This is a genomic window from Isoptericola halotolerans (assembly GCF_045689585.1).
GTDB lineage: Bacteria > Actinomycetota > Actinomycetes > Actinomycetales > Cellulomonadaceae > Isoptericola > Isoptericola halotolerans_B.
This window is the reverse complement of sequence record NZ_CP140108.1, coordinates 3,398,544-3,512,491: the sequence shown is the minus strand read 5'-3', so window position 1 is coordinate 3,512,491 and position 113,948 is coordinate 3,398,544. Positions and strand designations below refer to the sequence as shown.

Genomic DNA, 113,948 nt, shown 5'->3' with positions numbered 1-113,948 from the left:
CAGACGGGCGAGGTCTTGACATGATCGAACAAGCGTTCGAAGATGCTCTCGAGGGATGGTCCCCGGCAGGGTCAGGAGGTGCACGATGACCGCACGAGGTGGTGTCCCGGTGGCCCGCCGCGTGGACGACCTGCTGGCGCGGGCGGACGCGGAGCTCGCGGCGGCGGTGCTGGCCGCCGACCCGGGGGAGCGGTTCGTCCATGCGCACCTCGCGGCGCTGCGTTCGGCGGCGGCTGTCGTGGCGCTCCACGGCGACGCCCCGCGCGGGCGCGCGCGAGCGGTGTGGGAGCTGCTGACCCGGGTCGAGCCGGAGCTGGCCGCCTGGAGCGTGTACTTCGCCTCCGGGGCGCGGCTGCGTGCGGCGGTGGACGCGGGCTTCGGCGACGACGTCCCCCCGGCCCGTGCGGACGAGCTGCTGGCGTGCGCGGAGGACTTCCGCGACGAGGTCGGTCTGCGGGTGGACCCGGGTGCCGGCTTCGCGCTGTCCGGCCGGGGCGCCGCGACGGCGGCGTCGTGAGCCGCGGGCCGCGGTCGGCGGCCGTACGCCGCGACTGGGGGCACGACGAGGACGGAGCGTCCGTCCTGCACGTCGACATGGACGCGTTCTTCGCCTCGGTGGAGCTGGCGCGCCGTCCCGAGCTGCGGGGCCGGCCGGTGATCGTCGGCGGTCGGGAACGAGGGGTGGTGCTGGCGGCCACCTACGAGGCGCGCGCCTACGGCGTCCGGTCGGCGATGTCGATGACCCATGCCCTGCGGCGCTGCCCGCAGGCGATCGTCGTGCCGCCCGACCACCGCCTCTACCGGGACGTGTCGCGGTCGGTCATGGCGATCCTGGGCGACGTGACGGCGGTCGTCGAGCAGGTGTCGGTCGACGAGGCCTTCCTCGACGTGGCGGGTGCCCGGCGCAGGCTCGGGCTGCCGACGCGGATCGGGGCGGCGCTGCGCGAACGGGTCCGCGCCGAGCACGGCATCACCTGCTCCGTCGGCGTGGGACGGAACAAGCTGGTGGCCAAGCTGGCGTCGACCCACGCCAAGCCCGACGGGATGATGCTCGTGCCGGCCGCGGCGACGGAGGAGTTCCTGCGTGCCCTGCCGGTCGGCGCGCTGTGGGGCGTCGGGGACAAGACGGAGCAGGTGCTCGCACGGTGGGGGATCACGACCGTGGCAGAGCTCGCCGACACCGACCTGGACGTCCTGCAGGCAGCGGTCGGGAGGGTCAGCGGCGCGCACCTGCACGATCTCGCGTGGGGGAGGGACCCGCGCCCGGTGGTGGCCGGGCGCGCCGAGCGCAGCATCGGCGCGGAGTCGACCTTCGGGCAGGACGTGCGCGACCTCGACGAGGTGGCTCGCCGGTTGCGGGAGCTCTGCGACCGGGTGGCCGGCCGGCTGCGGCGCCAGGGCGTCGTCGCCCGCACGGTCGCGCTGAAGGTCCGCACCAGCGACTTCCGCACCATGTCCCGGTCGCGCACGCTGGAGGTGCCGACCGACGTGGCGCAGGAGGTCTACGCCGTCGCTCGCGAGCTGCTCGTCGCGGTCGACCTGCAGGGCTTGCCGGTGAGGCTCGTCGGGGTCCGGGGGGAGAACCTCCGAGACCGTGCCCGGACCACCTCGCAGCCGACGCTCTTCGAGGAGGAAGAGACGCCCGGGGGGTCTCGCCGCGACGCGGAGCTCGCGGTGGACGCCGTCCGGGAGAGGTTCGGCTCGGCGGTGATCGCGCTGGGCGCCCCGTCGACTACCGTCCGGGGCTCAGCAGGCATATCCTAGGGGTCAGGCCACGAAACTACAGCGAGATCGGGGGGCCCGATGCCTCTGTCCGAGTACGAGCAGCGCGTGCTGGAGCAGATGGAGCGCGCGCTGGAGAGCGACGACCCCCGGCTGGCCACGACGCTCCAGCGGTCCAGCCGGCGTTCCCCCCTGCGCTACGTCCTCGCCGGGCTGTGCGTGGTGCTGGGACTGGTGCTCCTGGTCATCGGCGTGGCGTCCTCGCTGACGCTGCTCGGTGTCGCGGGATTCGTCCTGATGTTCGCGGGCGTGGTCTACGCTTTCTCGGCTCCGCGCAAGAAGGGCCCCCAGGGTGTCGTCGACGCCGACGGCACGGTCCACCCGCCGACCGGTTCCGGGCAGGCCTCCGCCGGTGGCCGACGGTCGGGGTCGACGTCCGCCAAGGGCCCGTCCGCCAAGGGTCCGGGGCTGCTGGCGCGCCTCGAGGAGCGGTGGGACCGGCGACGCGAGCAGGGTCGCTGACTCCGCTCGACCCGTAGCCACGCACCGGCATCCCACGCACCCGCGTCGACGTCGCTCGGACCTCGAGGTCCGCGGCGCTTCAGCCCCGGTTCGTCAGCCGCTCGCTCACCCGGGCCGCGACCACGGCCAGGTCCTGCCCGTCCTCGTCCGCGTCGTGGGTCAGCTCGGCAGGCCCCGCGTACCGGGTCCGCTCGACCGCCAGCGCCAAGGTCTCCAGGTCGTCGCGCACCTGCGTCGGTGCCCGGCCGTGCGCCCGCTCGACGGCGTCGATCACCGCCTGCGGTGCCTGCCGGGGAGTCGTCGGAGCCGGGAGGGTCACACCGTCGCGGTCGAGCGCGGTGATCACCCGACGCCAGGCGCTCTCGGCGTCGACGGGACCGGAGTCACGGCGCCCCCGCCACCAGAGGAGCAGGCCGGCCGCGGCTACCGCGACGATCACCCCACCGAGGGCGACCCACGCCCACGGTGACCAGGTGGACTCCGGCTCCGGAGCCACCGCGACGTCCGGCTCGGCCGGAGCGGGGTCGGACTCGACCGGCTCCGGCCGCTCGGCCGCGGGGGGTGGGACCTCCTGCGGGTCCGGGGCGGGAGCCGGGTCGTCTGCGGTCGCCGTCGTGTACTCGGGCGCGGCTCCCGTCTGCGTGGCGGGGGTGGGCTCGAACCGGACCCAGCCGACGCCCTCGAAGAACAGCTCCGGCCAGGCGTGCGACTCCTGGCCGGTCACCTCCCAGCGCGCCTCGCCCGTCTCCGGGTCCTCGTCGGAGTCGCCGGGCAGGAATCCGACACCCAGCCGTGTGGGGATGCCCAGGGTGCGGGCCATCACTGACATGGTCGTCGCGAACTGCACGCAGTAGCCGGTGCGGTGCTGCAGGAAGTCCCACACGGGGTCGCCGGTGCCGCCGCGGGGGAGCTGGGTGGAATAGGTGAACGTGGCCGGGTCGCGCAGCCACTGCTGCAGGGCGACGGCCTGGTCGTAGGCGTTGTCGGCGTCGTCGGTCACCTCGGCGGCGATCTCTGCCACGTCCTGCGCGTGCTCGGAGTCGGGCACGGTGAGGTAGGCGTCCTCGACGACGCCGGGCCCGGCGTCGCGCAGCAGCGCCGGGTCGAGGTTCCGGGCGAGGACCCCGAGGGCGTACGTGTCGCCCACGTCCGTGCGGTCGCCGACCACCTCGTCGCGCAAGGGGTCGTAGCCCCACGTGCCCCCGACGTCGACGCGGCGCGGCTCGACGGCGACGGGAAGCTGGTCGTCGCGCAACGACCCCACCGTGACGGCCACGTCCTGCCGCTCCTGCAACGTTCCGGCGTCGAGTTCGGTGGGCCACAGCAGCGTGTCGGACGCGAGGGGCTGCCCGTCGCGCTCGTCGCCGCGCTGCCAGCGCCGACCGTCGAACGCGCTCGCGGTGTAGGTGCGCAGCGGGCCCAGGTCCTCCCCGTCCCCCGTGTACGTGAGCACCACCTCGTCGGACCGCTCGGTGAGGCTGCTCAGCACGTCGAGGTCCTCGGCGAGCTGGATCGTGTCGCCCGTCGTGGTGAAGCTCTGGTACCAGGCCCCGGCGTAGCCGGGCAGGTTGCTCGAGGCAGCCGCCACCACGCCCGCGGTCAGGGCGACCACCAGTGCGACCGCGGTCGTCGCGAGGCTCCGGGCGCCCTCGGCCCGTCGCACGGAAGCGGGGGGTCTCTCGACCCGCGGGGGCCTGCGGTCGTCGATCGAGACGGACAGCAGCAGGAGCAGCGCGGTCACCACCACGACGAACACGCCGGTCGGCACCTCTCCGACGAGCACCAGCGGGGGGCACCACAGGGCGAGCAGCGGGAGCCCGACGGCAGCCGGCCAGCGCAGGCCGCCGGCCAGCGCGTCCGCGAGCAGCAGCACCGCCAGCGTCCCGCCCACCGTCAGCAGGGTGATCGGCAGCGTGCCGGGCACCGGAGCGACCTCGGACCGGATGATCTCGCCCGCGTCGCCGAGACGGTCGACCACCCGGGCGAGGCTCTCCGGCCCGACGAGCAGCTCCGGCCGGGAGGTGGGGCCGCCGTAGTGCGCCAGCACGTACCAACCGGCGACCACGGTGCCGACGAGGGTCGGCACGACGGAGCCCGTGCCGGTGTCGCGGCGGTCGCGCCGACGAGACCTGCGCTCGAGCAGGGCGCGCGTGAGGCCGGTGGCGACGGCGACCAGCGCGATGCCGGTGAGCCCGGTGCGGACCCAGTCGCCGGGGAGCACCAGGGCGGTGAGGGCGAACATCGAGGCGGCCACCGCCGACGCCACCAGGGCGGTGGCCGCGACGAGCCGGACCGTCGGGCCGGCGTACGCGGGGATCATGCGACGTGCTCCGTCAGTGTCGCCCAGACGCGTTCGACGGGGGTGCCCGCGGAGCAGGTCGTGACACGCCAGCCGGCCGCGCGCAGGTCGTCCACGGTGGGCTCCACGTCGTGGCGGCTCCCCGGTTCACGGGGTACCAGGAGCAACGCCCAGGAGGTGCCGTCGGCCCCCAGTGACGCGACCGCGTGCCGCGGGCCCTCGCCGAGGGGGCCGAGCACGGCGACGGTGACCTCCGCACGGACTCGGTCCGCCCGCAACGCCCGGACCGTGGTGGTCAGCGCCTCGTCGGCCGCGGCGCCACGGACGCCGGTGAGGTCGACCGTCGCGTCGAGGATCTGGGCGTGGCCGCTCCGGCGCCCGGACGCGTGCTCGGTGCGCGTCGGCACGGTGCTGGTGGCGACGAGCCTCGTGGGGTGTCCCGCGCCGAGGAACGAGGTCGCCACGGAGGCGGCGAGCTCGACGGCCCACTCGCCGTCGTCGACCTGCGGCCGGCTCGGTGGGCGCGCACCGGGACGGTTCTCCGCGGGCGGGGCGAGGAGCCGGCGGTCCAGCAGGACGGTCGCCGGTCGCAGGCCGGCGCTCTCGTCCGCACGCACCATGAGCCGGCCCTGCCGGGCCGAGCCCGCCCAGTGCACCCGGCGGGGGTCGTCGCCCGGGACGTACTCCCGCAGCACCGAGTCGTCGCTGGAGGCGAGCCGGGCCCCGGCGGCGGCTCGGTCGACGTCGCCGAGCGCCGCCGTGCGGGCCGAGAGCGCGGTGGTCCGGGGCCAGACCGACACCCTGGTCGCGGGGCCGAGCGGCTGGGTGGTCCGCGCGAGCCCGAACACGTCGGTCCGGGTGGTCAGGACCGGTCCCAGCGGCCACCGCCCCCGTCGGGCGGGGGCGAGCGAGTACTGGACCGCGATGTGGTCCGGGTGGGTGCGGACCCGTGCCCGGATGCCGGAGGGCCCCGCGAGCTCGTGGGCCGCCTGCTCCGAGAGCCGCAGACGTGCCAGGCGCTCGTACGCGGCCCCGGTCCGGGCCCGTGCTCGCCGGGTGGTCGCCGACCGGCCGGCGACAACGGGGTCGGGCTCGATGTGCCGCTCGACGTCCAGGGCACCGCGGCCGGCGTCGAGGCGCTGCCATCCCAGTGCGACGCAGGCGGCGGCGACGCTCAGGACTCCCGCTGCCCCGAGCCCGACGAGGTCGGGCAGGTCGAGGACGACCCCGGTCGCCGCGAGGACGACGCCCGCGACCACGAGCGCGCCGCCGCGACCGGTCGGACGGACCCGCGCCAGCTGCCGCAGCGCGGTGCCGACGCGCCGTCCGGTGCCTCGGTGTCCGGTGCGCTGCCCGGCGCGCTCCTGCGCGCCCGGGTGCTGCCGCGACATCTCAGCGGCTCGGGCCGGAGGGCCTGCCGACGGCCGGGCGCCGCGTCGGGGCGGGCACGGCGGCCTCTGCCGGCACGACCGTCCGCTCGACGACGTCCCGGACGACGTCCGTGGCGCTCACCCCGGCGAGCCGCGACTCCGTCGAGAGGATGAGCCGGTGCGCCAGCACGGGGACGGCGAGCGCCTGGACGTCGTCCGGCAGGACGTGCAGGCGTCCTGCCATCGCCGCGTGGGCCTTGGCGACCCGGAGGAGCTGGAGTGAGGCACGGGGGGAGGCGCCCAGCCGCAGACCCGCGTGGTCACGCGTCCCGACCGCGAGGTCGATGATGTACTGCTTGACGGCAGGGGACGCGTGCACGGCGCGGATCCAGCCGGCGTACCGGGTCATCGCCTCCGCGGACGTGACGGGTTCGAGGTGCGCGAACGGGTCGGCCGCCTGCTGCGAGTCCAGCATGCGCATCTCGGCGGCGTTGTCCGGGTAGCCGACCGCGAGCCGGGCCATGAACCGGTCGCGCTGGGCCTCCGGCAGCGGGTAGGTCCCCTCCATCTCGACCGGGTTCTGCGTCGCGACGACGAGGAACGGCCGCGGCAGCGGGTAGGTGGTGCCGTCGACCGTCGTCTGCCCCTCCTCCATGCACTCGAGCAGGGCGGACTGGGTCTTGGGCGAGGCACGGTTGATCTCGTCGCCGATCACGACGTTGTTGAACACCGGTCCGGGGCGGAACTCGAACTCCCCGGTGGTGGAACGGTAGATGTTCACGCCGGTCAGGTCGCTCGGCAGCAGGTCGGGGGTGAACTGCACCCGTCCGACGCGGCAGTCGATGGTCCGGGCGAGGGCCTTGGCGAGGGTGGTCTTGCCCACGCCGGGGACGTCCTCGACGAGCAGGTGGCCCCCGGCGAGGAGCACGGCGACGGTGACGCGGGCGAGGTCGGGCCGGCCGGTGACCACGGACTCGACCGCCTGGCGCACCCGGCCGGTCGCGGCGACGAGCTCACTCAGACCGGCGCGGAGCGCGTCGGGGCCGGGGTCGACCGGAGGCTGGCCCGCGCTGACGGCGCTGGCGGGGTGGTCGGTGTGCACAGGTGGCCCTCCGGATCGTGCGTCAGGTGCTGTGAGCAGCCTAGTCGCTCCGTGACCTGCGCGTGACCTCGGTCACGTGGCGACGCGCAGAGCCCTCCACCGCCCTCCACCGCGGTGAGTGGCGCGTGACCTGCGTCGACGGCGACGCAGCGCGCCGGATGGGCACCACTACCCATCCTGTGGCGCGCCTGGTGGAGCAAAGTGGAGTAGCGTGGAGGAAGCGGGAGCCCGAGGGGAGGTGCGGACCGTGGCAGGAGTACTGGGGGACCAGTTCCCGGGCACAGGGCTGCTTCTCGGCACGTACACCCCTCGGCTCGACGAGAAGGGCCGGCTCATCCTTCCGGCGAAGTTCCGTGCCCGTCTCGCCGCAGGGCTCGTCATGACGCGAGGACAGGAGCGCTGCCTGTTCCTGCTGCCGATGGACGAGTTCTCCCGCATGTACGAGCAGGTCCGGCAGGCGCCGGTCACCAGCCGGCAGGCGCGCGACTACCTGCGCGTGTTCCTGTCGGGGGCGAGCGACGAGGTGCCGGACAAGCAGGGCCGTGTGGTCATCCCCGCGGCGTTGCGCGAGTACGCAGGTCTCGACCGGGACGTCGCGGTGATCGGTGCCGGCACCCGGGTGGAGGTCTGGGACGCCCGGGCGTGGGAGACCTACCTGGCCGAGCAGGAGTCGTCGTACTCCGACGTGGCCGAGGAGATCTTCCCCGACCTGCAGTTCTGACGGGACCGGAAGCACGAGGGCACGAGGGCAAGACAACAGCACGACAGCAGATCGACGACACGGCGGCCCGCACGGCGAGGCCTCCTCCCGCGAGGGTCTGCCGCCACTTCCCCGGCGGCAGAACGACGCGGAGGGAGACCTGACCGGGCGGACGTGACCCGCAGGAGCGACGAGGGGAGGCAGCATGAGCACGCACGACGACGACGCCGCACGGCCCGCGCGGGACCGGCACGTCCCGGTGCTGCTGCAGCGCTGCGTCGACCTGCTCGCCCCGGCGCTCGCCGAGCGGGGCAGCGTGCTCGTGGACTGCACCCTCGGGATGGGCGGGCACACGGAGGCCGTCCTCGAGCAGGTCCCCACCGCTCGCGTGCTGGGGGTGGACCGCGACCGGCAGGCGCTGGAGCTGGCGTCCGTCCGTCTCGCTCGGTTCGGCGACCGCTTCACACCGGTCCACGCCGTCTACGACGAGGTCGTCGACGTCGCGGCCGAGCACGCGGGCACCGCCGACGGGCTCGTGCAGGCCGTGCTCATGGACCTCGGCGTCTCGTCGCTGCAGCTCGACGAGGCGGACCGCGGGTTCGCGTACGCCCAGGACGCGCCCCTCGACATGCGGATGGACCAGTCGCGCGGGATGACGGCGGCCGACGTGCTCAACACGTACGACGAGCGTGACCTCGCGAGGATCCTGCGGGTGTACGGCGAGGAGCGTTTCGCGCCCCGCGTCGCCCGTGCGCTGGTCCGCCGGCGCGAGGAACGGCCGTGGGAACGCACGGCCGAGCTCGCCGAGACCGTTCGCGCCGCGATCCCGGCCGCCGCGCGCCGCACCGGCGGCAACCCCTCCAAGCGCACCTTCCAGGCGCTGCGCATCGAGGTCAACGGGGAGCTGGAGGTGCTCGAGCACGCGGTGCCCGCGGCGATCGAGGCGCTCGCCGTCGGCGGCCGGATCGTCGTGGAGTCCTACCACTCGCTCGAGGACCGGATCGTCAAGCGGGCGATCGCCCGCGGCACCACCTCGAGCGCCCCGGCCGGTCTCCCGGTCGAGCCCGAGACCCACCGGCCGTACCTCGAGGCGCTGACCCGCGGCGCCGAGGAGGCCGACGACGCCGAGCTGGAGCGCAACCCGCGCTCCGCTTCGGTCCGGCTGCGGGCCGCCCGGCGCCTGCGCCCCACACCTGACCACCTGCTCGGCAGCACCCCACGGAAGGAGTCGCGATGAGCGCCCTGCGAGCCCCCGCGACCATCCCCGAGCGCCGCGGGGAGCCGACGCCTCGGCGTGCGCCGCTGACCGCCGTCGAGGGCGGTGCCGGACGTCGTCTCGACGCCGTCCGGGCCCCGTTGCAGGCGACCTCCGGCGTCCCGTTCATGGTGCTGTGCGCGCTGGTCCTCGTCGGCGCGCTGCTCGCCGCCCTGCTGCTCAACACGACGATGGCGCGTGGCTCGTACGAGATGTCGCGCCTGCAGCGTGAGGTGGGGCTGGTCGCCCAGGACGTCCAGGAGGTCCAGGCGGAGCTGCGGACGGCCGAGTCGTCCCTCGCCGAGGAGGCGAACCGGCTCGGCATGGTCCCGGCCGAGGACATGACCATGCTCTCGGTGGCCGAGGGCGAGGTCGTCGCGGGGACCGCGGAGAAACCGTGAGTGCGACACGCCCGGGGCGGCCCCGCGGGTCCGGGCCGGTGCGGACGCAAGATCGAGGAGTGACGAGGCGAGCCACCGGCCGGGGCCGGACGACGCGCGGCACCGGCGCCACGGGCCGGGGCTCCGGTCCCGGCCGGCGTCCGGGCGCGCGGCCCGCGCCGCGACGTGGCCCCGGAGACCCGGCACGCCGCCAGCGGTGGCTCATCGTGCTGGCCGCGCTCGTGCTGACGGTGTTCGTCGGCCGGCTGGTCCAGGTCCAGGTGGTCCAGGGCGCGGCGCTGGCCTCCGAGGCTCAGCAGGACCGGCTCGTCACCCAGGTCACGCCTGCCCACCGGGGCGACGTCCTGGACCGCGACGGCACCGTGCTGGCCACGTCGGTCGACCGGTACACGATCATCGCGGACCAGGAGTCGATCCAGAACTTCCGGGGCAACTCCCGGCACGACGCCGACGGGGAGCCGGTGCAGGACGGCGCCCTGGGCATCGCCCAGCTGCTGGGTCCGGTGCTGGGCGAGCCGAAGGAGACGCTCGCGGCCAAGCTCAACGGCGAGGACCGGTACGTCAAGCTCAAGGAGGGCGTGGTGCCGGAGGTGCAGCGGGCCGTCGCCGAGCTGGACCTGCGGGTGTACATCCGCACCGAGCTGAGCTCGAAGCGGACCTACCCTTCCGGGGCGGTCGCCGGACCGATCCTGGGCTACGTGAACTCCGAGATGGACGGTCAGGGCGGTGTCGAGGCCGCGTTCGACGACGTGCTGGCCGGGACCGACGGCACCCGCACCTTCGAGCGGGGGCGCGACGGCGTGCCCATCCCGGGCTCGGAGATCGAGTCGGTCCCGGCGGTGCCCGGCCAGGACGTCCGGCTCACGATCGACGGGGACGTGCAGTGGAAGGCGGAGGAGCTGCTCGACGAGGCGGTGCGCGACACCGGCGCGGCGTACGGCATGGCCATCGTCCACGACCTGCGCACCGGTGAGGTCCTCGCGATGGCGGACTCGGGCGGTGTCGACCCGAACGACCGGTCGACCGCTGCCGTCGCCGACGGGTCGCGAGCCGTGAGCGTCGTCTTCGAGCCCGGGTCGACGGGCAAGGTGATCTCGGCCGCGGCAGCCCTCGAGGGCGGTTACTGGGAGCCCACCGACCAGTTCGAGGTGCCCGACACCTACACCGTGGACGGCGAGACGTTCCGCGACTCCCACTCGCACCCGGTCGAGCGGTGGACGCTCGCCGGGATCCTCGCGCAGTCGTCGAACACCGGCACGGTGATGATGGGGCAGGAGATCCCGTTCGCCGTGCGCTACGACTACCTGCGCAAGTTCGGGTTCGGCGAGCGGACGGCGCTGGGGATGGCCGGTGAGAGCGCGGGCCTGCTGCCGGACGAGGACATCGACGACGTCGAGAACCGCACCCCCTACACGATCCTGTTCGGCCAGGGCGTGGCCGTCAGCGCCATGCAGGCCACGCAGGTCTTCTCCACGATCGCCAACGGGGGCGTGCAGATGCCTGCGACCCTCCTGGACGGCACCCAGACGGCCGACGGCGTCCTCACGGACGCCGACCCGGGCGAGGGCACCAGGGTGGTCTCCGAGGAGACGGCGGCCGACGTCCTGACGATGTTGGAGGCAGCGACCAGCGAGGAGGGGACGGGGTCGGCCGCCCAGGTGCCGGGCTACCGGGTCGCCGGCAAGACGGGGACGGCGCAGATGTTCGAGAACGGGGGGACCACCTACATGGCCTCGTACATCGGCGTGGCCCCCGCGGACGACCCGCGCTACACGGTCTCGGTGTTCCTCAGGAGCCCGCGGTCGTCGATCTACGGCGGGGTGGTCGCGGCGCCGGTCTTCAGCGAGCTCATGGGCTTCACGCTGCGCAAGGAGGGTGTCCCGCCCTCCACCGAGCCCGTCGACCAGTTCCCGCTGACCTGGTGACCTGCTCGCAGCAGGTAAGTTCTACCCCGTGACATCCCCGACCGACCGCATCCGTCCCGCGGATCCTGTCCCGCGTCGGCTCGCCGACCTGGCCGCGGCGTTCGACCTGGCCGCGGCGTCCGACCCGACCACGGCCGGGACGGACGCGGCCGACGGCGTCCCGCCCGGGACGACGGTCTCCGCGGTGGCGAGCGACAACCGGGTGGTGGCGCCGGGCGACCTGTTCGTCGCTCTGCCCGGTGCCCGCAGCCACGGTGCCGGGTTCGCCGAGGACGCCGTCCGGCGCGGCGCCACCGCCGTGCTCACGGACCGCGACGGCGCCGCGGCGCTCGGCGGCCTCACGGTGCCCGTCCTGGTCACGGACGACCCCCGGGTGGTGCTCGGGCCCGTGGCGGCGTGGGTGCACGGCGAGCCGGCCGAGCACCTGGCCACGTTCGGGGTGACCGGCACCAACGGCAAGACGACCACGACGTACCAGGTGGACCACCTGCTGCGGGCGCTGGGCCACCGGTCGGGGCTCGTCGGCACCGTCGAGACCCGGGCGGGCGACCGGGTGCTGCCCAGCCGCCTGACGACCCCCGAGGCCGCGGACCTGCAGGCGCTGCTGGCGACCATGCGCGAGGTCGGCGTGGACGCCCTCGCCATGGAGGTCTCGTCCCACGCGGTCGCGATGCACCGCGTCGACGGGATCGTCTTCGACGTGGCGGGCTTCACCAACCTCAGCCAGGACCACCTGGACTTCCACGGCGACCTGCCGACCTACTTCGCGGCCAAGGCGGAGCTCTTCACGCCCGCGCGCTCCCGGCGGGGGGTCGTCGTCGTGGACGACGCCTGGGGTGAACGGATGGCGGCGACCGCCGGGGTGCCCGTCGAGACGGTGCGCACGGTCGCGGCCGAGGGCGAGGCCCCGGTCGCCGACTGGAGCGTGTCGGACGTCACGCCGCACGGCACGGGCTCGGCCTTCACGCTCACGCACGCGGACGGTCGCACGTTGCGGACCTCCACCTCGCTGCCGGGCGCCTTCAACGTGGCCAACGCCGCCCTCGCGGTCGTCATGGTGCTGGCCTCCGGCGTCCCGCTCGCCGACGTGTCGGCGGCGCTCACCACGGTCGACGGGCTGTCGGCCCGGGTCCCGGGCCGGATGGAGGTGGTCGGCGCCGGCGGCGACGGGCACCCGCGGGTGGTCGTCGACTTCGCGCACAACACCGACGCCGTGGAGCTCGCGCTGGCGGCGCTGCGGCCCACCACGGCCGGACGGCTCGTCGTCGTCTTCGGAGCCACCGGGGACCGCGACCCCGGCAAGCGGCCCGCGATGGGCGCCGCCGCGGTCGCGGGCGCCGACGTCGTCGTGCTGACCGACGACGACCCGCACGACGAGGACGCCGCGAAGGTCCGGGGCGAGGTGCTCGCCGGCGCGACGGCTGCGCAGGAGACGGCCCGGGCGGCGGGACGCGAGGTCACCGTCGTGGAGACCGCGCCGCGGGACGCGGCGATCCGCCGCGCCGTGCTCGAGGCCGGCCCGGCGGACACCGTGCTCGTCGCGGGCCGGGGCCACGAGACCATCCAGGAGGTCCGGGGCGTCGACGTCGCCCTGGACGACCGTGTCGAGGCACGCACCGCCCTGCGTGCCCGCTCAGAGAGGACCCCTTCCGCATGATCGAGCTCACCGCCGCCGAGGTCGCCGCCGCGACCACCGGGACGCTGCACGCGGACGGCGCCGTGCCCGTGACCGGGCCGGTGGTCGTCGACTCGCGTCAGGTCGCGCCGGGTGCGCTGTTCGTCGCCGTGGCCGGGGAGCGGGCCGACGGCCACGACTTCGCCGCGGCCGCGGTGGGGGCGGGTGCCGCGCTGGCCCTGACCACCCGTCCGCTCGACGGTGTGCCCTGCGTGGTCGTCGCGGACGTCGAGGTAGCGCTCGGCGAGCTCGCCCGCACGGTGCTCGCCCGGCTGCGCACCGACGGCGACGTGCGGGTCGTGGCCGTGACCGGCTCGGTCGGCAAGACGACCACGAAGGACCTGCTCGGTCAGCTCCTCGCCCCGGACACCGGCGCCGACGCGATCGTCGTGCCGGCCGGGTCGTTCAACAACGAGATCGGCCTGCCGCTGACGGTGCTGCGGGCCACGCCCGCGACGCGTGTCCTGGTCCTGGAGATGGGTGCCGACGCGCCCGGCAACATCGCCGACCTGACGCGCATCGCCCCGCCGGACGTCGGCGTCGTGCTGGCGGTCGGGACGGCGCACCTCGGCCGGTTCGGCGACGTGGAGGCGATCGCCCGGACCAAGGGCGAGATGGTCGAGGGCGTGCGACCCGGCGGCACGGTGGTGCTGAACGTCGACGACTCCCGGGTGTCCGCGATGGCCGGACGGGCCGACCCGTCCACGACGGTGGTCACCTTCGGGACGATCCCGTCGGCGGACGTCCGTGCGCGGGACGTCACGGTCGACGCCGGACGGGCTCGGTTCACGCTGGTGACCGCCGACGGGGAGGCACCCGTCGCGCTGCGTCTCGTGGGCGCGCACCACGTCACGAACGCGCTGGCCGCCGCGGCGGCGGCTCGACGGCTCGGGGTGACGGTCGAGGACGCCGCCGCCCGGCTCTCGACGGCGACCCCGTTGAGCCCGCACCGCATGGCGGTCACCGAGCGTCCGGACGGGGTGACGGTCGTCGACGACTCCTACAACGCGAACCCGGACTCGATGCGTGCCGCGTTGCGTACCCTGGCGGTGATGGCGGGGCGCACCCGCCGGTCGGTCGCCGTCGTGGGGGAGATGCTCGAGCTCGGTGACGCCGCACGTGTCGAGCACGACGCGATCGGTCGGCTCGCGGTCCGGCTCAACGTCAAGCGCCTCGTCGTCGTCGGCGAGGGGGCGTACCACGTCCACGAGGGAGCCCAGCAGGAGGGGTCCTGGGGAGAGGAGTCGGTCTTCGTGCCCGATCTCGAGGCTGCGCTCGAGGTGCTCGACGCCGAGCTGACCGACGGCGACGTCGTGCTCGTCAAGGCGTCCCAGGGCTCCGGGTTGTGGCGGCTGGCCGACCAGCTCGTGGAGGCCCGCGCGTGATCGCCGTCCTCGCCGCCGCCGGCGTGTCGCTCCTCGTCGCGCTGCTCGGCACGCCGCTGTTCATCAAGTTCCTGGTACGCCGCAACTACGGCCAGTTCGTCCGGCAGGACGGTCCGACGGCGCACTTCACCAAACGCGGCACGCCCACCATGGGCGGTGTGGTCATCATCGGGGCGACCCTGCTCGGGGTGGCCGCGTCCATGGTGCTCGCGGGCCGGCCCCCGAGCGCCTCGGCGCTGCTGGCGCTGTACCTCATGACGGGGCTCGGGCTGGTCGGGTTCCTGGACGACTTCACCAAGATCCGCAAGCAGCGGTCGCTCGGGCTGACGGCGCGCGCCAAGATCGTCGGCCAGGGTTTCGTCGGGATCTCGTTCGCGGTGCTGGCCCTGCAGTTCCCCAACGCGAACTCGCGGACGCCGGCCTCCACGCGGATCTCGTTCCTGCGCGACACGAACCTCGACCTCGCGTTCGCGGGCGCGACGGTCGGCCTGATCCTCTTCGTCGTGTGGGCTAACTTCCTCATCACGGCGTGGTCGAACGCCGTGAACCTCACCGACGGTCTCGACGGGCTCGCCACCGGGTCCTCGTTGATCGTGTTCGGCGCCTACGTCCTGGTCGGGATCTGGCAGCTGAACCAGTCGTGCCAGCGGGCCGCCGCGGCCGGGCCGGGCTGCTACGAGGTGCGCGACCCGCAGGACCTGGCGATCGTCGCCGCCGCGATCATGGGGGCCTGCGTGGGCTTCCTGTGGTGGAACGCGAGCCCGGCGAAGATCTTCATGGGGGACACCGGCTCGCTGGCGCTGGGCGGCGCCCTGGCCGGGCTGTCGATCCTCACCCGCACGGAGATCCTGGCGGCGATCATCGGTGGCCTCTTCGTCATCATCGTGATGAGCGACATCATCCAGATCGGGTCGTTCAAGCTCACCGGCAGACGGGTGTTCAAGATGGCGCCGCTGCACCACCACTTCGAGCTGTCCGGATGGGGCGAGGTGACGATCGTCATCCGCTTCTGGCTCATCGCCGGGTTCTTCGCCGCGCTCGGCATGGGGGTCTTCTACGCCGAGTGGGTCGTCAGTTGACCGACCGCGCACGCGGCGCCGGGAGTGCCCATGGCACGGACGGACCGGTGGACGGCGCCCGCGTGGTGGTGGCCGGGCTGGGGGTGACCGGTCGCGCGGTGGTCTCCGCCCTGCGGGGCCGGGCCGCCTCGGTCGTGACGGTCGACTCCCGGGCCGCCGACGCCGACGTCGGCGGCCCGGACGCCACCGACGCCGGTGTCGCCGGGCGCCTGGTGGCGGCCGCCGACCTGCTGGTCGTCTCGCCGGGGTGGCCGCCGTCGGCCCCGCTGCTCGCGGCGGCCCGGTCCGCCGGCGTGCCGGTCTGGAGCGAGGTGGAGCTCGCCTGGCGGCTGCGCGCGGGCGCTCCGTGGCTGGCCGTGACCGGCACCAACGGCAAGACCACCACGGTGCAGATGCTCGCGTCGATCCTCACGGCGGCCGGGCTGCGGACCACCGCCGTGGGCAACGTCGGCACCCCGGTGCTCGCCGCGGCCCAGGACCCCGGGCTCGACGTGCTCGCCGTCGAGCTCTCCAGCTTCCAGCTGCACCACACGACGTCGATGGCGGTCGAGGCCGGCGCGGTGCTCAACGTGGCCGCGGACCATCTCGACTGGCACGGGTCCATGGAGGCCTACGCCGCCGCGAAGGGGCGCGTCTTCCACGGGGCGCGGGTTGCCTGCGTGTACAACGTGGCGGACCCGCGCACCGAGCAGCTCGTGCGGGACGCCGACGTCGCGGAGGGTGCTCGCGCCGTCGGGTTCACGCTGGGCTCCCCGGGTCCCGGGCAGATCGGCGTCGTCGAGGACGTGCTCGTCGACCGTGCCTTCCACGCTCCCGCCGACGCCCGCGACCGGCAGCGCACGGCTGCGGAGCTCGGCACGCTGGCGGACCTCGCGCACCTCGGGCCGGACGGCGCCGCGGCGCACGTCGTCGCCGACGCGCTGGCCGCCGCGGCGCTCGCCCGCGCCCACGGTGTCGAGGCACATGTGGTGCGTGACGGGCTGCGGGCCTTCCGCCCCGACGCGCACCGCGCCGCCGTCGTGCGCACGCTCGACGGCGTGGCGTACGTCGACGACTCCAAGGCCACGAACGCCCACGCGGCGGCCGCCGCCCTGGCGGCCTGCGCGCCGGGCAGCGCGGTGTGGGTCGCGGGCGGGCTCGCCAAGGGGGCGTCCTTCGACGAGCTGGTCTCGACCCGGGCCGACCGGCTGCGGGCCGCCGTCGTCGTCGGGGCCGACCCGACACCTTGGACGGACGCGCTGACGCGACACGCACCCGAGGTCCCGCTCGTGGTGATCGATCCCGGCGACACTGGGACGGTGATGCACCGGGCGGTCAGAGCCGCGCGGGAGCTCGCCGTCCCCGGCGACACCGTGCTGCTCGCACCGGCAGGGGCGTCCATGGACCAGTTCTCGTCCTACGCCGAGCGGGGTGACGCCTTCACCGCCGCGGTGTCGGACCTGGCGTAGGGAGCACGATGGCCACCACCACGGGGTCGCGCACCACCGACCGGCCGTGGCTCGGGCAGTGGAACTCCACGGTGACCAGCTACTACCTGCTCGTCGGGGCGACCGGACTGCTGCTCGTCATCGGGCTGGTCATGGTGTTCTCGAGCTCGACGGTCACGTCGATCGCCGCCGGGGACCCCGCGTGGGCCGAGGGCCTGAAGCAGGCGCGGTTCGCGCTCATCGGTGTCCCGCTGGCGGTCGTGGCGACGCGGATCCCCGTGCGCTGGTACCGCAGGATGGCCTGGCCGGCGCTCGTCGCGGCGGTCGCGCTGCAGTCCCTCACCCTCGTGCCGGCGCTCGCGCGCGGCGCCGGCGGCAACGTGGGCTGGATCTACCTGGGCGGCGGGTTCTCGCTGCAGCCCGCGGAGATCAGCAAGCTGGCCCTGGCGGTGTGGCTGGGCTTCGTGCTGGGGCGCAAGCAGCACCTGCTCGGGTCGTGGGGTCACGCGCTCGTGCCGGCGGTGCCGGGGTCGCTCCTGGTGCTCGGGCTGGTGATGGCGGGCAACGACCTGGGCACCGTCCTGGTCATCGCCGGTCTGGTGGCGGGCGCGCTCTGGGTGGCGGGCGCTCCGTCGCGTCTGCTCGCGCTCGGGGCGGCCGCCGGAGCCTTCGTCGTCGGGTACTTCTTCGTGTACGGCAACGCCAACCGCATGGAGCGCATCCTCACCGTCTACAACGGGTGCGCCGACGTGCAGGACCAGTGCTACCAGTCGCTGCACGGGCTGTGGGGGCTCGGGACCGGTGGGCTCTTCGGCGTCGGGCTGGGCGCGAGCCGCGAGAAGTGGCGCTACCTGCCCGAGGCGCACAACGACTTCATCTACGCCATCATCGGCGAGGAGCTCGGGCTGCTGGGCACCCTGCTGGTGCTCGCGCTGTTCGCCGTGCTGGGCGTGGCGATGGCCCGGGTGGTCCGGCGGCACCCGGACCCGTTCGTGAAGATCACCACGGCGGCGGTCGCCTGCTGGATCGTGGGTCAGGCGTTCCTCAACATCGGGGTGGTCGTCGGGGTCTTCCCCGTCATCGGTGTCCCGCTGCCGCTCGTCTCGGCGGGCGGTTCGGCCCTCATCGCGACGCTCGTGGCGCTCGGCATGGTGATCTCGTTCGCCCGGGACGAGCCGGGGGCCGCCGAGGCGTTCGCGGCCCGCGGCGGCGTCGTGCGGCGGTCGTTGACGGTGCTCGGCCGTGGACGGTCGCGCGCCCGGTAGGGTCCGTGGGGTGAACAGCTCCTCTGTGCGATCCGTCGTGCTGGCCGGTGGTGGGACCGCCGGCCACGTCAACCCTCTGCTCGCCGTCGCCGACGAGCTGCGTGCTCGCGAGCCCGACGCGTCCTTCCTCGTGCTGGGCACGGCGTCCGGCCTGGAGGCCGACCTCGTCCCGGCCCGCGGGTACGAGCTGCGCGAGATCCCTCGGGTACCGCTGCCGCGCCGCCCGAGCGTCGACCTGCTGCGGCTGCCGGGGCGCCTCGGCACGGCCGTCCGGGCCGCCGAGGCGGCGATCGACGAGATCGGCGCGCAGGCCGTGGTCGGCTTCGGCGGGTACGTCTCCACGCCGGCCTACCTGGCGGCGCGGCGGCGCGGCGTGCCCGTGGTGATCCACGAGCAGAACGCTCGGCCGGGGCTGGCGAACCGGCTGGGGGCGCGGTGGGCCGCGGCCGTCGCGACGACGTTCGAGCAGACGGCCCTGCCCGGGTCGACCTGCGTCGGGCTCCCGCTGCGAGCGGAGATCGCCGCGCTCGTCGACGAGCGCGAGGCCGACCCGGTGGGCGCCCGTACCCGGGCGGCGGACGCCCTCGGCCTCGACGCGTCCCTGCCGACGGTGCTCGTCACGGGCGGCTCGTCCGGGGCCGTGCGCGTCAACGAAGCGGTGGCGGGAGCAGCCGAGGCGCTGCTCGGCGCCGGGGTGCAGGTGCTGCACCTGACCGGACGCGGCAAGTCGGACGCCGTGCGCGACGCCGTCGACCGTGCTGTGGCCGCCGGAGGGCACGAGGCGGCGCGGTACCAGGTGCGCGAGTACCTGTCCGAGATGCACCAGGGCCTGGCCGCCTGCGACCTGGTGGTGGCACGGTCCGGTGCGGGCACCGTGTGCGAGCTTGCGGCCCTCGGCCTGCCGGCCGTCTACGTGCCGCTGCCCGTCGGCAACGGCGAGCAACGGCTCAACGCGGCGGGCGTCGTCGGCGCCGGCGGTGGCCTGCTCGTGGAGGACGCGCAGCTCGACGCCGCCTGGGTGGCGGACTACGTGCCAGGTCTGGTGGGCGACGGCGAGCGGCTCGCGTCCATGGCCACCGCCGCCCGGTCGGTCGGGGTCCGGGACGCCGCCGCCCGGGTGGCCGACCTCGTGGCCCGCGCCGTCGACGGCGGCTCGCGATGAGCCCTCCCGGTGCGGGGCGGGACCGGCGCCCGGTGCCCCTGGACGACCTCGGCCGCGTCCACCTCGTGGGTGTGGGCGGGGCGGGGATGTCGGTGGTCGCGCGGCTGCTCGCCGCCCGTGGCCTGCCCGTCCAGGGCTCCGACGCCGTGGAGGGCCCGGCGCTCGCGGCGTTGCGGTCCGACGGCGTCCGGGTGTGGGTGGGTCATGACGCCGCCCACGTCCTCGCCGCGGACGGGAGCGCGTCGGTCGACACCGTCGTCGTGTCGTCGGCGGTGCGCGAGTCGAACCCCGAGCTGGCGGCGGCCCGCACGGCCGGGCTGCGGGTCCTGCACCGCTCCGAGGCGCTGGCCTCGCTCATGGCCGACCGCCGAGCGGTGGCCGTGGCCGGGGCGCACGGCAAGACCACGACGTCGGCGATGGTCGCGGTGGTGCTGCGTGCCGGGGGCATGGACCCGTCGTTCGCGATCGGGGGGACGGTGCGCGTCCGGGCCGAGGGTGGCGAGCACGCGGTGCCCGGGGGGCACGCCGGGACCTCCGACGTGCTCGTCGCGGAGGCCGACGAGTCCGACGGTTCGTTCCTCAACTACGCGCCGACGGTCGCGGTCGTGACCAACGTCGAGGCCGACCACCTCGACCACTACGGCTCCCAGGCGGCGTTCGAGCAGGCCTTCGTCGACTTCGCGGCACAGATCACCTCCGACGGCTGGCTCGTGGCGTGCGCCGACGACCCCGGGTCCGCCCGGCTCGCCGCCACCCACCGGGCCGCCGGGCGGCGCGTGGTCACCTACGGCACGAGCGACGGGGCCGACGTCGCCGTGCGGGACGTCGTCGTCGGCGCCGGGACGGTCCGCGCCGCGGTGCACGGCGGTCCGCTCGGCCCTGCCCCCCTTGCGCTCGACCTGCAGGTCCCTGGCGCGCACAACGCGCTCAACGCCACCGCCGCGGTCGTCGCCGCCACGCTGCTGGGTGTGTCCGCCGTCGACGCCGTGCGCGGGGCGGCCGGGTTCGTCGGCACCGGGCGCCGGTTCGAGCCGCGGGGCGCCGCCGACGGCGTGCGGGTCTTCGACAGCTACGACCACCACCCCACCGAGATCGAGGCGCTGCTGCGCGCGGCACGGCCGGTCGCCGGCGCGGGGCGGGTGATCGTGCTCTTCCAGCCGCACCTGTACTCGCGCACGCAGGCCTTCGCGGACCGGTTCGCCCAGGCCCTGGCGCTCGCGGACGAGGTGGTCGTGACCGGCGTGTACCGGGCCCGTGAGGACCACGACCCGGCCGTCACCGCGCGGACCATCACGGACCTGTCGCGGGGGACCATCTCGGGCGGGAGCCTGCGACCGGTCGAGGACCGGTTGGCGGCCGCGCGGGCAGCGGCCGGCCTGGCTCGTCCGGGCGACGTGCTCCTCACCGTCGGCGCGGGGGACGTGACCGAGCTCGGCGGGGTGATCCTCGACCACCTCGCCCGGCGCCACGGCGTGGCGGGCTCGGACACCGCGGCCGACGGCGCGACCATGGGGTGATGCGCCCGCCACCTCGCCCTCGCACGCCCCAGCGCCCGCCGCGTCCTGCGGGCGGGACGGGCACGGCGTCGCCGAGCGGCACCTCGGGGAGGAAGGCGGGGTCGTCAGCCAGTGCCGCGTCGGTGGGCAGTGCGTCGTCGGCGTCGCGGCGCCCGGCGTCGTCGCCCGGTCGTGCGGTCGAACGGTCCTCTCGTCCGGCCGCGCGCGCCGGCGGCCCGGGTACCGCCGGCCGGGGAGGGGCGTCCGGGAGCGCGGACTCCCCGGCGCGTGTCTCGGCGACGATGGCCGACCGGCTCGCCGAGCGCTCGGCGATGCGGCGTCATCGTTCCTGGCGCGCGGTCGTCGCGGTCGTGCTCGTCCTCGCGATGCTCGGCGGTGCGGGATGGGTCGTGGGCTGGTCGGACCTGCTGGCCCTCGAGCGCTCGGACGTCACCGTGACCGGCGAGGGCAGCACGGTGGACCCGGACGCGGTGCGGGCGGTGGCCGAGGCTTCCGCGGGCACCCCGTTGCTGCGGGTCGACACGGCGGCGATGCGCGACGAGATCCTGCAGATGCGCGGTGTCAAGGACGTGACGGTGACGCGGTCGTGGCCCCAGGGGCTGGACGTCGTCCTGACCGCGCGGGTACCGGTGGCGGCGGTCCCGGACGACGGGCGCTACGTGCTGCTGGACGCCGAGGGCGTCCGTGTCGGGTCGCGCAAGAAGGCTCCCGCGAAGCTGCCCGCGGTCTCGGTGCCCCTCGACGAGGAGTCGGCCGGCAGCCTGCGCGCCGCGCTGGCGGTCGTCTCGGCGCTCCCGCCGGACCTGGCGAGCGAGGTGGAGCAGGTCAGCGCGCAGACGCAGGACGACGTCGAGACCGTGCTCCGCGACGGGGTGACCGTGCGGTGGGGCGGGCAGGGGAGCCTCGAGCTCAAGCTCGAGGTCGTCCGGACCCTGCGCGAGGTGGCGCCGGACGCCGGCGTGATCGACGTCTCCTCGCCCGAGCTGCCGGTGACGAGGTGAGCCGCGGGCGCACGCGACACGCCGGGCCACGTCCGGGCGGCGCCGGTCCGGGCGACCTACCGTCGTCACAGCAGCAACCTGACATAACTCTCACCTTCGACTACAACCTGAGGGTTGGGTCACCGTGAGGTCAGGACCCGGAACGACCCGAGAGGCAACGACGTGGCAACTCCGCAGAACTACCTGGCAGTGATCAAGGTGGTCGGCATCGGCGGTGGCGGCGTGAACGCCGTGAACCGCATGATCGAGGTCGGCCTCAAGGGCGTCGAGTTCATCGCCATCAACACCGACGCGCAGGCGCTGCTGATGTCGGACGCCGACGTCAAGCTGGACGTCGGTCGCGAGCTCACGCGCGGCCTGGGCGCCGGCGCCGACCCCGAGGTGGGCCGCAAGGCCGCCGAGGACCACGAGGAGGAGATCGAGGACGTCCTGCGCGGGGCCGACATGGTCTTCGTCACCGCGGGCGAGGGGGGCGGCACCGGCACCGGTGGTGCTCCTGTCGTGGCCCGCATCGCCCGGTCGCTCGGCGCGCTGACCGTCGGTGTGGTGACGCGGCCGTTCACCTTCGAGGGTCGGCGCCGGTCCGTGCAGGCCGAGCAGGGGATCGAGGCGCTCCGTGAGGAGGTCGACACCCTCATCGTGATCCCCAACGACCGGCTGCTGTCCATGTCGGACAAGAGCGTCTCCGCGATCGCGGCCTTCCACTCGGCCGACCAGGTCCTGCACTCCGGCGTCCAGGGCATCACGGACCTCATCACCACCCCGGGCCTGATCAACCTCGACTTCGCCGACGTCAAGTCGGTGATGCAGGGGGCGGGGTCCGCGCTGATGGGCATCGGCTCGGCCCGCGGGGAGGACCGGGCGGTCCAGGCGGCCGAGCTGGCGATCTCCTCGCCCCTGTTGGAGGCGAGCATCGACGGGGCGCACGGCGTGCTGCTGTCGATCCAGGGCGGCAGCGACCTCGGGCTGTTCGAGGTCCACGAGGCGGCGCGGCTGGTCCAGGAGGCGGCCCACCCGGAGGCGAACATCATCTTCGGCACCGTGATCGACGACGCCCTCGGCGACGAGGTCCGCGTCACGGTCATCGCGGCCGGCTTCGACGGCGGGCTGCCGAAGGCGCGCGAGGACTCGCGGGCGCTCGGGCAGGTCAGCGGGGCCAGCACGTCCCCGGCCGACGGCGCACGCACGGCTGCCGGGGCGACCGGTGCCTCACCCGCCGGCACCTCGCCCGCGACGGCGCCGGTCCCCGCTGCCGAGCCCGCGCACGCCCGGCCGCGACCGATCCCTGCCGGCCCGGACGACGTCCCGGCCAGCCTGCAGCCGGTCGGTTCCGGGCAGGCGCGTCCCGCGTTCACGGTCGTCGAGGACGGCGAGGGCGTGACCGTGGAGCGACCGGTCGAGGTGCCCCGGGTCGCCGAGCGGACCCGGCCCGAGGCGGACCTCGACGTGCCCGACTTCCTCAAGTGACGTCGTCGGCCACCTGGGCCCAGGAGGCGCTGTTGCCCGCGGACCTCGGAGCCGGCCTGCTGCGCGCGGACCTCGGTCCGGGCGTGGTGGCCGGGTTCACGACGCGGCACGGCGGCGTCTCGCCCGCCCCCTGGTCCTCGCTCGACCTCGCGACGTCGACGGGGGACGAGGAGGCCCGGGTGCGCCGCAACCGGGAGCAGGTGGGTGCCTGGGTCGGCGCGCCGGTCGCGTTCGCCACGCAGGTGCACGGCCGTACCGTGCTGTCACTCGGTGCCGCGGAACGCGCCGAGTGGCAGTCCGTGGCCGCCCCGCTCAGCGCCGGAGAGGCCGACGGGCTCGTGACGGCCGAGTCGGGCCTCGGCCTGGGCGTCCTGGTGGCCGACTGCGTGCCCGTGCTCCTCGCCGACCCGGTGGCCCGTGTGGTCGGCGCCGTCCATGCCGGTCGCCGCGGCGTCGTGCTCGGGGTGGTCGACCGTGCGGTCGAGGCGATGCTCGCCCGCGGGGCGCGGGCGAGCGACCTGCGGGCCGCCGTCGGGCCCGCCGTGTGCGGAGCGTGCTACGAGGTGCCCCACGCGCTGCGTGATGAGGTGTCCGCCGTCGTGCCGGAGACCTGGGCGACCACCGACGCCGGCACGCCCGCGCTGGACCTGCCGGCGGGCGTGCTCGCCCGGCTCGCCGCCCACGGCGTGCCGACGACGCACGTCTCACGGTGCACCCTGACCGACCCGGACCTCTTCTCCCACCGGCGGGCCACCGTGGCGGGCGAGGTGACGGGACGGCAGGCAGGCGTGGTCGTGCTGGCCTGAGCGGACCCGCGTCCCGCGGGGCTGCGCGCCGCTCGGGACGCCCGCGGACCGGGTGAGGTGGCTCTCCGGTTCCGGCCGCTCGTCGGCGTGTCGTGTGCGGCCTAGCGCGTCGCCGTGGTTACCGTCAAGTCACTGACCTACCGACGAAACGGAGCAGGGCGATGGGCGGAGCGCTTCGCAAGACGATGCTGTACCTGGGGCTGGCCGACGACCAGCGCCCCGACGGGGAGTACCTCGACGAGTACGACGAGGAGCTGGAGCCGGTGCGTGACGACGACTACCAGGCGGAGGTCACGCCCTTGCACCGGGACGGCGCACCGGTGGACGCGTTCGCCGGCGGGGACCTGCGACGGATCACCACGATCCACCCCCGCTCCTACAACGACGCCCGCCTCATCGGCGAGGCCTTCCGCGGCGGCACCCCGGTCATCATGAACCTGTCCGACATGGACGACGCCGACGCCAAGCGCCTCGTCGACTTCTCGGCCGGTCTCATCTTCGGTCTGCACGGATCGATCGAACGGGTGACCAACAAGGTCTTCCTGCTCTCGCCCGAACACGTGGAGATCGCCGGCGAGGAGCAGGTCGCGGAGCGCCCCGACCCCCGTGCGGGCGCCTTCTACAACCAGAGTTGACCGATCTCACGACGCGCGACCCGGGAACGCCCCCCGGGTCGCGTGTGCTGCGTCCGGTAGGTTGCCTTCGTGAGCTTCATCTTCGGCGTCGTGTCCTTCGCCCTGTTCCTGTTCCTCGTGTGCCTGATCGTGCGCCTGGTGTTCGATTGGGTGCAGGTCTTCGCCCGCGACTGGCGCCCGCGCGGCGTCGTGCTGGTCATCGCCGAGGCGGTGTACACGGTCACCGACCCGCCGCTGCGCGCCCTGCGGCGCCTCATCCCGCCCCTGACCCTGGGCAGCATCCGGCTCGACCTGGCCTTCCTCGTGATCTTCTTCGCCACGTCGATCCTGTTCAACGTCACGAGCCGTCTGGCGGGCTGACCCGGGGCTTGTGCGACACGCGGGACCAACTCCCGTCCGACCTGTGAAGAGACCGTGAGTGCGCGGTCCCCGGAGGGCCCCCGCTGCGGGTGTCCGCTACCGTGGTCATCCACGGACGCTCCGGGTCCGTGCACTGGACCGCGCTACGGCAACGAGGTGACACGATGGCACTGCTGACGGCAGAGGACATCCTCAACAAGAAGTTCTCGGCGACGAAGTTCCGCGAGGGCTACGACGTCGAAGAGGTCGACGACTTCCTCGACGAGGTCGTCCGCACGCTCACGTCCGTGCAGGAGGAGAACGAGGACCTGCGCTCCAAGCTGGCCGCGGCCGAGCGTCGCGTGGGCGAGCTGAGCCGCAGCGATGCCGCGCAGCAGTCCGCCGAGCAGCCCGACGTCGCGGCGCAGGTCCAGGCCGCGGCGGCAGCCGCCGCTGCCGCGCCGCCTGCCGCCGGGGACAAGCCGCACGCCGAGCCGGAGTCCGCCACGGGGATGCTCCAGCTCGCCCAGAAGCTGCACGACGACTACGTGCGTTCGGGGCAGGAGGAGGGCGACCGCCTGATCTCCGAGGCCAAGTCCGAGGGCAGCCGGATCGTCCGCGAGGCGGAGGAGACCAGCCACCGCACGCTCTCCCAGCTCGAGCAGGAGCGCTCGCTGCTGGAGCGCAAGATCGACGAGCTGCGCCTGTTCGAGCGGGACTACCGCACGCGCCTCAAGAGCTTCCTGCAGAACCTGCTCGGCGACCTCGACGCGCGCGGCTCGGCCTTGCCGCCGCAGCGGCAGAACGCGAACGCCGGGCGGCAGCAGGACCTCTGAGCACCACCCGGAGCGGTCCACGCGCGGACCGGCCCCACCGCAGACACGCCACGTCGGCGCGTGCTGTTGTGCGGGCCGGTCCGCGCACTTACGCTGCGGTGACCTCACGAACGGAAGGGCCGCGAATGACCAAGCTCTCCACCTCCCAGCGGACGACGGTCCGCGAGGAGTTCCCGCACCTCGCGAAGGACGTCAAGACGTTCCCCGTCCGCGACGGCGAGGACCCCTGGACGCTCCAGGAGGTCTCCGAGCTCGCACTGCTCCTCCTCGAGGACCGTGAGCGGTTCACGCGCGAGCTGGCGGCCGCCGACGCCGAGCTGAGCGACCTGTTGCGCAACTCCGGCGACGGGGCCGGCGACGACCAGGCCGACTACGGCTCCAGCGCCCTCGAGCGTGAGCAGGAGCTGACCCTGGTGAACAACCTGCGCGACCTCCTGGCTCAGACGACCCATGCGATCGGCCGGATCCGCAACGGCACGTACGCCACGTGCGAGATCACCGGGCACCCGATCGGCAAGGCCCGGCTGCAGGCGTTCCCGCGGGCCACGCTGTCCGTGGAGGCGAAGGCGCGCGAGGAACGTCGCTGACCGTAGACTCGGGCGCGATGTCCTCCACGCCTGCCGGCTCCGAGCCGGCCTCTGCGGTCCCTGACGACGCCCCGCCCGCGCCTGCCGGCTCCGCCCGGGTGCGCCGCCGTCTCGGCGCGTGGGCACTGGCCCTCGCCGCCCTCGTGCTCGCGGTCGACCAGCTCACCAAGTGGTGGGCGTTGTCGGCGCTCGCCGAGGGCGAGCGCGTGCCGCTGATCGGTGACCTGCTGGGCCTGACCCTCGTGTTCAACGACGGCGCGGCCCTGTCGATCGGTTCCGGGTACACGGGGATCCTGACGATCGTCGTGGTGGCCGTCGTGGTGGTGATCCTGCGCGCGGTGCGCCGCCTCGGGTCCGTCGCGTGGGCGGTCGCGCTCGGGCTGCTGCTGGGTGGCGCGGTCGGCAACCTCCTCGACCGGTTGTTCCGTGACCCGGCGTTCGCCCGGGGCCACGTGGTGGACATGATCGCCTACGCCGACTTCTTCGTCGGCAACGTGGCCGACATCGCGATCGTCGTGGCCGCCGGTCTGATCGTCGTGCTCTCGTTCCGCGGCATCGCCCTGGACGGCACGCGCCACGAGGACGGTGCGACGAAGGACGTCGCGAAGCCGGACGCTGCCGAGCAGGACACCGCTGAGCAGGACACCGCCGGGAAGGACGGTTCCTGATGGCGCTGCGGACCCTGCCCGTGCCGGACGGTCTGGCCGGCGAGCGGGTCGACGTCGCCCTGGGGCGCATGCTGGGATTCTCGCGCACCCAGGCCGCGGAGCTCGCCGCGGTGGGAGCCGTCCGCCTCGACGGGCGCGACGTCGGCAAGTCGGACCGGGTCACCCCGGGCAGCTGGCTCGAGGTCGACGTCCCGGAGGCGCCCACCGCGCCGGCGGTGGTGGCGGAGCCGGTGGAGGGGATGGCGATCGCGTACGAGGACGACGACGTCGTGGTCGTCGACAAGCCGGTCGGCGTCGCGGCCCACCCGTCGCCCGGCTGGACGGGACCGACGGTGGTCGGCGCCCTGGCCGCGGCGGGGTTCCGGATCTCCACGTCGGGGGCCGCCGAACGGCAGGGGATCGTGCACCGTCTGGACGTCGGGACGTCCGGGCTGATGGCGGTCGCGAAGAGCGAGGCGGCCTACACGGGGCTGAAGCGCGCGTTCAAGGAGCGCACGGTGGACAAGGTCTACCACGCACTGGCGCAGGGCCACCCCGAGCCGACCACGGGGACGATCGACGCGCCGATCGGCCGGCACCCCCACCACGACTACCGGTTCGCCGTCGTGGCCGAGGGCAAGCCCTCCGTGACGCACTACGAGGTGCTCGAGATGCTGCCGGCGGCGTCGCTGGTGGAGGTGCACCTCGAGACCGGGCGCACGCACCAGATCCGGGTGCACTTCTCGGCGCTGCGGCACCCGCTGGTCGGGGACCTGACCTACGGCGCGGACCCGGTGCTCGCCTCGACGGTGGGGCTGGAGCGCCAGTGGCTGCACGCCATGCGCCTCGCGTTCGACCACCCGTTGACGGGCGGCCGGGTGGAGGTCACCAGCGCGTACCCGGACGACCTGCAGGCGGCGCTCGAGGTCGTGCGCGGCGCCTACGCCTGAGGGTCCTTCCGGCCCGACGTCACGTCGAGGCGCGGACGACGACGTACGCCGGGTCGTCCGGACGCTCCGGTGGCCGGTGGCCGTCCAGCTCGGCCAGCACGCTCGCCGCCAGGTGCTCCGACTGCGGGGTGACCGGCTGGGCCACCGTGGTGAGCGGAGGTGCCGCCACCCGGGCGGCGGGGGCGTCGTCGACCCCGATGACGGCGAGGTCGCCGGGCACCGACAGGCCGGCCTCCCGGGCGCCCGCCAGCACGGCGAGGCCCACCTCGTCGTTGTACGCCGCGACGGCGGTGACCCCGCGGTCGTGCCAAACGCGCACGGCGGTGGTGGCCGGCTCGTCCGTACGCACGACGGCCTGCCCCGGCTCCGGCAGCTCGCGCGCCGCGCAGGCGTCGCGCACGCCCGCGTAGCGCGCTTCGCCGAACCGGCGCAGGCGCTCGTCCGACGTCGTGGCGAACGCCACGGACCGGTGCCCCCGGCCGGCGAGGTGGTCGACCTGGAGCACGGCCAGGTCGTGCTGGGAGCGGTCGAACGCCCCGGCGTCGGCGGGCTCGACCGCGCCGACGACGGCGATGCCCGCCTGGTGCATCGCGCGGACGTCGGCCGCCGGGAACGGGGCGAGCCCGACCACGGCCCGAGGCGTCACCGCCCGCCACAGCTCCGTCAGCGCGCGGGAGTCGCGGTGGTGGTGGACGAGCACGAACAGCCCGCGTCCGGCGAGCACGTCGGTGAGGTGGTCGAGCAGCGAGTCCACGACGGGTCCGGTCGGCCAGTCGGGCAGCACGCAGACCACCAGGTCGCTGCGTCCGCGCCGCAGCGTCCGCGCGGCCGCCGACGGCGCGTAGCCCAGCCGTGCGGCCGTCGCGCGCACGTGCTCGCGCGTCGCCTCGGAGACCGACGCCCCGGGGGTGTCGTTGAGGACGTAGCTCACGGTCGTGCGGGACACTCCCGCCGCGCGGGCGACGTCGGTGCTCGTCACTGAGGCCACCGTTCCTCCTTCTCGGGCCGGGCAGGGGGTCGAGGCAGCACTGTACGCGGCGCCGCGGTCCGGAGTCGGGACCGCGGCGAGGACCGCGCGGCTCGACCGCCATGTCCCCGGCGGGACCTAGACTCGTGGCCATGTCGGACGCCGCTGCACCTGCCCCCACCGGAGACCAGGCGGACGACTTCGTCCACCTGCACGTCCACACCGAGTACTCGATGCTGGACGGCGCGGCGCGGATGGACGACCTGTTCAGCGAGGTGGCGAGGCTGGGCCAGAAGGCGATCGCGATCACCGACCACGGATACCTCTTCGGGGCGTTCGACTTCTGGAGCACGGCGCAGAAGTTCGGGGTCAAGCCGATCATCGGCGTCGAGGCGTACGTCACGCCGGGCACGAGCCGGCACGACCGCACCAAGGTGCAGTGGGGCGAGCAGGGCCAGCGGCGCGACGACGTCTCCGCGGGCGGCGCCTACACCCACATGACTCTGTGGTCGCGGGACAACACGGGCATGCACAACCTGTTCCGGGCGGCCTCGTTGGCCTCCCTGGACGGCCAGATGGGCAAGTGGCCGCGCATGGACCGCGAGCTGCTCGAGACCTACTCCGAGGGGCTGATGGCCACCTCGGGCTGCCCGTCGGGCGAGATCCAGACGCGCCTGCGCCTCGGCCAGTGGGACGAGGCCGTGCGGGCCGCCGGGGAGTACCAGGACATCTTCGGCAAGGAGAACTACTTCGTCGAGCTCATGGACCACGGGATCGAGATCGAGTCCCGCACGTCCAAGGACCTCCTGCGCCTCGCCGAGCACATCGGCGCGCCGCTGGTCGCGACCAACGACCTGCACTACACCAAGCAGGAGGACTCCCACGCGCACGAGGTGCTGCTCGCGGTCAACTCCGGCTCGACCCTCGACGAGCCGACCTACGACCAGGGCGGCAGCCGGTTCGCGTTCAGCGGCGACAACTTCTACGTCAAGTCCGGTGCCGAGATGCGCCGGCTCTTCGCGGAGATGCCGGAGGCGGTCGACAACACGCTGCTCATCGCCGAGCGGTGCGAGGTGTCGTTCGACACGGGCGCCAACTACATGCCGAGCTTCCCGGTGCCCGAGGGCGAGGACGAGATCTCCTGGTTCGTCAAGGAGGTCGAGCACGGACTGCACCGCCGGTACCCGGCCGGCGTACCGGACGCGGTCCGCCAGCAGGCGAAGTACGAGACCGAGGTCATCATCCAGATGGGCTTCCCGGGGTACTTCCTCGTGGTCGCGGACTTCATCAACTGGGCCAAGGAGCAGGGGATCCGCGTCGGCCCGGGCCGTGGTTCGGCGGCCGGCTCGATGGTCTCCTACGTCATGGGCATCACCGAGCTGGACCCGCTGGAGCACGGGCTGATCTTCGAGCGGTTCCTCAACCCCGAGCGGGTCTCGATGCCCGACGTCGACGTCGACTTCGACGAGCGCCGGCGCTCCGAGGTGATCCGGTACGTCAGCGACAAGTACGGCGACGACCGGGTGGCGATGATCGTCACCTACGGCTCGATCAAGGCCAAGCAGGCCCTCAAGGACGCCTCGCGGGTCCTCGGGTTCCCGTTCGCGATGGGGGAGAAGCTCACCAAGGCGATGCCGCCGCCCGTCATGGGCAAGGACATCCCGCTGTCGGGGATCTTCGACCCCCAGCACGAGCGCTACTCGGAGGCCGCCGAGTTCCGTCAGGTGCACGACACCGACCCGGAGGCGCAGCGCGTCGTGGAGACGGCCCGGGGCATCGAGGGCCTCAAGCGGCAGTGGGGCGTGCACGCCGCGGGCGTGATCATGTCCAGCGAGCCGCTCATCGACGTCATCCCGATCATGCGCCGGCCGCAGGACGGCGCGGTCATCACGCAGTTCGACTACCCGACGTCCGAGGGTCTCGGCCTGATCAAGATGGACTTCCTCGGGCTGCGCAACCTGACGATCCTCGACGACGCGCTCGAGAACATCACGATGAACGGCAAGGACGCGGTCGAGATCGAGCACGTCCCCCTGGACGACGAGGCGACGTACGCCCTGCTGGCCCGGGGCGAGACGCTGGGCGTGTTCCAGCTCGACGGCGGCCCGATGCGTTCGCTGCTGCGGCAGATGCGTCCCGACAAGTTCGACGACCTCTCCGCCGTCATCGCGCTGTACCGCCCGGGCCCGATGGGCATGAACTCGCACGTCAACTACGCGCTGCGCAAGAACGGTCTGCAGAAGATCGAGCCGATCCACCCGGAGACGGCCGAGCCGCTGTCGGAGGTCCTCGACGAGACGTACGGCCTGATCGTCTACCAGGAGCAGGTGCAGCGCGCCGCGCAGATCCTCGCGGGCTACTCGCTGGGTCAGGCCGACCTGCTGCGCCGGGCCATGGGCAAGAAGAAGCCCGAGGTGCTCGCCAAGGAGTTCGTGAACTTCGAGGCGGGCTGCAAGGAGCGCGGCTACTCCGACGCCGCGATCAAGGCCGTGTGGGACGTCCTGGTGCCGTTCGCCGGCTACGCGTTCAACAAGGCGCACTCCGCCGGCTACGGCCTGGTCGCCTACTGGACGGCGTACCTCAAGGCGAAGTACCCCACGGAGTACATGGCGGGCCTGCTGCAGTCGGTGCGGGACGACAAGGACAAGATGGCGCTGTACCTCGGCGAGTGCCGTCGGATGCGCATCACCGTCCTGCCGCCCGACGTCAACGAGTCCGCGGCGAAGTTCACCGCCGTGGGCGACGACATCCGCTTCGGGCTGACGGCGGTGCGCAACGTCGGGGCGAACGTCGTCTCGGCGATCATCGCCGCGCGCGAGGAGCACGGCGACTTCACCTCGTTCACGGACTTCCTGGACAAGGTGCCGGCCGTCGTGTGCAACAAGCGCACCATCGAGTCGTTGATCAAGGCAGGTGCCTTCGACTCCCTCGGACACCCGCGCCGTGCGCTGCTCGTGGTCCACGAGCAGGCCGTGGACTCGGTGATCTCGGTCAAGCGCAAGGAGGCCGAGGGACAGTTCGACCTGTTCGCCGACTTCGGCGGCAGCGACGGCGCGGCCGACGACGCGGTGACGTTCGCCGTCGAGGTCCCGGACCTGCCCGACTGGGACAAGAAGCAGCGTCTCGCCTTCGAGCGCGAGATGCTGGGTCTGTACGTCTCGGACCACCCGCTGTCGGGGATGGAGCACGTGCTGGCCCGGGCGGCGGACACCTCGATCGCCTCGCTCGTGGCGGACGAGGGCCGGCCCGACGGGTCGTCGGTCACGGTCGCCGGGCTGCTGACCTCGGTGCAGCGCAAGATGAGCAAGAACGGCAACCCGTGGGCCGCGGTGACGATCGAGGACCTGGAGGGCTCGGTCGAGGTGATGTTCTTCGGGGAGACCTACCTGGCGTACTCCACGGTGCTCGCCGAGGACCAGGTCGTCACGCTCAAGGGCCGCGTGCGACGCCGCGACGAGCAGATGCAGCTGCAGGCCCAGGAGGTGACGCTGCCGGACACCTCGGCCGTGGCCGACTCGCCCGTCCAGGTCACCGTGCCGCACACACGTTGCGTCGAACCGGTCATGGTCCGGTTCCGTGAGGTGCTGGCCTCCCACCCGGGTCCCGCCGAGGTGCACGTGCACGTCGCCGAGCCCGGCAAGACGACGGTGGTCCGGGCGGCGGACCGCCTGCGCGTGGAGAAGTCGCCGGCGCTGTTCGGAGATCTCAAGGCCCTGCTCGGACCGAGCTGCCTGTCGTGAGCGAGCACGCCCGCCCCGACGACGGCAGCGCGGACCACCGCTTCCGGGTGGTGCCCGCCGCCTACGTGCTGCTGCGCCGCGAGGGACAGGTGCTGCTGCAGCTGCGCTCCGGCACCGGGTTCATGGACGGGTACTGGGCGGCCGGTGCGGCCGGCCACGTCGAGGAGGGGGAGTCCGCCCGGGACGCCGCCGTGCGGGAGGCGCGCGAGGAGCTGGGCGTCACGGTGGAGCCGTCAGACCTCGAGGTGCTCACGGTGCAGCACCGTGGGCTGCCGGGCGGTCCCGCTCTCGAGCAGCGCGTGGACTTCTTCTTCGCCGCCACGCGCTGGGACGGGGACCCCGTGCTGCAGGAGGCCGACAAGGCCGCGGACCTGCGCTGGTTCCCGCTGGTGCGGCTGCCGGAGCCGGTCGTCCCGCACGAGGCCGTCGTCCTGCGTGCTCTGCACGACGGTGCCGTCCCGCGCTACCTCGAGCGAGGGTTCTCGGCTCCGGACGGGACCACGGGCCCGACCACGTAGGCTCGCTCCTGTGATCCGCCTGAACCCCGAACAGCTCGTCTTCGTCACGGAACGCCACCTGGCCACGCTGACCACGCTGCGTGCCGACGGCACGCCGCACGTGGTCCCGGTGGCGTACACCTGGGACGCGGAGGACGGCGTCGTGCGGATCACCGCGCGGCGCACCTCGGTCAAGGCGCGCAACGCCCGCCGCCGGGGACCGGACGGAGCACCTCCGCGGGCTGCGGTGTGCCAGGTCGACGGCGGCCGCTGGATGACGCTCGAGGGCACGATCACCGTCGTCGAGGACGCCGACGAGGTGGCCGAGGCCGTACGGCGGTACGCGAAGCGCTTCCGGCAGCTGCAGCACGACCCGGACCGGATCGTGCTGCGGCTGACCCCCGACCGGGTGATGGCGTCGGCCTACATGTCGTCCTGAACGACGACGGCGGTCTCCTCGCCCTCGGGGCCGGCGACCGTCACGCGTGCTCCGGCGCGCAGCTGGCGGCCGCGGCGGGTCTCCGTCTCGCCGTCGACGCGCACGTCGCCGTCGGCCACGAGGTCGCGGGCGTGGTTCCCGGACTCGGCCAGGCCGGCGAGCTTGAGGAACTGGCCGAGCCGGATGACGTCGTCGTGGATGGGGACCTCGATCGGGATGTCCATCCGTCCATCCTCCCAGCCCTGGGCGGCCGAGCGTCCGGGGTCGGCACGGTGGGCGATCTCAGGGCGGACGGCACCGGGACGTTCGGCGCCGACGACCTAGACTGGTGCCGTGATCCAACGCATCGACCTTCGCGGGCAGGTCCTGTCCCGCACCGAGCTCCTGCGGGTGCTGCCGCGCCCCGAGGTCGGGGTGGAGCAGGCCGTCGACGCCGTCGCTCCGATCCTGTCCGACGTCCGGACCCGTGGTGCCGCCGCGCTGCGCGACCTGGGCGAGCGCTTCGACGGGGTGCGCCCGGACCATCTGCGGGTGCCCGCTCACGCGCTCGACGAGGCCGTGGCCGGCCTCGATCCCGTGGTCCGCGACGGGCTCGAGGAGGCGATCGCCCGGGTGCGGGCCGTGCACGCGGACCAGCTGCCCACCGAGCACACCACCGTCCTGGCGGACGGCGCGGAGGTGCGTCAGCGCTGGATCCCCGTCCAGCGTGTGGGCCTCTACGCGCCCGGGGGCCTCGCGGTCTACCCCTCGTCGGTGATCATGAACGTCGTCGCGGCCCAGGAGGCGGGTGTGCCGGCCCTTGCGGTGGCCTCGCCCCCGCAGCAGGACTCCGGCGGTCTCCCGCACCCGACGATCCTGGCGGCGTGCGCGCTGCTCGGCGTGGACGAGGTCTACGCCGTCGGGGGAGCGCAGGCGGTGGCGATGTTCGCCTACGGCGCGGCCGGGAGCGAGCCGGTGGACGGCGAGGTGCTCTGCGAGCCGGTCGACGTCGTGACCGGACCGGGTAACGTCTACGTCGCGGCCGCCAAGCGGCTCGTGCGTGGCGTCGTCGGCATCGACGCCGAGGCGGGGCCGACCGAGATCGCTGTGCTGGCCGACGACTCGGCGGACGCCGGGCACGTGGCGCTCGACCTCATCAGCCAGGCGGAGCACGACCCGATGGCGGCCTCGGTGCTGGTCACGCCGTCCGTGGAGCTCGCCGGTGCCGTGGAGTCCAAGCTCGTGGACCTGGCGGACGCGACGAAGCACACCGCCCGGGTCACGACGGCGCTCGCAGGCCCGCAGTCGGCGGTGGTCCTGGTCGACGACCTCGAGCAGGGCCTGGCGGTCGTGGACGCCTACGGCGCCGAGCACCTGGAGATCCAGACGGTGGACGCCGCGGCCCGGGCCGAGCGGGTCCGCTCGGCCGGAGCGATCTTCGTCGGTCCGTACGCGCCGGTCTCGCTGGGCGACTACATGGCCGGCTCCAACCACGTGCTGCCCACCGGTGGCACGGCCCACTTCGCCAGCGGGCTGGGCGTGCACGCGTTCCTGAAGTCGGTGCAGGTGGTCGACTACTCGCGTGAGGCGCTCGCCGAGCTGGCCGACCGCATCGTCGCCGTCGCGAACGACGAGGACCTGCCCGCCCACGGCGAGGCGGTGCGCGGCCGGTTCTGAACGCGGCGGCTCGCCGTCACAGCCCGGCCCGGGCGGCGAGGCGGACGACGGCGTCCGCGATCTCGGGACCGAACATCACGGGGTCGTAGTGCCCGGCACCGGGCAGGACGAGGTGCTCCACCAGGTGGGGGGCGGTGCGGGCGACGGTGGTGGACTGCTCCGGGGGCACGATCGTGTCGGCGGTGCCGTGCACGACGGTGACCGGCACCAGGACGCCGGCGAGCGGCGTGACGACGTCGTGCCGGTCCCGCAGCAGCGCGTCGACCGGGAGCAGCGGGTAGTGGGGGGCGGCGGTGTCCGCGAGCGAGGTGAAGGGGGAGCGCAGCAGCAGGGCCGCGGATGGCAGCTCGGCGGCGAGCGCGGTCGCGACGGTGGCGCCGAGGGACTCCCCGAGGTGGACCGTCCGACGGGCCGGGAACACCTGGACGGTTCGTCGTCCATCTCCTCATCCTCCCTCTTGGACGTCCCCCGATGCGAAAAAGTGTGCCAAGCGACGCCCATCTCGGTGCACGGTGTCGGATCCGGGTGCGAGCATGGACCCATGCCGTCGGCCCCGCCCCGCCTCGACCCGCTCGTCGTGGGCGGGATCGTCGGCACGGTGACGTTCCGGCGGGCGCAGGGCTACCACCGCGCGGGGATGGTCGCCTCGTGGCGCTGGGACGGCGACGCGATGCTGCTGACCGCTCAGGTGGCGGGCAGTGGCCCCCGTGCCTACTCGTGCCGCATGTGGTTCGCCGTCGACGACGCCGGCCGCTACGTGCTCGAGGACTCCTCGTGCTCATGCCCCGTCGGGGTGGACTGCAAGCACGTCGCGGCGACGCTGCTCCACGTCCGACCGCACGGCGAGGAGGGCCCCGGAGGCACCGGGAGCACCGACTGGCGCGGTCGCCTCGCCACCGTCACGGGCGGCTCCAGGCCGACGGCGGCACCCGCGCCGGGCGGTGTGCTGCCCGTCGCGCTGCGCTTCCGCCTCGACGGCGCGCTGGGGGACGCGGCCCCCGGACTGTCGGTCCGACCGGTCGTCCCGTCGCGGAACGGGGGCTGGAAGACCGCTCCCGAGGCGAGCTGGGACGCCCTGGCCCGTGGTCTCTACGCGTTCGCCGGCGTCCGTGCCACGCCCGCGCCCGAGGTGCGTCGCTGGTTCGCCGACCTCGGGACCACACTCGGGGACGGCTCCGGCCGGTCCCGTGACGGGTGGCGCCCGCTCGGTGCCGGCGGGCGCGGACTCTGGGCGCTCCTCGCGGAGGCGGCCGACCTGAGCATCCCGTTCGTCGGGCACGGCGTCCGCGACGAGGTCGAGCTGGCGCGGACGGCGACGGCCCGGCTGCAGGTCGCGACGACACCCGACGGCGTGCGGCTGTCCCCGGTCGTCGCGCACGACGGCTCCGACGCGACGACCGAGGCCCGGCTCGGCGCCGTCGGGGACACCGGCCTGTACGCCGTCGAGGCGGAGGACGGCCGAACGGTGCTCCGGATCGGCCCTGCCCCGCGGCGGCTGGGGGAGGGCGCTCGCGAGCTGGTGGTGCTCGGCCCCACGGACGTGCCGGCGTCGGACGTGGAGGAGTTCTTCACCGAGCACCTGCCCGCCCTGCGTCGCGCGACCCGCGTCGTCTCGGACGGAAGCATCGATCTGCCCGAGAACCCTCGGCCGCAGCTCGTGGCCACCGTCCGGTTCGACTCGCCCGAGCACGCCGAGCTCACCTGGACGTGGCGCTATCCGCGCGGCGAGCGGGAGACGTCCACCGTCCCGCTGACGGGCGGGGTGGTGGACCCGGCCCGCGACCCGGAGGCCGAGCTGGAGATCAGCGAGAAGGTCGCGTCCGTGGTGCGCGGGATCGCAGGGTTCGAGCGGTTCGAGCTCGACGACCAGCACCGCTTCACCGGGTTGGACGCCCTCGACCTGGCGCACGACGTGCTGCCCGCGCTCACGACGGCTGGGGTCGTCGTCGACGGCGACCCGGCACCCGACTACCACCATCTCGACGGGCCGGCGCGCGTGGTCGTCGACGGTGCGCCGTCGGGGGACGCCGACTGGCTCGACCTCGGCCTGTCCGTGACGGTGGCCGGCCGGGAGGTCCCCTTCACCCGGCTCTTCACGGCGCTCGCCCAGGGGCGCAAGCGGCTGCTCCTCGTCGACGGTTCGTGGTTGCTGCTGAACCAGCCCTCTCTCGTGCGTCTGCGCTCGCTCATCGAGGAGGCCACGACCCTCAGCGACCGCACGGGCCGGGTCCGGCTCAGCCGCTACGACGCCCAGCTCCTCGGCGAGCTGGAGGACGCGGCCGACGACGTGCACGTGCCGGAGCGGTGGCGCCGCGCGGCCGCCGGGCTGCGCACCCTCGCCGCGGACGGTCGTACGCCGCGGCCGCTGGAGGCGCCCGGCGCCCTGCACGCCGCGCTGCGGCCCTATCAGCACCAGGCGTACGAGTGGCTGACCTACCTGTGGGAGCACGACCTCGGCGGGATCCTCGCGGACGACATGGGGCTCGGCAAGACGGTCGAGACACTCGCCTTCCTCGCCCGTGCCCGTGCCCGCGCCGGGGTCGCGGGCGCGCCCCCGTTCGTCGTGGTGGCCCCCGCCTCCGTCGTCGGGAACTGGACGGACGAGGCGGCGCGGTTCACACCCGCGCTCGACGTCGTGGCCATGCCCGCCACCACGAAGAAGCTCGGACGCAGCCTCACCGAGATCGCCCGCGGAGCCGATGTCCTCGTCACCTCGTACGCCGTCTTCCGCCTGGAGTTCGAGGCGTTCGCGGAGCTCGAGTGGTCCGGGCTGATCCTGGACGAGGCGCAGTTCGCGAAGAACCCCCGCACCCGGGCGAACCAGACGGCCCGTCGGCTCGACGTGCCGTTCAAGCTGGCGATCACGGGGACGCCGCTGGAGAACAACCTCACCGAGCTCTGGGCGATGCTCGCGATCGTGGCGCCCGGCCTCTACCCGTCGCTGCATCGCTTCCGCGCCGAGACGGTGCGCCCGGTGGATGCCGCGGCCCAGGACGGCGACCCGCAGGTGGTCGCGGCGGGCAACCGGGCGCTGGCCCGGCTCCGCCGCCGCATCCGACCCCTGATGCTGCGCCGCACCAAGGACCAGGTGGCACCGGAGCTGCCCGAGCGTCAGGAGCAGGTGCTGCGCGTCCCGCTGACGCCGGACCACCGCCGGGTCTACGACACCCACCTGCAGCGCGAACGCCAGCGCCTCCTCGGGCTGCTGACGGACTTCGAGGCCAACAGGGCGGCGATCTTCCGGTCGCTGACGACGCTGCGGCGCCTGGCGCTCGACGCCTCGCTCGTGGACGACGCGTACGCCGGGGTGTCGTCGGCCAAGCTTGACGTGGTGCTCGACCAGCTCGTCGAGATCGCGGCGGAGGGGCACCGCGCGCTGGTCTTCTCCCAGTTCACGTCGTTCCTGCGGCGCGTGCAGCAGCGGTGCGTCGAGGCCGGTCTGCCCGCGGCCTATCTGGACGGCAGCACCCGTGACCGGGCCGCGGTGATCCGCGGGTTCAAGCAGGGCGACGCCCCCGTGTTCCTCATCAGCCTCAAGGCCGGGGGCTTCGGGCTCAACCTCACCGAGGCCGACTACGTGTACCTGCTCGACCCGTGGTGGAACCCGGCGGCGGAGGCGCAGGCCGTCGACCGCACGCACCGGATCGGTCAGACCCGCCGGGTGTCGGTGACGCGGATGGTCGCGGCGGACACCATCGAGGAGAAGGTCTTGGCTCTGGCGCGGCGCAAGGCCGCCCTGTTCGACGCCGTGGTCGACGACGACGCCGGCGCGTTCGCCGGGTCGCTCGCGGCCGACGACGTGCGCGGGCTGCTGGACAGCTAGCGGACCCCGAGCACGAACGGGTGGACGGCGGCGGCCCCCGCCTGGCGCAGCAGCCGGGCCGCGACCGTCAGGGTCCACCCCGACTCCGTCCAGTCGTCCACCAGCAGGACCGTGCGTCCCGGGAGCCCCGCCAGCGCCGTCTCCCCGAGCTCGAGCCGCAGGCGTCGGGCGACGCCGGCCAGCCGCATCGCGGAGTTGACGTCGTGGCGACCAGGTTCCTCCGTCCCGGGTGCCGGCCCGACGGCCCCGATGAGCGGCACGCCCAGGAACGACGCCAGGCCGTTGGCCAGGTGATAGGTGAGCTGCGGCCGGGTGACCGACCGGACCGCCACGACGCCCTCGACGACGAGCGGGCGCTCGGGTCCGCCGTCCGACCCCGCGCCCTCGTCGCCGTCCGCCGCTGCCCGCAGGGCGTCCCAGTCGCCGAGCACCCGTGCCGCGGCGGTGCGGAGCGCGACGGGGGTCTCGCCGTCGGGCGTGGTCGGCGCGAACAGCTCGCGCACCGGGCCCGACCACCCCAGGCCGTCGAACCGGGCCACGGCCCGGCCGGGCTCGGCACGCTCGGCCGCGAAGATCTTGCCCTTGACGTCCAGCCCGAGCGCCGCGAGTCCGGACGGCCACATCTTGCGGGGCTCGACCTCGACGCCGGGGCGGTCCATCTCGGTGCGCGCCTCGGCCACCGACTCGGACGAGGGGGGTGGGGGCAGCGCGACACCCCCGCAGCGGTCGCAGCGTCCGCACGTCCAGCCCTCGGGGAGCGCCGGGTCGTCCAGCTGTGCGCGCAGGAACCGCATCCGGCAGCCGTCGGTGGCGACGTAGTCGAGCATGGCCTGCGCCTCCACCCGACGCGTCTCGGCGACCCGCTCGTAGCGGGCGGCGTCGTAGACCCACTCCGCACCCGTGGCGACCCACCCGCCCTTGACCCGGCGGACGGCGCCGTCGACGTCGAGGACCTTGAGCATCGACTCCAGCCGGGTGCGCTTGAGGTCGACGAAGGTCTCCAGCGCCGCCGTCGAGAGGGTCTCGCCCGACTCGCCCAGTGCCGCGAGCGTCGCGCGCACCTGCGGCTCGGCGGGGAAGGCCTGGGACCCGAACCAGTCCCAGATGGCCTTGTCCTCGTGGCCGGGCAGGAGCACCACCACCGCGGAGTCGACGCCACGGCCCGCGCGACCGACCTGCTGGTAGTAGGCGATCGGGGAGGACGGAGCCCCCAGGTGGACGACGAACGCGAGATCGGGCTTGTCGAAGCCCATGCCGAGCGCCGATGTCGCGACCAGCGCCTTGACCCGGTTCTCCTTGAGGTCCTCCTCGAGCTGGGCGCGCTGCGTCGGGTCTGTGCGGCCCGTGTAGGCGGCCACCGCGAGGCCCGCGGACCGCAGCTGGGAAGCGACCTCCTCCGCGGCGGACACCGTGAGGCAGTACACGATCCCCGAGCCGTCGATCTCCTGCAGCGCCTCGACGAGCCACGCCACGCGGGTGGGCTGGTCGCCGAGCTCGAGCACCGCCAGGTGAAGGGACTCCCGGTCCAGCCCGCCACGCAGCACCAGCACCTCGTCCGAGGAAGCCATGGCACCGTCGACGGCGGCGACACCGCCGCCGTGCGCGCCGGCCCGGACCGCCATCTGCTCCGCGACGTCCCGGGTCACACGTTCGTTCGCCGTCGCCGTGGTGGCGAGCACGGGGATCCCGGGCGGCAGGTCGGCGAGCAGGGTGCGGATGCGCCGGTAGTCGGGGCGGAAGTCGTGCCCCCAGTCAGAGATGCAGTGGGCCTCGTCCACGACGACCAGTCCCGCGTCGGCCGCCAGGCGCGGCAGGACCTCGTCGCGGAACGACGGGTTGTTCAGCCGCTCCGGCGAGCACAGCAGCACGTCCACCTCGCCCGCGGCGATCTGGGCGTGGACCTGCTCCCACTCGGTGACGTTGGCCGAGTTGATCGTGACGGCATGGATCCCGGCCCGCGCCGCGGCGGCGACCTGGTCACGCATGAGGGCGAGCAGCGGGGACACGATCACCGTCGGCCCCGCCCCGCGCGAGCGCAGCAGGCTGGTGGCCACGAAGTACACCGCGGACTTGCCCCATCCCGTGCGCTGCACGACCAGCGCCCGGCGGTGGAACGCCACGAGCGCCTCGATGGCGCTCCACTGGTCGTCGCGCAGCTCGGCGTCGTCGCGCCCGACGAGCGCGCGCAGGGCTTCCGTGGCCTGCTCGCGCAGGGTCCCGCCCTCGCCGCCCGCGGTGTCCATCAGCCCGCGGAGCATGGCGAGCTTGGCGCGTCTGGTGGCGTCGGCCCGGTCGACCGGCGCAGCCGGGTCCGCAGGGTCCGCAGGGTCCGCCGGTTCCGGCGGGTCCACCGGGTGGGGCGGCGTGGTCTCGTCGGGCGGCGGGGGCGCGTCGTCGGCCGGTGGCTCGTCGGCGTCGGTCCAGGCGGGCACGAGGTCGGCGTACGGGTCGTCCGAGGAGGTCACCATGCGATCGTAGGGGGAACCCACGACATGGCGCGGCGGCGGTCCACAGGGGTTCAGCGTGCCTGCTCGCGCACGAGCGCCATGGTGGAGGCGACGACCGCGACGAGCTCCGCGGCCGCGGCGACCAGCTCGTCGCGCCCGACGATCTCGGGCGAGATGCCCAGCAGGTTCGAGGTCGCGGAGGCGATGAACGCCAGCAGCGTCGCCGCGCCGAAGACGATGCCGCCCACCAGCGGCAGCCAGTGCCGCCAGGTCATCAGCAGGACCGCGAGGACGACGCCGCTGATCGCGTTGACCAGGAACAGCGGGCCGACCAGGGGGATGTCGTCGTAGCCGCGCGTCCACAGCACCAGGTGCACCACCGCCGAGACGAGCACCCCGGCCGCGGCCAGGGAACGCCACACCCAGGAGGGGTCGGCGGCGGGGCGACCGCGTGGCGCTGGCACCCGACCGGTGGGGGCGTCCATGATGGACATGCTGCCACCCCGGTGTGCTCCGCGACACTCACGACCCGATCAGAACTCCGAGGGGAACCGTCATGACCGAGCTCGACCGACCACCGAGCCGTCCCTCCGGCCAGCCCCCGACCCGGTCCCTCACCGCGTGCTGCTCGCGACGCCAGGTGCTGCGCGGCGCCGGCGTCGTGGCGGGCGCCGTCGCCGGTGTCGGCGTGCTCGTGGCGTGCGCCGAGGGCACGGACCCCGCGCAGTCGGTCGACGACGTCTCCTCCGCCGGCGCCGGCGAGGTCGTCGTGGCGCTCGCGGACGTCCCGGTCGGCGGGGCGGTCAGCGCCGAGGTCGCCGGCGTGGCGGTGCTCGTGACACAGCCCACCGAGGGGGAGGTGCACGCCTTCAGCGCCACCTGCACCCACCAGGGGTGCACCGTCACCCCGGGCGACGGCGTGCTGGAGTGCCCGTGCCACCGGTCCGTCTTCTCCCTGACCGACGCCTCCGTCCAGTCCGGGCCGGCCCCGGAGCCCCTCGGGGAGATCGCGGTCGAGATCTCGGGCACCGACGTGGTGGTGGCCTGACCCCCGCGGGCGGGCCACGCCGGTCGGGTCACCACCCGGCCGCTCGTAGACTGGTGCGGTGACCACTCCCGACGCTCCGGCCCTGCCGCTGCGCCCCGAGCTCGCCGACGAGGTGCCCTACGGCGCCCCCCAGCTCGACGTGCCCGTCCGGCTCAACGTCAACGAGAACCCGTACCCGCCGTCCGAGGCGGTCGTGGCGACGATCGCCGAGCACGTCGCGCAGGCGGCGCGAGGGCTCAACCGGTATCCGGACCGAGACTTCGACGCGCTGCGCGACGACCTCGCGAGCTACCTCGCCGTCGAGTCGGGGGCCCGCCTCGACCGGTCCCAGGTGTGGGCGGCCAACGGCTCCAACGAGGTGATGCTGCACCTGCTGCAGGCCTTCGGCGGACCCGGGCGGACGGCGGTGTCCTTCGCGCCCACCTACTCGATGTACCCCGAGTACGCCCGGGACACGCACACCCGGTGGGTGACGGGTCGCCGGGCCGAGGACTTCACGATCGACACGGCCGCCGCGGTCGCGCTGATCGAGGCCGAGCGGCCGTCCGTCGTCCTGCTCGCCAGCCCGAACAACCCGACGGGCACGGCCCTCGACACGCGGACGGTCGAGGCCGTCCTGGAGGCCGCGACGCGGGTTCCCGCCGTCGTGGTCGTCGACGAGGCCTACGCCGAGTTCCGGCGTGAGGGGACGCCGTCGGCGCTCGCCCTGCTGGACCGGTACCCGCTCCTGGCGGTCACCCGCACCATGTCCAAGGCGTTCGCCGCCGCGGGTCTGCGGCTCGGGTACCTCGCGGCGTCGTCCGAGCTCGTAGACGCGCTCCGGGTCGTGCGGCTGCCGTACCACCTGTCCGCCGTCACCCAGGCGACGGCTCGGGCGGCGCTCGCGCACCGGGGGTCGCTGCTCGCCCAGGTGGCGGACCTGCGTGCGGGACGCGACGAGCTCGTGGCATGGTTGCGCGCGCAGCGCGTCGACGGCCGGCCGCTGCGGGTGGCCGACACCGACGCGAACTTCGCCCTGTTCGGCACCTTCGACGACCGGCACGCCGTCTGGCAGGGCCTGCTGGACCGTGGTGTGCTCGTCCGCGAGACCGGCCCCGCGGGCTGGCTGCGGGTCTCGGTGGGCACACCGGCAGAGAACCAGGCGTTCAAGGACGCGTTGACCGACGTGATCGGAGAGAAGTGATGGCAGACCGCACCGCACGCGTGGAGCGCGTCACCAGCGAGTCGAGCGTGGTCGTCGAGCTGAACCTCGACGGGACCGGGCGCACCGACATCTCGACGACGGTTCCGTTCTACGACCACATGCTCACCGCGCTCGGCAAGCACTCGCTCCTCGACCTGACCGTCCGGGCGACCGGGGACACGCACATCGATGCCCACCACACGGTCGAGGACACCGCGATCGTGCTGGGCCAGGCGCTGCGGTCCGCGCTCGGCGACAAGAAGGGCATCTCCCGGTTCGGCGACGCCGTGGTCCCGCTGGACGAGGCGCTGGCCCAGGCGGTCGTCGACGTCTCCGGCCGCCCCTACCTCGTGCACTCCGGCGAGCCCGCGGGCCAGGAGTACCACCTGATCGGGGGGCACTTCACGGGGTCCCTGACCCGGCACGTGCTGGAGTCGCTCGCCCACCACGCCGCCATCTGCCTCCACGTGCGCGTCCTGGCCGGCCGGGACCCGCACCACATCGTCGAGGCCCAGTTCAAGGCCCTGGCCCGCGCGCTGCGGGCCGCCGTCGCCCCGGACCCCCGGGTCGAGGGCATCCCGTCGACCAAGGGAGCGCTGTAAGGTGCCCAGCCCCTCCACACCCGACCAGCCGGGACGCCGGGACCTGCCCGACGTCCCCGCCGAGATCGAGATCCCCGACGACTTCGAGGTCCCCGACGACCTCTCCGGCCTCGGCCTGTCCCAGGACCCCGAGATCGCGGTCCTCATCACGCAGGTGGCGGACGCCGAGCCGTTGGCGGCCGCGTGCGTCCTCGCGGACGTGGAGGTCGACGCCGTGCCCACGCCGGTGGGTGCGCTCGCCGTCCTGCGGGACCGCACGGGCGAGGCGCCCCGGCAGGCGGCCGCCAAGATCTCGCGGCTCGTGACGGGCGTGCCGCTGATCCTCGTCACGCGCCAGGGCGAACAGCTCACGTGCCGGCGGTTCGCCGACGGCACGGAGGACGGCGAGCTCCCCGCCGGGCTGGTGCTGGGCGGCGCGCCCGACGCGCTCGAGGACCTGCTGACCGGCCACGTCGCGCTCGACGAGCTGCCGGGCGTCGTCCCGTCATCGGGCATCGGGCGGCTCAAGGCCGCACGCCTGCTCTCCCAGGTAGCGCGCAAGGAACGCAGGAGGAAGCGATGACGGACGCGTCCGGGCTCCTGCCCGACGACGGCGCCGCGGCCGAGCTCAACGCCCGGCCGGCAGCGCGCGAGCGCGCGACGGGCCGTCCGCGCGTCGTCGTGCTCGACTACGGCTTCGGCAACGTGCGGTCCGCGGTCCGCGCCCTGGAACGTGTCGGCGCCGACGTCGAGCTGACGGCCGACCGCCGGACGGCGACGGAGGCTGACGGTCTGGTGGTCCCCGGCGTCGGTGCGTTCGCGGCCTGCATGGACGGGCTGCGCGCTGTCGGCGGCGACCAGGTCGTGGACCGCCGCCTCGCCGGTGGGCGTCCCGTGCTGGGGGTCTGCGTGGGTATGCAGGTCATGTTCGCCGCCGGCGTGGAGCACGACGTGCGGGCCGACGGGCTCGGGGAGTGGAGCGGCGTCGTCGACCGTCTCGAGGCTCCCGTCGTGCCCCACATGGGCTGGTCCTCCGTCGAGCCGGCCGAGGGCTCCGCCCTGTTCCGCGGCGTGGAGGACGAGCGGTTCTACTTCGTGCACTCCTACGCCGCGCAGACCTTCACCCAGGGGCACGACGACGCCGCGGACCCGCGGTACACGCCGCCACGCGTCACCTGGGCCACGCACGGGCCGGACGACCGGGCGGCACGGTTCGTCGCCGCCGTCGAGGACGGTCCGCTGTCCGCCACGCAGTTCCACCCCGAGAAGTCCGGCGACGCCGGCGCCACCCTGCTCGAGAACTGGGTGCGGTCGCTGTGAGACGTCCCGACCGCACCGCCATCCCCTCACGACTGGAGTCCTCACGCATGACCGAACGCCTCGTGCTGCTGCCCGCCGTCGACGTCGCCGACGGTCAGGCCGTCCGCCTCGTCCAGGGGGAGGCCGGCTCGGAGACCTCGTACGGCGACCCGCGGTCCGCCGCCCTCGACTGGCAGGCCGGGGGCGCCGAGTGGATCCACCTGGTGGACCTGGACGCGGCGTTCGGCCGGGGGTCCAACGCCGAGCTGCTCGCCGGCGTCGTGGCGGAGGTCGACGTCCAGGTCGAGCTCTCCGGCGGCATCCGCGACGACGCCTCGCTGGAGCGCGCGCTCGCCACCGGCGCCCGCCGCGTCAACATCGGCACGGCGGCGCTGGAGGACCCGGAGTGGACGGCACGGGTCATCGCCGACCACGGGGACAAGGTCGCCGTCGGGCTGGACGTGCGCGGGACCACGCTCGCCGCCCGTGGCTGGACGCAGGAGGGCGGCGACCTGTGGGAGGTCCTCGCACGCCTCGACGACGCCGGCTGCGCGCGCTACGTCGTCACGGACGTCACCAAGGACGGCACGCTGCGCGGCCCGAACGTCGACCTGCTGCGGGAGGTCGCCGCCCGCACCCCGGCCAAGGTGGTCGCCTCGGGCGGGATCTCCTCCCTCGCGGACCTGGAGGCGCTGCGGGCGCTGACGGGCGAGGGGGTCGAGGGCGCCGTCGTGGGCAAGGCCCTGTACGCGGGCGCGTTCACGTTGCCCGAGGCGCTCGACGTCGCGGGTCGCCCATGAGGTCGATCCAGCCGACCAGCCAGTTCGCCGGGGACGACGGCTCGGCCGACGCCGAGCTGGCCCGCCGGCTCGAGGGCCTGCGCGCCGGCACGACGCCGCTGCGTGACGTCGTCGCGCGCCTCGCCGAGACCCGGGTCCTCGTGCCCGTGCTCGCCGAGGTGGAGGCGACCGGCACCGTCGAGCAGGACGGGGTCGAGCACACCGTCGACAAGGAGGCCTCGTCGGGCGTGGTGGCGCTGGAGTCGGCGGACGGCCGGCGCGCCCTTCCGGTCTTCACCTCGGTCGCCGCGATGCGGTCGTGGCGCACCGACGCGCGGCCGGTCCCGGTGGAGGCCGCCCGGGCAGCCCTGTCCGCGGTCAACGAGAAGTGGTCCTTGCTGGTGGTCGACCCGGCCGGTCCGGTGACGGCGCTCGTGCCGCGCCCCGCCGTGTGGGCGCTGGCCCAGGGGATCGAGTGGCGGCCGGCCCTGGTCCCCACCGCGGACGGGGTCGAGGTCGACCCGGACGTGGCCCGTGCCATCGGCGACGCGGCCGCCCCGGTCCAGCACGTCGTGCGGGCCTCCGCCGAACCCGGGCGCAAGGCGGAGGTCGCGGTCGTCCTCGCCCTCGACCCGGGCCTGGACCGGGCCGGGCTCGACGCCGTCCTCGGCCAGGTCAACGCCCGGCTGGCCGCGGCGAAGGTGGTCGCGGACCGCGTGGACTCGCTTGAGCTGCGCATCGCGGCGGCACGCTGACGGCACCGGCCCGTCCGGTCTGCGGCCGGTCGCTCAGCAGGGGGTGAGCTCGGTGAACGCCGCGGTGTCGCCGAGCATCTCGCGCAGGGTCGACTGCGGGACGAGCAAGGACCGGCCGTCGGTCGTCTTGGCGTAGACGACGCCGATGACGTCCCCCGCCTCGTCGAGAGCCGCCGACCCGGACGATCCCGGCTCGACGGGAGCGTCGGTGACCAGCACCTCGCCGAGGTTCTCGTGCAGGGGGTCGGTCGTCGTGCCGATGACCCGCCCCGCCGTCACGGTCAGGCGGCCGCCGGCGGGGTAGCCCACGACCGTCACGTCGTCGCCCGGCGCGGGATCGTCGTCGGCGAGCCGCGGGAACGACGGCAGGGGGTCCGCGGTGCGGACGACGGCGAGGTCGGCCAGTGCGGCCGTGCTCGCCGCGGACACGTCCAGGTCCCGGCCGTCGTACGTGGAGACCTGCAACGTCGAGGAGTCGGCGACGACGTGCCGGTTGGTGACGAGCGTGTGCTCGTCCAGGGCGAACCCGGAACCGGTCGACAGGGTGTCGCAGCCGACGTTGCGGATGCGGACGGCCATGCGCTGGACGGCGTCGAAGCCGTCGGGGGAGAGCTGGGCGGACCCTTCGGCGGACAGCGACGGAGCCGCGACGGACGGGACGATGTCCTGCGGGACCGGCGGTGGCATCTCGGGCAGGGCCGAGCACGCACCCAGCAGGAGCGCGAGCGCCCCGAGGAGGATGGAACCGGCCGCCGTGCGCCGAGCTGGGCCGCCCCGCCGCACGTCGGCTCCCGTGCTCACTGCGCGAGCTCCTGCTGGAGCTGGGTGTTCGCGTCGTTCGCCTCGTCGCAGAGGGCCTCGACGTCGGTGGCGAACCTCTCCAGGTCCTGCGGGTCGTAGGCCTCGCGGTCCTCCAGATAGCCGATGAGCTGGGACTGGGCGCTGGTGCACTGGCCCAGAGCGGTCGCGACCACGCCGGCGGCCTCGCTGACGCGCCGCTGGTAGTCGAGGTACTGCTGGCTGGCGACGTTCTCGTCACCGAGCTGGGCCTTCTCGTCGGCCAGGTCGGTGATCCGTGCGGTGGCCGTGTCCAGCTGCTCGCGTGCTGCCACCAGCTCGGCCGTGACCCCGTCCAGCTCCGCCTGCAGTGCCGAGACCTCGTCGGCGTAGCCGTACGCCTCGGCCTCCCACTGCGCTGCACGGTCCTCCCAGGCGGACGTGGCCTGCCAGAGGTAGCCCGTGGTGGCGATCGCCACGACGAGGAGCAGGCCGAGGACCACGGCGGTGACGCGGGCCGCCCGGCCCCGGGCACGGCTGCGCCCGCGGCGGCTCGTAGGGGCCGACGCGGCGTCGTCGCCGGGTACGGGCGAGGGAGCCGGTTCCCAGGGTCCCGAGGCCTGGGTCATCTCAGACGACGGAGCCCGTGTACTTCTCGCCCGGGCCCTCACCGGGCTCGTCGGGGACGACGGACGCCTCCCGGAAGGCGAGCTGGAGCGAACGCAGACCGTCCCGCAGCGAGCGGGCGTGCTGGTTGCCGATGTCGGGTGCGGCGGCGGTGACCAGCGCGGCGAGCGCGGTGATGAGCTTGCGGGCCTCGTCGAGGTCGAGGTGCTCGGCGGGGTCGTCCTCGGCCAGGCCGCACTTGACGGCAGCGGCGCTCATGAGGTGGACGGCGGCGGTGGTGATGACCTCGACGGCCGCGACGTCGGCGATGTCCCGGGTCGCCGTGCCGGGGTCCGACGTGGCACCGGGATCGGTGGTGTGGCTCATGGGGTCCATCTTGGCACCTCCCGGGCTCTCGGACGCCCGAGGCCGGGCCCGCACGTGGCGGACCCGGCCTCGGGCGCGGCGGCCGCGTTCCTCGGCCCCCACCTCTGCTGCGCTCCGGCTCAGCCGGCAGCGACCTCGGAGCGCAGCTTGGCGCCCAGCTCGGCGTCCACGTTCGACCAGTACTGGAAGAACCGCTCGCGGATCTCGTCGATGGTGATCGACCGGCCCTGGCCGGTGAGGTTCTCCAGGAAGCGTGCCTTGGCGGCGTCGTCGAAGACCTCGCGGTAGAGCGTGCCGGCCTGGCCGAAGTCGTCGTCCTCGGAGTGCAGGGTGTACGCCGAGCGGAGCAGCGCGCCGTCGGACTCCCAGCTGCCCTCCGAGGCCCGCGACGGGTCGGCGGCCGGCCCACCGAACGAGTTCGGCGTGTAGACGGGGTGCTCCGGGCCGTTGAAGTGGTAGGCCATCGGACCCTGGTGCATGTAGTTGCTCACCGGGGCGGCGTGCGGCTGGTTCACGGGGAGCTGGTTGAAGTTTGCGCCGATGCGGTGGCGGTGCGCGTCGTTGTAGGAGAACACGCGGGCCATGAGCATCTTGTCCGGCGAGATGTCCGTGCCGGGCACCTGGTTGCCGGGCGAGAACGCGGCCTGCTCGATCTCGGCGAAGAAGTTGCGCGGGTTGCGGTTCAGCGTGAACGTGCCGACCTTGATCAGGGGGTAGTCCGCGTGCGGCCACACCTTGGTCATGTCGAACGGGTTGAACCGGTAGGTCTTGGCGTCCTCGTACGGCATGACCTGGACCTTGACGTCCCAGGAGGGGTGCTCGCCGCGCTCGATCGCCTCGTACAGGTCCCGGCGGTAGTAGTCGGCGTCCTCGCCGGCGATGCGCTCGGCGTCGGCGGCGGACATGTTCTCCACGCCCTGCTTCGAGATGAAGTGGTACTGGACCCAGAAGCGCTCCCCGGCCGCGTTGATCCACTGGTACGTGTGCGAGCCGTAGCCGTTCAGGTGCCGCCAGGACTTCGACAGCCCGCGGTCGCCCATCAGGTAGGTCACCTGGTGCGCGCTCTCCGGGGACAGCGTCCAGAAGTCCCACTGCATGTCGGCGTCGCGCAGGCCGGAGGCACCGAGCCGCTTCTGGGAGTGGATGAAGTCGGGGAACTTCATCGCGTCGCGCAGGAAGAACACCGGCGTGTTGTTGCCCACGATGTCGAGGTTGCCCTCGGTCGTGTAGAAGCGCAGGGCGAAGCCGCGCACGTCGCGCCAGGTGTCGGGAGAACCCTGCTCGCCGGCCACGGACGAGAACCGCAGGACGGTCTCGGCCTTGGCGCCGGGCTGGAAGACCGCGGCGGAGGTGTACTGCGAGACGTCCTCGGTGACCTCGAACTCCCCGAAGGCGCCGCCACCCTTGGCGTGCGGGTTGCGCTCCGGGACGCGCTCGCGGTTGAAGGAGGCGAGCTTCTCGACCAGGTAGCGGTCGTGCAGCACGGTGGGGCCGTCGGAACCGACCGTGAGGGAGTACTGGTCGCTGCTGACCGGGGTGCCGGTCTGCGTCGTCGTGAACGGGGTCGTCATGGACGTCCTTTCTCGGGGACTTCTGGGGGGTCGGGTGGTCGGGGGGCCGGGGCGCAGGCGGGGCACAGGCCCCAGAACGTCACCTCGGCGAGGTCGACGGTGAAGCCGCGGGTGTCGCCCGGCGTCAGGCAGGGCGCGCTGCCGACGGTGCAGTCGACGTCGGCGACGGCGCCGCAGGCGCGGCACACGATGTGGTGGTGGTTGTCGCCGACCCGCCGTTCGTAGCGTGCCGGGTGCCCGGCGGGTTCCATGCGACGCAGGAGGCCCGCCGCGGATTGCGCGTGGAGAGAGTCGTAGACGGCCTGGACCGACGCGGTGCCGAGGTCGGCGCGCACGGCGCGGACGACGTCGTCGGCGGTCGAGTGCTCGTGGCCGTCGAGCGCACGCAGAACGGCGAGCCGCACACCGGTCACCCGCAGGCCGGCGCCGCGCAGGAGCTCGCGCTCCGTCGAGGCCGGGACGGCGGGAGTGGTGCTGGTCATGTCCGCAGCCTAGGGCGTTCTCTGGAATCCTTCCAGTCTGCGGGAGTGACGCACGCGACAGCGAAGGGCGTGTCCGGGCCTGATGTTGACCCGCGTGGGTCGTGCTAGTCTCATGTGCTGACCGACCCGACCGTTCGATCCGTTCGACGGCCGGGTGCCGCAAGTGGAGGACATCCCACCCGAGCACCGACGGGCGCCACGCCGAGAGCGTAGCGCCGACAGGGGCCGGGTCCGGTCGGACGGCGCACGCCGTCCTGCCCCGGTCGCCGACGTCACCCGCGTCGGCGTTGCCGGACCGATGGCCTCCACCTGTTCGCTCAGGTCGGGGGCCTTCCTCGTTCCTGGCGGTCTCACGACGAGTTCTAGGAGCATCACCATCAGCGAGCCTCGCATCAACGACCGGATCCGCGTCCCCGAGGTCCGGCTCATCGGCCCGGGCGGGGAACAGGTCGGCGTGGTCGCCACGGGCGTCGCCCTCAAGCTGGCGCAGGACGCCGACCTCGACCTCGTCGAGGTGGCGCCGGACGCCCGGCCGCCCGTGGCCAAGCTCATGGACTTCGGCAAGTTCAAGTACGAGTCGGACATGAAGGCGCGCGAGGCGCGTCGCAAGCAGGCGAACACCCTCCTCAAGGAGATCCGCTTCCGCCTGAAGATCGACCCGCACGACTACGCCACCAAGAAGGGCCACGTCGAGCGCTTCCTGTCGGCCGGCGACAAGGTCAAGGTCATGATCATGTTCCGTGGTCGTGAGCAGTCCCGCCCCGAGATGGGTGTCCGGCTGCTGCAGCGGCTCGCGGACGACGTGGCCGAGCTCGGTTTCGTCGAGTCCATGCCGAAGCAGGACGGCCGCAACATGACCATGGTCCTCGGGCCGGTCAAGAAGAAGGCGGACGCCAAGCACGAGCAGCGCAAGCGCTCTGCCGAGGTCAACGCCCAGCGCAAGACCAAGTCCGAGGTCAAGGCCGAGGCTCGCGCCAAGGCCGCCTCCGACGACAGCCCGTCCGAGACGCCCGCGCCGGTGGAGCCTGCGGCCGAGAGGCCTGCGCCGGCTGCCGAGCCGGCCGCGGCGACCTCGGCCCCCGAGCAGGACGGGACGACGGCAGCGCCGCGGCCCGGCCCCAAGCCGCGCCCGCAGGCGGGCTGAACGCTCGACAGACCATCTGGCACCGGGCCGGCGCACCGGCCGCGGTCAGCATCACGTCCCCGCCCTCGGGTGGGTGACCGACACGAGGAGAGACGGCAGTCATGCCGAAGAACAAGACGCACTCCGGCTCCAAGAAGCGCTTCCGGGTGACCGGCAAGGGCAAGCTCATGCGCGAGCAGACGAACGCTCGCCACTACCTCGAGCACAAGTCGAGCCGCCGTACGCGTCGGCTCGCCGTGGACCAGGACGTCGCACCCGCCGACGTCAAGCGAATCAAGAAGCTGCTCGGCAAGTGAGCCTGGCCGGCGGCCGATCCCGCCGGTAGCCCACTTCCGACCCGAACTGCAAGGAGCATCACGTGGCACGCGTGAAGCGGGCGGTCAACGCCCACAAGAAGCGCCGTACGACCCTCGAGCGCGCCAGCGGCTACCGCGGCCAGCGCTCGCGCCTGTACCGGAAGGCCAAGGAGCAGGTCACCCACTCCTTCGTCTACTCGTACCGCGACCGGAAGGCCAAGAAGGGCGACTTCCGCAAGCTGTGGATCCAGCGGATCAACGCGGCGTCCCGCGCGCAGGGTCTGACCTACAACCGCTTCGTCCAGGGCCTCAAGGCCGCGGGCGTCGAGGTCGACCGTCGCATGCTCGCCGAGCTCGCGGTCAACGACATCGCGGCGTTCAACGCGCTGGTCCAGGTCGCGAAGGACGCTCTGCCTGCAGACGTCAACGCGCCCAAGGCCGCCTGAGCCCGCGTCGCACCACCCGGACGCCCGGACAGCCCACCTGCCGATGCCTCGCATCCCCGACGTGACCCTCGCCAACCCGCGGGCGGCCCGCGTCAAGCAGGTCAGGGCCCTGTCCGGGCGTTCCGCGCGCTCCGCGCACGATCAGCTCCTCGTCGAGGGGCCGCAGGGCGTCCGAGAGGCGGTCCGGCACGCGCCGTCCACCGTGCGTGACCTCTACCTCACCCGGGCGGCGGCGCTTCGCTACACCGAGATCCTCGACGCCGCCCTGGCGGCCGGCCTGTACGTGCACCTCGGCACGCCCGAGGTGCTGGCGGCCATGAGCCCCGACGCCCAGGGCGTGCTGGCCGTGGTCCGCGCGGAGCGACCCACGCTGGCGGCGGCGCTCGACGCGCTCGGCCAGGGCCGCCGTCGTCCGCTGCTCGTGGCCGTGCTGGCGACCGTCCGTGACCCAGGGAACGCGGGCACGGTGATCCGGGCGGCCGACGCCGCCGGGGCCGACCTCGTGGTGCTCGCCGGCGACAGCGTCGACGTGCACAACCCCAAGGTCGTGCGTTCCACGGCCGGTTCGCTGTTCCACCTGCCCGTCGTGTCCGACGTGCCCCTCGCCGAGGTCGTCGACGCCGTCCGTGCGGCCGGGTGCACCGTGCTCGCCGCCGACGGCACCGGCGACCACGACCTCGACGACCTCCTGGACGTCGCGGGGCCGGCGGCAGACCGCCCGGCGGCCGTCCCCGACCTCGCCGCGTCGACCGCCTGGGTCTTCGGCAACGAGGCATGGGGGCTGCCGGCGGCCGACCGCGAGCTCGCGCACGCCGTCGTGAGGGTGCCGATCCGCGGCCGGGCCGAGTCCCTCAACCTCGCGACCGCCGCCACCGTCTGCCTCTACGCCTCCGGGCGGGCCCAGCGCTGACCCGCCCCGGGGGCACGATGTCGTCCCGGACCTCGTCGAACACCCCGCCGGGGTTGTTCGACAGGTTCTAGGATCGGCGGGTGCGACTCTTCACGGCCGTCTACCCCTCCGCCGAGGCGTCGGCCCATCTCGACCTGGCGGTCGGCGGGGTCGGCGGCGCCGCCGTCCCCGACCCTGGCGCCGGACTGCGCTGGGTCCCGCGCGCGCAGCGGCACGTGACGCTCGTGTTCCACGGGACGGTGCCTGACGGAGCGCTGCCCGGGTACGTGGCCACGTTGCGCGAGGCGCTGGCGCAGGTCGAGCCGTTCCCACTGTCCCTGGCCGGCAGCGGCACCTTCGGCGGGCGCACGCTCTGGGTGGGCCTGCGCGACGACGTGCCCGCCCTGCGGCGGCTCGGCGCGCTGGCGAGCGACGTGGCCGCCGGCGAGGGGATGCCCGCGCGGGAGCGGTCCGGTGGTCGTCCGCACGTGACCGTGGCGCGCGCCTCCACCGTCCGGGGCGGCGAGCGGCGGCAGGCCCGTCGCGAGCGCCGTGCTCCCGAGCCGGCGGCTCCCTTCGCGCAGTGGGCCCGTGCCCTGGCGGTCTACTCCGGGCCGGCCTGGACCGTCGAGCGGGTGCACGTCGTCGCGTCCGAGCTCGGCGCCGGGCGATCAGGTGGTCCGGCGCACACCGACGTCGCCGCGCTCCCGCTCGGCCAGGCCGTCGACGGCTGAGACATAGACTGTCCCCTGCCGCCACGCACATCCTCCAGGAAGGCACGCATGTCTGCGCCCGAACCGCTGCCCGATCCCTTGGACGTCGACGCGCTCGACGCCGCCGTCGACGCTGCGCTGGCGGACGTCGCCGCGGCGTCCGACCTGGACGACCTGAAGACCGTCCGGACCCGGCACACCGGTGACCGGAGCCCGCTCGCGCTGGCCAACCGCGCCATCGGCGCGCTGCCCGGGCCGGACAAGGCGGCCGCGGGCAAGAACGTGGGACCGCGGCGCGGACGCGTCAACCAGGCGATCGCCGCGCGCCACGCGGAGCTCGAGGAGGAGCGCGACGCCCGCGTGCTCGTCGAGGAGACCGTCGACGTCACCCTGCCGACCGACCGGGCACCGCGCGGAGCCCGCCACCCGATCGAGCTGATCCAGGAGCGGGTCGCCGACTTCTTCGTCGGCCTCGGCTGGGAGATCGCGGACGGGCCGGAGGTCGAGGCCGAGTGGTTCAACTTCGACGCGCTGAACTTCGGCCCGGACCACCCCGCCCGGCAGATGCAGGACACGTTCTACGTGGCGGGTACGGAGGGCGACGGGGGTTCCGCCGGGGAGGCCCCGAACCTCGTGCTGCGCACCCACACCTCGCCGGTGCAGGCCCGCTCCCTGCTCGAGCGGGGGGTGCCGCTGTACATCGCGTGCCCGGGCAAGGTCTTCCGGACCGACGCCCTGGACGCCACGCACACGCCCGTGTTCCACCAGGTCGAAGGGCTCGCCGTCGACAAGGGCCTGACCATGGCGAACCTGGTCGGGACGCTCGACGCCTTCGCGCGCGAGATGTTCGGCCCGCAGGCCCGGACCCGGTTGCGCCCGAGCTTCTTCCCCTTCACCGAGCCCAGCGCCGAGATGGACCTGTGGTTCCCCCAGAAGAAGGGCGGTGCGGGCTGGATCGAGTGGGGCGGCTGCGGCATGGTCCACCCCAACGTCCTGCGTGCGGCCGGCGTCGACCCCGAGGAGTACTCCGGGTTCGCGTTCGGCATGGGGATCGAGCGGACGCTCATGCTGCGCCACTCCATCGCTGACATGCACGACATCGTGGAGGGCGACGTGCGCTTCTCCACCCAGTTCGGGACGGAGATCTGATGCCCCGCATCGTTGCTGACTGGCTCGCCGACCACGTCGAGCTCCCGGCCGACCTGACGACGGAGCAGCTCGCCGCCGCCCTGGTCCGCGTGGGTCTCGAGGAGGAGGAGATCCACCCGGCCGCGGTGACGGGTCCGCTCGTCGTGGGCCGGGTGCTCGAGCTGACGGCCGAGCCGCAGAAGAACGGCAAGACGATCAACTGGTGCCGGGTCGACGTCGGCCCGGAGCACAACGACGACGACGGCGCCCGCGGGATCGTCTGCGGCGCGCACAACTTCGGGGTCGGCGACCTCGTGGCCGTGTCCCTGCCCGGGACGGTCCTGCCCGGCGGGTTCGAGATCGCGGCCCGCAAGACCTACGGGCACGTGTCCGACGGGATGATCTGCTCGGTGCGCGAGCTCGGCATCGGCGACGACCACGACGGCATCCTCGTGCTCACCCGCGCCGGCTTCGACGCCGCGGACCTGCGGCCCGGCCAGGACGCGGTCGCGCTGCTCGGGCTGGGTGACGAGGTGCTCGAGATCAACGTGACGCCGGACCGCGGGTACGCCTTCAGCTACCGGGGTGTGGCACGTGAGTACTCGCACGCCACGGGCGCGGCGTTCACCGACCGCGGGCTCGCCGAGGCGCTGCCCGTGCCCCCGCCGGCCGCGACCCCTGACGGGTTCGTCGTCGAGGTCGACGACCGGGCGCCGATCGACGGTCAGACCGGCTGCGACCGGTTCGTGACCCGGATCGTGCGCGGCATCGACCCCGCCGCACCGACGCCCGCGTGGATGAAGCGCCGGCTGGAGGGGTCGGGCATGCGTTCCATCTCCTTGACCGTCGACGTGACGAACTACGTCATGCTCGACCTCGGCCAGCCGCTGCACGCCTACGACTCGGCCGAGGTGGCTGCTCCCGTCGTGGTGCGGCGTGCCCGGACGGGGGAGCGCCTGACCACGCTCGACGACGTCGATCGCTCGCTGGACGCCGAGGACCTGCTCATCACGGACTCGCCCGACGGTGCGCGCGGCAGCCGCGTCCTCGGCCTGGCCGGTGTGATGGGGGGCGCGTCGTCGGAGGTCTCGTCGGCCACGACCGACGTGCTGGTCGAGGCCGCGCACTTCGACCAGGTGTCGGTCGCGCGGACGGCGCGCCGCCACCGGCTGCCGTCCGAGGCGGCGAAGCGGTTCGAGCGCGGCGTCGACCCCCGGCTGCCCGCGGTCGCCGCGCAGCGCGTGGTCGACCTGCTCGTCGAGCTCGGCGGGGGGACCGCCGACCACGCCGTCAGCGACCTGGACGTCACGACGTCGCCGGCACCGATCACGCTCGACGTGACCCTGCCGGGCCGGACGGCCGGCGTGCCCTACGCGCGCGACCAGGTGGTGGACGTCCTGCGCACGATCGGTGGCACCGTGGACGAGGCGGCGACCGGCTCCCTCGAGGTCACGCCGCCGTCCTGGCGCCCGGACCTCACCGAGCCGGCGACGCTGGTCGAGGAGGTCGTGCGCATCGCCGGCTACGACCAGATCCCCTCGGTCCTGCCCGCGGCCCGCGGGGGGCGGGGCCTCACCGCCGAGCAGCGGACCCGCCGGTCCGTCGCCCGGGCGCTGGCCGAGGCCGGCCTGGTCGAGGTGCTCACCTACCCGTTCGTCGGTCCGGCGGACCTCGACGCCCTCGGCCTGCCGGCTGACGACGAACGGCGCACGGCGCTGCGGCTGGCGAACCCGCTGGCGGACGACCGGCCGCTGATGCGGACCAACCTCCTGGTGACGCTGCTCGAGGCGGCTCGCCGCAACGTCGCCCGCGGTCTGGAGGACGTCTCCGTCTTCGAGATCGGCCTGGTGACGCGTCCGACGGCTGGAGCGCCGCCGGCGCCACAGCTGCCGGTCGGTGTGCGTCCGGGGCCGGAGGAGCTCGCCGCGCTCGCGGCCGCCACCCCGGCGCAGCCGCGCCGGGTGGCCGGCGTGCTGGCGGGCCACGCCGATCCCGCCGGCTGGTGGGGCCCGGGTCGACAGGCGGACTGGGCCGATGCGCTGGAGGCCGCCCGCCTGGTCGCCGACGTCGTCGGTGCTCGGGTCGTGGTGACCAACGACCCGGACCACCTGCCGTGGCATCCCGGTCGGACCGCCCGCATCGCGCTGGCCGACGCCCCGGGGACCACGGTCGGGCACGCCGGCGAGCTGCACCCGAAGGTCGTCGAGAAGCTCGGGCTGCCGGCGCGCACGGCCGCGTTCGAGCTGGATCTGTCGGCGCTGGTCGACGCCGCGGGCGACGCGCCGGTCGAGTCGGTGCCCGTCTCGGCGTTCCCCGCCGCCAAGGAGGACCTCGCCTTCGTGGTCGACGGTGACGTGCCGGCCGAGGAGGTGCGCGCCGCGATCGTGGCGGGAGCCGGGCCGCTCCTCGAGGACGTGACGCTGTTCGACGTCTTCACCGGTGAGCAGGTGGGCGAGGGCAAGAAGTCGTTGGCCTACTCGCTGCGGCTGCGGGCCACCGAGCGCACCCTGGGTGCCGAGGACGTCCGGGCGGTGCGTGACGGCGTGGTCGCGGCCACGGCGGAGCGGGTCGGGGCGGTGCTCCGTGGTTGAGCCGCAACCGGCCCGGACCGCGCTGGTCACCGGCGCAAGCCGCGGGATCGGCCGTGCGGTCGCCCTGGGACTGGCCGACGCCGGGCTCGACGTCGCGCTGCTCGCCCGCGACGAGGAGCGCCTCGCCCAGGTCGCTGCCGAGGTGCGCGGCCGGGGGCGGCGGGCGCTGGTCCTCGCGGCGGACGTGACCGACCCGACGGCGGTGGCCGCTGCCGTCGCGCGCGCCGAGTCCCCGGCGGCCGACGGCGGCCTGGACGGCGTCGACCTGCTGGTCAACAACGCCGGCCGCATCGACGTCGAGGTGCCCGTCTGGGAGGCCGACGTCGACGAGTGGTGGCAGGTCATGACCACGAACGTCCGGGGGCCGTTCCTGCTCGCGAGGTTCGCGGTGCCGGGGATGCTCGCCCGCGGTGGCGGCCGGGTCATCGACCTCAACAGCGGCTCCGGTTCGCACGACATGACCTACTCCAGCGCCTACAACCTGTCCAAGACGGCGCTGATGCGGCTCGGGCACCACCTGCACGCCACGGGGCACGGGCGAGGCCTGCGCACGCTGGAGCTGGCCCCGGGCGTGGTCGCCACGGACATGACGGCCGCGATGGGCGTGCACGCCGACCGCACCGAGTGGACGCCGGTCGAGCGCACGGTCGACGTCGCGGTCGCTTTCGCCCGGGGAGAGCTGGACGAGTGCTCCGGCTGGTTCGTGCGCGTCTCTGACGACACGCCGGCGTCGCTGCGAACGCTGGCCACCGAGGCGACGGCTGCGGCGCCGCGGCACCTGCGGGTGCTGCCCGCCGGTCCGAGCGACCCGCTGTCCCAGGCCCTGACCGGCCGCTGACCCGCGACGCCGCAGAGCGGCGTGGACGCGACGTCGCCGAGCGGCGTGGACGCGACGTCGCCGAGCGGCGGCGGAGCGGCGCTCGCCTACCGCTGGGCGTCGCGCCAGGCCACCCACTGCTTCGCGAGGTCGAGGTCGAAGTCGGGGCCGCTGGTGCCGATCGTGAAGAGGGTGGCACCGGCGTCGACGAGGGCGACGGCGACCTCCCGCGGTGGTCGCTTGACCCCGACCGACCGTTCGACCTGCGCGGCGGTGTCGCGGCCGACGTCTGCGCCGTGCGCGTCCAGCACGGTCGACTTGTGACGCAGCGTGGCGGCGTCCCCGAACGAGTGCCACACGTCGGCGTGCTCGGCGACGAGCCGCAGCATCTTCTTCTCGCCGCCGCCGCCGACGAGCAGCGGGATGTCGCGCGTGGGTGCGGGGTTGCCGGCAGCCAGCCGGGCGCGGACGCGGGGCAGCGCCGCGGCGAGGTCGGCGATGCGGGTGCCGGCCGAACCGAACTCGTAGCCGAACTCGCGGTAGTCCTTCTCGGCCCACCCGGCGCCGATACCGAGGATCAGGCGCCCTCCGCTGATGTGGTCGACCGTGCGGGCCATGTCCGCGAGCAGGTCCGGGTTGCGGTAGCCGTTGCCGGTCACCAGCGCGCCGATCTCCACACGTTCGGTCTGCTCCGCCCAGGCGCCGAGCATCGTCCAGCACTCGAAGTGCTTCCCGTCCGGGTCGCCGGACAGAGGGAAGAAGTGGTCCCAGCTGAACACGATGTCGACGCCGGCGTCCTCGGCGCGCAGGACGGTGTCGCGGATCGTCGCGTAGTCGCCGTGCTGCTGGCCGAGCTGGTAGGCGATGCGGATCCTCGAGGTCATGCGGGCACGCTAGCGCGCGGTGAGGCCCGACTCAATGGCCCACCGTGCGACCTCGACCCGGTTGCGGGTGCCGGTCTTGGCGAGCACCGACCCGAGATGGGTCTTGACCGTGCTGAGGCTCAGGTGCAGCTCGGTGGCGATCTCGGCGTTGGTGCGCCCGGCCGCGACGAGCGCGAGCACCGCCTCCTCACGGTCGGTCAGGGGCGCGGAGGGCGTCGGTGGCCGCCGGGAGGCGGCGAAGTGAGACAGCAGCCGCACGGTCACCCCGGGGTCGATGAGGGCGTCGCCGGACGCGGCCGCCCGAACGGCCTGCGCCAGCAGGCCGGGACCGGCGTCCTTGAGCAGGAACCCGCGGGCACCCGCCCCGAGCGCGGCGTGCACGTGCTCGTCCAGGTCGAAGGTGGTGATCACGACGACGGGTACCGGGTCGTCGACGCCGGGTCCGGCGAGCTCGCGGGTGGCGGCCACGCCGTCGAGGACGGGCATCCGCAGGTCGAGGAGGCAGACGTCGGGCCGGTGGGCACGGGCCAGACGCACGGCCTGGCGCCCGTCGGCGGCCACGGCGACGACCTGGATCCCGTCCTGGGCGTCGAGGATGGTCCGCAGTCCGGTCCGGACGATCTCCTGGTCGTCGGCGACCAGCACGCGGATCGTCATCGGTCGCCGCCGGGGGCCGGGAGGGTGGCGGCCACGGTCCACCCGCCGGCCGGGTCCGGCCCCGCGGTGCACCGGCCGCCCAGCAGTGCGGCACGTTCGGCCATGCCGGCCAGGCCGTGGCCGGTGGTACCCGGCGCGCCCGCCGTGCCGTCGTCGTGCACGCGCAGCGTCACCGCACCGCCTGCGCGACCGACCGCCACGTCCACGCGGGTGGCCCCGGTGGCGTGCCGGCGGGCGTTCGTGACGGCTTCCTGGGCCAGCCGGTAGACCGTGGTGGCCACGGTCACGCCGACCGGTTCGACGTCCGGGGCGACCCGGACGTCGACGACGGGCGCAAGCCCGCCCACGGGAGAGGCCAGCGAGGCCAGGTCGGCGAGCCCGGGCGCCGGCCGGCGGCGCAGCGCGTCGTCGGTGCGCAGGGTGCCGACGATGGCGCGCATGTCGGTCAGTGCGGCGCGGGCCTCGTGCTCGACGGATCGCAGGGCCTCCCGTGCGGCCTCGGGAGCGCGGACGGACTCGATCTGGCCGGCCTGGGCCCGCACGGCGATCCCGGAGAGGGTGTGGGCGAGCGTGTCGTGCAGGTCGCGGGCGATCCGCGCACGCTCCTGGGCGGTGATCCGTTCCCGCTCGCGTTCGCGGGCGGCGAGTCGCGACCGGCGCAGCTCGCCGGTGAGCGCGAGCAGCGCGAGGAACGCGGCGCCGGCGAGGGCGTCGACGGCGCCTCCCGAGCGCACGACGACCGAGACGGCGAATCCTCCGACCAGCAGGAGCGACCCTGCGGCCACCGCCCGCCCCGATCCCCAGCGGTACAGGGCGTAGGGCGCCAGCACGAGCGAGACGGTGGTCACGAGCGTGGTAGGGGCGGGCCCGGCAGCGGCCTGGAGGAGCTCGAGGGCACTCGTGGGGACGGTGGCGACGGCCACGACGAGCAGCGGGTGGACCCGCCGCCAGGGCAGGGTGGTCAGGGCGACGACGGTGACGGCGACGGTCACCACCGGCCGGACGAGGTCGGTGCGCAGCGTGCCCTCGAGGACGGCCGCGGCGACCAGGACCAGGACCAGTACGCCGTCGCGACGGCGTGGCGGCTCGGCGCCGGGGGCCGGCGGACGACCCAGGAGGCGCCCGGCCGCGATGCGCTGCACGGGGCTGATACTAGTCACCGGTGCCTCCGGCGTGCGACGACCCACTCCGCGACCAGGACGTTGAGCACCCAGCCGGCGCCCATCGACACCGGACGCACCCAGTCGGGCGGGTCCGCCAGGGCGAGCGTCGGTCCTGCGCTGAGCACCTGGGTGCCGGCGCCCATCCCGAGGGCGTAGGCGCGGGTCATCCACGCGCCGTGGCTGGCGTACCGGTGGCGTGCCAGGGCGACCACGGCCAGCGTGAGCTGGGCGAGCATGGCCACGCCGACGGCGTAGCGCATGAGGGCGAGGGCGCCGTCGTCGCCCGCGGGCACCTCGTAGGCGGCGGTCATCCACAGACCGCTGGCGGCGACGAGCACGCCCGTGGGAACCAGGACGGTGCCGGCGCGGCGGTGCCAGGCGTGGTGGTCGCGGCGGATGCGGCGGGAGAACTGGAACGCGCCGAGGACGGCGTAGACGGTGGCGGTCACCACGTGCAGGACGATCGGTACCGGGTCGGCGACGAACCGGGCGTTGTCGGCCGTGATCTCGCCGAGGTCACCGAGGCGCACGGCGCCCGCGGCGACGGGCACCGCGGCGAGGGCGAGCAGGCCGGCCACGGCGAGCCGGTCGCGGGCGGCGGAGCGGGCGGCGGGCCGGGTGGAGGCGCGAGATGGAAGAGAGGTCGGGCGAGAGGTCGAGGTGCTGGACATGACGTCAGCGTGCGTGTCGGCCGCTGGTCGCCACATCGGCCGATGGGCCGGTCCTCGTCGGCCGGTCGGACGGGACCGGGCCGGTCAACCGGTGCGGGTCGCCACGGCGAAGACGCGGCGGAACTCCAGGGGCGTCCCGAAGGCCCGCGGCGGGTAGGCGCCCCGCAGGGCGGCGCCGTACTCGGCCTCGAACGCCACCCGCAACGTGGTGCCGTGGGCGTCGTCGTGCGCCGTCAGGGCCTGCAACGTCGGCTGTGCGCCGGTCGCCGAGATCCACCGCAGCACGGGGTCCGGCCCGTCGAGCACGTGCGTGCAGGTGGTCTCCCAGGCGTCGACGGTCCAGCCGGGCGCGGCGAGGAGATCCAGGTACTCGGCGGGGTCGGCCGTCGCACGTCGTGGCACCGGCCCGACGACGGCGGCGTACGGCGAGCGGGCCGCGACCTCGCGGAGCAGACGATGGCTGGGGGCGTCGTGGTTGCCGGGTACCTGGAACGCGAAGACCTGGGCGGCTGTCGCGGCCAACGCTGCGAGGAGCTCGCGGTGGCCCGGGACCCACCGCAGCGCCGCGTTGCTGATGACGAGGTCGGCACCGGTCGGCGAGATGTGCCCGGCGGCGTAGTCCCGCAGGTCGGCGCGCTGGTACCGCGCTCGGGGGTCGGTGTTGTCCGCCGCTGCCCGTTCGATCATGGCGGGCGAGGCGTCGATGCCGACGACGTCCGCGTGGGGCCACCGCGACGGTGGGGGACCAGTCGGGCACGGCAGTCTCCTTCGACGTCAAGTGTCTTGACGTCAAGTTATACCTACGGCAGGAGGAGCACCTTGCCCGTGGTCGCCCGACCCTCGAGGGCGGCGTGCGCAGAGGCGGCGTCCGCCAGCGGGTAGGTCGCTCCGACCCGTACCTCGAGGTCGCCGTCGGCCGCGGCGCCGAGCACCTCGCCCGCCCGCCACTCCAGCTCCGCGCGGGTCGCGGTGTAGTGGGCGAGCGTCGGGCGGGTGACGTACAGCGACCCGCCGGCGTTGAGTCGCTGCAGGTCGAACGGCGGCACCTGTCCCGACGCGCCGCCGAACAGCACCAGGGTGCCGCGCCGGCGCAGGGACGCCAGCGAGGCGTCGAACGTGGCGGCGCCGACGCCGTCGTACACCACGTGCACGCCGGCTCCGTCAGTCAGCTCGTGGACGACGGCGGGCAGCTCGGCCGTGAGGTTGTCCATCGCCGCGTAGTCGATGGTGTGAGCGGCACCTGCTCCCGACGAGAGCGCGGCCTTCTCCGGCGACGACACCGTCGTGAGCACCCTGCCGCCCCGCGCCGTGGCGAGCTGTGTCGCCAGGAGACCGACACCGCCGGCGCCGGCCGTCAGGAGGACGTCGTGGCCCAGGCCCACCTCGAAGGTCGAGGTGACCAGGTAGTGCGCCGTCATGCCCTGCAGGGGGAGGGCCGCGGCCGTCGTCAGGTCGAGGCCGGTGGGCACGTGCACCGCGACGTCGGCGCCGACCACCGCGAGCTCGGCGTACGACCCGGGCGCCTGGTGCCAGGCGACGCGGTCGCCGACGGTGAAACCGTCGACCTCGGTGCCGCAGGCCTCGACCGTGCCCGAACCCTCCACGCCCACCACGTGCGGGAAATCCATCGGGTAGACGCCCGCACGCCGGTAGGTGTCGATGAAGTTCACCCCCGCCGCGGCCACCCGCACGAGCAGCTGTCCCGGCCCGGGCTCGGGGTCGGGACGCTCGGTGTGTTCCAGGACCTCGGGGCCGCCCGCCGAGCGGGCCACGACTGCGCGCATGGTCCGAGCCTACGACCCGCCCGTAGCCTGTGGTCGTGACATCGGAGATCCGCACCGCGACCCGTGACGACTGGCCCCGCGTCTGGCCCGTCGTCGAACCGGTCGTCCGGGCCGGCGAGACCTACGCCTACCCGCTCGACCTGACGTCCGAGCAGGCGCAGGAGCTCTGGATGGAGCGCCCGCCCGGCCGCACGGTAGTGGCCGTGGGTGAGGGTGAGGTCCTCGGCACCGCGAAGATGGGACCGAACCGCCCGGCGAACGGGGACCACGTCGGCACGGCGTCGTTCATGGTCGCCGACGCCGCACGAGGCCGGGGCGTCGGCCGGGCGCTGGCCGAGCACGTGATCGACTGGCATCGCGAGCAGGGATATCGCGGCATCCAGTTCAACGCCGTGGTCGAGTCGAACACGACGGCCGTGCGGTTGTGGCGTTCGCTCGGGTTCGAGATCGTCGGGACGGTTCCCGGTGCGTTCCGCAGCCCCACGGCGGGGTTCGTCGGGCTGCTCGTAATGTATCTGCCGCTGCGCTGACGCGGGCAGGGACCGCATCGTGAAACACCTGTCGGCGACGTGCATAGATATGTATAGTGCTGCATATGGTCAGCAACGAGCCTTTCACGGTCGCCGTCGCGGGCGCCTCCGGCTACGCCGGCGGTGAGTTCCTGCGGCTCGCCGCCCGGCACCCGCACCTCCGGGTCGGCACGCTCACCGCGCACTCGAACGCCGGCAGCCGCCTCGGGGAGCTGCAGCCGCACCTGCGGTCGCTCGCGGACCGGGTCCTGGAACCGACCACGCCCGAGGCGCTCGCGGGCCACGACGTCGTCGTCCTCGGGCTGCCGCACGGCGCGTCCGGCGAGATCGCGGCCCGGCTGCCCGACGACGTCCTCGTGCTCGACCTCGGCGCCGACCACCGGCTCGCCTCGGCCAGCGACTGGGAGCAGTTCTACGGGACCTCGCACGCCGGCACGTGGCCCTACGGCCTCCCCGAGCTGATCGTCGGCGCCGGCGGGAGTGCGACGGGGACGCAGCGTGACCACCTCGTCGGTGCTCGCCGCGTCGCCGTCCCCGGGTGCAACGTCACCGCCGTCACCCTGGGCCTGCAGCCGGGCGTGGCCACCGGGCTGCTCGACCCCACCGACGTCGTCGCCGTCCTCGCCAACGGGTACTCCGGTGCCGGCAAGGCGCTCAAGCCGCACCTGCTCGCGGCTGAAGGGCTCGGGGCCGCCGCGCCGTACGCCGTCGGCGGCACCCACCGGCACATCCCCGAGATCACCCAGAACCTGCGCACCGCCGGGGCCGCGGACGTCACCATCAGCTTCACCCCCACGCTCGTGCCCATGGCGCGCGGCATCCTCGCCACCGCGACCGCGCGGCTCGCGCCCGGGCACGAGGCCGCGGGGGCCGACGAGGTTCGCGCCGTGTGGGAGCAGGCCTACGCCGACGAGCCGTTCGTCGAGCTGCTGCCCCGGGGCCAGTGGCCCTCGACGGCGGCGACGACCGGCGCGAACACCGCGCTCGTCCAGGTCGCCCTCGACGGGGCCGCCGGCCGGGTCGTGACCGTCACCGCCCTCGACAACCTCGCCAAGGGCACCGCCGGCCAGGCGGTCCAGGCCATGAACATCGCTCTCGGCCTGCCGGAGACGGCCGGCCTCACCACCGAAGGAGTCGCGCCGTGAGCGTCACCGCCGCACAAGGGTTCCGGGCAGCCGGGATCACCGCCGGGCTCAAGGCCTCCCAGAAGCCCGACCTCGCCCTCGTCGTCAACGACGGGCCGGAGCACACCGCCGCCGCGGTCTTCACGAGCAACCGTGTGGTGGGGGCACCCGTCCTGTGGTCGCGACAGGCCGTCAAGGACGGCGCCGCCCGCGCCGTCGTGCTGAACTCCGGCGGTGCCAACGTCTGCACCGGGCCCGGCGGCTTCCAGGACGCGCACGCCACCGCCGAGAAGGTGGCCGACGCGCTCGGGATCGGCGCCATCGACGTGCTCGTGGCCTCGACGGGGTTGATCGGTGTCCGCCTGGCCGCCGACAAGCTGCTCGCGGGCGTGCCCGTGGCGGTCGGTGCCCTCTCCGGGGACGACGCGGCCGGGCAGGCGGCGGCGACGGCCGTCATGACCACCGACACCGTGCCCAAGACGGCCGTGCGCACCGTCGAGACACCGGCCGGCACGTACACCGTCGGCGGGATGGCCAAGGGCGCGGGCATGCTCGCCCCGGCACTGGCGACCATGCTGTGCGTCGTGACGACCGACGCCGTCGTGCCCGCGCAGGACGCCGACGCGGCGCTGCGGGCAGCGACGCGTGCCACGTTCGACCGCGTCGACTCCGACGGCGCCATGTCGACGTCGGACACGGTGGTGCTCATGGCCTCGGGGGCCTCCGGCGTCCCCGCGGAGCCTCAGGCGCTCACCGAGGCCGTCACCGCGGTCTGCGCGGACCTGGCCCGTCAGCTCGTGGCCGACGCCGAGGGGGCGTCCCACGACATCGCCATCAGCGTGACGAACGCGACCACCGAGGACGCCGCGCTGGCCGTCGCCCGCGCCGTCAGCCGGTCCAACCTTGTCAAGGCCGCCGTCTTCGGCAACGACCCCAACTGGGGCCGCATCCTGTCGCAGGTCGGCACCGTGCCCGAGGAGGTCGCCCCGTTCGACCCGGCCGACCTGGACGTCAGCATCAACGGCGTGATGGTCTGCCGGGCCGGTGGTGCCCACGAGCCGCCCGAGAAGGTCGACATGGCCGCCGACCGGGACGTGGCGATCACCGTCGACCTGCACGCCGGCGACGCCGCGGTCACGCTGTGGACCAACGACCTGACCCACGCCTACGTCCACGAGAACAGCGCGTACTCCTCATGAGCACCTTCGACACCCGCACCGACCTGCGCCCCGACCAGAAGGCCGAGGTGCTCGTCGAGGCCCTTCCCTGGCTCCAGGAGTTCGCCGGCGCGCTCGTCGTGGTCAAGTACGGCGGCAACGCCATGGTCGACGACGAGCTCAAGGCCGCGTTCGCCCAGGACATGGTCTTCCTGCGCCAGGTCGGCCTGCGCCCGGTCGTGGTGCACGGCGGCGGCCCGCAGATCTCCAGGATGCTCGACCGCGTCGGCATCGCCTCCGAGTTCCGGGGCGGTCTGCGCGTCACCACGCCCGAGGCGATGGAGATCGTGCGGATGGTGCTGACCGGCCAGGTCTCGCGCGAGCTCGTCGGGCTGATCAACGCGCACGCGCCGCGCGCCGTCGGTCTGTCGGGGGAGGACGGCGGTCTGTTCGGGGCCGTGCGCCGGCACGCCACGGTCGACGGCGAGCCCGTGGACGTGGGCCTCGTGGGCGACGTCGTGCAGGTCAGCCCGTCCGCGGTGCAGGACCTGCTCGACGCCGGGCGGATCCCCGTGGTCTCCACCATCGCCCCCGACGTCGACGACCCCACCCAGGTGCTCAACGTCAACGCGGACACCGCCGCCGCGGCGCTGGCGGTGGCGCTCGGTGCGAAGAAGCTCATCGTGCTCACCGACGTCGAGGGGCTGTACACGAGCTGGCCGGACCGCGACTCGCTGGTCGAGCAGATCTCGGCCGGAGAGCTGGCGACGTTCCTGCCCAGCCTGACGGCCGGCATGGTCCCCAAGATGGAAGCCTGCCTGCGGGCCGTCCAGGGCGGTGTGCCGCGTGCCTCGGTGATCGACGGCCGCCAGCCGCACTCGGTGCTGCTCGAGGTCTTCACCTCCCGCGGCAACGGCACGATGGTCGTCCCCGACGTCCCGCAGCGACCCCGTGAGGAGAGCACCGCATGAGCGAGATCACCGGCACCGGCCGAGACCGCGGCACCCAGGGCTGGACCGAGGCGTACACCCGCTCGGTGATGGACACGTTCGGCCCTCCGCAGCGCGTCCTCGTGCGCGGCGAGGGCGCGTCCGTGTGGGACGCCGACGGCAAGCGGTACCTCGACCTGCTCGCCGGGATCGCCGTCAACGCTCTCGGGCACGCCCACCCCACCCTCACGGCGGCCGTGAGCGCGCAGCTCGGCACGCTCGGCCACGTGTCCAACTTCTTCGGCACGCCCACGCAGATCACGCTCGCCGAGCGGCTGCTGCAGCTCGCTGGGGCGCCGGATGGCTCGAAGGTCTTCTTCACGAACTCCGGCACGGAGGCCAACGAGGCGGCCTTCAAGATGACCCGCCGCACGGGCCGGACCCGGGTGCTGGCTCTCGAGGGCGGTTTCCACGGGCGCACCATGGGCGCGCTCGCCCTCACGCACAAACCGGCCTACCGGGAGCCCTTCGCACCGCTGCCCGGCGGCGTCGAGCACCTGCCGTTCGGCGACACCGAGGCGCTGGAGGCCGCCTTCTCTCCGGCCGCCGTCGCCGAACGGGGCGAGGTCGCGGCCCTGGTCGTCGAACCCGTGCAGGGCGAGGCGGGGGTCCGGGCGCTCCCCGCGGGCTACCTGGCACTCGGGCGCCGGCTCACGAGCGACGCCGGCGCGCTCCTCGTCCTCGACGAGGTGCAGACCGGCATGGGACGCACCGGCTCCTGGTTCGCCTACCAGCAGCCCGAGATCGGCGGAGGCGTCGTGCCCGACGTCGTCACGCTCGCCAAGGGCCTCGGTGGTGGCTTCCCCGTGGGCGCCGTCGTGGCGTTCGGCGAGCGCGCCGCCACGCTGCTCGGTCGCGGACAGCACGGGACGACCTTCGGTGGGAACCCCGTGGCCGCCGCCGCGGCCCTGGCCACCATCGGTGTGATCGAGCGTGACCGCCTGATCGCCCACGCCGTGGAGGTCGGCAAGGTGCTGCGTCGCGCGATCACCGCAGGGCAGAACCCGCTCGTCACCGGGGTGCGGGGGCACGGCCTGCTCCTCGCCGTCGAGCTCTCCCGGCCGGTCGCACCCCAGGTCGCGGCGGCCGCCCTCGACGCCGGCCTCATCGTCAACGCCGTCGCCCCCGACGCGATCCGCCTGGCCCCTCCGCTTGTGCTGACGATCGACCAGGCGCTCGACGCCGCGCGGTTCTTCGCCGGCGTGACCATCCCCGAGAATCCCGTGCCCGAGAAGGACGACCGATGACCCGCCACCTCCTGCGTGACGACGACCTCACCCCGGCCGAGCAGCACGAGGTGCTCGAGCTCGCCCTGGCGTTCCGCGAGGACCGCACGTTCCGCACGCCGCTCGCCGGCCCGCAGGGCGTGGCGCTGATCTTCGACAAGCCGACGTTGCGCACCCAGCTGTCGTTCGCGACCGGGGTGGCCGAGATGGGTGGGTTCCCGACGGTGGTCGACGGCCGGCTCGCCCAGATCGGCGTCCGCGAGTCGGTCGCGGACGTCACCCGGGTGCTGGACCGGCAGGTGTCGGCGATCGTGTGGCGGACGTTCGGCCAGGACCGGCTCGAGGAGATGGCGGCCGTCTCACGCGTACCCGTCGTCAACGCTCTCACCGACGACTACCACCCCTGCCAGCTCCTGGCGGACCTGGTCACGATCGCCCAGCACCGCGGAGGTCTCGGCCACCTGCCGGGCCAGCGCCTCGCGTACGTCGGCGACGCGGCCAACAACATGGCCGCCTCGTACCTGCTGGCCGGTGCGACCGCCGGGCTGCACGTCGTCGTCTGCGGCCCGGACGGGTATCTGCCGACCGACGACGTCGTGGCGCGGGCCAGCGCGATCGCGGCGACCACGGGGGGCTCGGTCGCCGTCGAGACGGACCCGCGGGCCGCCGTCGCCGCCGCGGACGTGGTCGTGACGGACACCTGGGTCTCCATGGGGGACGAGGAGTCCGCCGCGCAGCGGGTCGCCGACCTGCTGCCGTACCAGGTCACCGACGAGCTCTTGGCGAGCGCGCGCGAGGACGCGATCTTCCTGCACTGCCTGCCGGCCTACCGCGGCAAGGAGGTCGCCGCGGGAGTCATCGACGGGCCCCGGTCCGTCGTGTGGGACGAGGCGGAGAACCGCCTGCACGCCCAGAAGGCGGTCCTGACGTTCCTGCTGGAGCAGCGATGAGCACGCCCGCGCACGGACCGCTCACCACCAAGGCGGCCCGCCATGCCCGCATCGTGGAGATTGTGCGGCGCACCGCGATCCACTCCCAGGCGGAGCTCGCCCGCGAGCTGGCCGACGAGGGGCTCTCCGTCACCCAGGGCACCCTGTCGCGCGACCTCATCGAGCTCCGGGCCGAGAAGGTCCGCAGCGATTCCGGCGCCCTCGTGTACGCCGTGCCGGGCGAAGGCGGTGACCGCAGCGTCCGGGCGGCCGGCGTCGGCGGGCACGACGACGGCTACCTCGCGGCCCGCCTGGCCCGGCTCTGCGCCGACCTGCTCGTCTCCGCGGAGGCGTCCGGCAACCAGGTGGTGCTGCGCACCCCGCCGGGCGCCGCGAACTACCTGGCCTCGGCCATCGACCACTCCGTCTTCCCCGGCGTCCTCGGCTGCATCGCCGGGGACGACACGATCCTCGTGATCGCCCGGGACCCGGCGGGCGGCGACGAGCTCGCCGCCCGGTTCCTCGAGCTCACGGCGTCACCGGACGCCTGAGCCTGCCAGACTCGACACCCACCGCACACAGCAAGGAAGAACACTCATGACTGAACGCGTCGTGCTCGCCTACTCGGGCGGCCTGGACACCTCCGTGGCGATCGGCTGGATCGCCGAGGCCACCGGGGCCGAGGTCGTCGCCGTCGCCGTCGACGTCGGCCAGGGCGGCGAGGACATGGAGATGATCCGCCGGCGCGCCCTCGACTGCGGGGCGGTCGAGGCGTACGTCGCCGACGCGCGCGACGAGTTCGCCGACGAGTACTGCATGCCCGCCCTCAAGGCGAACGGCCTGTACCTCGACCGGTATCCCCTGGTGTCCGCGATCTCGCGGCCGGTCATCGTCAAGCACATGGTCCGCGCCGCCCGGCAGTTCGGTGCGCAGACCGTGGCGCACGGCTGCACCGGCAAGGGCAACGACCAGGTCCGGTTCGAGGTGGCCACCACCTCGCTGGCCCCGGACCTGCGCACCATCGCCCCGGTGCGCGACCTCGCCCTGACGCGCGAGAAGGCGATCGACTACGCCGAGAAGAACGACCTGCCGATCGCCACGACGAAGAAGAACCCGTTCTCGATCGACCAGAACGTGTGGGGCCGGGCCGTCGAGACGGGCTTCCTCGAGGACATCTGGAACGAGCCGACCAAGGACGTCTACTCCTACACCGACGACCCGACGTTCCCGCCGGTCGCCGACGAGGTCGTCATCACCTTCGCCGGGGGCGTGCCCGTCGCCCTCGACGGTGTCGCGGTGTCCCCGCTCCAGGCGATCATGGAGATGAACCGCCGGGCCGGTGCGCAGGGTGTGGGCCGGATCGACATCGTCGAGGACCGGCTCGTGGGGATCAAGTCCCGCGAGGTCTACGAGGCACCGGGTGCGATGGCCCTCATCGCCGCGCACCAGGAGCTCGAGAACGTCACCCTGGAGCGCGAGCAGGCCCGCTTCAAGAAGGGCGTCGAGCAGCGCTGGTCCGAGCTGGTCTACGACGGCATGTGGTTCAGCCCGCTGAAGAAGAACCTCGACGTGTTCGTCGACGAGACCCAGAAGTACGTCTCCGGGGACATCCGCCTGGTGATGCACGGCGGCCGCGCGACCGTGACCGGGCGGCGTTCGGAGGCGGCGCTGTACGACTTCAACCTCGCCACCTACGACGAGGGCGACTCGTTCGACCAGTCGCACGCCAAGGGGTTCATCGAGATCTACGGCCTGGCCGCCAAGCAGGCTGCGGCTCGCGACGAGCGGTTCGGCAACGGCGTCGACCTCGGCACCGGGGACCTCTGACATGGCCGGCATCGAGAAGCGCTCCGCCGCCGCGGGCGGGACGGACGGGACCGTCGGCCCCCCGGCGTCGTCGAGCCTGTGGGGAGGCCGGTTCGCCGGCGGCCCGGCGCCCGAGCTCCAGGCGTTGTCGCAGTCGACCCACTTCGACTGGCGGCTCGCCAAGGACGACGTGGCGGGCTCCCGGGCCCACGCACGCGTGCTGCACGGCGCGGGCCTGCTGGACGACGACGAGCTCGCGGGCATGCTCGACGCGCTCGACCGTCTCGAGGCCGACGTCGAGTCCGGCGCGTTCCTTCCCCAGCTGGGGGACGAGGACGTGCACACCGCGCTCGAGCGGGGCCTCATGGAGCGGGCCGGCGACGAGCTCGGCGGCAAGCTGCGGGCCGGGCGCTCGCGCAACGACCAGATCGCCACGCAGGTCCGGCTGTACCTGCGTCGCAACGGCCGCACGATCGCCCAGCAGCTGCTCACCGTGGTGGACGAGCTCATCACCCAGGCCGAGGCCGCCGGCGAGGCGGTCATGCCCGGACGCACGCACCTCCAGCACGCCCAGCCGGTGCTGCTCGCGCACCACCTGCTCGCCCACGCCTGGCCGCTCCTGCGCGACGTGGACCGGCTCGTCGACTGGGACGTGCGGGCCGCGCGCTCGCCCTACGGCTCCGGGGCGCTCGCGGGCTCGTCCCTGGGCCTGGACCCTGCCGCGGTGGCGGCCGGGCTCGGCTTCGACGGGCCGGTCGAGAACTCGATCGACGGCACCGCCGCTCGTGACGTCGTCGCGGAGTTCGCCTTCGTGGCGGCGATGATCGGCGTGGACCTGTCGCGGCTCTCCGAGGAGATCATCCTGTGGAACACCAAGGAGTTCGGGTTCGTGCGGCTCGACGACGCCTGGTCGACCGGGTCGAGCATCATGCCGCAGAAGAAGAACCCCGACATCGCCGAGCTGGCGCGCGGCAAGTCCGGCCGGCTGATCGGTGACCTGACCGGCCTGCTCACGACGCTCAAGGGACTCCCGCTGGCGTACAACCGGGACCTGCAGGAGGACAAGGAGCCGGTGTTCGACCAGGTGGACACCCTCACGGTGCTGCTGCCGGCGTTCGCCGGCATGGTCCGCACGCTGACGTTCGACACCGCCCGGATGGCCGAGCTCGCCCCCCAGGGGTTCTCCCTCGCCACGGACGTCGCCGAGTGGCTGGTACGTCAGAGCGTGCCGTTCCGTGTCGCGCACGAGGTCGCCGGTGCCTGCGTGCGGGCCTGCGAGGAGCGCGATATCGAGCTGTGGGACCTGTCGGACCAGGATCTCGCGGACGTCTCGCCGCACCTCACGCCGGACGTGCGTTCGGTCCTGTCCGTCGAAGGTTCGGTCGCCTCCCGCGACGCCGTGGGCGGGACGGCCCCGGTGCGCGTGACGGAACAGCTCGAGGCGGCCAAGGAGCGTGCCACGGAGTACCGGTTCTGGGCCGAGGCCTGACCCCGTGACGGTCGGTCCCGACGTGCTCGCCGCGCTCGTGCGGGCGGTGCGGTCGGCGCCGGCCCGGCTGCCCGGTGCGGAGGCACCGCATCCGTGGCGGCGCACACGCCTGGTGTGCGTGGACGGCCCGGCCGGGTCCGGCAAGACGACGCTGGCGACCCAGCTCGCCGTCGAGCTCGCGTGCCAGGTCGTCCACATGGACGATCTCTACGAGGGGTGGGCGGCCGGGCCGGACGGCGGTGCGGCGCGGTTGCGCTCCTGGGTCCTGGGTCCGCTCGTCGCGGGGGTGGCGGGGGAGTACCGGCGGTTCGACTGGGTCGCCGGGGTCTATGCCGAGGCGCACCGCGTCGAGCCCGGGCCGTTCCTCGTGGTGGAGGGGTGCGGTGCGGCCGCCCGGTCGGTGGACCGGTGGGCGGCGTTGCGCGTCTGGGTGGAGGCGGACGACGACGAGCGGCTGCGTCGTGGGCTCGCTCGCGACGGGGTCGGGGAGCGGGCGCACTGGTTGCGCTGGATGGCCGACGAGGTGGCGCACTACGCTGCCGAGGACACGCGCGCGCGGGCCGACGTCCACCTCGACGGCTTCGGCCGGCCGCGCACCACGGCGCAGGGCGCGACGGAGGCGACATGACGGGGACCACGGCCGGAGCTGCACCGTCCACGGCCATGCCGTGGCAGGTCCCCGGACCGTCCTGGTACGCCCGTGACGTGCACGACGTGGCGCGGGACCTGCTCGGGGCCTACGTCACGCGCCGGAGCCCGCAGGGCGAGGTGACGCTGCGCATCACGGAGGTCGAGGCGTACGCCGGTGCGGTCGACCCGGCGTCGCACGCGTACCGGGGCCGCACCGAGCGCAACCGGTCCATGTTCGGCGAGCCGGGGCGGCTCTACGTCTACCGGCACCTGGGGCTGCACCACTGCGCCAACGTGGTGTGCGGTCCGGCGGGTAGCGCCTCCGGTGTCCTGCTCCGGGCCGGCGAGGTGGTCGAGGGCACCGAGCTGGCGCGTTCGCGCCGGACGCGGGACGGGCGCTGCGACTCCGACCGGCAGATCGCCCGGGGGCCGGCGCGGCTCGCTGTCGCGCTCGACATCGACCGGCAGGACGACGGCGTAGGGATCACCGACGCGCAGGGCGCCGTCGTCGTGCACCTGCCCGTGGACCCGCTGCCGCGCACGATCGCGTCCGGCCCGCGCGTGGGCGTCGGTGGCGAGGGCGCCGACGCCGAGCGATTCGCCTGGCGCTCGTGGCTCGTCGACGAGCCGACCGTCTCGGCCTACCGTCCCGTGGGACGGCGCCGCCGCTGACCGGCGTCTCCCGCGTCGCCACGGACGGTCGCCGTCGCGGCGTGCGGTCCAGCCTCCTGGTCGGTGTGGCGCAGCTCGCTGCGCCACTGGTCGAACTCGCGGCCCGCGGTGATCTCCGCGGGGCTCGGGGCCAGCATGACCGTGATGAGCAGGGCGAGCGTCGTGAGCGTGAGGAAGATGCCCAGCGGGATGACGAGCTCGCCGGTCGTGAGGCCGGTCGGAGCTGCCGCCGCGCCGCCCTGGTGGCTCCCGTGGCCCTTGGCCTCCAACGCAGCCATGCCCGTGTAGTGCATGCCGGAGACGGCGACGCCCATCACCACGGCGGCCGCGGCGCCGGCCAGGGTCGTGTGCACCGTGTACGCGAGCCATAATCCGGCCGAGGCGGCGACGACGCCGATGACGACGGACAGCGTCACGAGCCACGCGTCGTAGTGGAGCGGCACGTCGGTGTGCATGGCGCGCATGCCGAGGTAGTGCATGCTCGTCACGCCGAGCCCGGCGACGATCCCTCCGCCCACGATCGCCCCCGGACGGCCTGTGCTGCGGTCGACGAGGAACAACCCGGCGGCGACCACGACGACGGCGAGCACCGCACTGACGATCGTCAGCGGGATGTCGTAGCGGATCTCGGCGCCCGACACCGAGAACCCGAGCATCGCCACGAAGTGCATCACCCAGATGCCGGTGCCGCCGATGGCGAGGGCTCCCAGCCACAACCACCACCGACGGGTGCGGCCGCTGAAGAGCCTGGCGCGAGCGGTGCAGGACAGGCCCGCAGCGCAGCCGAGGCACGACAGGACGAAGGACAGCGCCGGTGTCAGGAGTCCGTAGGTGAAGTGTTCGATCATGGTGGTCCTTCGCAGGTGACGAGTATCGGGCTGGGCCGGGACACCGTCGTCCCTCGAGCCGACAGACCGCCGGAGAAGCGATCTGTGACGGCGGGCGAAGTGACGTGCGTCACAGTGCATGGGTGATGGGTGCGGCAGGGATCGACCTGTCGGAGCCCTGCGGGCTCCGACAGGTCCGGCGACGAGTGGACGCACTGCCGACGACGTCCGGCAGACTAGGGGCGTCGCCGGTCCGGGCGGCACCCGCTGACCTGAAGGAGCACCACGGTGACCGACGTTGTCGACGAGCTGCAGTGGCGGGGCCTGGTGGCACAGTCCACCGATGAGGCCGCGCTGAGGGACGCGCTGGCGCAGGGGCCCGTCACCTACTACTGCGGCTTCGACCCGACGGCGCCGAGCCTGCACCACGGGCACCTCGTCCAGCTGATCCTGCTGCGCCACCTGCAGCAGGCAGGCCACCGCGCGGTGGCGCTGGTCGGCGGAGCCACCGGGATGATCGGGGACCCCCGGGACTCCGGCGAACGCGTCCTGAACACCAAGGAGGTCGTCGCGGACTGGTCGCAGCGGCTCAAGGGGCAGATCTCGCGGTTCCTCGAGTTCGACGGCGACAACCCTGCCGTGCTCGTCAACAACCTCGACTGGATCGACGGGCTCTCGGCCATCGACTTCCTGCGCGACGTCGGCAAGCACTACCGCCTGGGCACGATGCTGGCCAAGGACACCGTGGCGCGCCGGCTGCGCTCCGACGAGGGCATCAGCTTCACCGAGTTCAGCTACCAGATCCTGCAGGGCATCGACTTCCTGGAGCTCTACCGCCGGCACGGGGTCACGCTGCAGACGGGCGGGAACGACCAGTGGGGGAACCTGCTGTCCGGGGTGGAGCTGATCAGGAAGGCGGAGGGCGCAGCGGTGCACGTCATGACGACGCCGCTGATCACGAAGGCCGACGGGACGAAGTTCGGCAAGACGGAAGGTGGGGCCGTCTGGCTGGCGCCGGACATGATGAGCCCGTACGCCTTCTACCAGTACTGGCTCAATGCCGCCGACGCCGACGTGGTCGGCTGGTTGAAGATCTTCACGTTCCGCACGCGCGAGGAGATCGAGGAGCTGGCCACGGCGGTCCGGGACCGCCCGGGAGCGAGGGAGGCGCAGCGCACGCTCGCCGGGGACGTCACGACACTGGTCCACGGAGCGGACGCCACCGAGGCTGTGGTCGCGGCGAGCCGTGCCCTGTTCGGCCGCGGTGAGCTCGGGACGCTCGACGCCGGCACGCTCGGCGCCGCGACGGCCGAGCTCCCTCGGACGGACGTCGCGATCGGCACGCCGGTGCTCGATGCGCTCGTCGACGCCGGTCTGGTGGCATCGCGTGCGGCCGGCCGACGGGCGATCGCGGAAGGCGGTGCGTACGTCAACAACGTCAAGGTCGGCACCGAGGACGCCGTCCTGACGAGCGATGACCTGCTGCACGGGCGCTACGCGGTCCTGCGGCGGGGCAAGAAGACCCTCGCCGTCGCCGTCGCCGGCTGACTCCGACGACCGGCGGGTCGGGCCCTGGCCTGCGGATTTGGCACGCGGGCCAGGGTCTGTGTAATGTTCTGGTCGTTCGCCCGGCAGGGAGGCACGGACACCGAGGAGACAGCCGTTGCGGCTGGGTACCGGTGGCCGACCCAGGGCGGATGACCTCGGACCTTCAGATCAGGTACAGTTGTGTGCCCGGTCGATTGAGGGCCTGGTTGATCCTGTCGATGATCGCTTGGAAGAGTGGTTGACGGTGCGGATCGAACCGGGTAAGGTTGAAGGGTTGCCCCGGACGGGGTCGGAACGGAAAGTTCTGGTCTTGGATGGTGTGCGTCGGTTGTTTGAGAACTCAACAGTGTGCTTGATAGTCAATGCCAAATTTTGAACCTTTTTGGTTCCTTTGGACTGGATTGAACAGCTAGTCTGTTTGGTCTGGCCAGTATCGATAGGCGACTGGTGGCCCCTTGGGGGTCGTTGGTTGTTTTCTCTCTTTTACGGAGAGTTTGATCCTGGCTCAGGACGAACGCTGGCGGCGTGCTTAACACATGCAAGTCGAACGGTGAAGCCCAGCTTGCTGGGTGGATCAGTGGCGAACGGGTGAGTAACACGTGAGCAACCTGCCCTCCACTTCGGGATAAGCCTTGGAAACGGGGTCTAATACCGGATATGAGCATCTGCCGCATGGTGGGTGTTGGAAAGTTTTTCGGTGGGGGATGGGCTCGCGGCCTATCAGCTTGTTGGTGGGGTGATGGCCTACCAAGGCGTCGACGGGTAGCCGGCCTGAGAGGGCGACCGGCCACACTGGGACTGAGACACGGCCCAGACTCCTACGGGAGGCAGCAGTGGGGAATATTGCACAATGGGCGAAAGCCTGATGCAGCGACGCCGCGTGAGGGATGACGGCCTTCGGGTTGTAAACCTCTTTCAGCAGGGAAGAAGGCCTTCGGGTGGACGGTACCTGCAGAAGAAGCGCCGGCTAACTACGTGCCAGCAGCCGCGGTAATACGTAGGGCGCAAGCGTTGTCCGGAATTATTGGGCGTAAAGAGCTCGTAGGCGGTCTGTCGCGTCTGGTGTGAAAACCCGAGGCTCAACCTCGGGCTTGCATCGGGTACGGGCAGACTAGAGTGCGGTAGGGGAGACTGGAATTCCTGGTGTAGCGGTGGAATGCGCAGATATCAGGAGGAACACCGATGGCGAAGGCAGGTCTCTGGGCCGCAACTGACGCTGAGGAGCGAAAGCATGGGGAGCGAACAGGATTAGATACCCTGGTAGTCCATGCCGTAAACGTTGGGCACTAGGTGTGGGGCTCATTCCACGAGTTCCGTGCCGCAGCTAACGCATTAAGTGCCCCGCCTGGGGAGTACGGCCGCAAGGCTAAAACTCAAAGGAATTGACGGGGGCCCGCACAAGCGGCGGAGCATGCGGATTAATTCGATGCAACGCGAAGAACCTTACCAAGGCTTGACATGCACCGGACGCTGCCAGAGATGGTGGTTCCGCAAGGTCGGTGCACAGGTGGTGCATGGTTGTCGTCAGCTCGTGTCGTGAGATGTTGGGTTAAGTCCCGCAACGAGCGCAACCCTCGTCCCATGTTGCCAGCGGGTTATGCCGGGGACTCATGGGAGACTGCCGGGGTCAACTCGGAGGAAGGCGGGGATGACGTCAAATCATCATGCCCCTTATGTCTTGGGCTTCACGCATGCTACAATGGCCGGTACAGAGGGCTGCGATACCGTAAGGTGGAGCGAATCCCAAAAAGCCGGTCTCAGTTCGGATTGGGGTCTGCAACTCGACCCCATGAAGTCGGAGTCGCTAGTAATCGCAGATCAGCAACGCTGCGGTGAATACGTTCCCGGGCCTTGTACACACCGCCCGTCAAGTCACGAAAGTTGGTAACACCCGAAGCTCATGGCCCAACCGGTTCGTCCGGGGGGAGTGGTCGAAGGTGGGACTGGCGATTGGGACTAAGTCGTAACAAGGTAGCCGTACCGGAAGGTGCGGCTGGATCACCTCCTTTCTAAGGAGCACATACTGCTCGCGTGGTGGGGTCTTGCCCTGCTGGTGGGTGGTCATGCACAGCCATCGTAGGCGCCGAACGTGTGTCTGGTGGTTGCTCTGGGTGGAACATTGACTGTTTGCGGTGCGCTGGGTGCGTGCCGGCTGCTAGTACGTCTGCTGCTTCGGTGGTGGGTGGGAACGTGGTCGGTGGTGTCTGGTTCGTCGTGTGAGCACACTGTTGGGTCCTGAGGCAACCGGCCTGCGTGGTCGGGTGACCTTTGATGGATACGGGTCGTCGGTCGGGTCTTCATACCGCTTCGCGCGTCGTGCCGGGTCGCTGCTCCTTCGGGGGTGGTGGTGGGGCAGGTGTGTGGGGGTCGGGTGGGCCTGGTGGCTGGCGGGACCGTCCGTTGCTTGAGAACTGCACAGTGGACGCGAGCATCCCAGATGTTCAAGTATTATTCTTGGATTTCTGTAGCATATTTGTAGTGTGTGTCGAAGTTTAGAAGGGCACATGGTGGATGCCTTGGCACTAGGAGCCGAAGAAGGACGTTGTAGCCTGCGTTAAGCCTCGGGGAGCTGGCAAACGAGCTGTGATCCGAGGGTGTCCGAATGGGGGAACCCAGCCGCAGTCATGTGCGGTTACCTGTACCTGAATTCATAGGGTGCAGGGGGGAACGTCGGGAAGTGAAACATCTCAGTACCGGCAGGAAGAGATATTCCGTGAGTAGTGGCGAGCGAAAGCGGATGAGGCCAAACCGTATGCGTGTCAAGCTGTCAGGCGTTGCGTGTGCGGGGTTGTGGGACCTTTCTCAGATCACTGACATGGTCTGGACCAGTAAGAAAGTCGTGTCATAGTCGAACCGCATTGAAAGGCGGACCGTAGAGGGTGTGAGTCCCGTAGACGAAATGGTGCGGCCTGGTGAAGGGGATCCCAAGTAGCACGGGGCCCGTGAAATCTCGTGTGAATCTGGCAAGACCACTTGCTAAGCCTAAATACTACCTAGTGACCGATAGCGGACAAGTACCGTGAGGGAAAGGTGAAAAGTACCCCGGGAGGGGAGTGAAATAGTACCTGAAACCGTGTGCCTACAATCCGTCGGAGCCTCCTTAGCAGGGGTGACGGCGTGCCTTTTGAAGAATGAGCCTGCGAGTTAGTGCTCGGTGGCGAGGTTAACCCGTGTGGGGAAGCCGTAGCGAAAGCGAGTCCGAACAGGGCGATTGAGTCGCCGGGTCTAGACCCGAAGCGAAGTGATCTAGCCATGGGCAGGTTGAAGCGCCGGTAAGACGGCGTGGAGGACCGAACCCACTTAGGTTGAAAACTGAGGGGATGACCTGTGGTTAGGGGTGAAAGGCCAATCAAACTTCGTGATAGCTGGTTCTCCCCGAAATGCATTTAGGTGCAGCGTCACGCGTTCCTTGCCGGAGGTAGAGCTACTGGATGGCCGATGGGCCTCACCAGGTTACTGACGTCAACCAAACTCCGAATGCCGGTAAGCCAGAGCGTGGCAGTGAGACTGCGGGGGATAAGCTTCGTAGTCGAGAGGGAAACAGCCCAGACCACCGGCTAAGGCCCCTAAGCGTGTGCTCAGTGGGAAAGGATGTGGAGTTGCACAGACAACCAGGAGGTTGGCTTAGAAGCAGCCACCCTTGAAAGAGTGCGTAATAGCTCACTGGTCAAGTGATTCCGCGCCGACAATGTAGCGGGGCTCAAGTACACCGCCGAAGCCGTGGCACTCACACTTTACCCAGCATCCCTTTCGGGGGTTGTTCAGGTGTGTGGGTGGGTAGGGGAGCGTCGTGTGGGCAGTGAAGTCGCAGGGTGACCTAGCGGTGGAGACCACACGAGTGAGAATGCAGGCATGAGTAGCGAAAGACGGGTGAGAAACCCGTCCGCCGAATGACCAAGGGTTCCAGGGCCAGGTTAATCCGCCCTGGGTAAGTCGGGACCTAAGGCGAGGCCGACAGGCGTAGTCGATGGACAAGGAGTTGATATTCTCCTACCGGCGAAGAACCGCCCATACCGAATCCGGTGATGCTGACCACCCCCGAGTACCACCGTCACCTTCGGGTGACACCGGTACAACGGCGTGGGACCCAATCCGGTAGTAGGTAAGCGTGTTAACAGGGGTGACGCAGGAAGGTAGCCCGGCGTGGCGATGGTAGACCACGTCCAAGGTCGTAGCCGGCTTCGTAGGCAAATCCGCGAAGCATATACGGTGAGAACTGACGGTGACCGCACAAGCGGGAATCGGGTGATCCTCAGCTGCCAAGAAAAGCCTCGACGCGAGGTTCTAGCCGCCCGTACCCCAAACCGACTCAGGTGGTCAGGTAGAGAATACCAAGGCGATCGAGATAATCGTGGTTAAGGAACTCGGCAAAATGCCCCCGTAACTTCGGGAGAAGGGGGGCCCGATCCGTGAACACCCTAGCGGTGGGAAGCGGTGAGGGCCGCAGAGACCAGGGAGAAGCGACTGTTTACTAAAAACACAGGTCCGTGCGAAGTCGCAAGACGATGTATACGGACTGACGCCTGCCCGGTGCTGGAAGGTTAAGAGGACGAGTCAGCGTAAGCGAAGCTCAGAATTTAAGCCCCAGTAAACGGCGGTGGTAACTATAACCATCCTAAGGTAGCGAAATTCCTTGTCGGGTAAGTTCCGACCTGCACGAATGGCGTAACGACTTCTCCGCTGTCTCAACCACGAACTCGGCGAAATTGCACTACGAGTAAAGATGCTCGTTACGCGCAGCAGGACGGAAAGACCCCGGGACCTTTACTATAGCTTGGTATTGGTGTTCGGTGCGGTTTGTGTAGGATAGGTGGGAGACTATGAAGCCCGCGCGCCAGCGCGAGTGGAGTCGCCGTTGAAATACCACTCTGACCGCATCGACCATCTAACCTCGGTCCGTGATCCGGATCAGGGACAGTGCCTGGTGGGTAGTTTAACTGGGGCGGTTGCCTCCCAAAATGTAACGGAGGCGCTCAAAGGTTCCCTCAGCCTGGTTGGCAATCAGGTGTCGAGTGCAAGTGCACAAGGGAGCTTGACTGTGAGACCGACAGGTCAAGCAGGGACGAAAGTCGGAACTAGTGATCCGGCGGTGGCTTGTGGAAGCGCCGTCGCTCAACGGATAAAAGGTACCCCGGGGATAACAGGCTGATCTTCCCCAAGAGTCCATATCGACGGGATGGTTTGGCACCTCGATGTCGGCTCGTCGCATCCTGGGGCTGGAGTAGGTCCCAAGGGTTGGGCTGTTCGCCCATTAAAGCGGCACGCGAGCTGGGTTTAGAACGTCGTGAGACAGTTCGGTCCCTATCCGCTGCGCGCGCAGGAAACTTGAGAAGGGCTGTCCCTAGTACGAGAGGACCGGGACGGACGAACCTCTGGTATGCCAGTTGTTCCGCCAGGAGCACCGCTGGTTCGCTACGTTCGGAAGGGATAACCGCTGAAAGCATCTAAGCGGGAAGCCTGCTTCAAGATGAGGTTTCCATCCCCCTCGTGGGGTGAAGGCACCCAGCTAGACCACTGGGTAGATAGGCCGGAAGTGGAAGACAGGACCAACGACTGTCGCAGCTGACCGGTACTAATAAGCCAACAACTTCAACACCAACACTTCTGCTATGCACGCGTCCACTGTGCGGTTCCCGAGAAACGGGCACCACCCCCCACCCACCTTGACCAGGTGGGAACACACGGGGAACCCGAACAACTCGATAACGTTACGGCGGTCACAGCGAAGGGGAAACGCCCGGTCCCATACCGAACCCGGAAGCTCAGCCCTTCAGCGCCGATGGTACTGCCCTGGAGACGGGGTGGGAGAGTAGGACGCCGCCGGACACCCTTCACAGCCAGGCCCCCCACACCACACGGTGCGGGGGGCCTGACTGCACCCACCAGACCCGCCGGCGACACGTGGGAGAAACTCTCACTGACCTGGTACGAGAGGACCACCGTGAACGACACGCCGCGCGAGGACCGCCCAGACCGGGGCGACGGGGGCGCGCGCCGCCCGCAGGGCACCGGTCGGGGAGCGGGCGCACCGCGCCGGTCTCGCGACGACCAGCAGCGCGGCGGCCCCCGACGTCCGGACGGGGACCGCCGTGGCGCTCCCCGCCGAGAGGGTGGGAACGGTCGGCGCGGGGACGAGCAGCGGGGCACCGGCGGTCGAGAGAGCACGGGCGGTCGCGACGGTGGACGTCGTGACGGCACGGCACATGGCGGTGACCGTGGCCGACGGGACGAACGTCACGCCGGCGCCCGGGGTGGTGCCTATCCTGCACGAGGCGGTCAGCAGCGCCCGGCGAGGCCCGAGCGGCCTCGTGACCCGAACCGGGCGCCGGACCCCGAGATCCCCGAGGACGTCGACTCCCGCCAGCTCAGCAAGGAAGCGCGTGGTCGGCTGCGCGGTCTGAGCAAGGACAACGCCGAGGGCGTCGGGGCCCACCTGGTGATGGCCGGCAGGCTGCTGGACACCGACCCCGAGGAGGCCTACCTGCACGCGCAGGCGGCCGTCCGGCGGGCCGGACGCATCGACGTCGTCCGCGAGGCCGCGGGGATCGCCGCCTACCGCACGGGCCGGTATGCGGAGGCCCTGCGGGAGCTGCGCACCGTGCGACGGCTGAACGGCTCGTCGGAGCACCTGCCGCTCATGGCCGATGCCGAGCGAGGACTGGGACGCCCGGAGCGGGCGATCGCGCTGGCGCAGTCGGAGGAGGCCGCCACGCTCGAGCCGGAGGCACGGACGGAGCTGGCCATCGTGGTGAGCGGCGCTCGGAGCGACCTCGGCGACCACGAAGCGGCGCTGACCGTGCTGGGTCGCATCCCGGCGGCGGAGCGCCAGGGAGATCTGGGCCTCCGGGTGCTCCAGGCCCGGGCCGTCGCCCTGGAGACCGCCGGGCGTGCCGACGAGGCGACGGAGCTGCTGGCCGGCGTCGACCCGTCCGCGCTGGAGCGTGCGCTCGGGAACGGGGACGGCGACGAGGACTACGTCGTCTACGACGTCTTCGACGAGACGGCGGACGACGGGGAGACCGAGGCGTGAGCGAGACGCTGCTGGGGAGCGATCGGCCCCTGGCCGAGGCGCACGACCTCGCGCTCGTGGACCTGGACGGCGTGGCCTACCAGGGGCACCTGCCGATCGCGCACGCCGCGGAGTCCCTCGACGAGGCGCGTCGGCGAGGGCTCCGACTGCTGTTCGTGACCAACAACGCCTCCCGGGAGCCCGAGGACGTGGCGGGCCAGCTCAGCGGTCTGTCGATCCCCACGGAGCCCGACGAGGTCATGACGGCGGCGCAGGCGTGCGCGAACCTGCTGACCACCCGCCTCGCGCCCGGCGCCAGGGTGCTGGTGGTCGGTGGCAAGGGACTGGTCACGGCGGTGCGGCAGGCAGGGTTCGAGGTCGTCGCCTCCGCCGACGACGCGCCCGATGCCGTGGCGCAGGGATTCGCACCCGAGCTCGGCTGGTCGGACCTCGCCGAGGCGGCCTATGCGGTGGCCGGCGGTGCGTGGTTCGTGGCCAGCAACCGCGACATGTCGCTGCCGACCGCTCGAGGCTTCGCTCCCGGCAACGGTGCGCTGGTCGGGGCCGTCGTCGCGGCGACGGGCGTCCAGCCGGACAGCGCGGGCAAGCCGTCTCCGACGATGTACCGCATGGCGGTCGACCGCAGCGCCGCCAGCCGCCCGCTGGTGATCGGCGACCGGCTGGACACCGATCTCGCCGGTGCGCGGGCCGGGGACATCCCCGGCCTGCACGTCCTGACCGGGGTCTCGAGCGCCCGGGACGCCGTGCTCGCCGCACCCGGACTGCGGCCGCACTTCATCGGTGCCGACCTGCGCTCGCTGCTCGAACCGCACCCCGAGCCCGTCACCGACGACGGGTGGTGGAGGTGCGCGGACCGCGCGGCCAGGGTGCGCGACGGCGTTCTCGAGCTCGACCGTTCCGGTCCGTCGGGCATCGACGTGATCCGCGCCGCATGTGCGGCGTCGTGGGCGGCGGTCGACGACGGTGTCGCGCCGGACTCGTCGACGGTCCCCGAGCTGAGCGCCTGACACGCACGCCAGCCCGGCCCTGCCTCGTCGGGCCCGTCGCACCCACCAGGTAGCGTTGTCCCGGACGAACGAGCAGCAAGGAGGGGACATGTCGCACGACGCGCAGGTGCCGCGTGCGTCGGAGAGCATCCCTTCCGGTGCACTGGCTCCCCTCGACGACATCGACGACCTGCCCACCGAGCAGCACGTCGCCCGGTTCGAGGCGGTGCACGACCGGCTCCGGAAGCAGCTGGACTCCCCGGACACGGACGACGAGGCGGGTGACCGATGACCGAGCGTGCCGACGCCGAGCTCGTGCGGCGCGGCCTGGCCCGGTCGCGCGCACAGGCGTCTTCCCTGGTCGCGGCGGGGCGGGTGCGACTGGACGGGACGAGGGTCACCAAGCCGTCGTCGCCGGTGCCGCCGGGCGGGGCGCTGACCGTCGAGCTCGACCCCGGCGAACCACGCTACGCCTCGCGGGCCGGTGCGAAGCTCGACCGCGCGCTCGATGCCCTCGGCGCCGACGACGACGGACGCGCGCTCACCGACCGGATCCCCGGAGCGGTGTGCCTGGACCTCGGCGCCTCGACCGGAGGGTTCACGGACGTGCTCCTGCGCCGCGGTGCTGCCCATGTCACGGCCGTCGACGTCGGCCACGACCAGCTCGTCCCGGCGCTGCGCGCGGACGATCGCGTGACGGTCCTCGAGGGCTCGAACGTCCGCTACCTGACACCCTCCGACGTCGAGAGGCCGCCCGACGTCGTGGTGGGCGACCTGTCGTTCATCTCGCTGCGGCTCGTGCTCCCGGCGGTGGCCGCCCTGATGCGCGCCACCACCGACGCCCTGCTGCTCGTCAAGCCGCAGTTCGAGGTCGGTCGTGGACGGCTGGGCAGCGGCGGGGTCGTCCGCGACCCCGCGCTGCACGTCGAGTCCGTCGTCGGTGTCGGGCAGGAGGCGGCCGCCGCCGGTCTGGACGTCCGGGCCGTCATCCCGAGCCCGCTGCCCGGACCGAGCGGCAACCGTGAGTACTTCTGCTGGTTGTGCCCCTCGCGCACGCCCGTCGACGACCTCGCGACGCTGACCGTCGCGGCACGGACGGCCGTGGACTGGCAGCCGGACGAGCCCGTGCCGCCCGTCGTGCCGGTGCCGGCGCGGCCCGGGGGAGGTGCGGCATGACGCGCCGGGTGCTGATCGTGACCCACGGTGGTCGTCCGGAGGCCGTCGCGGCGATGTCCGAGGCGGTCGCCGAGCTGGAGAGCGCCGGCTTCGAGGTCGCCCTGCACGACGACGACCTGGCCGAGTCGTTCGGGGACGAGATGGCTGCTGCACGCGCACGCGAGGGCGTCACCGAGTCCGAGATCGTCATGGTCCTGGGCGGCGACGGGACGATCCTGCGCGCCGCCGAGCTCACGCACGGCACGGACGTCCCCCTGCTCGGCGTGAACCTGGGGCACGTCGGCTTCCTCGCCGAGTCGGAGCGCGAGAACCTGCACGACGCGGTCCGGCGCGTGGCGGCGCGCGAGTACGTGGTCGAGGAGCGCAGCGTCGTCGACGTCGTCGTGCACCGGCCGGGGGAGGACGAGCCCGTCACCGGGTGGGCCCTCAACGAGGCGACGGTGGAGAAGGCCCACCGGGACCGGATGATCGAGGTGGCGGTCGCCGTCGACGACCGGCCCGTCAGCTCTTTCGGGTGCGACGGCGTCGTGATGGCGACGGCCACCGGGTCGACGGCGCACGCGTTCTCGGCGGGCGGGCCGGTGATGTGGCCCGACGTGGACGCGGTGCTGCTCGTGCCGTTGTCCGCGCACGCGCTGTTCTCGCGGCCGCTGGTCATCGGTCCCCGGTCCGAGTACACGGTCGACGTGCTCGAGCGCAGCCCGTTGCCCGGCGTGCTGACGTGCGACGGGCGGCGCAGCATCGACCTCCCCGTCGGCACGCGGGTGCAGGTGCGTCGCGGGGCGGTCCCGTTGCGGTTCGCGCGGCTCGTGCACGCGCCGTTCAGCGACCGGCTGGTCTCGAAGTTCAACCTGCCCGTGATCGGGTGGCGCGAGGCCGCGGACGAAGCGGCGGCCCGCCGCGCGTCCCGGTTCGTCGTCGACGACGACAAGGAGGAGTGAGAGTGCTCGAGGAGATCGCGATCGAGGACCTCGGGGTCATCCGGGCCGCCCGCGTCCCGCTGGCTGCCGGTCTGACGGTCATCACCGGCGAGACCGGTGCCGGCAAGACGATGGTGCTGACCGGGCTCGGCCTGCTCATGGGTGGCAAGGCCGACCCGGCCACGGTCCGGCCGGGCGCGGACCGGGCCGTCGTCGAGGGCAGGTGGGACCTGACCCGGCACCCCCTGGCCGTCCGACGGGTCGACGACGCCGGGGGAGCCGTCGACGACGACGGGACGGTCGTGGTGCTCCGGACGGTCGCCGCGGGACGCTCGCGGGCGCACCTCGGTGGCCGCGGCGTGCCCCAGGGTGTCCTCGCGGAGATCGCCGACGACCTCGTCACGGTGCACGGGCAGTCCGACCAGCTCCGGCTGCGCACCCCGGCGAAGCAGCGGGCGGCGCTGGACCGGTTCGCCGGTCCGGGGCACGCCGAGGTGCTCGCCGAGCACCGGGCCGCCTGGACCGAACGGTCGGGCCTGCAGGCCGAGATCGAGGACCTCACCTCGCGGGCGGCGGAGAGGTCCCGGGAGGCCGAGCTCCTGCGCCTCGGGCTCGCCGAGGTCGAGCGGGTGGACCCGCAGCCCGGTGAGGACGTCGAGCTCGCGGCGATGGTGTCGCGCCTGGGCAACGCCGAGGAGCTGCGCCAGGCGGCCCAGCTCGCTCACGACGCCGTCGTCGGCGAGGAGATGGAGACCGAGGGGTCCGCGGTGCACGCGGTGGAGCGGGCCCGTCGCTCGCTCGAGGCGGCAGCGGGCGACGACCCGGCCCTGGGCGACCAGGCGAAGCGACTGGCGGAGGCGGGCTACCTGCTGGGCGACGTCGCCACGGAGCTGTCCGGCTACGTCGCCGACCTGCAGGCCGACCCGGCCGCCCTGGAGACGGCGCACGCTCGCCTGGCCGAGCTCGGGTCGTTGACGCGCAGCTACGGGGCCACGGTGGACGAGGTGCTGCAGTGGGCCTCGGACGCCGGGCTGCGGCTGCTCGACCTGGACGACGGCGGAGAGCGGATCGAGGCCATGCGGGTGCGCGTCGACGAGCTCGACGAGCGGCTCGCCGGCCTGGCGGCACGGGTCACCGTCGGGCGCGAGGAGGCGGCCGGACGGCTCGCCGAGGCCGTCACGACGGAGCTGGCCGGCCTGGCGATGGGCGGTGCGCGACTCGAGATCGAGGTGACGCCGGCCGAGCCCGGACCGTCGGGGACCGACCAGGTGACCTTCCTGCTCGTACCGCACCCCGGTGCCCCGGCCCGCCCGTTGGGCAAGGGTGCGTCCGGCGGTGAGCTGTCCCGGGTCATGCTGGCCGTGGAGGTGGCGCTCGCTACCGGCGCCGACGACGCGACGGGAGCGGTCCTGCCGACGTTCGTGTTCGACGAGGTCGACGCGGGCGTCGGTGGACGGGCCGCCGTGGAGGTCGGCCGCCGGCTCGCCTCTCTGGCACGCAGCACGCAGGTGGTGGTCGTCACCCACCTCGCCCAGGTCGCCGCCTTCGCCGACACCCATCTGGTCGTGACGAAGTCCTCCGCGGACGGCGACGGCACGGTCACGGGCGTGCGGGCGGTCGACGCCGACGAGCGCGTCCGAGAGCTCGCGCGCATGCTGTCCGGGCAGGACGACTCCGAGACGGCACGTCAGCACGCCGTCGAGCTTCTCGAGTCCTCCGTCGTGGGACGATAGGGCCGATGAGACTGACCCTGCGCCGTGCCGACCGCGGCCCCGACACCAGCGACGACGCGTCCGAGCACCTCGGCCCGGCGCGGATCGGCGCACGCACCAAGGACCTGACCAAGCGGCTGTCCGCCGGTGACGTCGCCGTGATCGACCATGCCGACATCGACCGCGTGGCGGCCGAGGCGCTCGTCGCCGCGCGTCCCTCGGCGGTGCTCAACGCCGCGCCGTCGACCACCGGGCGCTACCCGAACGCGGGCCCGGGCATCCTGCTCGAGGCGGGGATCGTGCTGGTCGACGGGCTCGGGCCCGAGGTGATGGACATCCCCGAGGGCGCGCGCGTCCGGATCGACGAGGCCACGGTCCTCTTCGACGGCAAGGTGTGGTCCACGGGGACCCGGCAGACGCCCGAGACGGTCGAGACCGCTCTCGCGGAGGCACGGGACGGTCTCTCGGACGAGATCGAGCGGTTTGCCGAGAACACCATGACGTACCTGCGGCGCGAGCGTGACCTGCTGCTGGACGGCGTCGGGGTGCCCGACGTGCGGACCCGGTTCGCCGGACGGCACGTCCTGATCGTGGTCCGCGGCTACCACTACCGCGAGGACCTGGCGATGCTGCGGTCGTACATCCAGGAGAACCGCCCGGTCCTGGTGGGCGTCGACGGCGGTGCCGACGCGATCCTGGACGGCGGCTGGCGTCCCGACATGATCGTCGGCGACATGGACTCCGTCTCCGACAAGGCCCTCGCCTGCGGGGCGGAGATCGTCGTGCACGCGTACCGCACGGGCGACGCGCCAGGTCTGGAGCGCGTGCGTGCCCTGGGTGTCGACCCCGTCGTCTTCCCGGCCACGGGCACCAGCGAGGACATCGCCATGCTGCTGGCCGACGACAAGGACGCCGAGCTCATCGTCGCGGTCGGCACCCACGCCACGCTCGTGGAGTTCCTCGACAAGGGCCGCGCCGGGATGGCGAGCACCTTCCTGACCCGGTTGCGGGTCGGCGGGAAGCTGGTGGACGCCAAGGGCGTCTCACGGCTGTACCGCACCCGCATCTCGAACCTGCAGCTCACGCTGCTGTCGTTGGCGGGTGTGGCCGCCGTCGTGGCGGCGCTGTGGTCGACGGCCGCCGGACAGACCGCGTTCGGCCTGGTGGGCGCACAGATCGATGACATCGTCTCGTGGGTCGGTAGCCTCTTCGGCGGCTGACCCACCTGCGACCTCACTGAACCTAGGAGCACCGGCACCTCGTGATCGACTTCCGCTACCACCTCGTCTCGCTGATCTCTGTCTTCCTCGCGCTCGCGGTCGGCATCATCCTGGGCGCCGGCCCGCTGCAGGAAGCGATCGGCGACCAGCTCACCGACCAGGTGGAAGCGCTGCGGGCGGAACGCATCGAGCTGAGCGAAGACCTGGTCGAGACCGAGTCCGAGCTGGCCGACCAGAACGCCTATGCCCTGGCGGCCGGCGCCGAGCTCGTCGACGGGTCGCTCGAAGGAGTGACGGTCGCCGTGGTCGATGCCGAGGGCGTGGCCGACACCGTCGAGGCGGACGTCGTCAACCAGCTCGAGGCGGCGGGTGCCCGGATCGTGGCGCAGGCGTCCCTGACCGACGCGTGGACGTCGGCGGAGGACGCCGTGCTGCGCGGTACGGTCGCGGACGGTCAGCGCGAGCAGCTCGAGGACATGGTCGGGGAGGACGACACGACCTCCGCCGTGCTCGGTGCGGCCTTGGGGCTGGCCCTGACGGAGCCGGACCCGCAGGCGCCCGGGGTGCGCAGCGACCGGTCGGCCGAGCTGTACGAGCTGATGTCGCGCGTGGGACTGGTCGAGTCGAGGTTCGAGCCGTCCGGGCCCGCCGACGCGGTGCTGCTGCTCGCCGGTTCGCCTGCGGACGACGAGGCGACGTCCGACACGGACAGGGCCGAGGTGCCGGACGACGTCGACGCCGTCGCGGTCGTCTCCGCGTTGCAGGAGACCGCGCAGGACGTCGTCGTGGCCGGTCCCACGACCACCGAGGGCGAGCTCGTCGCGGACGTCCGGGCCGACGAGGACGCGGCGTCGCGCGTGAGCACGGTCAACGGCACCGAACGTGCCGTGATGCGCCTGAACGTCCCGCTGGCGCTCGCGGCCCGGCTGGTCGACGAGGTGGGGCACTACGGCTTCGAGGAGGACGCGGTCGTGGTGCCGCCGGCGGTGGAGCTGCCCGACGAGGAGGACGGCACGGCCGGCGCGGGGACGACGGTCGGGGATGCCGACGCCGAGGCGGACGCCGACGCCGGTGACGGCGGTGACTCCTGATGGGCGCCGGTCGCGCCCTCGTCGCCGCCGCGGCCGCGGCCGCGGCCACCGTCGTGGCACGCCGTGCGCTGGATGCCGTGCCACCGGGCGGCGTCGACCGCTGGACGCGGACCAACCACCGTGGTGAGCCGGTCTCGATGCTTGAGGGCCCCGCGGTGGTCACCGGCCTGGTGGCCGGCGCCCTCGTGTCGGGTGGGGCGCCGCGGGTCCGCACGGCGACGGCGCTGGCGACCGCCGGTGCCGGTGTCTTCGGGGTCCTCGACGATCTCGCGGAGGACGCGTCCACGCGGACGAAGGGCCTGCGAGGTCACCTGGGTGCGCTGGCCCGCGGCCAGGTCACGACCGGCGGGCTCAAGGTGCTGGGCATCGGCGCCACGTCGCTGCTCGCGGCGGCGATCGGCACCCGGCGCGAGGGCGGCGGCGCCGGGCACCTGGCCGACGTGGCGGTCAACGGTGCCCTGGTCGCCGGCACGGCGAACCTGATCAACCTTCTCGACCTGCGGCCCGGTCGGGCGCTCAAGGCTTCTGCCTTGTTGGCGGTACCCGTGCTCGGGGCCGAGGGCGGCGGCGGCACAGGTGCGGTGGCCGGGGCCTGCGTCGCGGCCGCGCCGCAGGACCTCGCCGCGCTGGACATGCTCGGCGACGGCGGGGCCAACGCGCTCGGTGCGTTCGTGGGGGCCCGGTGGGCGCTGGGTGCGCCGCGCCCGGTCCGCGTCGCGGCGCTGAGCGGCGTCGTGGCACTGACCCTGGCCTCGGAACGGGTCAGCTTCTCCACCGTCATCGAGCGCACGCCCTGGTTGCGCGCGCTGGACCAGATCGGTCGGCGTCCGTCCGCACCGACCGCCGGGCGCGAGGAGAGCGGGTCGTCCGCCGCACCCGGCGAGGGCACCGCGGCGTGAGCCCGCCCGGTGGGCGCCGGGCCGCCACCACGATCGCCGGCGCAGCGGTGCTCATCACCGTCGTCACGCTGGCGAGCAGGGTCGTGGGATTCGGCCGGTGGCTCGCCCAGGCGCACTACGTCGGCACGGGCGGGGTGGACGGTCCGCTCAACGCGGCGAACTTCTTGCCGAACGTGCTCTTCGAGGTGGCGGCCGGTGGGGCGCTGGCCGGCGCGGTCGTGCCGTTGTTGTCCGGATTCCTCGTGCGGGGCGACCGGGAGAGCGCCTCGCGGACCGCCTCGGCGCTACTCGGCTGGACCCTGCTCGTGCTGGTGCCCCTCGGGGGGCTGGTGGCGCTGCTCGCGGACCCGCTCGTCCGCCTGACGGGGCTGAACGACCCGGTGAACGTCGCCGTCGCCGCCGACTTCCTGCGCGTCTTCGCCATCCAGGTGCCGTTGTACGGGATCGCCGTCGTGCTCGGGGGCATGCTGCAGGCCCACAACCGCTTCTTCTGGCCGGCCTTCTCGCCGCTGGTGTCGAGCCTGGTGGTCATCGCGGTCTACGCACGGTTCGGCGCACTGGCCGACGGCAACCAGCAGGACGTCGCCGAGCTCAGCTCGCAGGCCCTCGGCTGGTTGGCGTGGGGCATGACCGCGGGGGTGGCGTTCCTCGCGGTGCCGCTGGTGGTGCCCGTGCTGCGCACCGGCCTCCGGCTGCGTCCTACCCTGCGGTTCCCCGATGGCGAGGGGCGACGTGCCGCACACCTCGCGTTCGCCGGGATCGGCGCGCTGGTCGCCCAGCAGCTGGCCCTGCTCGCGACGATGACCGCGGGCAACGAGGCGGGCGGCGACAGCACCTGGACGATCTTCCTGTATGCCCAGAACGTGTACTTCCTGCCGTACGCGGTGCTGGCGTTCCCCATCGCGACGAGCGCTTTCCCGCGCTTCGCGGAGCTGGCCTCGCAGGACCGGGGGGACGACCTGGCCCGCCTGGTGTCGTCCACGACGCGGGTCCTCGTGGTCGTCTCGGCGTCGGGCGCGGCCGCGCTGGTGGCAGCTGCACCGCTCGTGGAGAACGTGTTCGACGGCGTCGCCGACGGCGACGCCGACGGGTTGGCGGCGGCCCTGGGGTGGATGGCGCCCGGACTGCTCGGGTACGCCTTGATCCTGCAGCTCTCGAGGCTGCTCTACGCGGTCGGTGCCGCCCGGGCTGCGGTCGTCGCCACGGCTACCGGGTGGCTGGTCGTCGTGGCCGGGGTCGCGGCCGCCGTCCCGGTGTTCGCGGGGCAGGGCCCGGCGACCCTGTCGACGCGGGTCCAGGTGCTGGCGTGGCTGGGCGGGGCGACCACCGTCGGGATGACCGTGGCGGGGGCGGCGCTGCTGGGAGCGGTGCGCCGCGCGGTCGGTGCACCGGCGTTGCGGGGTGTCGTCCGCACGGTGGCGGTGGCCGCCGTCGCCGGTGCGGCGGGCGCCGCGCTGGGCCGCTGGTCCGTGCCCGTGGCGGAGCGGGCCGTGCCCGCCGGGCCGAACGGCGCGGACGGCACCCCGGTCGAGACGCCGTTCGATCCCGCCGCACTCGCGACCGACGTCGGCCTCGGCCTGCTCGCCGGCCTCGCCGCTGCGGCTGTGGTGCTCGTGGCCGCCGCGCTGGCCGACGGTGCGGTCCGGGCCCGCCTGACCGCCGTCGGACGGCGCGTGCTGCGGCGCTGAGGCAGGTTCTGTGCGGCATCCCACCTCGGCGCGGGCGAGTCCGGGGCGCCATCGCCACTTCTCTCGGATAGCATGGAGTTCCGTGGCTGACACCGTGAACCGAACGTCCTCCCGCTCCTCCAGCCGCGCCGGTGCGACGCACCAGACGCGCCACATCTTCGTGACGGGCGGTGTGGCCTCCTCCCTCGGCAAGGGCCTCACCGCGTCCTCCCTGGGGCGCCTGCTGCGGTCCCGTGGTCTGCGGGTCACGATGCAGAAGCTCGACCCGTACCTCAACGTGGACCCGGGCACGATGAACCCGTTCCAGCACGGCGAGGTGTTCGTCACCGACGACGGCGCCGAGACCGACCTGGACATCGGCCACTACGAGCGGTTCCTCGATGTCGAGCTGCCCGCCTCCTCCAACGTCACGACGGGCCAGGTCTACTCGCGCGTGATCGCGAAGGAGCGGCGCGGCGAGTACCTCGGGGACACCGTGCAGGTCATCCCGCACATCACCGACGAGATCAAGCTGCGGATGCGCGACCAGGCAGGTCCCGAGGTCGACGTCATCATCACCGAGATCGGCGGCACCGTCGGGGACATCGAGTCCCAGCCGTTCCTCGAGGCCGCGCGGCAGGTGCGCCACGAGCTGGGGCGCGACGACTGCTTCTTCCTGCACGTCTCGCTCGTGCCGTACATCGGCCCGTCGGGGGAGCTGAAGACCAAGCCCACCCAGCACTCGGTCGCCGCGCTGCGCTCGATCGGTATCCAGCCGGACGCGATCGTGCTGCGTTCGGACCGTACGGTCCCGGAGAGCATCAAGCGCAAGATCGCGATGTCCTGCGACGTCGACAACGAGGCGGTCGTCAACGCCGCGGACGCCCCGAGCATCTACGACATCCCGCGGGTGCTCCACTCCGAGGGCCTGGACGCGTACGTCGTGCGGCGCCTCGACCTGCCGTTCCACGACGTCGAGTGGGGTGGCTGGAACCGGCTGCTGGAGCGGGTGCACGAGCCGGAGCACAAGGTCGAGATCGCGCTGGTCGGCAAGTACATCGACCTGCCGGACGCCTACCTGTCCGTGACCGAGGCGCTGCGCGCCGGCGGTTTCGACAACGACACGCGGGTGACGATCCGCTGGGTCGCGGCCGACGACTGCAGCACCCCGGCCGGTGCGCAGGAGTCGCTCGACGGCGTGGACGCCGTCCTGGTCCCCGGGGGCTTCGGCGTGCGCGGCATCGACGGGAAGATCGGCGCGCTGCGGTGGGCGCGCGAGAACCTCGTGCCGACGCTCGGCATCTGCCTCGGTCTGCAGTCGATGGTCATCGAGTACGCGCGCAACGTCCTCGGGCAGGCGGACGCCTCCTCGACGGAGTTCGAGCCCGCGTCGAGCCACCCGGTCATCGCCACCATGGCCGAGCAGCTCGACATCGTCGGCGGCGACGGCGACCTCGGGGGCACGATGCGTCTCGGGGCGTACGACGCCGCACTCGCCGAGGGCTCGGTGGTCGCCAAGGCCTACGGTGCGACCACGGTCTCGGAGCGGCACCGGCACCGGTACGAGGTGAACAACGCGGTGCGCGCCGAGCTCGAGGAGGCGGGACTGCGCTTCTCCGGCACCTCGCCGGACGGCCGGCTCGTCGAGTTCGTGGAGCTGCCCGCCGACGTGCACCCGTACTACGTGAGCACCCAGGCGCACCCGGAGTTCAAGTCGCGTCCGACGCGCTCGCACCCGCTGTTCCACGGTCTCGTCGCCGCGGCGCTGGTGCGGCAGGGCGTCATCGCGTGAGCGTCTCGCCGGAGCAGGAGCCGGGCGATCTCGACAGGGTCGCCCCGCGGCCGGTCGTGGCGCGCACGACCGTCCACGAGGGCCGGATCTTCGACCTGGTGCGTGACGACGTCGACCTCGGCGAGGCCGGTGTCGTCACCCGCGAGTACCTCGACCACCCGGGCGCCGTCGCGGTCGTCGTCCTCGACGAGGACGACCGCGTGCTGCTCCTGCGCCAGTACCGGCACCCGGTGCGCGCCCTGCTGTGGGAGATCCCGGCCGGGCTCCTGGACGTGGACGGCGAACCGGCTGTCGAGGCGGCGGCGCGCGAGCTCGCCGAGGAGGCGGACCTCGTCGCCGGCCGGTGGGACGTGCTCGTCGACTTCGCGACCACGCCGGGGGCGAGCAACGAGGCGCTGCGCGTCTTCCTCGCTCGCGACGTCAGCGAGATCCCGCACGCGGACCGCCACACGCGCACCGGTGAGGAGTCGGAGATCGTCACGGGCTGGGTGCCGCTCGACGAGGCCGTGCGCCGCACCCTGGCCGGGGACCTGCACAACCCGTCCGCCGTCGTCGGCATCCTCGCCGCGGCGGCGAGCCGTGCCGACGGCTGGCGGTCGCTGCGGGGCGTCGAGGCGCCGTGGCCCTACCGGCGCGGGAACCTCCCGGACTGAGCACCTGCCCGCCGGACGGGTCAGCGGGTGCGCAGCCGGAGCACGGCGTTCGCGGTGGCCCACACGAGCAGACCGGCGCCGAGCATGTGCAGGCCGACGAGCAGCACCGGCAGCCCGGTGAAGTACTGGGCGTAGCCGACGGCGCCCTGCGCCAGGGTGACGGCGAGCAGCAGCCAGGCGCCCCGGCGGGCGCGGCGCACCAGGTCGGTGGCCGGCTGCCGCAGCAGCAGCACGATCAGCAGGGCCAGGACGCCGACGAACAACCACACGGACGCCGAGTGCGCCCGGGTCATGGCCAGCGGGTCGACGGCGAGCCGGTACCCGACCTCCGTGTCGCCGGAGTGCGGTCCGGCGCCGGTGACGATCACGCCGAGCACGACGACGACGAACCCCAGGGTCCCGAGAGCTCTGCCCAGGAGCAACACGGCGTTCGAGCCGACCGGTCGCGGGGGTCCGTCACCCTCGCCGTGCCGGTGCAGCAGGTAGGCGGAGACCCAGACGAGTGCCGCCGAGAGGACGAAGTGCAGCGACACCCATCCCGGGTGCAGCTCGAGGAGCACGACGATGCCCCCGATGACGGCTTGTAGCGCGACGCCGGCCAGCGGCAGGATACCCAGCGCACGGTAGGTCTCCGCGCGGCGCCGGTCGGTCCATACGAGCAGCAGCACGGCGACCGCGATGACCGAGAGCACGCCCGTCATGGTGCGGTTGCCGAACTCGACGAACGGGTGGTAGCTGGCCGCCTCGTGGAACACCGGGGTGAACTGCCCCGGCTCGCACATCGGCCAGGTCGAGCAGCCGAGGCCAGAGCCTGTGAGCCGGACCGCGCCACCGGTGACGATGATCGCCACCTGGCCGATCACGTTCGCGATCAGCACCCACCGGGTCCAGCCGCGGAAGCGGGCGAACGGGTCGGGCCGCTCGCCGGCGGGGCGGACGACGGGCGGGGTGTCGGTGGAGTCGGCGGGTGCGGGCGTGCTCACGGCACCACGGTAGTGCCCGCCGGCGTCGTGCCGGCCTCCGCAGGGGCTCCGCGGCCCGGGGGCGACTGTGAGATTGGTCGTCAGTGCCAGCGGAAGAGCTTGCTCGCCCCGGCGCCGAGGACGGCCGTCCACGCGAGCAGCACGACGACGCTGAGCGGTGGCACCCCGGTGCCGAGGAGCGCCCCACGCAGCCCCTCTCCGAGCGCGCCGGACGGCAGGAAGGCGGCGAGGTGGGCCAGCGGTCCCGGCAGCTCCGCGGGCGGCACGACGAGGCCGCCGCCGACCACCAGCAGCACCAGCACGAGGTTGGCGACAGCGAGGACGCCCTCGGCGCGCAGGGTGCCGGCGAGCAGGAGCGCCAGCGCGGTGAAGGCCGCGGTGCCGAGCAGCCCGAGGCCCAGCGCGGGCAGGATCCCGGCGAGGTCCGGCTGCCAGCCGAGGCCCAGGGCGACGGCCCCGATCACCACGACCTGCACGAGCTCGACCGCGAGGACGCCCAGGACCTTCCCGGCCAGGAGGCCTCCGCGGCCGAGCGGAGTGGTGGCCAGGAGCCGGAGCACACCGTTGCGGCGGTCGAACGCGGTGGCGATCGACTGCGAGGTGAAGGCGGTGGTCACGCAGGCCAGCGCGAGAACTCCGGGCGTGACGAAGTCGACCCGGCCGACGCCGCCGGTGTCGAGGTCCACCACGGAGGTGCGCACCAGACCCACCAGGAGCAGGACGGGGACGACGATCGTCACGAGCAGCTGTTCACCGTTGCGCAGGATCGCCCGGGTCTCGAACGACGCCTGGGCGGCGACGCGTCGCCGGGCCGGGGCCGCGGACGGTGCGGGAGTGGAGGGCGTGGTCATCGCAGGTGCCTCCCGGTGAGGTCGAGGAACACGTCCTCGAGGGTGCGCCGGCCCACGGTGACGCGGGTGGCCAGGACGTCGCGCTCGGCGAGCCATGCGGTCAGGGTCGCGAGCGCTCCCGGACCGACGGGCCCGGTGACCACGTACTCACCGGGGACGGCCTCCGCCGCCGACCATCCGCCGTCGGGCACGGCCTCGCGCAGGGACGTGGCGAGCGCCGCGACCGGGAGCCCGGGCCGCGCGTCGAAGCGCAGGCGCGGGGCGATCCCGGACGCCCCGTCGGAGAGCAGGTCGGGGACCGTCCCGGAGGCGATGACCCGGCCCTGGTCGACGACGTGGACGACGTCGGCGAGGTCTTCCGCCTCGCTCATCAGGTGGGTGGTCAGGACGACGGCGACGCCGTCGGCGCGCAGCTCGTGCACCAGGTCCCACACGGCGTGCCGGGACTGGGGGTCCATGCCGGCGCTCGGTTCGTCGAGGAACACGACCTCCGGACGGCCGACGACGGCCGCGGCCAGCGCCAGGCGCTGGCGCTGGCCGCCGGACAGGCGGCGCACGGTGGTGCGGGCGAACGCGGGCAGGCCGAGCCGTCCGGCGAGCTCGTCGACGTCTCGCGGCGTGGCGTACATGCGGGCGACGTGCCGCAGCATCTCCATCGCACGCACGCCGGTCGGCAGGCCGCCGTCCTGCAGCATGACGCCGACCCGGGGACGCAGCGCGGCCGCGTCGGCGACGGGGTCGAGCCCGAGGACGCGGACGGTGCCGCCGTCGGGGGAGCGCAGGCCCTCGCAGCACTCGACGGTGGTGGTCTTGCCCGCGCCGTTGGGTCCGAGCACCGCCGTGACCGCTCCGGCGGTAGCCTGCAGGTCGAGGCCGTCGACGACGTCGCGACCGCCGTAGGTCTTGCGCAGTCCGCGCACGTCGACGGCGCCGCCGGGTGGCGTATCGGTGATGGGCACCAGAGGATTCTACGGACGCGTCGAGTACACGAGGAGTGACGATGACCTTCTACACCTTCGCCCAGCCGGCCGACCTCGCGCAGCTGGCGCGACGGATCTGGTACTGGCCCGTGATCCGTGGGGTGCTGGCCGTCGTCTTCGGGTTGCTGGCGATGTTCCTGCCGCGCGACGTCCCGGGCCTGCTCGTGCAGGTGTTCGGCGCCTTCGTGCTGATCGACGGGATCGTGTCGCTCGTGGACGGCCTACGCCGCCGGGGAACGCAGGCAGGGTCCGTCAACCTGGGTATCGGCGTCATCGCCATGGCGTTCGGAGCGGCCCTGCTGTTCCTGCCGGAGGTCTTCCTGACGATCGCCGTGGTCCTCATCGGGGTCTGGGCGCTGGCCTTCGGGCTGCTGCAGGTCTTCGGAGCCTTCGCGATGCGCACCAGAGGGGGTGCGTCGTGGCTCTGGACGCTGGTTTCGGGCGTGCTGTTCGTGGCGCTGGCCGTGGTGTGCTTCGCCAACCCCGGAGCAGCGATCACCGCCATGTCGTTCGTCATCGGGGCGTTCGCCGTCGTGATCGGGATCGCGCTCGTCGCGCTCGGGATGAAGCTGCGTTCCCTGGGGAGCCAGGGGCCGTCCGGCGGCGACGTCATCGACGGCGAGGTCGTCGAGGGCTGACCCCGTTCGTGCCGCGGGGACGAACGGTCCGTGAAACCTGTGTGACGTGCGTCGCACGCCTCCCGCCGACCTGCGGCTGCGCGGGGTCGGTGAGGCATGCCTTGCTTGACATCCTCGATTACGCAACAAGGATGTTCTGTATATCGACGCGCCGGAGGTGAGCACGTGACGACGACCCAGACCGTACCCGGGGCCCCCCGGACCCAGGGCGCCGCCGCGCTCGCGCACGTCGAGGGCGACGGGACGCGCCGCCGGGTGCTGGAGCTCGTCGCCACCGAGGGTCCGGTCACCGCCGGTCGCCTCGCCGAGGTGCTCGGACTGACGCAGGCCGCCGTCCGGCGGCACCTGGCCGGGCTCGAGCACGACGGCACGATCATGGTGCACGACGGCGGCACGGGTGCGGGTCGCGCCCGCCGCGGACGCCCGGCACGGCACTACGTGGTCAGCACCGCGGGGCAGGCCGAGCTCGGCGACCACGACGGTGAGCTCGCGACCCAGGCGATGCGCTTCCTGCGCCGCACGGGTGGCGACGAGGCCGTCGAGGCGTTCGCCACCGAGCGCAACGACGCCGTCGTGCGCCGCTACGCCCCGAGGCTGACCGCGACCGACCCGCAGGAGCGGGCCGCCCAGCTCGCCGACCTGCTCGCCGCCGACGGCTACGCCTCCTCGGTGCGACCCGTCGTCGGGCCGCTGGTCCCCACCGTCCAGCTGTGCCAGGGCCACTGCCCGGTGCAGCACGCCGCCGAGGACTTCCCGGAGCTGTGCGAGGCCGAGGCCCGCGCGTTCTCCGAGCTGCTCGGCACGCACGTCCAGCGGCTGGCCACCCTCGCAGGCGGCGCGCACGCCTGCGTCACGAACATCCCGCTGACTCCCCCCACCCCCGCCGGCCGCTCCGGCGGCACGCAGGAAGGATCACGATGAGCGCTCCTACCCAGGACGCCGCCGCCAAGGCGGCAGAGGCACAGACCGAGAGGCCCTCCGACGACGAGATCATCGCCTCGATCGGCTCCTACGAGTACGGCTGGCACGACACCGACGAGGCGGGCGCGGTCGCCGAGCGCGGCCTGAACGAGTCCGTCGTGCGCAACATCTCCCTGCTGAAGAACGAGCCGGAGTGGATGCTCAAGGCGCGGCTCAAGGCGCTGCGCCTGTTCGGCAAGAAGCCGATGCCGAGCTGGGGCGCCGACCTCACCGGCATCGACTTCGACCGCATCAAGTACTTCGTGCGCTCGACCGAGAAGCAGGCCACCAGCTGGGAAGACCTCCCGGAGGACATCAAGGCGACGTACGACAAGCTCGGCATCCCCGAGGCCGAGAAGCAGCGCCTCGTGGCCGGCGTCGCGGCCCAGTACGAGTCCGAGGTCGTCTACCACCAGATCCGTGAGGACCTGGAGGAGCAGGGCGTCATCTTCGTCGACACGGACACGGGACTGCGCGAGTACCCCGAGCTGTTCGAGGAGTACTTCGGCACGGTCATCCCGGCCGGTGACAACAAGTTCTCCGCGCTGAACTCGGCGGTCTGGTCGGGCGGCTCGTTCGTCTACGTCCCGCCGGGCGTGCACGTGGAGATCCCGCTGCAGGCCTACTTCCGGATCAACACCGAGAACATGGGCCAGTTCGAGCGGACGCTGATCATCGCCGACGAGGGCTCGTACGTGCACTACGTCGAGGGCTGCACCGCGCCGATCTACACGTCGGACTCGCTGCACAGCGCCGTCGTGGAGATCATCGTGAAGAAGAACGCCCGCGTGCGGTACACGACCATCCAGAACTGGTCGAACAACGTCTACAACCTGGTGACCAAGCGCGCCACGGCCGAGGCCGGCGCCCAGATGGAGTGGGTCGACGGCAACATCGGCTCCAAGGTCACCATGAAGTACCCCGCGATCTACCTGCTGGGCGAGCACGCCCGCGGCGAGACGCTCTCCATCGCCTTCGCCGGCGAGGGCCAGCACCAGGACGCCGGTGCCAAGATGGTGCACGCCGCGCCCCGCACCTCGTCGTCCATCGTCTCCAAGTCGGTGGCCCGAGGCGGTGGGCGCACGTCCTACCGCGGACTGGTCCAGGTGCTCGAGGGTGCCGAGGGATCAGCCTCCAACGTGCTGTGCGACGCGCTGCTCGTGGACCAGATCTCCCGGTCCGACACCTACCCCTACGTCGACGTCCGCGAGGACGACGTCTCCATGGGGCACGAGGCGACCGTGTCGAAGGTGAGCGCGGAACAGCTGTTCTACCTCATGTCCCGAGGACTGGACGAGACCGAGGCCATGGCCATGATCGTGCGCGGGTTCGTCGAGCCCATCGCTCGCGAGCTGCCCATGGAGTACGCCCTCGAGCTCAACCGCCTCATCGAGCTGCAGATGGAAGGGTCCGTCGGCTGATATGACTGCCACCACCACCGATCACTCACGCGCCGTGGCCGACGGCGCCCACTCCCACGGCATCGTGCCCGCGGGCTCGCGCGCCGAGCGCGTCACCTCGTTCGACCTCGCGGACATCCCCGTCCCGTCGGGTCGCGAGGAGGAGTGGCGCTTCTCGCCCGTCGCGCGGCTCCAGCCGCTCTTCGCCGAGGAGCTCTCGTCCGACGGCGTCGCCGTGAGCGTCGAGCCCGCGCCCGAGGTCAAGGTCGAGACGGTCTCCCGCGACGACGCCCGTCTCGGCACGGCCGGCAAGCCCGGCGACCGCACCGCGGTCAGCGCCTGGAACGCCGTCACCGAGGCCACCGTCGTCACGGTGCCCGCCGAGGCGGTCGCCTCCGACGTCACCTCCGTGCGGATCGACGGCGTCTCGAAGGATGCGACGGCCCAGCACCTCCTGGTGCACGCCGAGCGGCACTCCGAGGCGGTCGTCGTCATCGACCACCGCGGCGACGCGCTGCTCAACCAGACGGTCGAGGTCGTCGTCGACGACGGCGCGCGCCTCACCGTGGTCTCCGTGCAGGACTGGGCCGGCGGCGCCGTCCACGCGTCCGCGCACCGGTCCACCATCGGTCGCGACGCCAAGCTCAAGCACGTCGTGGTGACCTTCGGCGGCGACGTCGTGCGCATCACGCCGGACGCGACGTTCACCGCCCCCGGCGGCGACGTCGAGATGGTCGGCCTCTACTTCGCGGACGCCGACCAGCACCAGGAGCACCGCCTCTTCGTCGACCACGCCGTGCCGAGCTGCAAGTCGCGCGTGACGTACAAGGGCGCGCTGCAGGGCGCGGGCGCCCACACCGTGTGGGTGGGAGACGTCCTCATCCAGGCCGACGCCGAGGACACGGACACCTACGAGCTCAACCGCAACCTCGTCCTCACCGACGGGGCGCGGGCGGACTCGGTGCCGAACCTCGAGATCGAGACCGGTGAGATCGCGGGCGCGGGGCACGCGTCGGCGACCGGACGGTTCGACGACGAGCAGCTCTTCTACCTCATGGCCCGGGGCATCCCCGAGATCGACGCGCGCCGTCTCGTGGTGCGCGGGTTCTTCGCGGAGCTCATCGACGAGATCGGTGTGGAGTCCGTCGAGCAGCGGCTGCTCGCCTCGATCGAGGCCGAGCTGGAGAAGTCGATGAGCGTCATCACCGGCGTCCCGGCGGCGGAGTGACGGCGTGACCCAGCAGATCGTGGCCTCGACGGCCGACCTGGAGCCCGAGGAGGCCAAGCTCGTCGAGCTCCAGGACGCGAACGGCACCACGGTCCCGGTCGCTCTCGTCCGGGACGCCGACGGCGACTTCCACGCGATCAGCGACATCTGCTCCCACGGAGCGGTGTCGCTGTCGGACGGCGAGGTCGAGGGCTGCCGGGTCGAGTGCTGGCTGCACGGCTCGCAGTTCGACCTGCGGACCGGCAAGCCGCTGCAGCTTCCCGCGACCCGACCGGTGCCCGTCTACCCCGTGACCGTGGAGGGCGACAAGGTGCTCGTCGACATCGACGAGCCCGTCGCCGCCGCGTCCTGACCGCACCTTCCTCGCACCACAGACTTTCGAACAAGACCTGGAGAACCACCTGATGTCCACCCTGGAGATCCGCGACCTGCACGTCAGCGTCGAGACCAAGGAAGGCCCGAAGCCGATCCTGCGCGGCGTCGACCTGACCATCAAGTCCGGTGAGACGCACGCCATCATGGGCCCCAACGGCTCCGGCAAGTCGACCCTCGCCTCGGCCCTCGCCGGCCACCCCAAGTACGAGGTCACCGCGGGCACCGTCACGCTCGACGGCGAGGACGTCCTCGCGATGAGCGTCGACGAGCGCGCCCGTGCCGGCCTGTTCCTCGCCATGCAGTACCCCGTCGAGGTGCCCGGCGTCTCGGTCGCGAACTTCCTGCGCACCGCCAAGACCGCCATCTCCGGCGAGGCCCCGGCCCTGCGCACGTGGGGCAAGGAGGTCAAGGGCGCGATGGAGAACCTGCGCATCGACAGCTCCTTCGCCGAGCGCTCGGTCAACGAGGGCTTCTCCGGTGGTGAGAAGAAGCGCCACGAGATCCTGCAGATGGAGCTCTTCAAGCCGCACTTCGCCGTCCTCGACGAGACGGACTCCGGCCTGGACGTGGACGCGCTGCGCGTCGTCTCGGAGGGCGTGAACCGCGCCAAGGAGACCACCGACGTCGGCGTGCTGCTCATCACGCACTACACGCGCATCCTGCGCTACATCAAGCCGGACTTCGTCCACGTCTTCGTCGACGGCCGGATCGCCGAGGAGGGCGGCCCCGAGCTCGCCGAGCGGCTCGAGGACGAGGGCTACGACCGGTACGTCGGTACCGGCGCGACGATGTCGGCCTGACGGAGCACACCATGACCACCGCCGACACCGTGCGCCCGGCACCGGCCGACGACACCCTCACCGCGAGCGAGCTCGCCGCGGTGCGGGCGGACTTCCCGCTGCTCGGGCGCACGGTGCGCGGTGGTCGGCCGCTGGTCTACCTGGACTCGGCAGCGACGTCCCAGAAGCCGAACGTGGTGCTCGAGGCCGAGGTCGAGTTCTACGAGCAGCGCAACGCCGCCGTGCACCGCGGCGCGCACCAGATCGCCGAGGAGGCCACCGAGGCCTTCGAGTCGGCACGCAGCGCCGTCGCCTCGTTCGTGGGGGCCGACGACGGCGAGATCGTCTGGACGCCGGGCGCGACGGCGGCGCTCAACCTCGTGGCCTACGCGTTCTCGAACGCCACGGCCGGTCGGGGCGGAGCGGCGGCCGAACGGTACCGGCTGGAGCCCGGCGACGAGATCGTCGTCACCGAGGCCGAGCACCACGCGAACCTGGTGCCGTGGCAGGAGCTGTGCGCCCGCACGGGTGCCGTGCTGCGCTGGTTCGGCGTGGACGACGGCGGGCGGATCGACCTGTCCGACGTCGACGCCGTGATCACCGACCGCACCCGGATCGTGGCGTTCGGGCACGTGTCCAACGTGACCGGCGCCGTCGGACCGGTCACCGAGCTGGTGGCCGCGGCCCGCCGCGTCGGCGCGTACACCGTGCTCGACGCCTGCCAGTCGGTGCCGCACCTGCCCGTCGACCTGCACGCCCTCGGTGTGGACTTCGCGGCCTTCAGCGCGCACAAGATGCTGGGGCCCACCGGCGTCGGGGCGCTGTACGCCCGCCGGGAGCTGCTCGAGGCCATGCCGCCCGTCACCACCGGCGGGTCCATGGTCGAGGTCGTCACGATGGAGACCACCACCTACGCGCCGCCACCGCAGCGCTTCGAGGCGGGCACCCAGATGGTCGCCCAGGCCGTGGGCATGGGCGTGGCCGCGCAGTGGCTCGACGAGCTCGGGATGTCCCGCGTCAGGCGGCACGAGCACGAGCTGGCCGGCGAGCTGCTCCGCATCGCGGAGATCCCGGGGGTGCGTGTGATCGGCCCGGCGGACACGAGGGACCGCCTCGCCGTGGTCTCGTTCGTCGTCGACGGCGTGCACTCCCACGACGTGTCGCAGGTGCTCGACGACCGAGGGATCGCCGTCCGGGTCGGGCACCACTGCGCACAGCCGCTGCACCGGCGGTTCGGCGTGGCCGCGACCACGCGGGCCTCGGCGTCGGTCTACACGACCGTCGAGGAGATCGTGGCGTTCCGGGAAGCGCTGGCGGGTGTGCGGGCGTTCTTCGGTGCAGAGTGAAGGAGGAGGACCCATGAGCGGCTCGTTGGAGCAGATGTACCAGCAGGTCATCCTCGACCATGCGAAGCACCCGCACGGCCGGGGGCTCGTCGACGTCGTCGCCGGTCACCGTGGCGGCGAGTCGCACCAGGTGAACCCCACGTGCGGCGACGAGGTGACCCTGCGCGTGGACGTCGCGTCCGGCCCCGGCGGCGGCACCGTGGTGTCGGGCGTCTCCTGGGAGGGTCAGGGCTGCTCGATCTCCCAGGCGTCCGTCTCGGTGATGACCGAGCTCGTCACCGGCCGCGACCTCGACGAGGTCCGCCGTCTCGACGAGACGTTCCACGCGCTGATGGGCTCGCGCGGCAAGGGGCTGGACGACGACGCGGCGCTCGACGCGCTCGGCGACGGCGAGGCGTTCACCGGCGTCTCGCAGTACCCCGCCCGCATCAAGTGCGCGCTGCTCGGCTGGGCGGCGCTCAAGGACTCGCTGGCGCGCAGCGGTGCGCTGGCAGACTCGACCGGAGGAACCGATGACTGAGAACACGACCGAGACGGCCGCTCCGGCCGGTCCGACACCGGGCGCGACGACCGCGGCCGACGTCGAGGAGGCGATGCGCGACGTCATCGACCCGGAGCTCGGGATCAACGTCGTCGACCTCGGCCTCGTCTACGGCGTCGAGGTGGACCAGAACAACCACGCCACGATCGACATGACGCTGACCTCGGCCGCGTGTCCGTTGACCGACGTCCTGGAGGACCAGTCGGCGCAGGCCCTCGAGGGGCTCGTCACGGGCCACCGGATCAACTGGGTCTGGATGCCGCCGTGGGGTCCGGAGAAGATCACGGACGACGGCCGCGAGCAGCTGCGGATGCTGGGCTTCAACGTCTGAGCTGACGCACGAGACCCCCTGGCCTGCGCACGTGCAGGTCCGGGGGTCTTTCTCGTGCGTCACGGAAGCGGGATCTGCGCACGGGTACACCTACTCCGAGGTCTTTCCGGAGGACGACGTCGAGCGGCCCCGGGGCCTGGGCCCCCTCATGCCCTTCAGCGACCTCGTATTCTCCCGCGTCGAGCATGTCTTCCGTCGCAGCGAGACGGACAGGGTCCGCTACCTGCAGACGGTGTGAGAGCGACCGCGGCTACCTCGACCCGTTCCACCGAACGTCCCTCCGCCGTTCGTCGTCCTCACGGCTCCCGGGACGGCTCGCGCGCCGTGGGCCGGGTGGCGGTCGCGTCGCTGACGCCGTCGGGCTGCGACGGCTCGCGCTGCGTCGCGAGGGATGGGCTGTCGAGCGGGTGCTGCCGAACCTGGAGCGACTCGCTGCCCCGGAGTTCGCCGAGCATCTCGTCGCCGACGACCTGACGGTGACGACGCTGCTGCACCTGCGCCCCCGGTGAACCGGGAGCTGGCACGGCGAACGACGACCTGGTCGATCAGCGTCTTGTCGGTCGAAGTCTCACGCAGGACGAGGTCGCGCCGCTCCGCGTTCAGCGGCTGGCCGAGTTCGCGGCGAGCGCGACCAGCTTCGTCACCGTGTTGATGTTGCGCGTGGTGGCGCGCCGATCGCCGGAGGGGACGCGCAGCCGGCTGCGGCCCATGCCCTGCGGGTAGTGCACGTAGATCTCCCGGCGGCCGAGGACGAGCTGCTCGTCGGTGATCCCGGTGGCGCGCTCCACGGTGTCGTCGTCGGGCGGGGAGTCGAGGAAGGTGACACCCACCCGGCTCGGCTCCGCGAACAGGAACGGGTTGGCGTGGCGGACTCGTTCCAGCTCGGCCGGGGTCCGGATCACCGCGCCCACCGGCTTGCCCGCGTACTCCCGCAGCGCGTCCTCGAGCGCGTCCCGGGCGTCGTCGGGCCCGAGGCTCGTGGAGAACAGGACGTTCCCGCTGGCGATGTAGGTGCGCACGTCGGTGAACCCGAGCGTCTCGCACAGAGCGCGCAGATCGCTCATCGGGAGCTTGCCGGTACCGCCGACGTTCACGGCGCACAGCAGCACGACGAGCGGCCGGGAGGTGGACTGTGTCACGCCACCACCGTACGGCGACCCTCCGACGCCGCTCGCGGAGCGATCCGTCAGTACGAGACCGGCGTCTCGACCGACTCCCAGTGCCACGCCTCGGGGAGCCGGCCGTCCGGCTCCGCCCAGCCCGGGTGGGTCCAGCCGTACTGCTCCGCGTGGGCCTTCATCCAGGCGTACCGGGCGCCGTCGAAGCTCTCGGGTCCCATGCTGACGTCGACGGCGGTGCCGAGCCCGTGGTTCGAGCAGCCCGGGGGAGCGGCGAGCGGGTCGGGGTTCGCCGGGTCGTACACCGCGACCTGGTCGTCGTAGGAGCGGTACGCCGAGTTGACGGCGAGGTGCTCGCCGAACTCGGCCCGGTACGCCTCGTCGAGCGCCACGAGACCGTCCACCAGGTCCGCCCGCAGCAGGTGCTCCGGGGCCCAGGGGATCGGTGCGAGCTCGTCCTCGGCGAGGCGGCCGGCGCCGGGGAACCAGAGCTGGTCCGGCTCGGGGCAGACGGCGGCGTCCTGGGCGGTCATCAACGCGGTGGTCGCCTGCGCGACGTCGTCCCGGTGTGCGAGCAGGTCGTCGGCGACGGACTCCAGGTCGGCGAGCCGCATCGTGTCGAGGTGGCCGGGCTCCGCCGTCGCGAGAGCGTCGTCGGCGGCGCCGACGGCGTCGCGCAGCGCGTTCCGTACCGCCCGGCCCGCGCCGCGCCCCTCGTCGGCCAGCTCGTCGGTCGCGGTGAGGATGTCGTCGGCCCGGCGCCGGACCGGGGCGAGCGGTTCGCGGGCGTCGGTGGCCGCCGCGATCGCCACGGTCCGGCGGGACTCGCGCACGGCCGCGACCGACCGCTCCACCCGTGCACCGGCCGCCACCGCGTCGCCGGGGCCGCGCTCGAGGACCGGCGTCGCGTCGAGGACGGTCTCCGCCTCGTCGAGCGTCTGCGCCAGGGCCGACCGGACGGCGTCGTCGGCGACCTTGTCGGCCGAGTCGTCGAGCTCCGTGCGTGCGACGGCGACCTGGGCCCTGAGGCCGGCGGCCTCCGTCGAGAGCGATCGCTCGACGCCCACGCCCGCGGCCACGACCACCGCGACCACGGCGAGCGGCACGAGGAACGCCGCGATGCGTCGACCTGCCACCCGGACCGGTTCTGCGCGCACGTGCCGCAACGCCTCGTCGACAGCCGCCGCCCGGGGTGCGACGACGGCGAGGACCGCCCCGGCCAGGAACGCCCCGAGCGCGTACCAGGCGAGGTCTGCCACGCCGAAGGTCGTCCCGAGCACGTACCGCGCCGTCGGCACCTGCTCGAGGAGCCTCGCCGGCACGTCGGTCAGGTGCGACACCTCGATCGCCGTGCACACCGCGAGCGCGATCGCCGACGCGAGGGCCCGGGGGGCGCGCGGGACGACGAGGACGACGAGCCAGACGACCAGCATCGCGTAGAGCACGTCGCCGACCGGTCCGCCCACGGGTTCGGGAAGCAGGGCACGGCCGCCGAGCCCGACGAGCACGGTCAGGACGGCCAGCACGGTCGACGTCGTGCGGGGCACTCGGGCCACGGGGAGGGGCACGAGCCGTACCCTATCGACCGTCGCGGACGTCGCGGAGGGCGGTCCACCGCCGGCTGTGACGTAGGTCGTCGCCAGGCCGAGGACCGGGCACTAGAGTGGCGGGAGCCCCGCACCCACTTTCTGAAGGACACCCCTGCCTTGATCACCGCCCACGGCGTCGAGCTGCGCTTCGGCGCCCGCGTCCTGCTGCACGAGGCCACGTTCCGCGTGGCTCCGGGCGACCGCATCGGCCTGGTCGGCCGCAACGGCGCCGGCAAGACCACGCTCACCAAGACCCTCGCGGGCGAGACCCTGCCGGCGGGGGGCACGATCACGCGCGGCAACGAGATCGGGTACCTGCCGCAGGACCCGCGCACCGGCGACCTCGACGTCGTCGCGATGGACCGGGTGCTCAGCGCCCGGGGCCTGGACAAGATCGTCGCCAAGATGCGGGTGGCGGAGAAGGAGATGGCCAGCGAGGACGTCGACGTGCAGGCGGCGGCGATGGAACGCTACCCGAAGCTGGAGACCCGCTTCCTCGCGGCCGGGGGATACTCCGCCGAGTCCGAGGCGCACCGGATCACGAGCAACCTGGCGCTCGACGACCGCATCCTCGCCCAGCCGCTGCACACGCTCTCCGGTGGTCAGCGCCGCCGGGTCGAGCTGGCCCGCATCCTGTTCTCGGGCGTCGACACGCTGCTGCTCGACGAGCCCACCAACCACCTCGACGCCGACTCGATCGTCTGGCTGCGCGAGTACCTCCGGTCGTACTCCGGCGGGTTCATCGTCATCTCCCACGACGTCGAGCTGCTCCGCGCGACCGTCAACAAGGTGTTCCACCTGGACGCCAACCGTGGCGAGCTCGACCAGTACAGCCTGGGGTGGGACGCCTACATCGCCCAGCGCGAGCAGGACGAGCGTCGTCGTCGGCGGGAACGGGCGAACGCCGAGAAGAAGGCCGACACCCTCATCGCCCAGGCCAACAAGATGCGTGCCAAGGCGTCCAAGGCCACCGCGGCGCAGAACATGCTCAAGCGGGCCGAGCGCATGCTGGCCGGCACGGAGGGCGAGCGGCAGACGGACAAGGTGGCCGCGCTGCGGTTCCCGAAGCCGGCTCCCTGCGGCAAGACGCCGCTCATGGCGCGCGGGCTGTCCAAGACCTACGGCTCGCTGGAGGTCTTCGCGGGCGTCGACCTGGCGATCGACCGCGGGTCGCGGGTCGTCATCCTCGGGCTCAACGGTGCGGGCAAGACGACGATGCTGCGGCTGCTGGCCGGCGTCGAGACCCCCGACACGGGCGAGGTGCTGCCGGGGCACGGGCTCAAGATGGGCTACTACGCCCAGGAGCACGACATGCTCGACATGGACGCCACCGTCGTGGAGAACCTGCGGCACAGCGCCCCGGACCTGACCGACACCCAGGTGCGCACCACGCTCGGCTCGTTCCTCTTCAGCGGCGACGACGCCGACAAGCCCGCGCACGTGCTCTCCGGCGGCGAGAAGACCCGTCTCGCCCTGGCCACGCTGGTGGTCTCCAGCGCGAACGTCCTGCTGCTGGACGAGCCCACCAACAACCTCGACCCGGCGTCGCGCGCGGAGATCCTGGGCGCACTGAACACCTATGAGGGCGCCGTCATCATGGTCACCCACGACGACGGCGCGGTGGACGCGCTCAACCCGGAGCGCGTGCTGCTGCTGCCGGACGGCGACGAGGACCTGTGGTCGGACGACTACGCGGAGCTCGTGTCCCTCGCCTGAGCCGGGGGTGAAGCCGCAGGCTCGGGCGCCGACTACTCGGTCTGAGAGGCGTCGACGAGCGCGTCCTCGTGCTCCTCGTCGGCATGCCGTGCCGCCCGGCGCTCGCGGCGCGGACGCGACGTCCCGCCCGGGTCGTCCGCCGCGATGAGCTCGCCGGCCGAGACGGTGGCCGCACGGGTCTCGCGCCGCCACAGCAGGACAAAGCCCCCGACGGCACCGAGCGCGAAGATCACCCACTGGAAGGTGTAGCTGAGGTGGGAACCGGGGTCGGTGTCGGGCCGGGGTGCCGGCACCAGCGCCTCGGCGGCCGGGTCCTCGGACCGCATCTGCCCGTACGCACCGACGGTGGCGTCGTCGGCCACCGCGGTCGCCCCGCCGGAGACGGCGGCCGCCAGCACCTGGTCGTTGTTGATCCGTGAGACGGTCCCCGCCTGGGCGCCACGGTCCGCGGCGGGTTCGTCGGGCCGCAGCGTGACCGTGACGGCGACCTCGCCGGCCGGGGGAGCGGGGACAGCGGCGGGTTCGCCGGCGTCGGCCCCGAGCGGCACGAACCCGCGGTCGACGACGAGCACCACGGGCTCGCCGTCGAGCTCGGTGCGCAGCGGCACCAGCAGGTGGAACCCGGGGGTGCCGTTGACGGGCCGGTTGCGCAGCAGCATGGTCCCGGCGGGGACGTACTCGCCGACGACGACGGCGGGCCGCCACTCGTCGTCGGGCGCCAGCACCGTGCCGGGGGCGTTGACGAGCTCGGCCAGCGGTGCGGGGTCGGTGCCGTAGTTCGCCTCGACGAGGGCGATCTGCTCCTGGCGGTCGGTGTAGCGGTGCCACTGCCAGAACGCAGCCAGCACGCACAGCGCGGCCAGCAGCACCGCCGCCAGCCCGAGGGTGACCCACTGGCGACGGGTCCGTCTCATCCGTGCTCCAGGTCCTCGACGGGGACGGTCTGCCGCCAGAACGACCGTGCACCCAGGAACTGCTCGAGGTGCTCGCGGTGGTCGTCGCAGGCGAGCCACACCTTGCGGCGTTCGGGGGTGTGCAGCTTCGGGTTGTTCCACAGCAGCCCCCAGCGGGCGTCTGCTCGGCAGCCCTTGGCCGAGCAGACGAGCGCGTCGGGGTCCACCGGGTCGGCGCCCAGGCCGAGCACGTCCATCACGGGTCCTCGGGGTCGTCGGTGCGTTCGGTCGGTGTCCCGGTCGAGGGCGTCTCCACGTGGTCGACCACGCGGACGCGAGGTTCCTCGGCCGGCGGCTGGGTGGCTTCGATCTGCTGCGGTGCCGGCGGGGGCACGCCCGACGACTCCCGCGAGCTGCGGTCGCGACCGGCGTTGGCGAGCAGGACGGCCGAGTAGGGGAGCACGACGGCCCCGGCGAAGCACACCCACATCAGCCAGCCGTCCACGAGGAGCGCCGCGGCCAGGATGAGCACGATCCGCAGACCCATCTGGAACAGGTACTGGCGCAGGCGTCGGCTCTGATCCTCGGCGAGGCTCGCCGGGACGCCCGTGATCGAGGGGACCTCGTGGGGGCTGGACGTGCTCACCCTGTCAGTCTACGTCCGCCTCGGCACGCGCCGGTCTTTGGAGGAAACCGACAATCGCGTTCGGCGACATGTGCCTCACCGTCAGCACGGGAGCGGCCGGGGCACGGGGTACGGTCGCACCGGCGCACCACCGTGCGTCCGGGTCCCGGTGACCCGTCGTCGAGAGGAGCATTCCGTGGCAGAACTGGCAGCATCCGGCCGTGTGGTCGTCGTGACCGGAGCCGCGCGCGGTATCGGCCGGGCGATCGCCGAGCGCTTCGTCGCCGCGGGGGACACGGTCGCCACGGTCTACCGGGGCGGTGAGCTGCCCGAGGGCGTCCACGGCTTCGTGGCGGACGTCACGGACAGTGAGGCCGTCGACGCCGCCTTCGGCGAGGTCGAGGCCCGCCTCGGTGCGCCGACGGTGCTGGTCGCCAACGCCGGTGTGACGCGCGACCAGCTCCTGATGCGCATGAGCGACGAGGAGTTCGAGCAGGTCGTCGACGTGAACCTCACCGGGACGTTCCGCTGCGTGCGGCGCGCCTCCAAGGCGATGATCCGGGCACGCTCAGGGCGGATCGTGCTGATCGGGTCGGTCGTCGGGCTCTACGGCGGTCCCGGCCAGGTCAACTACTCCGCGACGAAGGCCGCGCTCGTGGGTATGGCCCGGTCGATCACCCGCGAGCTCGGCGGCCGGGGGATCACCGCCAACGTGGTCGCCCCCGGCTTCGTGGAGACCGACATGACCGCCGCGCTGCCCGAGGACACCCAGAAGAAGTACCGGGACTCGATCCCCGCCGGCCGGTTCGCGACGTCCGACGAGGTCGCCGGCGTGGTGGAGTTCCTCGCGTCGGACGCCGCGGGCTACGTGTCCGGGGCGGTGGTCCCGGTCGACGGCGGCCTCGGCATGGGCCACTGAACTGTCCCTCGGGCGCATCGCCCGATACGCTCCCACCAGAACTTTACTGAAAGGTCACCATGGCTCTGCTCGACGGCAAGAAGCTGCTCATCACGGGCGTCCTCACGGACAGCTCGATCGCCTTCCACGCGGCGCGCCTCGCGCAGGAGCAGGGCGCGGAGGTCGTCCTGACGTCGTTCGGCCGGCAGATGAAGCTGACCCAGGCGTTCGCGAAGCGGCTCCCCGCGACGGCGCCGGTCGTCCAGCTCGACGTGACCAGCTCCGAGGACCTGGCCTCGCTCGCCGACCAGGTCCGTGAGCACACCGACC

At 72.9% G+C, this 113,948-nt stretch carries 107 protein-coding genes and 3 rRNA genes (1 of these 110 only partly in view); 82 read left to right on the top strand and 28 right to left on the bottom strand.

The window, feature by feature from the left end; genetic code table 11:
• Positions 1–85: 85 nt before the first annotated feature.
• The 3 genes from UQW22_RS16525 to UQW22_RS16515 are packed head-to-tail and all read left to right on the top strand — an operon-like array spanning position 86 to position 2,244.
• Positions 86–517: an SAV_6107 family HEPN domain-containing protein gene (locus UQW22_RS16525; protein ID WP_407318219.1), complete on the top strand. Its 432-nt coding sequence runs from the start codon at positions 86–88 to the stop codon at positions 515–517.
• Complete coding sequence (gene dinB, locus UQW22_RS16520; protein WP_407318217.1) at positions 514–1,764, top strand: DNA polymerase IV; 1,251 nt, start codon at positions 514–516, stop codon at positions 1,762–1,764. The genes UQW22_RS16525 and dinB overlap by 4 nt, the downstream gene beginning before the upstream one ends.
• Before the next feature lie 39 nt (positions 1,765–1,803).
• Positions 1,804–2,244 carry a DUF3040 domain-containing protein gene (locus UQW22_RS16515; protein WP_407318215.1) on the top strand — a complete coding sequence of 147 codons (441 nt, stop codon included), beginning with the start codon at positions 1,804–1,806 and terminating at the stop codon, positions 2,242–2,244.
• Between the two features lie 79 nt (positions 2,245–2,323).
• Here UQW22_RS16515 and UQW22_RS16510 read toward each other — a convergent pair whose 3' ends face one another.
• From UQW22_RS16510 to UQW22_RS16500, 3 genes are read right to left on the bottom strand one after another with little or no spacing between them, the layout of a single operon-like run.
• A complete protein-coding gene (locus UQW22_RS16510) occupies positions 2,324–4,564 on the bottom strand; it encodes a transglutaminaseTgpA domain-containing protein (RefSeq protein ID WP_407318213.1) in 2,241 nt (746 codons plus the stop codon).
• Positions 4,561–5,934 carry a DUF58 domain-containing protein gene (locus tag UQW22_RS16505; protein ID WP_407318211.1) on the bottom strand — a complete coding sequence of 458 codons (1,374 nt, stop codon included), beginning with the start codon at positions 5,932–5,934 and terminating at the stop codon, positions 4,561–4,563. Before UQW22_RS16505 ends, UQW22_RS16510 begins: the two co-directional genes overlap by 4 nt.
• A gap of 1 nt (position 5,935) precedes the next feature.
• The gene (locus UQW22_RS16500; RefSeq protein ID WP_407318210.1) at positions 5,936–7,015 is read right to left on the bottom strand and encodes an AAA family ATPase; all 1,080 of its coding nucleotides are present in this window, start codon (positions 7,013–7,015) and stop codon (positions 5,936–5,938) included.
• 286 nt (positions 7,016–7,301) lie between these two features.
• On the opposite strand from UQW22_RS16500, the gene mraZ reads away from it, so the two are divergent.
• The 20 genes from mraZ to UQW22_RS16400 all read left to right on the top strand — a co-directional run bounded on the left by mraZ (position 7,302) and on the right by UQW22_RS16400 (position 28,074).
• Positions 7,302–7,736 carry a division/cell wall cluster transcriptional repressor MraZ gene (gene mraZ / locus UQW22_RS16495; protein WP_106268287.1) on the top strand — a complete coding sequence of 145 codons (435 nt, stop codon included), beginning with the start codon at positions 7,302–7,304 and terminating at the stop codon, positions 7,734–7,736.
• Positions 7,737–7,920: 184 nt separating this feature from the next.
• Positions 7,921–8,952 carry a 16S rRNA (cytosine(1402)-N(4))-methyltransferase RsmH gene (rsmH, locus tag UQW22_RS16490; RefSeq protein ID WP_407318209.1) on the top strand — a complete coding sequence of 344 codons (1,032 nt, stop codon included), beginning with the start codon at positions 7,921–7,923 and terminating at the stop codon, positions 8,950–8,952.
• Complete coding sequence (locus UQW22_RS16485; RefSeq protein ID WP_407318208.1) at positions 8,949–9,371, top strand: hypothetical protein; 423 nt, start codon at positions 8,949–8,951, stop codon at positions 9,369–9,371. The genes rsmH and UQW22_RS16485 overlap by 4 nt, the downstream gene beginning before the upstream one ends.
• Positions 9,372–9,430: 59 nt before the next feature.
• On the top strand, positions 9,431–11,296 hold the full coding sequence (locus UQW22_RS16480) for a peptidoglycan D,D-transpeptidase FtsI family protein (protein ID WP_407318206.1): 1,866 nt from the start codon (positions 9,431–9,433) through the stop codon (positions 11,294–11,296).
• Positions 11,297–11,324: 28 nt separating this feature from the next.
• Entirely contained in the window at positions 11,325–12,953 is a 1,629-nt protein-coding gene (locus tag UQW22_RS16475) for a UDP-N-acetylmuramoyl-L-alanyl-D-glutamate--2,6-diaminopimelate ligase (RefSeq protein WP_407318205.1), read from the top strand.
• Positions 12,950–14,356, top strand: a complete 1,407-nt coding sequence (gene murF, locus UQW22_RS16470) for a UDP-N-acetylmuramoyl-tripeptide--D-alanyl-D-alanine ligase (RefSeq protein WP_407318204.1) — start codon at positions 12,950–12,952, stop codon at positions 14,354–14,356. Before UQW22_RS16475 ends, murF begins: the two co-directional genes overlap by 4 nt.
• The gene (gene mraY / locus UQW22_RS16465; RefSeq protein WP_407318202.1) at positions 14,353–15,435 is read left to right on the top strand and encodes a phospho-N-acetylmuramoyl-pentapeptide-transferase; all 1,083 of its coding nucleotides are present in this window, start codon (positions 14,353–14,355) and stop codon (positions 15,433–15,435) included. The genes murF and mraY overlap by 4 nt, the downstream gene beginning before the upstream one ends.
• A 47-nt stretch (positions 15,436–15,482) precedes the next feature.
• Positions 15,483–16,883, top strand: a complete 1,401-nt coding sequence (murD, locus tag UQW22_RS16460; RefSeq protein ID WP_407318201.1) for a UDP-N-acetylmuramoyl-L-alanine--D-glutamate ligase — start codon at positions 15,483–15,485, stop codon at positions 16,881–16,883.
• Positions 16,884–16,891: 8 nt separating this feature from the next.
• Positions 16,892–18,127, top strand: coding sequence for an FtsW/RodA/SpoVE family cell cycle protein (locus UQW22_RS16455; RefSeq protein WP_407318199.1), 1,236 nt, complete (start codon positions 16,892–16,894; stop codon positions 18,125–18,127).
• Between the two features lie 10 nt (positions 18,128–18,137).
• The gene (gene murG, locus UQW22_RS16450) at positions 18,138–19,289 is read left to right on the top strand and encodes an undecaprenyldiphospho-muramoylpentapeptide beta-N-acetylglucosaminyltransferase (RefSeq protein ID WP_407318198.1); all 1,152 of its coding nucleotides are present in this window, start codon (positions 18,138–18,140) and stop codon (positions 19,287–19,289) included.
• On the top strand, positions 19,286–20,806 hold the full coding sequence (murC, locus tag UQW22_RS16445; RefSeq protein WP_407318197.1) for a UDP-N-acetylmuramate--L-alanine ligase: 1,521 nt from the start codon (positions 19,286–19,288) through the stop codon (positions 20,804–20,806). Before murG ends, murC begins: the two co-directional genes overlap by 4 nt.
• Positions 20,807–21,087: 281 nt before the next feature.
• Positions 21,088–21,807 (top strand): cell division protein FtsQ/DivIB, encoded by a 720-nt coding sequence (locus UQW22_RS16440; protein ID WP_407318195.1) that lies wholly within the window; start codon positions 21,088–21,090, stop codon positions 21,805–21,807.
• Between the two features lie 162 nt (positions 21,808–21,969).
• Positions 21,970–23,274 (top strand): cell division protein FtsZ, encoded by a 1,305-nt coding sequence (ftsZ, locus tag UQW22_RS16435; RefSeq protein ID WP_407318194.1) that lies wholly within the window; start codon positions 21,970–21,972, stop codon positions 23,272–23,274.
• Positions 23,271–24,080, top strand: coding sequence for a peptidoglycan editing factor PgeF (gene pgeF, locus UQW22_RS16430; RefSeq protein WP_407318193.1), 810 nt, complete (start codon positions 23,271–23,273; stop codon positions 24,078–24,080). Before ftsZ ends, pgeF begins: the two co-directional genes overlap by 4 nt.
• 161 nt (positions 24,081–24,241) lie before the next feature.
• The gene (locus UQW22_RS16425; RefSeq protein ID WP_407318192.1) at positions 24,242–24,715 is read left to right on the top strand and encodes a cell division protein SepF; all 474 of its coding nucleotides are present in this window, start codon (positions 24,242–24,244) and stop codon (positions 24,713–24,715) included.
• Positions 24,716–24,784: 69 nt separating this feature from the next.
• Positions 24,785–25,075, top strand: a complete 291-nt coding sequence (locus UQW22_RS16420) for a YggT family protein (RefSeq protein WP_407318191.1) — start codon at positions 24,785–24,787, stop codon at positions 25,073–25,075.
• A gap of 164 nt (positions 25,076–25,239) precedes the next feature.
• Complete coding sequence (locus UQW22_RS16415; RefSeq protein WP_407318190.1) at positions 25,240–25,890, top strand: DivIVA domain-containing protein; 651 nt, start codon at positions 25,240–25,242, stop codon at positions 25,888–25,890.
• A gap of 125 nt (positions 25,891–26,015) precedes the next feature.
• A complete protein-coding gene (locus UQW22_RS16410; RefSeq protein WP_407318188.1) occupies positions 26,016–26,477 on the top strand; it encodes a TraR/DksA family transcriptional regulator in 462 nt (153 codons plus the stop codon).
• 17 nt (positions 26,478–26,494) lie between these two features.
• Positions 26,495–27,145: a signal peptidase II gene (gene lspA / locus UQW22_RS16405; protein WP_407318186.1), complete on the top strand. Its 651-nt coding sequence runs from the start codon at positions 26,495–26,497 to the stop codon at positions 27,143–27,145.
• Positions 27,145–28,074 carry an RluA family pseudouridine synthase gene (locus tag UQW22_RS16400; RefSeq protein WP_407318185.1) on the top strand — a complete coding sequence of 310 codons (930 nt, stop codon included), beginning with the start codon at positions 27,145–27,147 and terminating at the stop codon, positions 28,072–28,074. Before lspA ends, UQW22_RS16400 begins: the two co-directional genes overlap by 1 nt.
• Before the next feature lie 19 nt (positions 28,075–28,093).
• On the opposite strand, the gene UQW22_RS16395 is transcribed toward UQW22_RS16400, so the two are convergent.
• Positions 28,094–29,062: a LacI family DNA-binding transcriptional regulator gene (locus UQW22_RS16395; RefSeq protein WP_407318183.1), complete on the bottom strand. Its 969-nt coding sequence runs from the start codon at positions 29,060–29,062 to the stop codon at positions 28,094–28,096.
• Between the two features lie 131 nt (positions 29,063–29,193).
• Here UQW22_RS16395 and dnaE point away from each other — a divergent pair, with 131 nt between their 5' ends.
• Genes dnaE through UQW22_RS16380 form a run of 3 tightly spaced genes read left to right on the top strand, consistent with a single transcriptional unit; the run spans position 29,194 to position 33,717 of the window.
• On the top strand, positions 29,194–32,781 hold the full coding sequence (gene dnaE, locus UQW22_RS16390) for a DNA polymerase III subunit alpha (RefSeq protein ID WP_407318182.1): 3,588 nt from the start codon (positions 29,194–29,196) through the stop codon (positions 32,779–32,781).
• Positions 32,778–33,299 carry an NUDIX hydrolase gene (locus UQW22_RS16385; protein ID WP_407318180.1) on the top strand — a complete coding sequence of 174 codons (522 nt, stop codon included), beginning with the start codon at positions 32,778–32,780 and terminating at the stop codon, positions 33,297–33,299. The genes dnaE and UQW22_RS16385 overlap by 4 nt, the downstream gene beginning before the upstream one ends.
• 10 nt (positions 33,300–33,309) lie before the next feature.
• Positions 33,310–33,717 carry a pyridoxamine 5'-phosphate oxidase family protein gene (locus tag UQW22_RS16380; protein ID WP_407318178.1) on the top strand — a complete coding sequence of 136 codons (408 nt, stop codon included), beginning with the start codon at positions 33,310–33,312 and terminating at the stop codon, positions 33,715–33,717.
• On the opposite strand, the gene UQW22_RS16375 is transcribed toward UQW22_RS16380, so the two are convergent.
• Positions 33,702–33,941 carry an RNA-binding S4 domain-containing protein gene (locus tag UQW22_RS16375; RefSeq protein WP_407318177.1) on the bottom strand — a complete coding sequence of 80 codons (240 nt, stop codon included), beginning with the start codon at positions 33,939–33,941 and terminating at the stop codon, positions 33,702–33,704. The genes UQW22_RS16380 and UQW22_RS16375 overlap by 16 nt on opposite strands.
• A gap of 109 nt (positions 33,942–34,050) precedes the next feature.
• Between UQW22_RS16375 and hisD the strand changes: the two genes are divergently transcribed.
• Positions 34,051–35,373 (top strand): histidinol dehydrogenase, encoded by a 1,323-nt coding sequence (hisD, locus tag UQW22_RS16370; RefSeq protein WP_407318176.1) that lies wholly within the window; start codon positions 34,051–34,053, stop codon positions 35,371–35,373.
• A 16-nt stretch (positions 35,374–35,389) separates the two neighbouring features.
• Here hisD and UQW22_RS16365 read toward each other — a convergent pair whose 3' ends face one another.
• Positions 35,390–35,794, bottom strand: coding sequence for an alpha/beta hydrolase (locus tag UQW22_RS16365; protein ID WP_407318175.1), 405 nt, complete (start codon positions 35,792–35,794; stop codon positions 35,390–35,392).
• 120 nt (positions 35,795–35,914) lie between these two features.
• Between UQW22_RS16365 and UQW22_RS16360 the strand changes: the two genes are divergently transcribed.
• Complete coding sequence (locus UQW22_RS16360; RefSeq protein ID WP_407318173.1) at positions 35,915–39,196, top strand: SNF2-related protein; 3,282 nt, start codon at positions 35,915–35,917, stop codon at positions 39,194–39,196.
• Here the strand turns inward: UQW22_RS16360 and UQW22_RS16355 are convergent.
• A complete protein-coding gene (locus UQW22_RS16355) occupies positions 39,193–41,454 on the bottom strand; it encodes a RecQ family ATP-dependent DNA helicase (protein ID WP_407320842.1) in 2,262 nt (753 codons plus the stop codon). The genes UQW22_RS16360 and UQW22_RS16355 overlap by 4 nt on opposite strands.
• 260 nt (positions 41,455–41,714) lie before the next feature.
• Complete coding sequence (locus UQW22_RS16350; protein ID WP_407318172.1) at positions 41,715–42,128, bottom strand: hypothetical protein; 414 nt, start codon at positions 42,126–42,128, stop codon at positions 41,715–41,717.
• A gap of 71 nt (positions 42,129–42,199) precedes the next feature.
• Between UQW22_RS16350 and UQW22_RS16345 the strand changes: the two genes are divergently transcribed.
• Genes UQW22_RS16345 through UQW22_RS16315 form a run of 7 tightly spaced genes read left to right on the top strand, consistent with a single transcriptional unit; the run spans position 42,200 to position 47,288 of the window.
• Positions 42,200–42,691, top strand: a complete 492-nt coding sequence (locus UQW22_RS16345) for a Rieske (2Fe-2S) protein (RefSeq protein WP_407318170.1) — start codon at positions 42,200–42,202, stop codon at positions 42,689–42,691.
• A gap of 58 nt (positions 42,692–42,749) precedes the next feature.
• Positions 42,750–43,874 (top strand): histidinol-phosphate transaminase, encoded by a 1,125-nt coding sequence (locus UQW22_RS16340; protein ID WP_407318169.1) that lies wholly within the window; start codon positions 42,750–42,752, stop codon positions 43,872–43,874.
• Positions 43,874–44,476 (top strand): imidazoleglycerol-phosphate dehydratase HisB, encoded by a 603-nt coding sequence (gene hisB / locus UQW22_RS16335; protein WP_407318168.1) that lies wholly within the window; start codon positions 43,874–43,876, stop codon positions 44,474–44,476. The genes UQW22_RS16340 and hisB overlap by 1 nt, the downstream gene beginning before the upstream one ends.
• A gap of 1 nt (position 44,477) precedes the next feature.
• Positions 44,478–45,038 (top strand): hypothetical protein, encoded by a 561-nt coding sequence (locus UQW22_RS16330; RefSeq protein ID WP_407318166.1) that lies wholly within the window; start codon positions 44,478–44,480, stop codon positions 45,036–45,038.
• Positions 45,035–45,775, top strand: coding sequence for an imidazole glycerol phosphate synthase subunit HisH (gene hisH / locus UQW22_RS16325; protein ID WP_407318165.1), 741 nt, complete (start codon positions 45,035–45,037; stop codon positions 45,773–45,775). Before UQW22_RS16330 ends, hisH begins: the two co-directional genes overlap by 4 nt.
• Positions 45,776–45,822: 47 nt before the next feature.
• A complete protein-coding gene (priA, locus tag UQW22_RS16320; RefSeq protein WP_407318164.1) occupies positions 45,823–46,554 on the top strand; it encodes a bifunctional 1-(5-phosphoribosyl)-5-((5-phosphoribosylamino)methylideneamino)imidazole-4-carboxamide isomerase/phosphoribosylanthranilate isomerase PriA in 732 nt (243 codons plus the stop codon).
• Positions 46,551–47,288 (top strand): SseB family protein, encoded by a 738-nt coding sequence (locus UQW22_RS16315; RefSeq protein ID WP_407318163.1) that lies wholly within the window; start codon positions 46,551–46,553, stop codon positions 47,286–47,288. The genes priA and UQW22_RS16315 overlap by 4 nt, the downstream gene beginning before the upstream one ends.
• A 33-nt stretch (positions 47,289–47,321) precedes the next feature.
• Here UQW22_RS16315 and UQW22_RS16310 read toward each other — a convergent pair whose 3' ends face one another.
• The 5 genes from UQW22_RS16310 to UQW22_RS16290 all read right to left on the bottom strand — a co-directional run bounded on the left by UQW22_RS16310 (position 47,322) and on the right by UQW22_RS16290 (position 51,111).
• The gene (locus tag UQW22_RS16310) at positions 47,322–48,089 is read right to left on the bottom strand and encodes a serine protease (RefSeq protein WP_407318162.1); all 768 of its coding nucleotides are present in this window, start codon (positions 48,087–48,089) and stop codon (positions 47,322–47,324) included.
• The gene (locus tag UQW22_RS16305) at positions 48,086–48,694 is read right to left on the bottom strand and encodes a hypothetical protein (RefSeq protein WP_407318161.1); all 609 of its coding nucleotides are present in this window, start codon (positions 48,692–48,694) and stop codon (positions 48,086–48,088) included. Before UQW22_RS16305 ends, UQW22_RS16310 begins: the two co-directional genes overlap by 4 nt.
• 1 nt (position 48,695) lies before the next feature.
• Entirely contained in the window at positions 48,696–49,058 is a 363-nt protein-coding gene (locus tag UQW22_RS16300; protein ID WP_407318160.1) for a DUF1844 domain-containing protein, read from the bottom strand.
• A 119-nt stretch (positions 49,059–49,177) separates the two neighbouring features.
• Positions 49,178–50,629 carry a catalase gene (locus UQW22_RS16295; RefSeq protein ID WP_407318159.1) on the bottom strand — a complete coding sequence of 484 codons (1,452 nt, stop codon included), beginning with the start codon at positions 50,627–50,629 and terminating at the stop codon, positions 49,178–49,180.
• On the bottom strand, positions 50,626–51,111 hold the full coding sequence (locus tag UQW22_RS16290) for a Fur family transcriptional regulator (protein WP_407318158.1): 486 nt from the start codon (positions 51,109–51,111) through the stop codon (positions 50,626–50,628). Before UQW22_RS16290 ends, UQW22_RS16295 begins: the two co-directional genes overlap by 4 nt.
• A 298-nt stretch (positions 51,112–51,409) precedes the next feature.
• Between UQW22_RS16290 and infC the strand changes: the two genes are divergently transcribed.
• The 8 genes from infC to UQW22_RS16250 all read left to right on the top strand — a co-directional run bounded on the left by infC (position 51,410) and on the right by UQW22_RS16250 (position 59,156).
• Positions 51,410–52,255, top strand: a complete 846-nt coding sequence (gene infC, locus UQW22_RS16285; protein ID WP_407318157.1) for a translation initiation factor IF-3 — start codon at positions 51,410–51,412, stop codon at positions 52,253–52,255.
• A gap of 101 nt (positions 52,256–52,356) precedes the next feature.
• On the top strand, positions 52,357–52,551 hold the full coding sequence (gene rpmI / locus UQW22_RS16280; protein WP_106267914.1) for a 50S ribosomal protein L35: 195 nt from the start codon (positions 52,357–52,359) through the stop codon (positions 52,549–52,551).
• A 62-nt stretch (positions 52,552–52,613) separates the two neighbouring features.
• Entirely contained in the window at positions 52,614–52,997 is a 384-nt protein-coding gene (gene rplT, locus UQW22_RS16275; protein WP_407318156.1) for a 50S ribosomal protein L20, read from the top strand.
• Between the two features lie 43 nt (positions 52,998–53,040).
• Positions 53,041–53,907: a TrmH family RNA methyltransferase gene (locus tag UQW22_RS16270; RefSeq protein ID WP_407318155.1), complete on the top strand. Its 867-nt coding sequence runs from the start codon at positions 53,041–53,043 to the stop codon at positions 53,905–53,907.
• Positions 53,908–53,987: 80 nt separating this feature from the next.
• Positions 53,988–54,620 (top strand): RNA 2',3'-cyclic phosphodiesterase, encoded by a 633-nt coding sequence (gene thpR, locus UQW22_RS16265; RefSeq protein ID WP_407318154.1) that lies wholly within the window; start codon positions 53,988–53,990, stop codon positions 54,618–54,620.
• Positions 54,621–54,668: 48 nt separating this feature from the next.
• Positions 54,669–55,748: a phenylalanine--tRNA ligase subunit alpha gene (gene pheS / locus UQW22_RS16260; RefSeq protein ID WP_407318152.1), complete on the top strand. Its 1,080-nt coding sequence runs from the start codon at positions 54,669–54,671 to the stop codon at positions 55,746–55,748.
• Complete coding sequence (gene pheT / locus UQW22_RS16255; protein ID WP_407318151.1) at positions 55,748–58,318, top strand: phenylalanine--tRNA ligase subunit beta; 2,571 nt, start codon at positions 55,748–55,750, stop codon at positions 58,316–58,318. The genes pheS and pheT overlap by 1 nt, the downstream gene beginning before the upstream one ends.
• Entirely contained in the window at positions 58,311–59,156 is an 846-nt protein-coding gene (locus tag UQW22_RS16250; protein WP_407318150.1) for an SDR family NAD(P)-dependent oxidoreductase, read from the top strand. The genes pheT and UQW22_RS16250 overlap by 8 nt, the downstream gene beginning before the upstream one ends.
• Positions 59,157–59,242: 86 nt before the next feature.
• Here the strand turns inward: UQW22_RS16250 and UQW22_RS16245 are convergent, their stop codons facing one another.
• The 6 genes from UQW22_RS16245 to UQW22_RS16220 form a co-directional block, all read right to left on the bottom strand.
• Positions 59,243–60,019, bottom strand: coding sequence for an LLM class F420-dependent oxidoreductase (locus UQW22_RS16245; protein ID WP_407318149.1), 777 nt, complete (start codon positions 60,017–60,019; stop codon positions 59,243–59,245).
• A gap of 9 nt (positions 60,020–60,028) precedes the next feature.
• Positions 60,029–60,676, bottom strand: coding sequence for a response regulator (locus UQW22_RS16240; protein WP_407318148.1), 648 nt, complete (start codon positions 60,674–60,676; stop codon positions 60,029–60,031).
• Complete coding sequence (locus UQW22_RS16235) at positions 60,673–61,818, bottom strand: sensor histidine kinase (RefSeq protein WP_407318146.1); 1,146 nt, start codon at positions 61,816–61,818, stop codon at positions 60,673–60,675. Before UQW22_RS16235 ends, UQW22_RS16240 begins: the two co-directional genes overlap by 4 nt.
• A 14-nt stretch (positions 61,819–61,832) precedes the next feature.
• A complete protein-coding gene (locus tag UQW22_RS16230; protein WP_407318145.1) occupies positions 61,833–62,510 on the bottom strand; it encodes a DUF2306 domain-containing protein in 678 nt (225 codons plus the stop codon).
• An 84-nt stretch (positions 62,511–62,594) separates the two neighbouring features.
• Positions 62,595–63,272 carry a methyltransferase domain-containing protein gene (locus tag UQW22_RS16225; protein ID WP_407320841.1) on the bottom strand — a complete coding sequence of 226 codons (678 nt, stop codon included), beginning with the start codon at positions 63,270–63,272 and terminating at the stop codon, positions 62,595–62,597.
• A gap of 38 nt (positions 63,273–63,310) precedes the next feature.
• Positions 63,311–64,294 (bottom strand): quinone oxidoreductase family protein, encoded by a 984-nt coding sequence (locus tag UQW22_RS16220; protein WP_407318144.1) that lies wholly within the window; start codon positions 64,292–64,294, stop codon positions 63,311–63,313.
• Positions 64,295–64,329: 35 nt separating this feature from the next.
• Here UQW22_RS16220 and UQW22_RS16215 point away from each other — a divergent pair, with 35 nt between their 5' ends.
• From UQW22_RS16215 to UQW22_RS16165, 11 genes are all read left to right on the top strand, one after another.
• A complete protein-coding gene (locus UQW22_RS16215; RefSeq protein WP_407318143.1) occupies positions 64,330–64,824 on the top strand; it encodes a GNAT family N-acetyltransferase in 495 nt (164 codons plus the stop codon).
• Between the two features lie 65 nt (positions 64,825–64,889).
• The gene (gene argC / locus UQW22_RS16210) at positions 64,890–65,969 is read left to right on the top strand and encodes an N-acetyl-gamma-glutamyl-phosphate reductase (protein ID WP_407318142.1); all 1,080 of its coding nucleotides are present in this window, start codon (positions 64,890–64,892) and stop codon (positions 65,967–65,969) included.
• Positions 65,966–67,147 (top strand): bifunctional glutamate N-acetyltransferase/amino-acid acetyltransferase ArgJ, encoded by a 1,182-nt coding sequence (gene argJ / locus UQW22_RS16205; protein ID WP_407318140.1) that lies wholly within the window; start codon positions 65,966–65,968, stop codon positions 67,145–67,147. The genes argC and argJ overlap by 4 nt, the downstream gene beginning before the upstream one ends.
• The gene (gene argB / locus UQW22_RS16200; protein WP_407318139.1) at positions 67,144–68,076 is read left to right on the top strand and encodes an acetylglutamate kinase; all 933 of its coding nucleotides are present in this window, start codon (positions 67,144–67,146) and stop codon (positions 68,074–68,076) included. The genes argJ and argB overlap by 4 nt, the downstream gene beginning before the upstream one ends.
• Positions 68,073–69,341: an acetylornithine transaminase gene (locus tag UQW22_RS16195; RefSeq protein WP_407318138.1), complete on the top strand. Its 1,269-nt coding sequence runs from the start codon at positions 68,073–68,075 to the stop codon at positions 69,339–69,341. The genes argB and UQW22_RS16195 overlap by 4 nt, the downstream gene beginning before the upstream one ends.
• Complete coding sequence (gene argF / locus UQW22_RS16190; RefSeq protein WP_407318136.1) at positions 69,338–70,270, top strand: ornithine carbamoyltransferase; 933 nt, start codon at positions 69,338–69,340, stop codon at positions 70,268–70,270. The genes UQW22_RS16195 and argF overlap by 4 nt, the downstream gene beginning before the upstream one ends.
• Positions 70,267–70,800 (top strand): arginine repressor, encoded by a 534-nt coding sequence (locus UQW22_RS16185; protein ID WP_407318135.1) that lies wholly within the window; start codon positions 70,267–70,269, stop codon positions 70,798–70,800. Before argF ends, UQW22_RS16185 begins: the two co-directional genes overlap by 4 nt.
• A 46-nt stretch (positions 70,801–70,846) precedes the next feature.
• On the top strand, positions 70,847–72,076 hold the full coding sequence (locus UQW22_RS16180; protein ID WP_407318134.1) for an argininosuccinate synthase: 1,230 nt from the start codon (positions 70,847–70,849) through the stop codon (positions 72,074–72,076).
• Position 72,077: 1 nt separating this feature from the next.
• Positions 72,078–73,544, top strand: coding sequence for an argininosuccinate lyase (gene argH / locus UQW22_RS16175; RefSeq protein WP_407318133.1), 1,467 nt, complete (start codon positions 72,078–72,080; stop codon positions 73,542–73,544).
• A gap of 4 nt (positions 73,545–73,548) precedes the next feature.
• Entirely contained in the window at positions 73,549–74,172 is a 624-nt protein-coding gene (locus UQW22_RS16170) for an AAA family ATPase (protein WP_407318131.1), read from the top strand.
• Positions 74,169–74,846 (top strand): DNA-3-methyladenine glycosylase, encoded by a 678-nt coding sequence (locus tag UQW22_RS16165; protein WP_407318130.1) that lies wholly within the window; start codon positions 74,169–74,171, stop codon positions 74,844–74,846. The genes UQW22_RS16170 and UQW22_RS16165 overlap by 4 nt, the downstream gene beginning before the upstream one ends.
• Here the strand turns inward: UQW22_RS16165 and UQW22_RS16160 are convergent.
• Entirely contained in the window at positions 74,816–75,694 is an 879-nt protein-coding gene (locus tag UQW22_RS16160; RefSeq protein ID WP_407318128.1) for an MHYT domain-containing protein, read from the bottom strand. The genes UQW22_RS16165 and UQW22_RS16160 overlap by 31 nt on opposite strands.
• A 267-nt stretch (positions 75,695–75,961) precedes the next feature.
• On the opposite strand from UQW22_RS16160, the gene tyrS reads away from it, so the two are divergent.
• The 16 genes from tyrS to UQW22_RS16080 all read left to right on the top strand — a co-directional run bounded on the left by tyrS (position 75,962) and on the right by UQW22_RS16080 (position 96,367).
• Positions 75,962–77,221, top strand: coding sequence for a tyrosine--tRNA ligase (gene tyrS / locus UQW22_RS16155; protein ID WP_407318127.1), 1,260 nt, complete (start codon positions 75,962–75,964; stop codon positions 77,219–77,221).
• A gap of 482 nt (positions 77,222–77,703) precedes the next feature.
• A 16S ribosomal RNA gene (locus UQW22_RS16150) occupies positions 77,704–79,230 on the top strand.
• Positions 79,231–79,705: 475 nt separating this feature from the next.
• A 23S ribosomal RNA gene (locus UQW22_RS16145) occupies positions 79,706–82,817 on the top strand.
• 113 nt (positions 82,818–82,930) lie between these two features.
• Positions 82,931–83,047, top strand: a 5S ribosomal RNA gene (gene rrf / locus UQW22_RS16140).
• The 16S, 23S and 5S rRNA genes sit together here, the layout of an rRNA operon.
• A 115-nt stretch (positions 83,048–83,162) precedes the next feature.
• Positions 83,163–84,251, top strand: a complete 1,089-nt coding sequence (locus UQW22_RS16135) for a hypothetical protein (protein ID WP_407318126.1) — start codon at positions 83,163–83,165, stop codon at positions 84,249–84,251.
• Positions 84,248–85,258 (top strand): HAD-IIA family hydrolase, encoded by a 1,011-nt coding sequence (locus tag UQW22_RS16130; protein WP_407318125.1) that lies wholly within the window; start codon positions 84,248–84,250, stop codon positions 85,256–85,258. The genes UQW22_RS16135 and UQW22_RS16130 overlap by 4 nt, the downstream gene beginning before the upstream one ends.
• An 88-nt stretch (positions 85,259–85,346) precedes the next feature.
• Positions 85,347–85,529: a hypothetical protein gene (locus UQW22_RS16125; protein ID WP_407318124.1), complete on the top strand. Its 183-nt coding sequence runs from the start codon at positions 85,347–85,349 to the stop codon at positions 85,527–85,529.
• Positions 85,526–86,413: a TlyA family RNA methyltransferase gene (locus tag UQW22_RS16120; protein ID WP_407318122.1), complete on the top strand. Its 888-nt coding sequence runs from the start codon at positions 85,526–85,528 to the stop codon at positions 86,411–86,413. The genes UQW22_RS16125 and UQW22_RS16120 overlap by 4 nt, the downstream gene beginning before the upstream one ends.
• Complete coding sequence (locus tag UQW22_RS16115) at positions 86,410–87,354, top strand: NAD kinase (RefSeq protein ID WP_407318121.1); 945 nt, start codon at positions 86,410–86,412, stop codon at positions 87,352–87,354. The genes UQW22_RS16120 and UQW22_RS16115 overlap by 4 nt, the downstream gene beginning before the upstream one ends.
• Before the next feature lie 2 nt (positions 87,355–87,356).
• The gene (gene recN / locus UQW22_RS16110) at positions 87,357–89,066 is read left to right on the top strand and encodes a DNA repair protein RecN (RefSeq protein ID WP_407320840.1); all 1,710 of its coding nucleotides are present in this window, start codon (positions 87,357–87,359) and stop codon (positions 89,064–89,066) included.
• Positions 89,067–89,071: 5 nt separating this feature from the next.
• On the top strand, positions 89,072–90,265 hold the full coding sequence (gene steA / locus UQW22_RS16105; RefSeq protein WP_407318120.1) for a putative cytokinetic ring protein SteA: 1,194 nt from the start codon (positions 89,072–89,074) through the stop codon (positions 90,263–90,265).
• A gap of 41 nt (positions 90,266–90,306) precedes the next feature.
• The gene (locus UQW22_RS16100) at positions 90,307–91,356 is read left to right on the top strand and encodes a copper transporter (RefSeq protein ID WP_407318118.1); all 1,050 of its coding nucleotides are present in this window, start codon (positions 90,307–90,309) and stop codon (positions 91,354–91,356) included.
• Positions 91,356–92,255 carry a hypothetical protein gene (locus tag UQW22_RS16095; protein ID WP_407318116.1) on the top strand — a complete coding sequence of 300 codons (900 nt, stop codon included), beginning with the start codon at positions 91,356–91,358 and terminating at the stop codon, positions 92,253–92,255. Before UQW22_RS16100 ends, UQW22_RS16095 begins: the two co-directional genes overlap by 1 nt.
• Positions 92,252–93,943, top strand: a complete 1,692-nt coding sequence (gene murJ, locus UQW22_RS16090) for a murein biosynthesis integral membrane protein MurJ (protein ID WP_407318114.1) — start codon at positions 92,252–92,254, stop codon at positions 93,941–93,943. The genes UQW22_RS16095 and murJ overlap by 4 nt, the downstream gene beginning before the upstream one ends.
• An 82-nt stretch (positions 93,944–94,025) precedes the next feature.
• A complete protein-coding gene (locus tag UQW22_RS16085) occupies positions 94,026–95,714 on the top strand; it encodes a CTP synthase (protein ID WP_407318113.1) in 1,689 nt (562 codons plus the stop codon).
• Entirely contained in the window at positions 95,711–96,367 is a 657-nt protein-coding gene (locus UQW22_RS16080; RefSeq protein WP_407318111.1) for an NUDIX domain-containing protein, read from the top strand. Before UQW22_RS16085 ends, UQW22_RS16080 begins: the two co-directional genes overlap by 4 nt.
• Positions 96,368–96,387: 20 nt before the next feature.
• Here the strand turns inward: UQW22_RS16080 and UQW22_RS16075 are convergent, their stop codons facing one another.
• The 3 genes from UQW22_RS16075 to UQW22_RS16065 all read right to left on the bottom strand — a co-directional run bounded on the left by UQW22_RS16075 (position 96,388) and on the right by UQW22_RS16065 (position 99,160).
• On the bottom strand, positions 96,388–97,350 hold the full coding sequence (locus UQW22_RS16075; RefSeq protein WP_407318110.1) for a COX15/CtaA family protein: 963 nt from the start codon (positions 97,348–97,350) through the stop codon (positions 96,388–96,390).
• A gap of 80 nt (positions 97,351–97,430) precedes the next feature.
• A complete protein-coding gene (locus tag UQW22_RS16070; RefSeq protein WP_407318109.1) occupies positions 97,431–98,201 on the bottom strand; it encodes an ABC transporter permease in 771 nt (256 codons plus the stop codon).
• Complete coding sequence (locus UQW22_RS16065) at positions 98,198–99,160, bottom strand: ABC transporter ATP-binding protein (RefSeq protein WP_407318107.1); 963 nt, start codon at positions 99,158–99,160, stop codon at positions 98,198–98,200. The genes UQW22_RS16070 and UQW22_RS16065 overlap by 4 nt, the downstream gene beginning before the upstream one ends.
• Positions 99,161–99,201: 41 nt before the next feature.
• On the opposite strand from UQW22_RS16065, the gene UQW22_RS16060 reads away from it, so the two are divergent.
• The 9 genes from UQW22_RS16060 (at position 99,202) to UQW22_RS16020 (ending at position 106,779) form a co-directional block, all read left to right on the top strand.
• On the top strand, positions 99,202–99,819 hold the full coding sequence (locus UQW22_RS16060) for an HdeD family acid-resistance protein (RefSeq protein ID WP_407318105.1): 618 nt from the start codon (positions 99,202–99,204) through the stop codon (positions 99,817–99,819).
• A gap of 165 nt (positions 99,820–99,984) precedes the next feature.
• On the top strand, positions 99,985–100,740 hold the full coding sequence (locus tag UQW22_RS16055; RefSeq protein ID WP_407318104.1) for a helix-turn-helix transcriptional regulator: 756 nt from the start codon (positions 99,985–99,987) through the stop codon (positions 100,738–100,740).
• The gene (gene sufB / locus UQW22_RS16050; RefSeq protein WP_407318103.1) at positions 100,737–102,200 is read left to right on the top strand and encodes a Fe-S cluster assembly protein SufB; all 1,464 of its coding nucleotides are present in this window, start codon (positions 100,737–100,739) and stop codon (positions 102,198–102,200) included. The genes UQW22_RS16055 and sufB overlap by 4 nt, the downstream gene beginning before the upstream one ends.
• Before the next feature lies 1 nt (position 102,201).
• The gene (gene sufD, locus UQW22_RS16045) at positions 102,202–103,407 is read left to right on the top strand and encodes a Fe-S cluster assembly protein SufD (protein ID WP_407318102.1); all 1,206 of its coding nucleotides are present in this window, start codon (positions 102,202–102,204) and stop codon (positions 103,405–103,407) included.
• Positions 103,408–103,411: 4 nt separating this feature from the next.
• Complete coding sequence (locus tag UQW22_RS16040) at positions 103,412–103,759, top strand: non-heme iron oxygenase ferredoxin subunit (RefSeq protein WP_407318100.1); 348 nt, start codon at positions 103,412–103,414, stop codon at positions 103,757–103,759.
• A gap of 52 nt (positions 103,760–103,811) precedes the next feature.
• A complete protein-coding gene (gene sufC, locus UQW22_RS16035; RefSeq protein ID WP_407318099.1) occupies positions 103,812–104,582 on the top strand; it encodes a Fe-S cluster assembly ATPase SufC in 771 nt (256 codons plus the stop codon).
• A gap of 11 nt (positions 104,583–104,593) precedes the next feature.
• The gene (locus UQW22_RS16030) at positions 104,594–105,907 is read left to right on the top strand and encodes a cysteine desulfurase (RefSeq protein ID WP_407318097.1); all 1,314 of its coding nucleotides are present in this window, start codon (positions 104,594–104,596) and stop codon (positions 105,905–105,907) included.
• A gap of 13 nt (positions 105,908–105,920) precedes the next feature.
• Positions 105,921–106,427, top strand: a complete 507-nt coding sequence (sufU, locus tag UQW22_RS16025; protein ID WP_407318095.1) for a Fe-S cluster assembly sulfur transfer protein SufU — start codon at positions 105,921–105,923, stop codon at positions 106,425–106,427.
• Positions 106,420–106,779: a metal-sulfur cluster assembly factor gene (locus UQW22_RS16020; RefSeq protein WP_407318094.1), complete on the top strand. Its 360-nt coding sequence runs from the start codon at positions 106,420–106,422 to the stop codon at positions 106,777–106,779. The genes sufU and UQW22_RS16020 overlap by 8 nt, the downstream gene beginning before the upstream one ends.
• 599 nt (positions 106,780–107,378) lie before the next feature.
• On the opposite strand, the gene UQW22_RS16015 is transcribed toward UQW22_RS16020, so the two are convergent.
• Together UQW22_RS16015 and UQW22_RS16010 are read right to left on the bottom strand one after the other, a co-directional pair.
• The gene (locus UQW22_RS16015) at positions 107,379–107,918 is read right to left on the bottom strand and encodes a DUF1697 domain-containing protein (protein WP_407318092.1); all 540 of its coding nucleotides are present in this window, start codon (positions 107,916–107,918) and stop codon (positions 107,379–107,381) included.
• Positions 107,919–107,965: 47 nt separating this feature from the next.
• Positions 107,966–109,465, bottom strand: a complete 1,500-nt coding sequence (locus UQW22_RS16010) for a DUF2809 domain-containing protein (RefSeq protein WP_407318090.1) — start codon at positions 109,463–109,465, stop codon at positions 107,966–107,968.
• A 138-nt stretch (positions 109,466–109,603) separates the two neighbouring features.
• Between UQW22_RS16010 and UQW22_RS16005 the strand changes: the two genes are divergently transcribed.
• On the top strand, positions 109,604–111,202 hold the full coding sequence (locus UQW22_RS16005; RefSeq protein ID WP_407318088.1) for an ABC-F family ATP-binding cassette domain-containing protein: 1,599 nt from the start codon (positions 109,604–109,606) through the stop codon (positions 111,200–111,202).
• Positions 111,203–111,234: 32 nt separating this feature from the next.
• Here the strand turns inward: UQW22_RS16005 and UQW22_RS16000 are convergent, their stop codons facing one another.
• From UQW22_RS16000 to UQW22_RS15990, 3 genes are read right to left on the bottom strand one after another with little or no spacing between them, the layout of a single operon-like run.
• Positions 111,235–112,116: an SURF1 family protein gene (locus tag UQW22_RS16000; RefSeq protein ID WP_407318086.1), complete on the bottom strand. Its 882-nt coding sequence runs from the start codon at positions 112,114–112,116 to the stop codon at positions 111,235–111,237.
• Positions 112,113–112,352 (bottom strand): hypothetical protein, encoded by a 240-nt coding sequence (locus tag UQW22_RS15995; protein ID WP_407318085.1) that lies wholly within the window; start codon positions 112,350–112,352, stop codon positions 112,113–112,115. Before UQW22_RS15995 ends, UQW22_RS16000 begins: the two co-directional genes overlap by 4 nt.
• A complete protein-coding gene (locus UQW22_RS15990) occupies positions 112,352–112,741 on the bottom strand; it encodes a DUF3099 domain-containing protein (RefSeq protein WP_407318084.1) in 390 nt (129 codons plus the stop codon). Before UQW22_RS15990 ends, UQW22_RS15995 begins: the two co-directional genes overlap by 1 nt.
• A 175-nt stretch (positions 112,742–112,916) precedes the next feature.
• On the opposite strand from UQW22_RS15990, the gene fabG reads away from it, so the two are divergent.
• Positions 112,917–113,639: a 3-oxoacyl-ACP reductase FabG gene (gene fabG, locus UQW22_RS15985; protein WP_407318082.1), complete on the top strand. Its 723-nt coding sequence runs from the start codon at positions 112,917–112,919 to the stop codon at positions 113,637–113,639.
• A 59-nt stretch (positions 113,640–113,698) separates the two neighbouring features.
• On the top strand, positions 113,699–113,948 hold the beginning of the coding sequence (gene fabI / locus UQW22_RS15980; RefSeq protein WP_407318081.1) for an enoyl-ACP reductase FabI. 518 nt of this gene lie beyond the right edge of the window; the window shows 250 of its 768 coding nt (coding positions 1–250); it begins with the start codon at positions 113,699–113,701; the stop codon falls past the right edge of the window.

Coding starts and splice junctions, on each gene's coding strand:
- UQW22_RS16525 (WP_407318219.1), top strand. CDS start 86: ATGACCGCACGAGGTGGTGTCCCGGTGGCCCGCCGCGTGGACGACCTG.
- UQW22_RS16515 (WP_407318215.1), top strand. CDS start 1,804: ATGCCTCTGTCCGAGTACGAGCAGCGCGTGCTGGAGCAGATGGAGCGC.
- UQW22_RS16510 (WP_407318213.1), bottom strand. CDS start 4,564: ATGATCCCCGCGTACGCCGGCCCGACGGTCCGGCTCGTCGCGGCCACC.
- UQW22_RS16505 (WP_407318211.1), bottom strand. CDS start 5,934: ATGTCGCGGCAGCACCCGGGCGCGCAGGAGCGCGCCGGGCAGCGCACC.
- rsmH (WP_407318209.1), top strand. CDS start 7,921: ATGAGCACGCACGACGACGACGCCGCACGGCCCGCGCGGGACCGGCAC.
- UQW22_RS16485 (WP_407318208.1), top strand. CDS start 8,949: ATGAGCGCCCTGCGAGCCCCCGCGACCATCCCCGAGCGCCGCGGGGAG.
- murF (WP_407318204.1), top strand. CDS start 12,950: ATGATCGAGCTCACCGCCGCCGAGGTCGCCGCCGCGACCACCGGGACG.
- UQW22_RS16455 (WP_407318199.1), top strand. CDS start 16,892: ATGGCCACCACCACGGGGTCGCGCACCACCGACCGGCCGTGGCTCGGG.
- murC (WP_407318197.1), top strand. CDS start 19,286: ATGAGCCCTCCCGGTGCGGGGCGGGACCGGCGCCCGGTGCCCCTGGAC.
- UQW22_RS16440 (WP_407318195.1), top strand. CDS start 21,088: ATGGCCGACCGGCTCGCCGAGCGCTCGGCGATGCGGCGTCATCGTTCC.
- UQW22_RS16425 (WP_407318192.1), top strand. CDS start 24,242: ATGGGCGGAGCGCTTCGCAAGACGATGCTGTACCTGGGGCTGGCCGAC.
- UQW22_RS16415 (WP_407318190.1), top strand. CDS start 25,240: ATGGCACTGCTGACGGCAGAGGACATCCTCAACAAGAAGTTCTCGGCG.
- UQW22_RS16410 (WP_407318188.1), top strand. CDS start 26,016: ATGACCAAGCTCTCCACCTCCCAGCGGACGACGGTCCGCGAGGAGTTC.
- lspA (WP_407318186.1), top strand. CDS start 26,495: ATGTCCTCCACGCCTGCCGGCTCCGAGCCGGCCTCTGCGGTCCCTGAC.
- UQW22_RS16400 (WP_407318185.1), top strand. CDS start 27,145: ATGGCGCTGCGGACCCTGCCCGTGCCGGACGGTCTGGCCGGCGAGCGG.
- dnaE (WP_407318182.1), top strand. CDS start 29,194: ATGTCGGACGCCGCTGCACCTGCCCCCACCGGAGACCAGGCGGACGAC.
- UQW22_RS16375 (WP_407318177.1), bottom strand. CDS start 33,941: ATGGACATCCCGATCGAGGTCCCCATCCACGACGACGTCATCCGGCTC.
- UQW22_RS16360 (WP_407318173.1), top strand. CDS start 35,915: ATGCCGTCGGCCCCGCCCCGCCTCGACCCGCTCGTCGTGGGCGGGATC.
- UQW22_RS16355 (WP_407320842.1), bottom strand. CDS start 41,454: ATGCTCCGCGGGCTGATGGACACCGCGGGCGGCGAGGGCGGGACCCTG.
- UQW22_RS16350 (WP_407318172.1), bottom strand. CDS start 42,128: ATGGACGCCCCCACCGGTCGGGTGCCAGCGCCACGCGGTCGCCCCGCC.
- UQW22_RS16345 (WP_407318170.1), top strand. CDS start 42,200: ATGACCGAGCTCGACCGACCACCGAGCCGTCCCTCCGGCCAGCCCCCG.
- hisB (WP_407318168.1), top strand. CDS start 43,874: ATGGCAGACCGCACCGCACGCGTGGAGCGCGTCACCAGCGAGTCGAGC.
- hisH (WP_407318165.1), top strand. CDS start 45,035: ATGACGGACGCGTCCGGGCTCCTGCCCGACGACGGCGCCGCGGCCGAG.
- priA (WP_407318164.1), top strand. CDS start 45,823: ATGACCGAACGCCTCGTGCTGCTGCCCGCCGTCGACGTCGCCGACGGT.
- UQW22_RS16315 (WP_407318163.1), top strand. CDS start 46,551: ATGAGGTCGATCCAGCCGACCAGCCAGTTCGCCGGGGACGACGGCTCG.
- UQW22_RS16305 (WP_407318161.1), bottom strand. CDS start 48,694: ATGACCCAGGCCTCGGGACCCTGGGAACCGGCTCCCTCGCCCGTACCC.
- UQW22_RS16300 (WP_407318160.1), bottom strand. CDS start 49,058: ATGAGCCACACCACCGATCCCGGTGCCACGTCGGACCCCGGCACGGCG.
- UQW22_RS16295 (WP_407318159.1), bottom strand. CDS start 50,629: ATGACGACCCCGTTCACGACGACGCAGACCGGCACCCCGGTCAGCAGC.
- UQW22_RS16290 (WP_407318158.1), bottom strand. CDS start 51,111: ATGACCAGCACCACTCCCGCCGTCCCGGCCTCGACGGAGCGCGAGCTC.
- infC (WP_407318157.1), top strand. CDS start 51,410: ATGGCCTCCACCTGTTCGCTCAGGTCGGGGGCCTTCCTCGTTCCTGGC.
- rpmI (WP_106267914.1), top strand. CDS start 52,357: ATGCCGAAGAACAAGACGCACTCCGGCTCCAAGAAGCGCTTCCGGGTG.
- UQW22_RS16270 (WP_407318155.1), top strand. CDS start 53,041: ATGCCTCGCATCCCCGACGTGACCCTCGCCAACCCGCGGGCGGCCCGC.
- pheS (WP_407318152.1), top strand. CDS start 54,669: ATGTCTGCGCCCGAACCGCTGCCCGATCCCTTGGACGTCGACGCGCTC.
- pheT (WP_407318151.1), top strand. CDS start 55,748: ATGCCCCGCATCGTTGCTGACTGGCTCGCCGACCACGTCGAGCTCCCG.
- UQW22_RS16245 (WP_407318149.1), bottom strand. CDS start 60,019: ATGACCTCGAGGATCCGCATCGCCTACCAGCTCGGCCAGCAGCACGGC.
- UQW22_RS16240 (WP_407318148.1), bottom strand. CDS start 60,676: ATGACGATCCGCGTGCTGGTCGCCGACGACCAGGAGATCGTCCGGACC.
- UQW22_RS16230 (WP_407318145.1), bottom strand. CDS start 62,510: ATGTCCAGCACCTCGACCTCTCGCCCGACCTCTCTTCCATCTCGCGCC.
- UQW22_RS16220 (WP_407318144.1), bottom strand. CDS start 64,294: ATGCGCGCAGTCGTGGCCCGCTCGGCGGGCGGCCCCGAGGTCCTGGAA.
- argC (WP_407318142.1), top strand. CDS start 64,890: ATGGTCAGCAACGAGCCTTTCACGGTCGCCGTCGCGGGCGCCTCCGGC.
- argB (WP_407318139.1), top strand. CDS start 67,144: ATGAGCACCTTCGACACCCGCACCGACCTGCGCCCCGACCAGAAGGCC.
- UQW22_RS16195 (WP_407318138.1), top strand. CDS start 68,073: ATGAGCGAGATCACCGGCACCGGCCGAGACCGCGGCACCCAGGGCTGG.
- argF (WP_407318136.1), top strand. CDS start 69,338: ATGACCCGCCACCTCCTGCGTGACGACGACCTCACCCCGGCCGAGCAG.
- UQW22_RS16185 (WP_407318135.1), top strand. CDS start 70,267: ATGAGCACGCCCGCGCACGGACCGCTCACCACCAAGGCGGCCCGCCAT.
- UQW22_RS16180 (WP_407318134.1), top strand. CDS start 70,847: ATGACTGAACGCGTCGTGCTCGCCTACTCGGGCGGCCTGGACACCTCC.
- argH (WP_407318133.1), top strand. CDS start 72,078: ATGGCCGGCATCGAGAAGCGCTCCGCCGCCGCGGGCGGGACGGACGGG.
- UQW22_RS16165 (WP_407318130.1), top strand. CDS start 74,169: ATGACGGGGACCACGGCCGGAGCTGCACCGTCCACGGCCATGCCGTGG.
- UQW22_RS16160 (WP_407318128.1), bottom strand. CDS start 75,694: ATGATCGAACACTTCACCTACGGACTCCTGACACCGGCGCTGTCCTTC.
- UQW22_RS16125 (WP_407318124.1), top strand. CDS start 85,347: ATGTCGCACGACGCGCAGGTGCCGCGTGCGTCGGAGAGCATCCCTTCC.
- UQW22_RS16120 (WP_407318122.1), top strand. CDS start 85,526: ATGACCGAGCGTGCCGACGCCGAGCTCGTGCGGCGCGGCCTGGCCCGG.
- UQW22_RS16115 (WP_407318121.1), top strand. CDS start 86,410: ATGACGCGCCGGGTGCTGATCGTGACCCACGGTGGTCGTCCGGAGGCC.
- steA (WP_407318120.1), top strand. CDS start 89,072: ATGAGACTGACCCTGCGCCGTGCCGACCGCGGCCCCGACACCAGCGAC.
- UQW22_RS16095 (WP_407318116.1), top strand. CDS start 91,356: ATGGGCGCCGGTCGCGCCCTCGTCGCCGCCGCGGCCGCGGCCGCGGCC.
- UQW22_RS16070 (WP_407318109.1), bottom strand. CDS start 98,201: ATGACCACGCCCTCCACTCCCGCACCGTCCGCGGCCCCGGCCCGGCGA.
- UQW22_RS16060 (WP_407318105.1), top strand. CDS start 99,202: ATGACCTTCTACACCTTCGCCCAGCCGGCCGACCTCGCGCAGCTGGCG.
- sufB (WP_407318103.1), top strand. CDS start 100,737: ATGAGCGCTCCTACCCAGGACGCCGCCGCCAAGGCGGCAGAGGCACAG.
- sufD (WP_407318102.1), top strand. CDS start 102,202: ATGACTGCCACCACCACCGATCACTCACGCGCCGTGGCCGACGGCGCC.
- sufC (WP_407318099.1), top strand. CDS start 103,812: ATGTCCACCCTGGAGATCCGCGACCTGCACGTCAGCGTCGAGACCAAG.
- UQW22_RS16030 (WP_407318097.1), top strand. CDS start 104,594: ATGACCACCGCCGACACCGTGCGCCCGGCACCGGCCGACGACACCCTC.
- sufU (WP_407318095.1), top strand. CDS start 105,921: ATGAGCGGCTCGTTGGAGCAGATGTACCAGCAGGTCATCCTCGACCAT.
- UQW22_RS16020 (WP_407318094.1), top strand. CDS start 106,420: ATGACTGAGAACACGACCGAGACGGCCGCTCCGGCCGGTCCGACACCG.
- UQW22_RS16000 (WP_407318086.1), bottom strand. CDS start 112,116: ATGAGACGGACCCGTCGCCAGTGGGTCACCCTCGGGCTGGCGGCGGTG.
- UQW22_RS15995 (WP_407318085.1), bottom strand. CDS start 112,352: ATGGACGTGCTCGGCCTGGGCGCCGACCCGGTGGACCCCGACGCGCTC.